The organism is Agrobacterium sp. CNPSo 2736 (assembly GCF_004005385.1).
Classification (GTDB): domain Bacteria; phylum Pseudomonadota; class Alphaproteobacteria; order Rhizobiales; family Rhizobiaceae; genus Agrobacterium; species Agrobacterium leguminum.
The window spans coordinates 517,931-631,643 of the sequence record NZ_RZTX01000001.1; the positions used below are offsets into that span (position 1 = coordinate 517,931).

Sequence of the window (113,713 nt, forward strand, 5' to 3'; positions counted from 1 at the left end):
TGGAAATACTGGACGTGCATGGAGTTGCCCTTCCCCTCTCTTCCGATGAGGTGTCGCCGGTCATCTGGCAGGCGCTGACCGACGGCAGCTATGAGGCGAAAGAGGCCCGCAGCGTCCTGAAAGCCATCAAGCCCGGCGATCGCGTGCTGGAGCTGGGCTCCGGTATCGGCATCATCACCTCGATCATTGCCGGCATCGAGGATGTTTCCGTCTGGGCTTTCGAGGCCAACCCTTCCACAGCGGCGCTGGCCGAGCGGGTGATCAAGGCCAATTGCCGGGGCAATGTCGTGTTTTCGCAGGGGCTTCTCACCGCCGACGAGCCGAGTTCCTATCCTTTTTATGTCCGCAGGGATCTCTGGATGTCGTCCATGGACGAAAACCAGGGCCCCTATGAAAAACGCATCGAAATTTCCTCCGCCAATATCGATGAATTTATCGCCAGCCGGGGCATAACCGCGCTCGTGATGGATATCGAGGGTGCGGAACGCGATCTGCTCGGCAGGGCCGATCTGACCGGCGTGGAGCGGATATTCGTGGAGCTGCATGACCATCTTTACGGTCTCGCCGGCGTTCGCGATATCATGCGGGCGCTGACCGCCAAGGGTTATGCCTATGATCCGCGCGGTTCACGCGGGCCCTGTGTCCTGTTCTCGAAGGACGAGAGCCCGAGGGAATACGATCCCGAGGTGGACTGAGGCCAGCGGCGCGCCGAATTCACGGAACCGTCCGCCCGTCATCTCCGTTCTCACACTTGCATGAGGGCGCGGAGCGGGTCGACACGTGTGCCGGGATTGGTATGCGGGTCGAGAAGATAATTTCATAAACAGCAATTCATTCCCAATTATTGTTGCAATTGTTGCAACCGTTATCCTGCGTCATCATCCCTCCATCAAACCGGCGCACAACAGGCTGTGCCGGAGATGCCAACGTAACCGAAGGAGAAACGATCATGGGCTTTGTAAAGACGACAGACGGAACCGAAATCTTCTACAAGGACTGGGGCCCGAAGGATGCCCAGCCGATCATGTTCCACCATGGCTGGCCGCTCTCGTCCGATGACTGGGATGCGCAGATGCTGTTCTTCGTTTCCAAGGGTTTTCGCGTCGTCGCCCATGACCGCCGTGGCCATGGTCGTTCCGCCCAGGTTGCCGACGGTCACGACATGGATCACTACGCCGCCGACGCCTTTGCCGTCGTCGAAGCTCTCGACCTGAAGAATGCCGTCCATATCGGCCATTCCACCGGCGGCGGCGAAGTCGCCCGTTATGTCGCAAAACATGGCGAACCCGCCGGCCGTGTCGCCAAGGCGGTTCTCGTTTCCGCCGTGCCGCCGCTGATGCTCAAGACCGAGGCCAATCCGGAAGGTCTGCCGATGGAGGTTTTTGACGGCTTCCGCTCGTCGCTCGCCGCAAACCGTGCGCAGTTCTTCCGCGATGTGCCGGCCGGCCCCTTCTACGGCTTCAACCGCGATGGTGCGACCGTTCATGAAGGCGTTATCCAGAACTGGTGGCGTCAGGGCATGATGGGCGGCGCAAAGGCCCATTACGACGGCATCAAGGCCTTCTCGGAAACCGACCAGACCGAGGACCTGAAGAATATCAGCGTTCCGACGCTGGTGCTGCATGGTGAAGACGACCAGATCGTGCCGATTGCCGACTCCGCCCTGAAATCGGTGAAGCTGTTGAAAAACGGCACGCTGAAGACCTATCCCGGCTTCTCACACGGCATGTTGACCGTGAATGCCGATGTGCTGAACGCCGATCTTCTGGCCTTCATCAAGGGCTGATCCTTCTGCAAAACCACAATGCGGCCGATCATTCGGCCGCATTTTGCGTTTCGCATCAGGCCATGTGGCCTCGCCAGGCATTGCGGTAAGAAGCGAGACCGGGAATGTCGTGTGGCGTGAAATGGCGCTCGCGACCGGCAAGCGGCTTGATGCCGGTGAGCAGGGCCGCACCGGCGCTGGTGCCCGTGGACCCTTCTACCGCCGTTACTTCGGTCTCTGCAAAGCCGGCGAGCGCCTTCAGATAAAGGGTGTTGCTGGCGAAGGGGCCTTCCACAAGGATCGGACCTTTCCGCCCGATGAGCGAGAGGCTGCAGTCGGTCATCAGCGCCAGATAAAGCGACGTCGCTGCGTGCCGTTCCGCCGCCGTGGCATTTTCATCGCCAATCCAGCGCGCCGCCTTGTCCGGAAAGGGGCCGGAGCCGCTGACGACGCTCGGCAGCAGCATCATGCCGCTGGCAACCACGCCGCCGAGAGCCGCTTCTATCGCTTCGTCTTCCGCTGTCCCGAATTGCTGCGCCAGCATTTCATACTCCCTGCCGCCCATGAAGCGCGACGAGGGAACGGGACGGCCGAAAGCATCGACATTCAGGAGTGTGTCACGGGTGGGATCGAGTGCGCCCGTCGCGCCGCCGATGGCGAAATTCACCACCCAGGTGCCGGTGGAGACGACCGAAAAATCACCGTCCCGGCGCAGAAGATGCGGCAGGAGCGATGCGTTGGAATCGTGGATGCCACAATAGACCGGCATATGCGGTGAAAGACCGGTTTCCAGCGCCAGCGACGGGCGAATTGTTCCCAACACATCGAAAGCGGAGCGAACCGGCGCCATCAATTGTTCGATACCGAGACGCGCGACGAGCGAGGAGAAACTTTTCCGCCGTGGGTTCCAGAGATCGGTATGACAGCCGAGCGAGGTCGTTTCCGTGGCCTGAATGCCCGTCAGCCGTCCCGCCCAATATTGCGCATAGGTGACGATGCTGCGAACTCTGGAGAAGTCGTCCGGAAAGGCCGTTTTCTGGAAATGGATTTGCGCGCCAAGGTTCAGCCCGACGGGAAGCTGCGGTGAGCCGGTCTCGGCAAAATCGGGCCTGATGCCGCGATAGGCTGCCTCAATGGCTGTGGGATAGCCGTGTTCATAATCGAGCACCGGCATGGCGAGATCGCCATTTCCATTGAGAAGTGCTGCCGAAGCGCCATGGGTGGTGATGGAAATCGCATCGAAACCGGGCTTCTGGCCGAAACGCTGAAGCGCGGAGAGAATGAAGCGCCAGAGCATTTCCACATCGTAATGCGGATAAATTCCGTCGCGAAGGACGGGGTTCGCCTGTTTCTCAGCGGCAATCTCCTCGCCGCTGCCGGTGTCGATGACGACGACCTTGGCATTGGTCTTGCCGATATCGATGACCGCGACGCGGCCCGGTCTGATACTCTCGCTCATGGCAGATGGAACACCGTCACCAGATCTTTTGCGACCGGCGAATGATCGGGATTGCTCTCCATGATGTCGGCCATATGCGCCCACCACTTCTTCATCACGGGGTGGTCGGGCAGCGCCGCCATGCCGTGGTTCTTGGGGCGCGTCAGCAAGCCGAACAGGATGTTGGTTTCCGGGTCGAGATGGATGGAGTAATCGCTCACACCCGCCTCATGCAGCAGCGTCACCAGTTCCGGCCATATCTCGTCATGGCGTTTTTTATATTCCGCCTGCTTGCCGGGAAAGAGCTTCATCTTGAAGGCGTGTTTTTCAAGTTCAGGCATGGCTTAACTTCTCATGGCGCGAAGGCGGCGGACGACGATGGGGATGGCGATGGTGACGATCAAAAGCAGGCCGACGAAGATCGACATGACGATACCAGGCACGTTCAGCAGCCCAAGACCAAAGGTGACAAGGCCCATGACGAAGGCAGCGATGACGACGCCGGCAATGGTGCCCGAGCCACCGAGAATGGAGACACCGCCCAGCACCACCATGGTCACCACTTCAAGCTCCCACCCTTGAGCGATGGACGGGCGTGTAGAGCCCAACCGCGAGGTGAGGCAGACGGCGGCGATGCCGCTCATCAGGCCGGTGAGCAGGAAGAGGATGAACTTCACCCGCTCGACGGGAATGCCGGAGAAGCGGGCGGCGAAGGGATTGGTGCCGATGACATAGACCTGCCGGCCGAAATTGGTGGCGTGCAGCAGAATGGCGAAGAGGACGGCCATGACGATGAACAGCACGAATTCGAAGGATATGACGGAGATCACGTAACCCTGGCCGAAATAGGCGAAGTCGGCCGGATATTTGCCATAGGCCTGATCGCCCAGCACCATATAGGAGATGCCGCGAAACAGGCTCATGGTGCCGATGGTGACGACGATGGACGGCAGTTTCAGCCCGGCGACCAGAAAGCCGTTGAAAGCACCGCATAAAAGCCCGGTGCCGATGCCGATGGCGACGAGGCCGGGCGTGCCGACGCCCATCTGCACCGCCGCACCCATGGCGGTTGAGGCAAGCGCGATGATGGCGGCGACGGATAGATCGATTTCACCGGCAATGATCAGCAGCGCCATGGCAAAGGCGATGATCGCCTTTTCGGTGAAGTTGAAGGTTGCGTCGGAGAGGTTCCAGGCATTGAGGAAATAGGGTGAGGCGAGCGAATTGGCGATGAAGATCAGGATCGCAACGCCAAGCAGCAGCACTTCCCAGCTGGCCATGACACGGCGCAGCGGCGTACCGAGCTTGTCCGGGATGATGCGGGGTGTCTGTGTCGGTTGCGAGGTCATGCTGCGGCCTCCTTGGCCTGATCGCTTGCCGCCCGGTCGCGCAGGATGATGCGGCCTTTTCGAGCTTCGGCGCGGGCGTTGAAGACGACGGCAAGCACGATCACCACGCCTGATATCGCCATCTGCGCGAAGGGCGAGATGCCGATGACCGGGAGCGCGTTCTTGATGACACCGAGGAACAGCGCGCCAAGCACGGCGCCGGCCACTGAGCCGATGCCGCCGGCAATCGAGATGCCGCCAATCACATTGGCCGCCACGCTGTCCAGTTCGAAACCGGCGGCGATATCGACATAGGCAACGGCATAACGCGAGACCCAGAGATAGCTGGCGAGACCGGCCAGAGCGCCTGACAGCACGAAGGCGAAGAAGCGCGTGCGGCCGACATCGATGCCCGCATAAACGGCTGCACTCGGATTACCGCCCGATGCATAGGCCGAACGGCCGAAGGAGGTGCGGCTGAGCACCAGCCAGGCCCCGGCGATGATGAGGATCGCCACCCATGAAAGAACCGGCATGCCGAGGATCACGGTGCGCGGTACATTGAGGAAGGTCGGCGAAAGCTGATGCGCATTCACCCAGCCGCCGCCCGACAGCACGAAGGCCATGCCGCGATAGATGGTGAGCGTGCCGAGCGTGACGACGATGGGCGGAATGCCGAGCCACCAGACCAGTACGCCGTTGAGCGAGCCGAGAAACGCACCGATGCCGACCGCCATGACGATGAGAAGCGGCAGGGGAATGCCGGGAAAGGCGGCATTGGTCATGGCCACGGCCATGCCGGTAAAGGCGAGATTGGCGGCAACCGAAAGATCGATGGATTTGGTGAGAATGACCGCCATCTGGCCAAGCGCCAGAATGATGAGGATGGAGGTATCGTTGAAGATATTGACCAGATTGGCCGGCCGGCTGAAACCGGGCGCGCGCAGCGCAAAACCGGCGATCATGATGACGATGATGCCCGCCAGCAGCCATTCGCGATTTTTGAGGAAACGTTGCATGGTTTTGCCCCTCTCAGGCATTGCCGGTGGCGGCGCGCACCAGCTTTTCCGGAGAAAAATCGGCGCGTTCGAACAGGCCAGCCATCAGGCCTTCGCGCATGACGATGGCACGGTCGGACATGCCGAGGATTTCGGGAAGTTCGGATGAAATCATGATGATGGAAAGCCCTTCCGCCGCAAGCTCGCTGATGAAGCCATGCACGGCGGCCTTGGAGCCGATATCGATGCCCTTGGTGGGCTCGTCGAGAATGATGACCTTCGGCTGGGTGGCGAGCCACTTGCCGATTACCACCTTCTGCTGGTTGCCACCCGAAAGCGTGCCAACAGGCACGGAGAGTGCGGCCGCACGTAGATCGAGACGGGACGCGTATTTGCGTGCCAGCGCGAATTCGTTGGCGGCGGCGAGAAACCCCTTGCGCGAGGTGCGCGTGAGCGAAGGCAGCGACATGTTCTGATAGATCGGCATGTCCAGCGCCAGCCCATGGCGGCCGCGCTCTTCCGGCACATAAACGATGCCGGCGCGGATCGCATCCTCCGGCGAACGAATGGTGAGCGGCTGGCCGTTCAGTGTCACCTCACCAGAGGCCGGCCGGGTGATGCCGAACAGCGACTGGCAGAGTTCGGAGCGCCCCGCACCGATCAGCCCGTAAAGGCCGAGAATCTCGCCCTTGCGCAGCTCGAGCGAAATATCGCGGAATTCCGTCTGGTGCGAGTAATCGCGAACCGACAACACAGTTGGCCCCAGCGTGACGGCCTGCTTGGGGAAGGCGTTCGTCACGTCGCGACCGACCATCAGGCGCACGATCTCATCCTGTGGCGTGGTGGCGAGTGCGCCGGCTCCGACCATTTTCCCGTCGCGGAACACGGCGTAATTCTCCGCGATTTCATAGACTTCATCGAACTTGTGGCTGATGAAGAGGATCGCCTTGCCCTGCCGTTTGAGGTTCTCGACGATGCGGAAGAGATCATCGATCTCCTTGCGGGAAAGCGCAGCCGTCGGTTCGTCCATGATGACGATGCGCGCCTCGACCGACAACGCACGGGCGATAGCCACCAGATGGCGCTGGGCAATCGACAGGTCTTTCAACCGGATGGTAGGATCGATGGTGCTTTCCAGCTGTTCCAGCAGAACCCTGGCGCGCTCATTGATGGTCTTCCAGTCGATCAGGCCGAAACGGCCTTTTGGCGCATGGCCGAGGAAGATGTTTTCGCCGACCGAAAGTTCGTCGAAGAGCACGGTTTCCTGATGAATGGCGGTGACACCGGCATCGATGGCATCTTGCGCACCGGGAAAGGTCACAGCCTTGCCATCCAGCAGGATTTCGCCTTCGTTCGGGCGGTAGATGCCGGTGAGGATTTTGACGAGCGTGGATTTGCCCGCGCCGTTCTCACCGATCAGCGCGGTGACCTTGCCGGGATAAAGCGCAATATCGACGCCATCCAGCGCCTTCACGCCGGGGAATATCTGGCTGATGCCGCGCATTTCGAGAATGGGCGTAGCGCTGGAAGTCGCTGGGATGTCTATGGTTTGGGTTTCAGCACGCATCATTCCGTCTTACCGGTCAGTTTTGATTGAAGCGGCGAGGGGCACCCCCCTCTGCCCTGCCGGGCATCTCCCCCTCAAGGGGGGAGATCGGCAAGCGGATAGCACCCTGCCTTATGGATCGAGCGGGTGCGGCATATCGATCTCTCCCCTTGAGGGGGAGATGCCCGGCAGGGCAGAGGGGGGTAGCCTCCGCACCGCCGGATATTATCAAGATCAGAAAATCTTCGAGAACTGATCGATATTCTTCGCGTCATAGATGAACGGATCAGCCATCGCCGCTTCGCTGTTTTCGCCAACCTTGATCTTGCCCATGCGGCCCGCTTCGATTTCCGAGCCCGGCTTGCCATCGGCTTCGCCCTTCACAAGGCGATAGGCGATCTGTGTGGCGGAATAACCGAGATCGATCGGGTTCCAGATGGCGAATTCCTTGGTGGCACCTGATTTGATGGCGCCGGCCATTTCCGACGGCAGGCCAAGGCCGGTCACATAGACCTGACCGATCTTGCCCGCATCCTTCACGGCCTGAGAGGCAGCGAGAACGCCAACTGTCGTCGGCGCTACGATGACCTTCACATTCGGCTGCGAGGAGAGCAGGCCCTGCGCTTCGCGGTAGCTCTTGTCGGCAAGGTCATCGCCGTAAACGGTCGTGACGAGGTTGAGGCCGGGGAAGTCCTTCAGCTGCTTCTTCATCTCGTCGATCCAGATATTCTGGTTCGTGGAGGTGGTGGTCGCCGAAAGAATGGCGAAGTCGCCCTTGCCGCCTTCCAGATGCGATGCGGCGAGCTGCAGGCACATCTTGCCGATCAGCGCATTGGAAGAGGGGTTGAGCTGGAGAATGCGGCCCTCGGGCGCCACGCCGGAATCCCAGGAAATGACCTTGATGCCGCGCTGTGCCGCCTTTTTCAGCGCCGGAACAACGGCGTCGGGGTCGTTGGCGGAAATGGCGATGGCATCGACGCCCTGCGCGATCAGCGAATTGATGACTTCGATCTGGCCTTCCGCCGTGGTGCTGGTCGGGCCGGTATAGATGATCTCGACGCCGCCGAGATCCTTTGCGGCTTCCTGCGCGCCCTTGTTGGCGGCTTCGAAAAAGCCGTTGCCGAGTGACTTGACCACCAGCGCTATCTTGACGTCTGCCGCTTGGGCAACGCTGCCAAGCCCCGTGACGGAGAGCGCCGCGCTGAGTGCCAGAACGCTGGTCAATGTTCTGCGTGTAAGTTTCATGTCCCTTTTCCTCCCGTTTTGAACCTTGTTTTTCCCTTCAGCGCTCCTCAAGCGACTGAAGAAGAATTCTCCTCATCCGGCGGACCGGCGGTTTTTCCCGCTGCCACTGCGCCGGCGATCAGCAATTCGACGCCGGCATCTTCCACCATCCTTGCCGCTTCGTCCGAAATCCCGTCATCGGTGATGATGGTCGTGACATTTTCGAGCGGGCATAAAATCAGGCTGGATCGTTTTCTGAATTTCGAGGAATCGACCATTACGATCAGTTCTTCGGCCTGCCGCATCAGCTTCTGTTCGCTCTGGATGACCAGCGCGTCGGACTCCATGATGCCGAGCGCGCCCACGCCCTGCGCGCCGAGAAAAATCCGTCGCGCATAAAAATTGCGGATCGCGTCGTTCTCGAAAGGCGACAGGATAAGGCTCTGATCGCGATAGATCGCGCCGCCCGGCACGCTGACACTGCATTTGGAATGCTTGACCAGATGCTCGGCAATCGCGAAGGAATTGGTCATCACCTGCAGGCGGCGTGCCGCCATGTAATGCACCATCTGGAATGTCGTGGTGCCGCCATTCAGGATGATCGCGTCGCCATCATTGCAGAGATCGACCGCCTTGCGCGCAATTGCGCGTTTCTTGTCGATATTGACCGATTCGGATACGCGGAAGGGACGTGCGGCGAGATTGCCGAGCTGCGGCGGATGCACCGCTTCCGCTCCGCCGCGCACGCGCCGCAACTTGCCCTGAACATGCAGAGACGCGATATCCCGGCGGATCGTCGCTTCCGACGCATCCGTGAGTTCAGCAATATCCTGCACCGTCACGACAGCTTTTTCCTGCGTGGCGCTCAAGATGATGCGATGGCGTTCGCGTTCGTGCATGGGGTCCTCCTGACCGTGATTATTCGCAATCTCTTTACGTTGTCAATCAAGAACGATCAAATTAATCAATATCGCGCTGCAACATGAAAATTTATGATCGTTTTTGATTGACATTGTGCTTTTGGATGCGCGATATCTGCCATCAAAGGAGGCGGGCCGATATCGGCTCCGCGAATGCAGAAAGATATTGGGAGGAAGACATGACGGGAACATCCCGCCTTCTCGAAAGCCGTTGGGACGACGCTTACGCCAGGACGCTCGATGAGCCCGGCAAGCTGCTTTATCGCTCCAATCTGCTGGGTGCGGACAAGCGCATCACCAATTACGGCGGCGGCAATACCTCCGCGAAGGTGTTGGAAACCGATCCGCTAACCGGCGAGAAGGTCCGCGTCATGTGGGTCAAAGGCTCCGGCGGTGATGTCGGCACCATCAAACTCGATGGTTTTGCGACGCTTTATCTCGATAAGCTGGAAGCGCTGAAGGGCATTTATAAGGGTGTTACAGATGAGGACCGCATGGTCGGCTTCCTGCCGCATTGCACCTTCAACCTTAACCCGCGCGCGGCTTCCATCGATACGCCGCTGCACGGTTTCGTGCCTTATGATCATGTCGATCACATGCATCCGGATGCGATTATTGCGATTGCCGCCTCGAAGAATTCGAAGGAGTTGACGCAGCAGATTTTCGGTGACGATATCGGCTGGCTGCCCTGGCGTCGTCCGGGTTTCCAGCTCGGTCTTGATCTCGAAGCTTTCGTCAAGGCCAACCCGAAGGCCAAGGGCGTCGTGCTGGAAAGTCACGGCCTGTTCACCTGGGATAATGACGCCAAGGCATGTTACGAACTGACGCTCGCCATCATCAACAAGGCCATCGAATGGTTTGCGGGAAAGACCGAAGGCAAGACGATTTTTGGCGGCGCGGTGGCGAAGAGCCTGCCCCTTGCCGAACGCCGCGCCATCGCCGCCCGGTTGATGCCGGAAATCCGTGGCCGCATCGGCCGTGAGGAACGCAAGCTCGGCCATTTCGACGATCAGGACGCGGTTCTCGAATTCGTCAACTCGAAAGACCTGAAGCCGCTTGGGAACCTCGGCACATCCTGCCCGGATCACTTCCTGCGCACGAAAATCCGCCCGCTCATCCTTGATCTCGATACGGCGAAGCCGGATGTGGACGCGCTGACGGCGGGTCTCGACAAGGCGCTTGAAGCTTACCGCGCCGATTATACCCGCTACTACGAAGCCTGCCGCCACGACAATTCGCCGAAGATGCGCGATCCGAACCCGGTGATTTTCCTGATCCCCGGCGTTGGCATGTTGTCCTTCGCCAACGACAAGGCGACGGCGCGCATTGCCGGCGAATTTTACGTCAACGCCATCAACGTCATGCGTGGTGCTTCCACCGTGTCCGAATATCAGGGCCTTCCCGAACAGGAGGCCTTCGATATCGAATATTGGTTGCTGGAAGAAGCAAAGCTTCAGCGCATGCCGAAGCCGAAGAGCCTTGCCGGCCGCGTGGCATTTGTCACCGGCGGTGCTGGCGGTATCGGTCGGGCAACGGCGGAAAGGCTGGCGGGCGAGGGCGCCTGCGTTGTGCTGGCCGATATCGACGAGGCGGCGCTGGAGGCTGCCAAGGGCGATTTCGTCAAGCGCTACAGCGCTGACGCGGTGCGCAGCGTGAAGCTGGATGTGACGAAAGAGGATGCCGTCATTGCGGCCTTCGCGGAAGCGAGCGTGGAATTCGGCGGCGTGGATATTCTCGTTTCCAATGCCGGTATCGCTTCCTCCGCACCCGTGGAAGATACGACGCTTGCCATGTGGAACAAGAATATCGACATTCTCGCCACGGGTTATTTCCTCGTTTCGCGGGAAGCATTCCGGCTGCTGCGGCGTCAGAATCTCGGCGGTAATGTGGTGTTCGTTGCATCCAAGAATGGCCTTGCTTCCTCGCCCAATGCGTCCGCCTATTGCACGGCGAAAGCTGCGGAAATTCATCTCGCCCGTTGCCTTGCGCTCGAAGGCGCGGAAGCGGGCATTCGCGTCAACACCGTCAATCCCGATGCCGTGTTGCGTGGTTCGAAAATCTGGAATGGTGAGTGGCGTGAGCAGCGCGCGGCTTCATCCAAGATCGAGGTGACAGATCTGGAGGAACATTATCGCAAACGCTCAATGCTGAAGCTCAACGTCTTCCCGGAAGACATCGCCGAGGCGATCTATTTCCTGGCCTCCGACGCTTCCGCCAAGTCCACCGGCAACATCATCAATGTTGATGCCGGTAACGCGCAGAGTTTTACGCGATAAGGCGTTTGGCCCGTTCTTATTTCCGTCATTCCGGCCTTGAGCCGGAATCCAGCCAGCCCAAGTCCTTGGGCTGAAGGAACTTATCCCGCCGCGCAGACGCGCGTCGACTGGATACCGGCTCAAGGCCGGTATGACGGAGATGAGGTCGATAAGCTAAGCATGCACTGGACCGATTCCCGGGAGGAAAAGATGACCGAGACGAAAATCGCCGCCGATGTGATCGCGGCTGAAAACGAAAAGCGCGCCGGCGCACAGAAAGACGACTATCAGGCGCTGGGCAACCAGCTCGCCCGCCGCAATATCGATATTGAGGCAGTCACGGCCAGGGTGGCGGAGTTTTTCGTCGCCGTGCCGTCCTGGGGCGTCGGCACGGGCGGCACGCGCTTTGCCCGTTTTCCCGGCACGGGGGAGCCGCGCGGCATTTTCGACAAGCTCGATGATTGCGCCGTCATCAACCAGCTGACGCGCGCTACACCAAACGTCTCCCTGCATATTCCGTGGGACAAGGAAGACCCGAAGCGATTGAAAGCCCATGCCGATGCGCTGGGTCTCGGCTTCGACGCCATGAACTCCAATACGTTTTCGGATGCGCCCGGTCAGAGCCATTCCTACAAATACGGCTCCCTCAGCCACACCGATGCCGCCACGCGCCGGCAGGCCGTGGAACACAACATCGAATGTATCGAGATCGGCAACGCCATCGGCTCCAAGGCGCTGACGGTGTGGGTGGGCGACGGCTCGAACTTCCCCGGCCAGAGCAATTTCACCAGAAGCTTCGAGCGCTATCTTGCCGGCATGGCCGATATCTACAAGGCGCTGCCGGATGACTGGCGCATTTTCTCCGAACACAAGATGTATGAGCCAGCCTTCTATTCCACCGTCGTGCAGGACTGGGGTACCAATTACCTCATCGCCAATACGCTCGGCGAAAAGGCCTTCTGCCTCGTCGACCTCGGCCACCATGCGCCGAACACCAATATCGAAATGATCGTCGCCCGGCTTATCCAATTCGGCAAGCTCGGCGGTTTCCACTTCAACGACAGCAAATATGGCGATGACGATCTGGATGCCGGTTCAATCGAGCCATACCGCCTGTTCCTCGTTTTCAACGAGCTGGTGGATGCCGAACATCGCGGCGTGAAGGGTTTCCATCCTGCCCATATGATCGACCAGTCGCACAATGTGACGGATCCGATAGAAAGCCTGATCTCCAGCGCCAATGAAATCCGCCGCGCCTATGCGCAGGCGCTGCTGGTGGATCGCGCGGCTCTCGACGGTTACCAGCAGGACAATGATGCCCTGATGGCTTCCGATATGCTGAAGCGGGCCTATCGCACCGATGTCGAACCGATTCTTGCGCAGGCCCGGCAATTGGCGGGCGGCGCTATCGATCCGGTGGCGACTTATCGTGCGAGCGGCTATCGCAAGCAGGTGGCGGCGAAGCGCCCGGCTTCGGTTGGCGGCAGCGGCGGCATTGTATAGGGGCGTTGTTTTTTGGGGGACGTCCCCCACACCCGTCACCCCGGACTTGATCCGGGGTCCAGTGCGATCAAGTCATTGATCGCGCAAGAGTCTTTCACGGCGCAGACGCGCCGTGGCTGGATGCCGGAGCGAGTCCGGCATGACGGAAATAGTGTCACTTCCCCGAAGGCGATTGCCGGCGCACTTGAAATGTATGTTCCGGCCCGGGAAACGCCCCCGAGCGAACTTCATCGGCATAGGCTGCCGCTGCTTCGGAGACCGTTGGGCCAAGATCGGCGAACCGCTTGACGAATTTTGGTTTGAAATCGGTGAAGAGGCCGAGCATGTCGTCGGAAACGAGCACCTGCCCGTCGCAGGCCGGCGATGCGCCGATGCCAACCGTGGGCGCGGCGAGTTTTTCGGTCAGTTCGCGCGCAAGCGGCTCGACGGTGCCTTCCACGACGATGGCGAAGGCGCCCGCCTGATCCACCGCAATCGCGTCGCGCCAGATTTTTTGCGTTTCCGCATCCGAATGTCCGAGCGAGCGGAAGCCGCCGGCGGTGTGAACCAGCTGCGGCATGAGCCCGACATGGCCGAACACCGGAATGCCGCGCGCCACCAGAAAAGCGATGGTCTCCGCCATTTCCTCGCCGCCTTCCAGCTTCACGCCGTCACAGCCGGTTTCCTGCATCAATCGCACGGCGTTGCGGAATGCCTGTTCCTTGGATTCCTGATAGGTGCCGAAGGGAAGATCGACGATGACGCAGGCATGTTCGACACCGCGCATTACCGCGCGGCCATGGGCGATCATCATATCCAGCGTGACGCCGACGGTGGTGTCCATGCCGTAAAGCACCATGCCGAGGGAATCGCCGACCAGGAGCAGATCGCAATGCGGATCGAGCAGGCGGGCAATCGGCGTGGTATAGGCGGTCAGGCAGACGATGCGCGCCTCGCCTTTCATCTGCCGGATGGAGGCCGTCGTCAGCCGCTTGTGTTTTCCATGGGCGCTCATTCGGCCGCCTCCCGTTGATTGATCCTGTCGCGCCCGATGACGCGGTTGTCGAGGAGCCTCGTGCTGCCGAGCCTGACGAACAGCGCCACCAGCACAGGTCCCGCCTGCAATGAAGCAACGGGGGCGAGCGTATCTGGATCGCGCACCGCGACGACTTCCGGTGAGGCCAGCGGCTCGGCGGCGATGAATTTTTCTATCGCGGCTTCGAATGCGGCGGGGTCGTCGAAGCCCTCGCCATAAAGCCGTTCCGCCTCATCAAGTGCCTGCGGCACGATCACGGCGGCGGCACGTTCCGCGTGGCTCAAATAAACGTTACGCGAGGAACAGGCGAGCCCATCCGCCTCACGCACCGTGGCGACGGGAACGACCCTGACCGGCTGGGCGAGGTCCTCGACCATGCGGCGGATCAGCGTCACCTGCTGATAATCCTTCTCTCCGAAATAGGCGGCATCCGGCTGGACGAGGTTAAAAAGCTTGGTCACGACGGTCGCAACACCGGCGAAATGCCCCGGCCGCACCGCACCTTCCAGCTGGCTTCCCAGTTCGGGCACATCCACCACGGTCTGCATCGGGCGCGGATACATCTCCGAGACTTCTGGTGCGAAAAGAATGTCGACATCAGCCTCTTCCAGCAATGCGCTGTCGCGGGCGAGATCGCGGGGGTAACGGGCCAGATCCTCATTCGCACCGAATTGCAGCGGGTTGACGAAGATCGAAACCACCGTCACGTCGTTTTCCGCCCTGGATTGGGCAACAAGCGTCAGATGGCCGATATGGAGAAAGCCCATGGTCGGCACGAAGCCGATGGTTTTGCCCGCACGGCGAAAGGCGGCGGTGGCATCCCGCAATTCGGCGACGGTTTTTACAAGCTGCATGGGTCTCCTCCGGCTTCCCCAATCGCTGCCCGGCGAAAGGTGCTGGATAGAACTCGATTTGCCGAACGGGGTCAACGGACGCATCGGGATTATATCGATTAACCCTATGACGACTTTCGAGAAAACCGGCGCCCGGACAGATGGCGGCGATCACTCCACCCAGAGCGGTTTTCTTTTTTCGGCAAAGGCCAATCGCCCCTCCCGCGCCTCGTTGCTGCCGCTGATCGTGGCGATGACGCTTTCGGCAAAGGCGAGCCGGTCGCTGGAGGGCATATCGCGCATCTTCAGCAACGCCGCTTTTCCGGCCGCGATGGCGCCCGGCGCATTCTGCCGCAACCGGGCGAGAACATCCTCCACCATGACATCGAGTTCGTCCGACGGGACAGCCCGATTGACGAGGCCAAGGCGCTCCGCATCAGCGGCGTTTATCACAGCGCCGAGATAGGCCATTTCCTGAAGCTGGCTCAGGGGTATCTTCGCCAGAAGCTTTGCCGCCACCATGGCCGGGAAAAGCCCGACACGGACTTCTGGCAGACCGAATTCGGCATGGTCGGCGGCATAGGCGAGATCGCAGGCGGCGACGAGGCCAAGCCCGCCGGCCAGAACCCGACCGTTGATGCGGGCGATGACGGGCCTGTCGCAGCCCTCGATGGCCCGCATCACATCGGCGATGGGGTTGGTTCCATCCCGCGAGAGGAACATGCCGCCGGCGCTTTCTTTCAGATCGGCCCCGGAGCAGAAGCTGCGGTCTCCCGCGGCCGTTATCACCACGGCGCGCAGGCCGCCATCACCGGATGCCGTGAGGATGGCCGTCGTCAGGGCGTCCGTCATCGCAGAATTCAAGGCATTGTGTACTTCCGGCCGGTTGAGCGTCAGCCAGAGAACGTCTTCGCGTCTTTCGCTCAGCAACTCGTGCGCCATGCGCGTCACCTTTCCTGTCTTGCCGCAAGCAGCGCCTTGCCGGCGCGGGCCGCATTCGGTCTGCCGAGATGCCGGCTGATCCAGTCGCCGGTTCTCGCCACCGCCATCAGGTCGACATCGGTTTTAATGCCAAGCCCGTGCAGCAGATAAACGACATCTTCGGTGGCGACGTTGCCGCTGGCGCCCGGCGCAAAGGGGCAGCCGCCCAACCCGGCCACCGAACTGTCGAAGACGGAGATACCTTCATCCAGCGAGGCCAGAACATTGGCGACGCCCTGCCCATAGGTATCGTGGAAATGCATGGCGAGTTTTTCACGCGGGATGCGGGCAGACACTCGCTTGATGAGATTGCGAATCTGGTCCGCCGTGCCGACGCCGATCGTATCGCCGAGCGAGATTTCGTAACAGCCGAGTGCGATGAGCGCTTCGGCCATCGCCGCCAGCTCATCGGGCGCAACCGCGCCGTCATAGGGGCAGCCGGCTATGCAGGAGACATAACCGCGCATGAGGATGTTCCGGCCAGCCGCCGCTGATGCGACATCGCGCAGGCGCTCGAGGCTTTCGGCGCGCGAGCAGCCGATATTGTGCTGGCTGAAACCTTCGGATGCGGAGACGAAAACGGCGATTTCTGTCACACCGGCTTCAATGGCGGCCTCGAAACCTTTCATATTGGGAACGAGTGCCGGATAGGCGGTGCCGGGTCGCCTTTCGAGGCCCTGGAACACCTCTTTCGAACCCGCCATTTGCGGCACTTTTTTGGGTGAGACGAAAGCGCCCGCTTCCACCGCCGCCAATCCGGCTGCGGCCAGCCGTTCGATCAGCTCGATCTTGATGGCGGCTGGAACCTCGGCGCTTTCGTTCTGCAAGCCGTCACGCGCGCCCACTTCGACGATTTTTACCTTTCGGGGCCAGCTCATCTCAGCCGCCCTCCGGCTCGAAATCCACCAGCACCGCACCGGCCGCGACCATATCGCCCTCAATGCAATTGATGGCCGTGACGGTGCCTTTCGCCGGCGCGCGGATCGTGTGCTCCATTTTCATCGCCTCCATCACCACAAGCGCCTCGCCGGCTTCAACGGCGGCACCGTTGCTGCTCAGCAAGGCGCGGATGACGCCGGGCATGGGTGCTTCCAGACCGCCGGTATGGGGAGCGGAATCCGCGATATCGACGGGATCCGGCTGGCCGATGCGATAATGCTCGCCATCCAGAAAAAGCGCGTAATGGCCATCCTCTGTAAAGAAATGGCCCTGCCTTTTCCTGCCTGCCACGGTCGCTAGGAATTTGCCATCGTCCGAGAGGCCGCCATTGGCGCTGATCGCGCGTCCGTCGATCTCCAGCGAAAAGCCGTCCGCCTCATGCGTGACGCCGACGCCAAGCGGCTGGTTGTCAAACACGAAATAAAGCGTTTCCCGCGCCGGCGCGTTGAGGCGGAAGGCGGCCGTCGTGTTCCACGGGCTATGGGGATCGGCCTGTGAACCCGGCTTTCCGTTTTTTTGCCGCGCAAGCAGCAGGCCAAGCGCGGCCATGGCTATCTCGTTCCCGTTCGTTGCTGCCGGGGCAAACAGCGCCGCTTCGTTACGGGCGATGAAGCCGGTATCGAGATCGGCGTTCGCGAAGGCCGCCAGTCCCGCAAGCCGCGTCAGAAAGGCGGCATTGCTGGTGACGCCGCAGATCGCCAGATTTTCGAGCGCCAACCGCAGACGCCGTACCGCCGATTGGCGATCTCGGTCCCAGACGATCAACTTGGCGATCATCGGATCGTAATGCACGGTGATGGCGTCGCCGGCGCGTATGCCGCTGTCGATCCTGACGTGAAGGCCCTGATCGGGAAAAACAAGATGGCTGACGGTGCCGATCGACGGCAAAAAATCATGCGCCGGGTCTTCGGCATAAATCCGCGCCTCGATGGCGTGGCCGTTTATGCTGAGACCGGTCCAGTCTTCCGGCAGGGGCTCTCCGTTGGCGACGCGGATCTGCCATTCGACCAGGTCGAGACCGGTAATATATTCCGTCACCGGATGTTCGACCTGAAGCCTCGTATTCATTTCCATGAAATAGAAGTCGCCGGAAGGGTCGAGCAGGAATTCCACGGTTCCCGCGCCGCGATAATCGATGGCGCGGGCGGCGGCGACCGCCGCTTCATACATGCGCTGGCGAAGCGCATCGGGCAGACCGGGGGCAGGGGCTTCCTCTATGACCTTCTGGTGCCGGCGCTGGATCGAGCAGTCGCGCTCGAAAAGCGAAACACACTTGCCGTGGCCGTCGGCAAAGACCTGCACTTCCACATGGCGCGGCCGTTCAAGGTATTTTTCGATCAGCATGCGGTCATTGCCGAAGGCGGCCAGCGCTTCGCGTTTTGCACCCGCAAGCTCCGCTGCGAAGTCGCGCTTTTGCCGGACGATACGCATGCCCTTGCCGCCGCCGCCGGCTGAGGCCTTGAGCAGCACCGGATAACCGATCGTGTCCGCCTCGCTTGCCAGTCGTTTCTCCGATTGTTCGTCACCGTGATAACCGGGAACGACCGGAACGCCGGCCTCTGCCATCAGCGCCTTTGCCTCGCTTTTTCCACCCATGGCGCGGATTGCCGCTGCTGGCGGGCCAATGAAAACGAGGCCGGCTGCGGCGCAGGCTTCGGCGAAACCGGCATTCTCCGAAAGGAAACCGTAACCCGGATGAATGGCTTGCGCGCCGCAGGCTTTTGCGGCGGCGATGATTTTTTCACCGTCGAGATAGGAGGCTCGCGCGGGTGCTGCGCCGATGGTTATGGCCTCGTCGGCCAGCGTCACATGCATGGCGTCACGGTCTGCATCCGAATAAACGGCAACGGTGCGGATACCCATCTTGGCGGCGGTGCGGATGATGCGGCAGGCGATTTCGCCCCTGTTGGCGATCAGTATTTTCGAGAACATGGTCGCCTCACATCCTGAATATGCCGAAACGGGTGGGTTCTATCGGTGCGTTAAGCGCGGCGGACAGGCCAAGGCCGAGCACGAGGCGGGTATCCTTCGGGTCGATGATGCCATCGTCCCACAGCCTTGCGCTGGCATAATAGGGATGTCCCTCCCGCTCGTATTTTTCCCGGATCGGCTGCTTGAACGCCTCTTCGCCTTCCTGCGACCAGTGGCGGCCATCGGCCTCGATGCCGTCGCGGCGGATTTGCGCCAGAACGGACGCCGCCTGTTCACCGCCCATCACGGAAATGCGGGCATTCGGCCACATCCACAGGAAGCGTGGCGAATAGGCCCGGCCGCACATGCCGTAATTGCCGGCCCCGAAGGAGCCGCCGATGATGACGGTGAATTTCGGCACTTTTGCCGATGCTACGGCGGTGACGAGCTTCGCACCATCCTTGGCGATACCACCGGCTTCATAGGCCTTGCCGACCATGAAGCCGGTGATGTTTTGCAGGAAAACCAGCGGGATGCCGCGCTGGCAGCAGAGCTCGATGAAATGCGCGCCCTTCAGCGCCGATTCCGAAAAAAGGATACCGTTATTGGCGATAATTCCAACGGGATAGCCATGGATATGGGCGAAACCGCAGACGAGCGTCGTGCCGTAGAGCGCCTTGAACTCGTCAAATTCCGAACCATCCACCAGTCGGGCAATGATCTCGCGCACCTCGAAGGGTTTTCGCGTGTCGGCAGGAACAATGCCGTAAAGCTCCTCAGCCGGATAAAGCGGGTCTGCGGGTTCGCGGATATCCAGCTCCACCTGCTTTCGGCGGTTCAGCGTGGAAACGATCCGCCGGGTCAGCGCCAGCGCATGGCGGTCGTCATGGGCATAATGATCGGTGACGCCGGATTGGCGGGAATGCACATCCGCGCCGCCGAGGTCCTCCGCACTTACCACCTCGCCGGTCGCCGCCTTCACCAGCGGCGGGCCGCCGAGAAAGATCGTGCCCTGATTTTTGACGATCACGGACTGGTCGCTCATGGCAGGCACATAGGCCCCGCCCGCCGTGCAGCTGCCCATCACCACGGCGATCTGGGCGATACCTTCCGCCGACATATTGGCCTGATTGTAGAAGATGCGGCCGAAATGATCGCGGTCGGGAAACACCTCGTCCTGATTGGGCAGGTTCGCGCCGCCGGAATCCACGAGGTAAATGCAGGGCAGGCGGTTCTCAGTGGCGATTTCCTGCGCGCGCAGATGTTTCTTCACTGTCAGCGGATAATAGGTGCCGCCTTTTACCGTCGCGTCATTGGCGACGATCACACATTCACGGCCCGAGACCCGGCCGATGCCGGTAACGATGCCGGCGGCGGGAACGGGTTCGTCATAGACCTCGTAAGCTGCAAATTGCGACAATTCCAGAAACGGGCTGCCGGGATCGAGAAGGGCCTCGATGCGGTCACGCGCCAGCAATTTGCCGCGGGAAAGATGCCGTTCGCGGGCCTTTTCGCCGCCGCCTCTGGAGATTTTTTCGACATGTTGGCGCAGGTCATCGACCAGCCCCGACATGAAATCGACATTGGCAGCAAAGGTGGGGTCGCGGTTCAGACTGGAAGTAAGCTTCATCGCGTCCTCACCCGTTGCCCTTGACCAGTTCGCGGCCGATCAGCATCCGCCGGATTTCACTGGTGCCGGCGCCGATCTCGTAAAGCTTGGCGTCGCGCAGCAAACGTCCGGCCGGGCTTTCATTGACATAGCCGGAGCCGCCGAGAAGCTGGATCGCATCCAGCGCCACCTGTGTCGCCCGCTCGGCGGCAAATAGGATTGCGCCAGCGGCGTCCTGCCTCGTGATGCGGCCATTGTCGCAGGCCCGCGCCACGGCATAGACATAGGCGCGGGATGCATTCATGGACGAGTAGATATCGGCGAGCTTGCCCTGCACCAGCTGGAATTCGCCGATAGCCTTGCCGAATTGTTTGCGCTCGCGGGCATAGGGCAGCACCAGATCGATGGCCGCCTGCATGATACCGACGGGGCCGGCGGCCAGCACGGCTCGCTCATAGTCCAGCCCGCTCATCAGCACCGTCACGCCGTCATTGAGGCGGCCGAGAATGTTCTCTTCCGGCACCTCGCAATCCTCGAACACCAGTTCTGACGTGGGTGAGCCGCGCATGCCGAGCTTGTCGAGTTTCTGGGCCGGGCGAAATCCCTTGAAGCCCTTTTCGATCAGGAAGGCGGTGATGCCGCGCGGGCCGGCGGACATATCCGTCTTGGCGTAGACCACCAGCGTATCGGCCTCGTGGCCATTGGTGATCCACATTTTTGCGCCGTTCAGCACATAGCGATCACCCCTGCGTTCCGCCTTCAGCCGCATGGACACGACATCCGAACCGGCTTCCGTCTCGCTCATGGCGAGTGAACCGACATGTTCACCGGAGACGAGTTTCGGCAGATATCTATGCTTCTGCTCTTGCGTTCCCCAGCGGTGAATCTGGTTGATACAGAGGTTGGAATGAGCGCCGTAGGAAAGGCCGATGGAAGCCGAAGCCCGGCTTATTTCCTCCATCGCCACGCAATGGGCGAGATAACCCATGTCGGCACCGCCGAACTCTTCCGAAACGGTGATGCCGTGCAGGCCGAGCTCACCCATCTCCGGCCAGAGCTTGCGTGGAAAACGGTCGTCCCTGTCGATCTCTGCCGCCAGCGGAGCGATTTTATCATCTGCGAATGCACTTGCGCTGTCGCGCAATGCTGCGATTTCCGGGCCGAGATCGGCATCGAAAATGGCGGCGAGGTTCAAACTCATCGCGTCTCCTCCTCCGGACGGCAGGCCGTCCCTCTTTTCAGCAGTCGGCACCTCCTCCGCGCCGGCAGCTCTTATTTACGGCGTGTCACCCCCGGTGAAGGCGGCGGAACGGCGCACGAATGTCTTGATGGCGAAATTGGACTGGATGCGCGACACGCCGGGAACCGTGGTCAGGAAATCCAGTAGCTCCTGATAATGCGGCAAATCCCGCACCATGGCGTGGATCAGGTAATCGGAACTGCCGCTGGTCTGATAACCGCCCACGACTTCGGGGATAGAAGCGACATGGTGTTCGAAGGTCGTCAGCGCTTCCTTGATCTGCCGTTCCAGCGTGACGGAGATGAAGACGCCCATATTGCCGAGCAGCCGGTTTTCATCGAACACGGCGGTATAGCCACGAATGATGCCTTCCTCTTCCAGCTTGCGTACACGGCGCAGCGTTGGCGTGAAGGAAAGGCCGATGCGGGCCGCCAGATCGCGCCAGCTCACCCGCCCGTCATCGCCGAGCACATGCAGAATCTTGCGGTCGAAACTGTCGAGCTCAATCATGGATCATTTGCTCTATGATATGACTAATTGTTGGATCAAAGATATCGTCAATCAAAAAACTGTCAATCAAAATAGCTTTGAAATGAATTCGAGATAGTGATAGCGTTCACCTCAGTCGCGGTCTGGAGGAGATTGCGATGACGGTCGCTCTCTTAAGTGGGAGAATGGCCAAGGGAGGTGAATTTGGCTGTGCATGACCCTGTCGTGATCGTCGGGGCCGCCCGTACTGCTATGGGTGGGTTCCAGGGCGAATTCAAATCGGTGGCCGCGCCCGATCTCGGTGCGGCGGCGATCCGCGCGGCTGCTGAGCGGGCTGCGGTTCCGCCTTCTGATATTGACGATGTGCTGATGGGTTGCGTGCTTGCGGCGGGGCAAGGGCAGGCTCCGGCCAGACAGGCGGCCATTGCCGCCGGAATCCCCAACTCGGTTGGTGCGACGACGATCAACAAGATGTGCGGCTCTGGCATGAAAGCGATCATGCTGGCGCATGACCAGATTTCGGCGGGAAGCTCTTCAATCGTGCTTGCGGGCGGCATGGAAAGCATGAGCAACGCGCCCTATCTCTTGGACCGCGCCCGCAACGGCTATCGTCTCGGCCATGGCAAGCTCACCGACCACATGTTTCTGGATGGCCTCGAAGACGCTTATGACAAGGGTCGGCTGATGGGCACTTTCGCTGAAGATTGCGCTGAAGCCTACCAATTCACCCGTGCCATGCAGGACGACTATGCGCTGACCTCGCTGGAGCGCGCCCGGCGTGCCATTGCTGAGGGGGCTTTCGAAGCGGAAATAGCGCCCGTCGTGGATATCTCGGTGGACGAGCAGCCGGGCAAGGCGAAGCCGGAAAAGATCCCGCAACTGAAGCCCGCCTTTCGCGATGGCGGAACGGTGACGGCGGCCAATTCCAGCTCGATTTCCGATGGCGCGGCCGCTCTCGTTCTCATGCGTCGCTCCGAAGCGGAAAGGCGGGGCCTTTCACCGCTGGCGACCATTATCGGCCAAACCTCTTATGCGGATGCACCCGCCGGATATCCAACGGCTCCCATCGGCGCGATGAAAAAGCTGTTCGATAAAACCGGCTGTGCGGCGAAGGATATCGATCTGTTCGAAATCAACGAGGCCTTTGCCGTGGTGGCGATGGCGGCAATGCGCGATCTCGATCTGCCACATGAGAAGGTGAATGTGCATGGCGGCGCCTGTGCGCTCGGCCATCCCATCGGCGCTTCAGGCGCGAGGATCGTCGTCACCCTGCTGGCCGCTTTGCAGCGCCACGGGCTGAAACGGGGCGTGGCCGCCGTCTGCATCGGCGGCGGCGAAGCAACCGCGCTCGGCATAGAGCGACATTAAGGGGAGGCGGCGATGATCCTGAACGAAGCCCAGCAGCAGATCAGGGACATGGCCCGCGATTTCGCCCGCGAGCGGCTCGCCCCTGGGGCTGCTTCGCGTGACCGGGAAAGCCGGTTCCCGAAAGACGAACTGAAAGAGATGGGAGATCTCGGCTTCCTTGGGATGCTTGTCTCCGAGGACTATGGCGGGTCGGAAACCGGTGCCGTTGCCTATGCTTTGGCGGTGGAGGAAGTCGCTGCCGGTGACGGGGCCTGTTCCACCATCATGAGCGTGCACAATTCGGTCGGCTGCGTGCCGATCCTGAAATTCGGGACCGAAGACCAGAAGCAGCGTTTCCTGCCGAAACTGGCTTCCGGCGAATGGATCGGTGGTTTTGCGCTGACCGAACCGCAGGCCGGTTCCGATGCCTCCAACCTCAAGACCCGCGCCCGGCGCGATGGCGACCGCTACATTCTCGACGGCGCAAAGCAGTTCATCACATCAGGCAAGAATGGCGATGTCGTCATCGTCTTTGCCGTTACCGATGCGGCGGCGGGCAAGAAGGGCATCAGCGCGTTCATCGTGCCGACCGATACGCCGGGTTACGAGGTCATAAGGGTCGAAGAAAAGCTCGGCCTGCATTCATCCGACACCTGCCAGATTGCCTTTACCGAGATGGCGGTACCGGCCGAACTGCGGCTGGGCGAAGAGGGGCAGGGGTATCGCATCGCGCTTGCCAATCTGGAAGGTGGGCGCATCGGCATCGCCGCGCAGGCGGTCGGCATGGCGCAGGCCGCCTTCGAGGCGGCGCGGGATTATGCGCGCGAGCGCAAGGCCTTCGGGCAGGCAATCGTGGAGCATCAGGCGGTGGCGTTTCGCCTCGCGGACATGGCGACGCGGATTGAGGCGGCGCGGCAGCTGGTGCTGCATGCGGCGGCGCTGAAGGAAGCGGGTGAGCCCTGTCTTTCGGAGGCCTCGATGGCCAAGCTCTTCGCCTCCGAAATGGCCGAACGCGTCTGCTCGGACGCCATCCAGATTCACGGCGGTTACGGCTACATGGCGGATTATCCGGTGGAGCGGATCTATCGCGATGTGCGCATCTGCCAGATTTACGAGGGGACCAGCGATGTCCAGCGGATGGTAATCGCGCGGAACCTTTGAGAGTTGTTTCGCGGTCTGGAGGAGATCGCGACGGGAGGAGTAGAATGGATATAACCGAAACGCCACGTCTCAGCCTGCATGTTCCCGAACCTGCGGTGCGGCCCGGCGGGGAGCCGGATTTCTCCAATGTGAAAATACCCAAAGCCGGTTCCGTGCCGCGCCCGGAAGTTGACGCCGCGCCGGAAAGCATGCGCGATCTCGCCTATTCGATCATCCGTGTCCTCAATCACCAGGGCGAGGCCGTTGGGCCGTGGGCCGGGCTGCTTTCGGATGAAGACTTGCTGGTGGGCCTCAAAAACATGATGCGGCTTCGGGCTTTCGATGCGCGCATGCTGATGGCGCAGCGGCAGGGCAAGACCTCCTTCTACATGCAGCATCTGGGTGAAGAGGCGGTGAGCTGCGCCTTCCGCAAGGCGCTTTCCAAGGGCGACATGAATTTCCCGACCTATCGGCAGGCAGGGCTGCTGATCGCCGACGATTACCCGCTCGTCACCATGATGAACCAGATCTATTCCAACGAACTGGATCCGCTGCATGGGCGGCAGTTGCCGGTGCTTTATTCCTCGAAGGAGCATGGTTTCTTCACCGTCTCCGGCAATCTCGCCACGCAATATGTGCAGGCGGTCGGCTGGGCGATGGCGTCGGCCATCAAAGGCGATACGAAGATCGCCGCAGCATGGATCGGCGACGGTTCGACGGCGGAGTCGGATTTTCACTCGGCGATGGTCTTTGCCTCCACCTACAAGGCCCCGGTGGTTCTCAATATCGTCAATAACCAATGGGCGATTTCCACCTTTCAGGGCATCGCGCGCGGCGGCTCCGGCACCTTTGCGGCGCGCGGGCTGGGCTTCGGCATTCCCGCACTTCGGGTCGACGGCAATGATTATCTCGCCGTTTATGCCGTGGCGCGCTGGGCGGTGGAACGGGCGCGCCGCAATCTCGGCCCGACGCTGATCGAATATGTGACCTATCGTGTCGGCGCCCATTCCACGTCGGACGATCCGAGCGCTTACCGCCCTAAGACGGAATCCGAGGCATGGCCGCTGGGCGACCCGGTTCTGAGGCTCAAAAAACACCTCATCCTGCGCGGCGTCTGGTCGGAGGAAAGGCACCGGCAGACGGAGGCGGAAATCGCCGATGAGGTGCTTGAGGCGCAGCGCGAGGCAGAAAGCCACGGCACGCTGCATGAGGGCGGCAAACCGCCGAAAAAGGATATTTTCGAAGGCGTTTACGCCGAGATGCCGCCGCATCTCGTCCGCCAGCGCCAGAAGGCAGGATGGTAAGACATGGCAAGAATGACGATGATTGAAGCCGTCCGCAGCGCCATGGATGTGTCCATGGAGCGCAGCGACGATGTCGTGGTGTTCGGGGAGGATGTGGGCTATTTCGGCGGCGTGTTCCGCGCCACGCAGGGGCTGCAGGGAAAATACGGCAAGACCCGCTGTTTCGATGCTCCGATCAGCGAATCCGGCATTGTCGGCACCGCCATCGGCATGGCCGCTTATGGCCTGCGGCCCTGTGTCGAAATCCAGTTCGCCGATTACATGTATCCCGCCTATGACCAGATCACCCAGGAGGCGGCGCGTATCCGCTATCGCTCCAATGGCGATTTCACCTGCCCCATCGTTCTCAGAATGCCGACCGGCGGGGGCATTTTTGGCGGGCAGACGCACAGCCAGAGCCCGGAAGCGCTTTTTACCCATGTCTGCGGGTTGAAGGTGGTGGTTCCTTCAAATCCTTATGACGCCAAGGGGCTGCTGATCGCATCCATCGAAGACCCCGACCCGGTGATGTTTCTGGAGCCGAAGCGGCTTTATAACGGTCCCTTCGACGGGCATCACGACCGGCCGGTAACGCCCTGGTCCAAACACGAGATGGGGGAGGTGCCGGAAGGGCACTACACCATTCCCATCGGCAAGGCCGAGATACGCCGTCCCGGAAACGCTGTCACCGTCATCGCTTATGGCACCATGGTGCATGTGGCGCTGGCGGCGGCGGAAGAGACGGGTGTGGATGCCGAGATCATCGACCTTCGCAGCCTGCTGCCGCTCGATCTCGATACCATCGTGAAGTCCGTCTCCAAGACCGGCCGCTGCGTCATGGTGCATGAGGCGACGTTGACCTCCGGCTTCGGGGCCGAAGTCGTGTCGCTGGTGCAGGAACATTGTTTTTATCACCTTGAGGCCCCCGTCGTCCGCGTCGCGGGCTGGGATACGCCTTACCCGCATGCGCAGGAGTGGGACTATTTTCCGGGACCTGCCCGTGTCGGGCGCGCCCTTGTCGAAGTCATGGAGGCCTGATTATGGCGGAATTTGTTCTCACGATGCCTGATGTCGGTGAAGGTGTGGCGGAAGCCGAACTGGTGGAATGGAACGTCAAACCGGGCGATCTCGTCCACGAGGACATGGTGCTGGCCGCGGTGATGACCGACAAGGCGACGGTGGAAATCCCGTCCCCGGTGGCGGGCGTCGTCACCTGGCTCGCCGTGACGGTCGGAAATACCGTGCCGGTGAAGGCGCCGCTCCTGCGCATCGAAACCGATGTCGCCGCCGCCGCTCCCAGTGGCAGTGCGCCGGAAGCAGAGGCGCCCACCCAGATGACGGAAGCGCCTGCCGACATGACGGACACGCCACCACCTGTTGAAGCCCAGCCGACGGCGCGAGAGGCCGAGGAGGCGCCGCCGGCGCCCGCCGCCGAACCGCATCATAAACCGCTGGCGTCTCCCGCCGTTCGCCAGCGCGCCGACGATCTCGATATCGATCTCACCAAGGTCAAGGGAACGGGCCCCGACGGGCATATCACCCATGCCGATCTCGACGGGTTTTTAACCGTGCGCGGTCGGCCGGAAAGCCCCGAGCCGATAGCGCCCCACGATAGCGCTGTCGAGGAGGTGAAGGTGACCGGGCTCAGGCGCAAGATTGCCGAGAAGATGGTGCTTTCCGCCTCCCGCATTCCCCACATCACCTATGTCGAAGAAGTCGACGTGACCGATCTGGAGGATTTGCGCGCGACCATGAACGGCAACCGCCGTTCCGGGCAACCGAAGCTGACGATCCTGCCGTTCCTGATGCGCGCGCTGGTGAAGGCCGTTGCCGATCATCCCGGCATGAATGCCACCTTTGACGACGAAAAAGGGGTCGTCAGCCACTATGAAGCGGTTCATATCGGCATCGCAACGCAGACGCCGTCGGGCCTCACCGTTCCGGTCGTGCGCCACACGGAAACGCTCGGTCTTTGGGAATGCGCGGGCGAAGTCGCACGCGTCGCCGAAGCCGCCCGCACCGGCACGGCCCATCGGGAAGAGCTGATGGGCTCCACGATCACCATCAGTTCGCTGGGAGCCTTGGGCGGTGTGGTCTCGACACCCATCATCAATCACCCCGAAGTGGCGATCATCGGCGTCAACAAGATCATGACGCGTCCGGTCTGGGACGGGACGCGATTTGTGCCGCGCAAGATGATGAACCTCTCATCGAGCTTCGATCACCGGGTTGTCGATGGCTGGGATGCGGCAGTCTTCATTCAGGCCATCAAGGCATTGCTGGAGAAGCCCGCGCTTATTTTCATCGAGTGAAGGCGATCCGTGCTCCCTCATCCCTGTGCTCGTCACAGTGATCCAGCCTGCCCAAGTCTTTGGGCTGAAAGGACTCTCTCCACCGCGCAGACGCGCGTCGGCTGGATTCCTGTGACGAGCACAGGAATGAGGGTGTATGCGTGTCATGACCGCATTTCTTAGCTCGCGTTTTCGACCTTCACGGAACTGTTTCGCTGTCTGTATAGGCTTGCGTTCGTCATCTTCGGGTATAGAAGAGAAGAACGAGAAGCATGTTTTCTCATCATGATCATAGTGGCGGAAGAGGGCGCTCCGGTGCCCGGCGGTCCGCCCTCCGCCGGCAACCGAATGAAGAAGAAGGTCCTCCCATGCGCACTCCCAAACCCGTTGTCCTGACTATTCTCGATGGCTGGGGGCTGAACGAGGACACATCCAGCAATGCGCCGGTGCTGGCGAATACGCCCACCATGGACCGGCTTTTCGCCACCTGCCCGAATGCGAGGCTCACCACTTTCGGCCCGAATGTCGGCCTGCCCACCGGGCAGATGGGCAATTCGGAAGTCGGTCACACCAATATCGGCGCCGGCCGCATCGTCGCCATGGATCTCGGCCAGATCGATCTGGCGATTGAGGATGGCAGCTTTTTCCGCAATGCGGCGATGCTTGATTTCGCCGCCACGGTGAAGGCCGCGGGTGGTGTGGCGCATCTGATGTGCGTCGTTTCCGATGGCGGCGTCCATGGCCATATCCTCCACGGTCAGGCGGCGGTGAAGCTGATGATCAGCCACGGCCTGAAGGTGGTGGTACATGCCATCACCGACGGCCGCGATGTCGCGCCGCAATCGGCTGAAGATTTTGTGGCGGCGCTGGTGGCAAGCCTGCCGCAGGGGGCAAGCATCGGCACGGTAATCGGCCGCTATTATGCGATGGATCGCGACAATCGCTGGGAGCGCGTCGAGAAAGCCTATGACGCCATGGTTCTGGCGAAAGGCGAACACGCGCGCGATGCGGTGAGCGCCGTTGCCCAGAGCTACAAAAACAACGTCACCGACGAATTCATCCTGCCGACGGTGATCGACGGCTATGAGGGCTTCAAGGCCGGCGATGGCCTGTTCTGCCTGAATTTCCGCGCCGACCGTGCCCGTGAAATCCTGCTCGCCATAGGGGCGGACGATTTCGACGGTTTTTCGCGCGAAAAGCCCGTCCTTTCGGCGCTGCTCGGCATGGTGGAATATTCCACACGGCACAATGATTTCATGACCACGGCCTATCCCAAGCGCGATATCGTCAATACGCTGGGCGAATGGGTGGCGAAGCAGGGGCTTACGCAGTTCCGCCTTGCCGAGACGGAAAAATATCCGCATGTCACCTTCTTCCTGAATGGCGGCAAGGAAGAGCCGGAAGTCGGCGAAGACCGCTTCATGCCGAAATCGCCGAAGGTTGCGACTTACGATCTGCAGCCGGAGATGAGTGCGCCGGAAGTGACGGAAAAATTCGTTGAGGCGATCGGCAAGGGTTACGATCTGATCGTCACCAATTACGCTAACCCTGATATGGTCGGTCATACCGGCGATCTGCAGGCCGCAATCAAGGCCTGTGAAGCCGTGGATCGCGGGCTTGGTGCGGTCGTTGCCGCCCTCGAAAAAGTGGGTGGCGCAATGATTGTCATTGCCGACCACGGCAATTGCGAAACCATGGTCGACCCGGTGACCGGTGGCCCGCATACGGCGCACACCACCAATCCGGTGCCGGTGATCCTTTTCGGCGGTCCGGAAGGTGCGAAGCTGCATGACGGCATTCTTGCCGATGTCGCGCCCACCCTGCTGCAACTGATGAATGTGCCGCTGCCGCCGGAAATGACGGGCAAAAGCCTCATCGACCTCTAATCACACGCCGTCGCGCGGGAGCGTTCCAGCCCCGCGCGACTGCCCGTTCCCCGCGCGCCGAACGAGCGTTTGCGTTATGGCTGCTTTGAATAGAGGCGGTCGTGGACCAGCATGCCGGCAATCATGGCGCCGACGAAAAGAACGACCGGCATCAGCCCGAGGGCGAGGGCCGATAGTGCCGGGCCGGGGCAGAAACCGGCAAGCCCCCAACCGACGCCGAAAATGGCCGAGCCTGTTATGAGCGGCCGGTCGATGCGGGTTTTTGCGGGAAGGCTGAAACCCTCTGCGAGGACCGGTTTGGCGAGACGTCGGCTGAGCAGCACACCCGGCACGGCGACCATCACCGCGCCGCCGAGAACGAACATAAGGCTCGGGTCCCAATGGCCGCCCGCGACGTCGAGAAAACCGGAAACACGAGCCGGATCGACCATGCCGGAGAGCGAAAGGCCGAAGCCGAACAGCGCTCCCGCGGCCAATGCCAGGACAACACGCGCCACGGCTGGATTTTTCATGACAGGGCTCCGGTTAGCGTCGCGGCGCAAATGCCGGTGATCAGGAAGGTGGCAGTCGCGGCGATGGAGCGCCGGGAAAATCGCGCCAGCCCCATGATCCCATGGCCGGATGTGCAGCCGGAGCCCATGCGCGTACCGAAACCCACCAGCAGGCCTGCCACGAGGATGAGCGGCCATGGTGAAACTATGGTGACGGCAGGCAAGCGGCCGAATGCGGCGGCATGGATATAAGGCCCGGCGAGCAAGCCGGCGACGAAGGCGAGATCGGCAAGACGCCGCTCCCTGCCGAGCATTTTGCCCATGATCCCGCTGATGCCGGCAATGCGGCCGTTGAAAACAAACAGCAGAATGCTGGCAAGACCGAGCAGCATGCCACCGAAAAGAGAGGGCCAATAGGGGCTCACGGGGTCTCCTCCGGCGCGCAGAATATGGTGTAAAGGGCCTCGATCAGTTGCGCCGCTTTCGCTTCACTCAGTTGGTAGAAGATTTGCTTGGCATCGCGCCGGGTTTCGACCACACCGGCTTCCCGCAGGACGCCCAGCTGCTGGGAAAGCGTCGGCTGGCGAATATCCAGCTTGACCTCAAGCTCGCCGACGGAAAATTCCCCCTGCGCCAGCGTGCAGGCGAGCATCAGCCGCGCGGGATGAGCAAGCGTTTTCAGAAGCAGCGCGACCTCGACAGCCCGCTCTTCCATGGCGGGGAGAGGGATTTCTGCAATATGCGCGGGCTTTTCCAGCGCGTTTTCCTTTACCATATGCTGCCCTCCAGCACGTCGAGCGGGAATTTCAGGTAACGCTTGCCATTCGCTTCCGGCTCCGGCAGACGGCCGCCACAAATATTGACCTGCAAGGCGTGGAGAATGAGCTTCGGCATCGGCAATGTGCGATCCCGCGCTTCTCTGAGACGGATGAAACCCTCCTCCGTCATGCCGGCAAGATGTGGATTGCTGCGTTTCTGTTCGCCGACCGTGCTTTCCCATTTAGGCGCGCGGCCGCCGGGCTGATAATCGTGGCCGGTGAAAAGCCGTGTTTCGTCGGGAAGGGCGAGAATGTCCTGGATCGACGTCCAGAGTTCTCTGGCGCTGCCGCCGGGGAAATCGGCGCGCGCGGTGCCGGAATCGGGCATGAAAAGCGTATCGTGCACAAAGGCGGCATTACCGACCACATAGGTGACAGAGGCGAGCGTGTGCCCGGGCGAAAACAGCACGCGCGCTTCAAGGGAGCCGATATTGAACCGGTCCCCCGCCTCGAACAACCGGTCCCATTGCGAGCCGTCGGTTTCGAAATCCGGCCAGTTATATTTCTCCTGCCAGAGCTTTTGTACGCCGGTGACTTTCGCGCCGATCGCCGTCTGCGCGCCGGTCTTCTGCTTCAAGTAATGGGCGGCGGAAAAATGGTCGGCATGCGGATGGGTATCGAGAATCCATTCCACCGACAGGCCCTGGCTCTCCACATAGTCCAGAATGGCGTCGGCATTCATCGTTCCGGTTGCGCCGGATTTCTCATCGAAATCATAGACCGGGTCGATAATGGCGCAACGCTTGGTCGCCGGATCGGAAACGACATATTGCACGCTCCATGTGCGCGGATCGAAAAATGCCTTGACGTGCGGAACCGCCGCAGCGCGCCGTTCCAGCCAGCGGGTGGCGCCGGAAAGGTCAAAGCCATGCGCCTTGCCGAAAGCCTCGATATCGTCCCTTTCGATGCGCCCATCCAGCGCTTCTCCGAGAACATGAAGGGTGAGCGCGCGGGTGCCGCCCTTGCAATGGGCAAAAACGGGGCCTTCCGCTTCCGCCATTTTCTGTTGGAAGGCGCGGATATCGGCTTCGGTAATGGTAGGGCCGCTAACGGGGATGAAACCATAATCCATGCCCGCCGCGCTGGCGGCGCTTTTTTCCTGCGCATTGCCCGGCTGGCCGGGCTCTTCACCATCAGGCCGGGCGTTGATGATGCTTTTATAACCCTGGGCGGAGAGCGATGGGAAATCGGCGATCATCGGCTGGCCCGCAACTGTCAGACGCTCGTTGATCTTCACGGCATTCATCGGCATCTCCTGTTGTAATAATTTAATATATATTATTATATAATGTATATTGTGTGTTTGCAAGGGCGCGAACCGCCCTCGTTTCCGAATGTCTCCTGCCGTATTTTCAGGAAGGGTTCGGAAGGAAATCCTAGAGACGGGATTTCTTCGTTTTGTGACGGGTGGGTGGAGATTGCCTGTATTTGACATGCAAAAACATGCCTTGCGCCCGAAATATTGGGGCACAAGGCATGTTCGCGAAAACCGGTTCGAATTCAGGCCCGCTTCAGACGGCGAGTCTGCGGCGCGTCGCCTTCCAGCCAAGACAGATGGCTGCAACAAGCAGAACCGTCTGGGCGACCACGAAGGGCGGTTCATTGCCGTTCGGCGCCAGGTTGTTCAGTGTTTCGACCTTCAGAAAAGCTTGAACGATCAACACGAACATATTGAGATAAAGGCTGATCGTGGCGGTGATCGTATAAATGATGCGCGCTCTGCCATTCAGACCGAATCCATAAAGCGCAACCAGTGCGATTGCCAGAACAAGGGTAGAGATGATGCCGACGCCGAGTGCCGGTGTGAAATTTCCGATTGGAAACAGGAAGCCGGTAAGTGTGGTGGCGAGCGTGGTGACGAGGAAAATCGCCATCATGCGGGGCATCCACCGCCCCGCCGCATAAGCGGGCAGGGCGATTAGTCCGGTGGCAATGCCGATGAAGCTTAAGCCCACATGCAATGCCGTGAATTGGGGAATGGTCAGTCCGAGGATCATGATACGTCTCCCTCTATTCGGTTTTGGCTGCACGATACCGGCTGGCGGCAAGTGCATGCGACAGATTGGGCCTTAACGCCGCGCGCGCCGCAAGGAAATTTTCGAGATCGGCCGTATCCGGCAGGGAAGGAATGGTCAGCCCTTCGCCGAGGTCGAGACCTGCAAGAGCCGCATCCACCATCTCGTAAACGTCCATGACCATGGCGGCCGGAATGGCATCGAGCCGTTCCTCTTCCCAGATCGCCGTGCGGGTGATGCCCGGCAGGACGGCCTGAACCCGCACACCGGAGGGCGAAAGCTGCGCCTGCAGCGCCTCGGTGAAGGCAAGCACAAAGGCCTTGGTCGCCGGGTAGACGGCGGTGAATGCCGCCGGCATCAGCGCCGTGACCGAAGTGATGTTGATGATCGTGCCCTTGCCATCGGCGGCAAGACGCGGTGCGATGGCGGCCGCAAGCCGGGTGACGGCAAGAATGTTGAGGTTGATCATCGTCGTCACATAGGCCGGGTCCAGCGCCGTGATCGCGCCTTCACCGGCAATGCCGGCATTGTTGACGAGGCCGGTAATCCGTCGGTCGTCACGCAGCCGCACCTCCACCTTTTCGAGGTCTTCCGCCCTGGAAAGATCGGCGGAGAGAACCTCGACTGCGATGCGATGATCCTTTTCCAGCTGTGCGGCGAGCGCCTTCAGCTTTTCGGCACGCCGTGCCACGAGAATGAGATCATGGCCGCGTTTTGCCAGACGTTCGGCATAGACCGCGCCGATGCCGTCGGATGCGCCGGTGATGAGAAATGTATTCTGTGTCATGTCCGTGTCTCCTGTGTGCGGCGATTTCAGGCGTTGATGAAGGCGAGAAGGTCGGCGTTGAACCGGTCCTGATGGGTCTGCGTCAGGCCATGGTCGGCGCCCTCGTAGATTTTGAGGACCGCATGTTTGACGATTTTGACCGTGGAAAGCGCGGAAGCGCCGACCGGCACGATCTGGTCGTCATCGCCGTGCAGAACAAGCGTCGGTTTGTCGAAGGCCTTCAGGTCCTGATGGAAATCGCTTTCCGAAAAGGCGCGAATGCTGTCGAGCTGGCCTTTCAGGCCGCCCATCATGCCCTGCCGCCAGAATTCGTCGCGGATGCCTTCGGATATCACCGCACCTTCGCGGTTGTAGCCGTAGAAGGGAATGGTCAGGTCTTTGAAGAACTGGCTGCGATTGTCATAGGTGCCCTTGCGAATGCCGTCGAAAACATCGATCGGCAGGCCGATGGCATTGCTTTCCGTCTTCAGCATCAGCGGCGGAACCGCGCCGATAAGGGCGATTTTCGCGACGCGGGCCGTGCCGTGGCGGCCGATATAGCGCGTCACCTCGCCGCCGCCGGTGGAATGGCCGACCAGAATGATGTCGTGAAGGTCGAGCTGTTCGATCAGCTCGGCCAGATCGTCGGCATATTGATCCATGGTATTGTTGTGCCATACGTGATCGGAGCGGCCGTGGCTGCGGCGGTCATGGGCGATGGTGCGGAAACCGTTGTTAGCGAAGAACACCATTTGTGCATCCCATGTATCGGCGCTGAGCGGCCAGCCATGGGAGAAGATGATGGGCTGGCCGTCTTTGCGGCCCCAGTCCTTGTAGAAAATATGCGTTCCGTCTCTGGTGGTGATCGTTGTCATGGCTCTCTCTCCTGTTGCAGGGAGCTTGCTTGCGTCCCGTGGGAATAGAGATACTCTGGAGGCCGCCGGGGCTGGATTGGCGCTTCTGACAGAAAACGAGCCGAAACTGACAAAACGGGGTGTGGGGCGCATGGCAGGTGTAACGGGAAGCGCGCTGGAAGTGGGGCTGGTCCTCTATCGGGACTGTCAGATCGCCATGGTGCATGGCATCACCGATCTTTTCACTATTGCGTCGGTATTTTCACAGGATCGCGGCGGGCCTAAATTGCGGGTTAGCCATTGGAGCATGGGCGAAGGCGGTGAATTTTCCCGCTCCTATGACACCGAATCCGGCCGACCCGGGCATCCCGATATCTTCGTTGTACCCGGTCGGTTGACGGGCCCTGCTGAAATCGAGGAAGCCGCGCCTTACGCCCGCTGGCTGCTGGATCGGCATGCGCAGGGGGCGACGCTGGCCGCCAGTTGCGGCGGTTCTTTCATGATTGCAGCCACGGGTCTCCTGTCCGGCCGCCCGGCCACTACCCACTGGTTGTTTGCCGAGCGGTTCCGCGAACGTTTTCCAGACATCCGGCTGGAGATAGACAAGATCGTCATCGAGGATGGCGATATCATCACGGCTGGCGGGCTGATGGCGTGGACCGATCTTGGCCTGCGCATCGTTGACCGACTGCTCGGGCCTTCGGTGATGATCGAGACCGGAAAGTTCCTGCTGATCGACCCTTCTGGGCGTGAACAGCGCCATTACAGCAGCTTCGCCCCGCGGCTGACGCATGGCGATGAGCCGATCCTGAAGGTGCAGCACTGGCTGCAGGCGCGCGCCGGGTGGGCGACGAGCGTTACCGACATGGCCGGCCATGCCGGGCTGGAGGAGCGAACCTTCCTGCGCCGCTTCAAGGCGGCGACCGGCATGAAGCCCATCGAATATGTTCAGCATCTGCGGGTCGGCAAGGCGCGGGAATTGCTGGAATTCACCCGCCGTTCGGTCGATCAGATCGCATGGTCGGTGGGCTATGAGGATTCAGCCGCCTTTCGCCGGGTGTTTCATCGCATTCTCGGCCTCTCACCGGGTGAATATAGAAGCCGCTTTTCCAGCGGTTCGGCCATGGCTGCGGCGTGAGGGCGGCCAGCCGTCCCGGTGGTGCGGAGGCCCGGCCCTTGCAATGTGGCGGGTGTTTGCTAACATGCCAGACAAGTTTAAAACAGGTGGGCCGGAATGGACGTTGAGAGCAGCACGAAGCAGGGGGTATCGCTCGCGGCGAAAATCAGTTCGGCATTACGGCGGGATCTGTCGGAGGGTGTGTTCCGCCCCGGCGACCGTCTTCCGAGCGAAAGCGAACTGACGCGTGAATATTCCGTCAGCCGAACCGTGGTGCGCGAGGCCATCGCCATTCTGCGCGCCGATGGCCTTGTTGAAGCCCGCAAGGGCGCGGGCGTTTTTGCCGTCGAGGTAAAACCGGCCAAGGAGCTGCCCTTCAACGATCTGGCCGTCGGACGAATTTCCTCGGTGATCGAATTGCTGGAATTGCGCACTGTCTTTGAGGTCGAATCCGCCGGGCTTGCGGCATCGCGCCGTTCCGCCGTGCAGGTGGAGGCGATTGTGGATGCGCACCGGCGTGTCGGTGATTGTCTCGCCGCCGGCCTGCCGACGCGGGACGCCGATTTCGAGTTCCATCTGGCCATTGCACAGGCGACGCAGAACAGGCGGTTTCCAGAGTTTCTTCAGCTTATTCGCTCTGGCATCATTCCCCGCGGCGAATTGCAGGGTGCTGCACCCGGGTCGCGTCCGAAGGACTACAACTTGCATCTCCAGGAGGAGCATGCGAGGATCGTCGACGCCATCATCGAAGGCGATGCTGATGCCGCCCGCCAATATATGGCGGCGCATCTGCGCGGCAGTCTTGAGCGCTACAAGGTGCTTCTGCGCTCGCGAACTACCGCGGAGTGATCCGGAAATGGCCTATGGGCCAATGGGTTACGCGCTCGCTCGCCGATAAAGGGCCAGCGAGGCGGCGAGCGTGAGAAGCGCCCCGCCGCAAATCCGGTCGAGCCACAGGGCTCCGGATTTCCGCAGCAGCTGGACGGCCTGCGAGCCGAGCAGGGCATATCCGAACATCACGATGAAATCGATGCCGGCGAAGATCAGTGCAAGAGCGGCATATTGCTGGAGCTGTGGCGCGGCGGGATCGATGAATTGCGGCAGGAAAGCCGAAAAGAACAGATATCCTTTTGGGTTGGTCACCGCCACGAGAAAGCTCTTGAGGAAAATCGAGCGGGTGGAGGCGGCTCCGCTGGCGTCTGCCGATTGAAGGGCGCCATCGAGCGTGCCTCTGGAACGCAAGAGCATGAGGCCGAGGAAAGCAAGATAACAGACGCCCACCCATTTGACGACGCCGAACCAGAATTCGGAGGCCGCGAGCAGGGCGCCCAGTCCCAGCGCAGCCGCGCCGATCAGGACGAAATCCGAGAGAACAGCGCCAGCCATGCCGATCATCGCGCGGCGTATTCCGAATCTCGAGCCATTGGCAAGCGCCAGCAAAACGGTGGGGCCGGGTGTCGCAATGCCGATAAAGGCGACGACGGCAAATGCCAGAAGCGTCATGTCAGCCATATTTTCCTCCCCCTGAAGGCACGGACGTCATCGGCATCATAGCCGGGGAACAGGTATCCGCGCATTCCGCAAGGCGGAGAATACAGGCTTTTGCGGTTGCGGCAACGCAGGCACCTTTCCCAAAGACAAAATGAAAGCGGGGTGAGCCCGGTCCGAAATTTCCATCCCGGACGCATATTTCGGAACCTCGGCCAATGCGGATTTCGCTGGCATGCGCTTGACAGCTTCCAACACCTGTGACAACTTGCAGATAGTTGTCAGACAGGATTGCGCCTTGGTCACTTGCGCGGTCGATCTCTGGCAAGGGAGGAATCATGTCAAAAAGACGCCTTTCGCTGTATGGCCTGTCCGGCCAGATCGGAAGTATTGCGGTTACGCTGCTTGGATTGCTGCTGCTGACCTTTTTTATCGGCCGCCTGATGCCCGCCGATCCCGTGCGGGCGATCGTCGGCGAGGATGCAACGCGCGAAACCTATGAACAGGTCTATCACGCGCTCGGTTTCGACCGTCCGCTGTGGCAACAGTTCTTCTATTATCTGGGAGACGTGTTCACCGGCGATTTCGGAACCTCGATCCGCACCGGTCGCCCAGTCATCGAAGACATCATAAGGGTCATGCCGGCGACGATGGAGCTTGCGACCTTCGCGATCCTGATCGGTGCCGGCCTCGGCATTCCCATGGGCGTTTATGCCGCCGTCAATAAAGACCGCTGGCAGGATCATCTGGTGCGGGTGCTCAGCCTGTTCGGCCATTCCATGCCGATCTTCTGGACCGGCATGATCGCGCTGATCGTTTTTTACGCGCATCTCGGCCTCGTCGGCGGCGGCGGTCGTATGGACCAGTTCTATATCGGTCTGGTGGAAGAGCGGACGGGCTTCCTGCTGATCGACAGCCTGCTTGCGGGCGATATGGAGGTCTTCTGGTCGGCCATCAACCACCTCATCCTTCCCGCCGCTTTGCTCGGTTATTCCTCCTCGGCCTATATCACCCGCATGACGCGCAGCTTCATGCTGGACCAGCTGGGTCAGGAATATGTGACGACCGCCCGCGTCAAAGGCCTGTCGCAGCGGCAGACGGTGTGGCTGCATGCCTTCGGCAATATCCGTGTGCAGCTCGTCACCATTATCGCGCTTGCTTACGGCTCGCTGCTGGAAGGGGCGGTTCTCATTGAAACCGTCTTCGCCTGGCCGGGTTTCGGGCAATATCTCACCAGCAATCTTATCATCGGCGACATGAATGCCGTGATGACCTGCGTTTTGATCGTCGGCGTCATCTTCATCGGGCTCAATCTCCTGTCCGACATTCTCTACCGCTTTTTCGATCCGAGGACCCGCTGATGACGGCCCGTACAGAAACCTCCTTCCGCCTTCCGGTGCCCTTGAATGCGCTGAAGAACATCGTGGTTTTCCTCCTGAAAAGCCCGACATCGGCCTTCGGCTTAGCTGTGTTGCTGCTTCTGGTCATCGCCGCGATTTTCGCGCCCTGGCTTGCGACGCATGACCCCTACGCACAGGATCTCGCCAATACGCTGAAGGCGCCGGGTAATGGCCACGTCTTCGGCACGGACGAGTTGGGGCGCGATATCTACAGCCGCCTTCTCTGGGGCGCACGCATCACACTCACCATCATCTCGCTGGTCTCGATTATCGTCGGTCCCGTCGGCCTTCTGGTCGGCACGGCTTCCGGTTATCTCGGCGGCAAGTTCGATACGGTGATGATGCGCATCACGGATATCTTCCTGTCCTTCCCGAGCCTCATCCTGTCGCTCGCCTTCGTCGCAGCGCTCGGGCCAAGCCTTAACAATGCGATCATCGCGATTGCGCTCACCTCCTGGCCGCCGATTGCGCGCCTTGCCCGTGCCGAAGCCATGACTTTCCGCAAGGCGGATTACATTGCCGCCGCGCGGCTTCAGGGCGCATCGCCGCTGCGCATCATCGTCAAGTCGATCATGCCCATGTGCCTGCCTTCGGTCCTCATCCGCCTGACGCTGAACATGGCGACCGTCATCCTCACCGCCGCCGGCCTCGGCTTCCTCGGCCTCGGCGCGCAACCGCCGCTGCCGGAATGGGGGGCGATGATCGCCACCGGTCGGCGTTACATGCTGGATAGCTGGTGGCTCGTCACCTTCCCCGGCATTGCGATCCTCTCCGTCAGCCTCGCCTTCAATCTCCTCGGCGACGGCCTGCGGGATGCGCTCGATCCGAAGCAGATGAACCGGAGATAGGGCCATGGAAAAACCAATCCTCGACGTCGAAAATCTTCGCATTCGTTATGGCGGCTCACCCATCGAGGCGGTGCGCGGCATCTCCTTCACGCTCGGGCGGGAACGGCTCGGCATCGTCGGCGAAAGCGGCTCGGGCAAATCCACCGTCGGTCGCGCCCTGCTGCGCCTTCTGCCATCGGCGACGATCACCGCCGACAGGCTGGATTTCGATGGTCTCGATCTTCTCTCGCTCGATGAGAAGGAGATGTTGAAGGTTCGCGGCCGGCGCATGTCGATGATCCTTCAGGATCCGAAATTTTCCCTCAATCCCATCCGCAGGGTCGGCGACCAGGTGACGGAGACTTATCTGCGCCACTTCAAGGCTTCGAAAGCCGAGGCACGGGAAAAGGCGCTGGCCATGCTCGATGCGGTGAAAATCCGCGATGCCGCCCGGGTTTACGAGCAATATCCGCATGAAATCTCGGGTGGCATGGGTCAGCGTGTCATGATCGCCATGATGCTCCTCGCCGACCCCGACCTCGTCATTGCCGATGAGCCGACCTCGGCGCTGGATGTAACGGTGCGGCTGCAGGTGCTGAATATTCTCGACGGTCTGGTGCGCGATCGCGGTATCGGCCTCATCATGATCAGCCACGATCTCAATCTCGTGCGCAATTTCTGCGACCGGGTGCTTATCATGTATTCCGGCCGGGTGGTGGAAACGCTCGCCGCACGCGATCTCGATCAGGCGCAGCACCCCTATACGCGCGGTCTTCTGGCGGCGCAGCCGCGCATCGGCGGCACGCGTGCGCCGCTTGCGGTTCTGGACCGCCGCCCCGAATGGCTGGAGGAGAACGTATAATGGCCGTTTCCGTTGAAACCCGCGATCTCTCCATCACCTTCGGCAGCGGCCATACGGCGCTGAAAGTGCTGCCTTCGGTGTCATTTCGAGTCGAGCCGGGGGAATGTTTCGGCCTTGTCGGCGAAAGCGGTTCCGGCAAATCCACCGTGCTTCGCTGCGTGTCCATGCTCAACGATTTCTGGACCGGTGACATCCTCATCGACGGCAGGTCGGTACGTGAGATGCCGCTGATCGAGCGGTGCCGCATGCTGCAGATGGTATTTCAGGACCCTTATGGTTCGCTGCATCCCCGCCAGTCGGTGCGCACCGTTCTTTCGGAATCGCTTGCGATCCATAAGCTCGGCGACCGTGAAGAGCGCATGCGCAGGGTCATCACGGATGTCGGCCTGCCCGTCTCCTTTCTGGATCGTTTCCCGCACCAGCTTTCCGGCGGTCAGCGGCAGCGCGTGGCGATTGCCCGGGCGCTGATCCTCGAACCGTCGCTGCTGCTGCTAGACGAGCCGACGTCTGCGCTCGATGTCTCGGTGCAGGCGGAAATCCTCAATCTCCTCCAGCGCCTGCGGGAAGAGCGTGGCTTCACCTATATCATGGTCACCCACGATCTCGCCGTGGTCGATCACATGTGCGACCGCTTCGCGGTGATGCTGCGTGGTGAAATCACCGAAATCCTGCCGCGCGAGGCTATCGCCGGCAATGGCGCGACGCATCCCTATGCGCGCGAACTGATCGGCGCCTCGCTGGAATATGAAGGCGCGTGACGGCTCCAAGACCGTGACCGTCCTCCTCCGGGGCGTCACGAATAATAACATCCTCCTTCCTCGCCCGGCCTCCCTGCCGGGCATTTTTTTGGGATGGCTACGGGAGGATGGTGGGCCGTCAACTACGCCTAGGCTGCTGACATAGTGCGAGACCCGCTTCCGTCATGCCGGACTAGATCCGGCATCCAGCCACGGCGCGTCTGCGCCGTGAATGGACTCTCTCGCGATCAAGGACTTGATCGCACTAGACCCCGGATCTAGTCCGGGGTGACGGAGTGCGGAGGCGTCGCTTGTGCCTAACACATTGGGTGCGTGGGGCTTTGTTACAGCAAAAAGGCGCGGGGTTAGCCGCGCCTTTTCTTATTCGAGCATACGCAGCGGGCTTACCGCTCCTTGCTCACCTCTTCAAACCGCGAAAGCCAGGGGCTGACGATCATGCCCTTGACGTCGCTACGGAAGGCGGCGGTGTCGATGACTTCGGAGAAGGGCTGAATAGACATGACGATCTCGTCCATATAGCCCTGCAGGTCCTCATAAAGCTTCGTCTGTTTCGCCACGTCGCGCTCGACCAAGGCTGCCTCGATCATCTTGTTCAGCTTCTCATCGAAGAAGCTGGTGCGCCAGCTCTGGTAATTGGTGAGCTTGGCATCGTCGGCATTGTTGGGGTTATAGGCGATGGAGCGCAGATTGTTGTCCGGATGCGGCTGCTGGCCGCCGCCACCGCGGCCGAGCAGCAGTTCAAAGTTGCGCTCGCGCATGGCGCCGTAAATCTGGTCGCCGGAGCCGCTGATCAGCTCGGCCTGAATGCCGGCCTGGGCGAGCGTGTTCTGGATAGCCGTTGCCGCTTTCATGAAGGGGTCTTCCGAAAGCACCCGCAGCGTGGTCTTGAAACCGTTCGGATAACCGGCCTCGGCCAGAAGCGCCTTGGCTTTTTCGATGTCGAGCTTGTAGCCCTGATCCGGCAGCGCACCCATCACGCCGGTGCTGAGGGAGCGCTGATGTAGCTTGCCGTAGTAGGGCATGACCGCCTTGTCGAGACCGTCGTAATCGATCAGGTAACGCAGGGCCTCGCGCACCTTCTTGTTCGCGAATTTCTCATCCTTCATCGAAACGCTGAGGTAATAAAAACCGGAACCGGGTGTGGATTCGATGGTGACGGCCTTGTCGGCTTCGAGCGATTTCAGATCGGGGGCCTGCAGGGAATAGGCAACGTCGATATCGCCTTTTTCCAGCATCAGGCGCTGCGACTGCGATTCCGGCAGATGACGCATCAGAATGCGCTTCATCTTGGCCTTCTCACCCCAATAATCGTCGTTGCGGGTGAGGATGATATATTCGTTGGATTTCCACTGCGTCAGCTTGAAGGGGCCGGAGCCGGCGGAATTCAGCGTCAGCCACGCGCCGCCCAGATCGCCGTCCTTTTCATTCTCAAGCGCCGTCTTGCTGTCGACGATCGAGCCGGGGCCGTTCTGTGCAAGGATCATCAGGAGCAGGTTGGGATCATCGGGCTTCGGGATATTCAGCACGAAGGTCTGGTCGTTTTCGGCGACGAAGAGCTTGTCGGCCTCTTCCAGTTTGAAACCACGGGTTTTCAGGAAGGACGATTGCGCCAGATTACGGGCGAGCAGCCGCTTCAGGCTCCACGCCACGTCCTTGGCCGTCACGGCGTTGCCGGAGGCGAATTTGGCATCGGCGCGCAGATGGAAGCGGATTGATTTCCGATCTTCGGCAATTTCCCAGCGTTCGGCAAGGCGGGGCTGAACGCTGCGATCTTTCGGGGAAAGCACGACCAGCGTGTCATAGACGTTGTTCAGAACCTGAACGGTCTCGCGGCCGGTGATGGCAGCAGGATCGAGGGTCAGGATATTGCTCATGGTTGTGGCGACGATGAGCTGGTCTTTCGGCGTTTCAGCGAAAACACTGAGCGGCATCGCGCCGATCAGCAATGCGCCAAGCGCTGCGGTTGCAAGAAAATGTTTCATCTTTCCTCCCAATACGGCCGGTTCATACGGCCTTTCCACGTTTTGATCCACACGCCCGGTTCCTCCTCGGGCGTCGCAGGATCAGCCAAGAATCTCTCTGACCGGAGCTGCGAGCGCCCGGCCGATTGCCGCCGTTGCCGGCGCGTCCAGATGTACGCCATCGACCGGTGAGGCGCTGGCGACCGACCCGGCATCGAAGAAGGCATGTCCGAGTTCGGCAGCGAGTTTGCGGTAAAGCGGCGCAAGCCTGAGCGATTGCCCTATATCCCGCCCGCCGGCAGGTTCTCCGCCCGGGCCTGTGACGCAGGGCGGCGGGGAAACGATCAGCAGTTTCGGCACGGCCTCGCGCGGTTTGTAAATGAAGGTCTCGACGATCTGCGCCAGCCGTCGCATGCCGGAAACCGCCGCTTCCGCCCTTCCGCCATGCACTGGCTTGATATCGTTGGTGCCGAGCATGACAATGACGAGATCAAGCGGCATGTGGCAGGACAGTGCGATTTCCAGCGCCCGCGCGCCATTGCGGCAGGCCGGACCGGCGTGGTCGTCGTAGCAGGTGGTGCGCCCGCCCAGCCCTTCCGGGTGAACCGTCGCCTTCCCGGAAAGCGCGGCCTCCAGAACCTCCGGCCAGCGGTGTTCGGCAGGGTGCCGCAGACCCGTTGCCGGGTCCGCGCCCCAGGTGAGGCTGTCTCCGAAGGCGAGCACCGTCTTCATCGCCCGTTACCTCACCCGGTTGTTGTCGATGAAGGTAAAATCGATGTCTTCGCCAAGACCCGGACGATCAGGGACATGCACGAAGCCGTCGTTGTCCATCGGGTCGGACAGCGATTTCAGATAATCGTGGCCGTCATCATATTCGAGGAAGGGGTGCAACAGGCCGCGCTCATACCAGCGGCAATTCTTGGTGGCGGCAACAACGTGCAGGTTCATGGCCGTGTTGCCATGCACCTCGCATTCCATGCCGAAGGCTTCAGCCAGATGCATGGTCTTCAGCGCCGGGGTGATGCCGCCGACATCGTTGACGCCGGTGCGCAGAATATCGCAGGCGCCGGATTTGATCCATTCAGCCCGGTGCCAATGCTTGCCGGCCGCACTTTCGGGGCCGACGACCGGAATATCGAGATTGTCGGAGAGCCATTTGTAGGAGGACAGCGATTGCTCATCCATCGGCTCCTCGATCCAGTCGAAGCCGAGTTTTTCGAGGCCACGTCCAAGCGCCAGCGCATCGGTGCGGGAATACCAGTGGAAGGCATCGATCATCAGGCGAATATCGGGGCCAACCGCCTCGCGCACGGCGGCGCAGGCCTTGAGGTCCATCTTCACATCCGGCGCCCAGCTGACCGGGGGCATCCAGGTGTGCAGCTTGATGCCCTTGTAGCCGCGCTTCACCAGCGTTTCGGCAAAGCGACCGTAATCTTCCGGCGTCGCCAGCCCGCCTTCCAGCTCATCGCCGCACATGATGGAGCCATAGGCGAGCACCTTGTCGCGATAGCCGCCGATCAACTTGTATACAGGTTGATTGAGCGAGCGGCCGGCAAGATCCCACAGCGCGCAATCCACGACCGCCAATGTGCGGTCCGTCAGCTGTGCGGCCGATCCGCGCTGCCAGTGGGCAAGGTCCTGCCATAGCCGTTCGCGGTCGCGATGGTCCTCACCGATCAGAACTTTCTTGACGAATTTTTCGATGACATGCGGGCGAACGATCTCCGGCGCGGTGAAGGAATGGCCTTCCTGACCGTCTTCGGTGCGGATGGTCAGCATGGCCTGTTCCACCTGATGCGCCGGACCCGGATGCGCGTGACCGGCACTGTCCGAGTGCCGACGGGTCGTCGTGCGGAAAACACGGACCTCGACGTCGGTGATGATCATAATTCCTCCCTCATGCAGGTATGGCAGCGTTTGCGATTGCTGCAATGTCATACATGTATGCGTTATTTGTCAACATGTATGATAATCTGTATTACATGTTGAGGCCGAAAATCAAGGCCATTTGCGCACGGTGTTGCACAGGTCATCGGTGAGACCGGGCTCCGGAGGGAGATTTTGCGTCTTGGCGGAAGAAAATCTGAAGGGGGGCATGAGCGCGGCCTATGCCGAACGGGACTTAATCCATAATTTTAGTAGACTACTGAATCGCGCAATGATCTTTCAACAATGGTCGGGACTATAAACGAACATGCCGTGCCAGCCGTGTCCCTCATCGTGCATTCTGCGTGGGTACGCGTCGCATTGAACGGCTGTCCAGAACGGGGATGGCGGCATTTGCGCTGCTGAGCTTCAAACACTCGTTTCCGGATGTACAGCCATGCCCCTTTCCCATATCTCCCAATTCGCCTTTCTGGTTCCCGGCAATTATCAGGACGATGATCCGGCACGAGGGCTGGAAGAAACCCTGCAGCTTTTCGAAGCCGGGGAGGCGCTGGGTTATCACAGCGCCTGGGTTCGCCAGCGCCATCTGGAACGGGGCGTGTCCTCGGCGGCCACTTTCCTTGCGGCAGCATCGCAGCGCACGAAACGGATCGGCCTCGGCACCGCCGTCATTCAGCTTGGTTATGAAAATCCCTTCAGGCTGGCGGAAGATCTGGCCACGGTGGATGTCCTGTCGCGCGGGCGATTGAATGTCGGGGTTTCGGTGGGCGCGCCGCCCTTCGCCCATCTTATTTCGGAGTATGTCGATACGGTTCCCGATGCGGATTACAGCCATGCCCGAGCCGAAAAGCTGGCGAGGGCCTTGAGATCGGAACCGCTGTCCAGCGAGACGGAAGCGGGCAATGCGGCGGGTGCACAGGTGCCACGCCTTCGGCCAATCGCCAGGGGGGTGACTGACCGGCTATGGTACGGCGGCGGGTCGCAGAATTCTGCGCGTTGGGCGGGGAAGGCGGGCTTCAATCTTCTGACGGGCAATATCGTCAGCGGCGAAAATACCGATGATTTCCTGACCGCGCAGGCGGCGCTGGTCAGCCGCTTCCGGCAGGAATGGGCGCATGAGCGCCAGCCGCGTGTCGCTCTTGGCCGCGTGATCCTGCCGACCGATAGCGCGAGCCCTGCGACGCGCCGCCGTTATCAGGAATTCGCCGCCGAGCGTGACAAGCGCACGACTTCGCCGCATGGCCCGCGCCGCACGCTTTTCCTGCCCGATATCGTCGGCACGACGGACGAAATTCTCGAGAAACTGTCGCGCGATCCCGTTCTTCCGCTCGTGTCGGAATTCCGTCTCGAACTGCCTTATGAATTCCAGCCGGAAGATTACCGCCAGATCGTCACGGATTTCGCCTCCGCCCTGCCGCAGCTTTCCGGCGGGCGGCCGGTTTTGAAAGTGGCGACGGGCCAATAATATGTCCCGTTCCCGCCCTTCCCGCTTCAAGCGGGAAACGCCGCTGCTATTCAATCTGGATAAGGCAGGCCATAACGGTCGCGGATCGTCGCACCTTCGTATTCGCGCGGGTAAACGCCCCGATCCTGCAGCACCGGCACGACCTTTTCGACGAATTCGGCAATATCGTCCGGCGCGCGCGGTGGCTGCAGGGTGTAACCATCCACCGTGCCATCCTGCCAGAGGTCGATGATGCCATCCGCCACCTCTTCCGGCGTGCCGAGCAGCAGCCGGTGATGCCCTTCGGAGCGGCGCACGGCCTCACGGGCGGTGAGCTTTTCGTGGGTCAGCAGTTCGGAAAGGCCAAGCCCCATGCCAACGGCCCATTGCCGGTTCTGGTCGGGAATGAAGCGCTCGCCATCGAGTTTTATATCCGGGTTGAAGTCGCGCGGATCAATGCCGTTTTCTTTGGCGAAACGCACCAGAAGCCCGTCTTCCGAGCCTGTCCCGCTGAAGAGTTCATGCTTGCGCAACGCTTCTTCCCGGGTCTCGCCGAGAATGACGACGAGGCCGGGAACGATGCGGATGCCAGAGGGGTCGCGGCCGAAAGAGACGGCGCGGTCGCGGACCTTTTTGCCGAAGGCCTGGCCTGCCGGGCGTGACAGGATGTTGCAATAGATGATCTCGCCATGGCGTGCCGCCAGATCGATGCCGCCTTCGGAGGCGCCGGCCTGCGCTATGACCGGATGCCCCTGCGGCCCGCGAGGAACGTTGAGCGGGCCTTTCACATGGAAATATTGCCCCTCATGATCGATGGTTTCGGCCGTTGCCGCATCCCAGAAACGCTCTTCCGGCACCTCGCCTTCGCGGCGCGGGTCCCAGCTCGACCAGAGTTTTTTCGCCACATCGAGAAATTCGGTGGCCTTGGCATATCTCTCGCTGCGCGGCGGCAGCGGATCGTTGCCGAAATTGGCGGCGACATTGGGATTGAAGGAAGAAACGATATTGACGATCAGCCGGCCGCCGGTAACGAGGTCGATGGATTGCGTCCGTCTGGCGAAATTATAGGGCGAATTATAGGTGGAGGACACCGTCGCCACAAAGCCGATATCCGGCACCTGTGCCGCAAGCGATGTCGAGAGAATGAGCGGATCGATGGTGTGAAACGGGCGGCTTGCGGGGTCGGTCAGCAGCGCCGGGTGGTCGGAAAGGAAAACGGCGTCGAACCGGCCCTTATGGGCCAGTTCCGTCAGCCGGCGATAATAGCCGATATCGTTAATGTCGTGCCGGTCTCCGCTCCGGTATTTCCAGGCATTGGCGAGGTATCCGGTGGTGTTGATGCCGACATTGAGATTGAGCCGGCGTTTGGTCTTGCTCATACTGCCACGTTTCTTTCAGGTCTGTTGGATTGCCGGCCTGTATGACCGGCGCAATTGCGGAAAGCGTAACAGCCGGGGGTCCGGTCGCGAGTTAAAAATCCTTGCTGCTTGGAGAAGAAAAACTTTCATCTGTGGCAGCCCCCAAGCGGTGGCCGAATGTGAGAAATGGGTGATGCCGGCTGGGGAATCCGACCCGAAATCTTGCCATTCTCGAAAGGATATTCCGCCGTCTTGGCGAAGAACTCACAAGATGGAAACGAATTTCCCCAATCGCGCCTGAAATAGTACACTTTATCTATAGAAAATAATCTATGACGTGTAGCGTGCCGTTCGGATCGCAATTTCGAGGACGAACGCCATGGCTGATGCCGCTCTTCGCCAGATAACCCAACCCGTAACCGTGTGGTACACACGCTGCCCGGCGCCCACGCCGCTTTCCATCGCGGCGCAACTGGGCTGGATCGAGGAACGTTTCGGCGCCCATGGCATCTCTGTTTCCTCCATTCGCGATGCGGCCGATCCGGCCATTCGCCAGAGCCATTTCGATCATCGCCTGGACTGGTCCTTCCGTCAGGGCGGCAATATTCCGCCGATCTGGGCGAAATCAGGCGGCCGGAAAACACGGCTGGTGGGGCTGACGAGGACCGACGAGTTTCAGGCCGTCATCGCCTTGCCGGCAAGCGGAATAAGCAAGGGCAGCGATCTGAAGGGACGGCGCATCGGCCTGCCGAAACGGCCGAATGAAACCATCGATTTCCAGCGTGCGACATCCCTGAAGGGCATCGTTTCGGCGCTGACGGTCTCGGGCCTCGCCGTCGCGGATGTCGAGCTTGTCGATCTCACGGCGAAAGAGCCGGTGTTGCTTAATCCTTCTGACGACAGGTTCCATGGCCTGCGCCGGCGGTTTCCTTATGGCGAGGAGATTGCAGCCCTGCATCGGGGCCAGATCGATGCGTTTTTCGTCAAGGGAGCGGAAGGTGTCACGGTCGCCAATCTCATCGGTGCGCAGGTCGTGGTGTCGACAGGCTTCCACCCCGATCCGAAAATCCGCATCAACAACGGCACGCCGCGCCCCTTGACGGTGGACGCCACCTTTGCCGATGAGCGACCCGATCTGGTGGCGGAACTCGTCGCCACCGTACAGCGGGTTGCCCAATGGGCAAATGACAATCCGGCGGAAGCCGTGCGTTTCATCGCCCGCGAGATCGGCGTCAGCGAGGAAGCGGTTCTGGCTGCGAATGGCCCGGATGTGCATCGCAATCTGAGGCTCGATCTCGATCCGGCCGAGCTGGATGCGCTCAGCCACTTCAAGGATTTCCTGCTGGAGTGGAAATTCATCCCCGAAGATTTCGATGTGCAGGACTGGGCCGATCCACGCGCCCTTTCTCGACAGCAAGATGCTGCGCAACGCAGTGCGGGAAAGTGAGGGCGTCATGGCGGCCACCATTCTTGTGACGGGCGCAACCGGCAAGCTCGGGCAACGGGTCGTCAGCCGTCTTTTGCAGAAAGAGGCGGAGGTTCGGGTGCTGACCCGCAGGCGGGAGGATGCGCTCAAGCTCTGGGGCGACAGGGTCGAGATTGCGGAGGGTAATTTTTCCGATCCGGCCAGCCTTAAAGAAGCCGCGCGGGGAATAGGCAGGGTTTTCCTGCTTTCCCCCATCGGAGAGACGCTGGCGGCGGACCAGAGGGCGGTTATCGATGCCGCTCTCTCCGCCGGTGTATCACGGATCGTGAAAACATCCGGCTCCGACTGGACCATTAGAAATGCCGCGCGCTCCATTTCGGGGGCGGCGCATGCTGAGGTGGAACGGCATCTGGCCGAAAGCGGCATCGCGCATACCGTGCTGCGACCCAATGCCTGGATGCAGGTTGCGCTGGAACCCGTCGTCGCCGCACTGCGCAAGGGGGAGGATGTACCGGCCCGCTTTGGCAATGCGGCCGTTTCCTTCATCGATGCCGACGATATTGCCGATGTCGCCGTTCATGCCCTGATATCAAGCGCGCCGGTTTCCGGCACTTTCGTGCTGACTGGCGGCGAGGCCCTGACGGCGCTGGAAATCGCCCGCATCGCTGCGCGCATCCTGCATCGTCCCGTTGGAGTGTCGCATAATGCCGCCCCGGCCTTTCCGCCGCATGTCGGTGCGTTCGAGCAGAAGGCGATCGGGGAATTCGGGCAGCTCATTCGCGAAAATCTCGCGGCATCCGTCAACGACACTATCCAGCAGACTACCGGCCGATTGCCCCGCAGTGTGGAAGATTATCTGCGCGCCCGGCTGGCGGCTGCTGCCCCGCAGGGCGACAATTCCGAAGGAGAAAAGACATGGCGCTGACCGTTCCGCTGCCTGAAGGTCCCGAGCTGAAAGGTCTGGAACTGAAAAGCCCGACCGATTTCGAAGACAGCCCGCTCAGCCGGGCGGTGAAGCAGCCGCTGATGCTGGGCCTGTTCCTCAATCTGCAGGACATAAACTTCTCCAGCCTGCCGACGAGTAACAGCTGGACCTTCGATTATAATGTCGAACTGGTGAAGCGCGCGGAAGAGCTTGGTTTCGAAATCGCCTTCAGCCGCACCCAATGGCTGCCCAAGGGCGGATATGACGGCGAATCCTCGCTGGACAGTTTCATCGCGCTCGGCGCCATGGCGGCGGTCACCAAGAACATTCTGCTGATCTCCACCATCCATGTGCTTTATGGGCCGCTGCATCCGCTGCATCTCGCCAAATATGGTGCGACGCTGGATCATATCGCCAAGGGACGCTGGGGCATCAACATCGTCACCGGCCACCGCGCCATCGAGCATGAAATGTTCGGCTGGCAGCGTATCGACCACGACAAGCGCTACGACATGGCCGGCGAATTGTTCGATGTGCTGCATCGCCTGTGGGGCGAGACCGAGAATTTTTCCTATGAAGGCAAGCTCAATCCCTGGGCGATCAACAATGGCTGGATCACGCCGAAGCCTGCTTTCGGACGCCCGCCGCTGGTGACGGCGACAGGTTCGCCCGCAGGGATCGATTTCGCCGCCCGTCATTCCGATCTGGTTTTCGTCACCTCGCCCGGCGGCGCGCATATAGACAGCGCGCTGGAAACGCTTCCCGATCATGTCGCAAACATTAAAAACCGCGCAAAGGCCTATGGCCGGCAGGTGAAGACGATCATCAACCCGATCATCGTCAGCCGCGATACGGAGAAGGAGGCGATTGCCTATGCGGATGCCATCGAGGGCGGAAAACCGCAGCCCGGCACCCGCGCCTTCGCCACCAATAATTACGACAGCGACGCCCATGCCTGGCGCGGCCGTGGCGATGCGCGCCATAAGCAGGGCCGCAATCTCGGTGGCAATATCGAGATCATCGGTTCGCCGGAGCAGGTGGTCGAGCAGCTTGTCGGTCTGAAAAAGGCCGGGATCGATGGGGTTCAGCTGAATTTCTACGATTTCCGCGAGGACCTCGACTATTTCGCCGAGCGCATTCTGCCTTTGATGAAGGAGGCTGGCCTGAGGCTCTGACACCTCTTCCGCCTCTGCTTTCCAGTTTTGAAGCTTGCACTTCGCAATCGCCGAGATTGCGAGAACGATATTTTTTGCCCTGAGGAGATACCGTGAATATCGCTGTCGATCCCGTCAAAACACCCGCTCCTAAAATCCTGGACCGGATCGGGACCTATGTTCCCGAACTCGTCTCCATCCGCCACGATCTGCACCAGCATCCGGAAATCGGTTTCGAGGAGGTCCGCACCTCCGGCATCGTCGCCGAAAAGCTCGCCTCCTGGGGCATTGAGGTGCATCGCGGTTATGGCAAGACCGGCGTGGTCGGCGTGCTGCGCGGCCGCCATGCGGGCAACCGCTCCATTGGGCTTAGGGCCGATATGGACGCCCTGCCGATGCCGGAGGAAACCGGGCTGCCCTATGCGTCGGTCTATCCCGGCAAGTTCCACGGCTGCGGGCATGATGTGCACACCACCATCCTGCTCGGCACCGCCCGTTATCTGGCGGAAACCCGCGATTTCGCCGGTACGGTGGTGTTCATTTTCCAGCCGGCCGAGGAGGGGCTAGGCGGCGCGCGCGCCATGATCGCCGACGGGTTGTTCAAGGACTTCCCCGTCGACGAGATTTACGGGCTGCACAATTCAACCCATGCCGCGCCCAATCATCTGAAGGTTTCGCCCGGCACCATTCTGGCCGGGGCGGATTTCTTCGATATCCGGTTAAGGGGCAGGGGCGCACACGCCGCTCACCCCGATGTTTCGCGTGATCCGGTGCCGGCGACGGGTGAACTGATCCAGGCATTGCAAACCATCGTCAGCCGCAACGTGCCGCCGACCGATCCCGCCGTGCTGTCGATCACCCGCATCGAGGCGGGATCGGCCTATAACGTCATTCCCGAAACGGCCGCGATTGCCGGCACGGTGCGGGCTTTTTCCGACAGCGTGCGCGAAACCATAAGGGAGCGCATCCGTACGATTTCCGATCACATTGCCGCAGCGCACGGCCTCACCGCCGAGGTGGATATTCGCGACATATTCTCGGTTCTCACCAATGACGATGCATCGGTGGCGATCGTCGCCGGCGTGGCGCGTGAGGTTCTGGGAGACGAGCGCGTTTCCACCGAGCCCGGCCGCTTCATGGGCAGCGAGGATTTTGCCGATCTTCTGAAACACGCGCCCGGCGCGTTTTTCACCCTCGGCCATTCCGGCACGGTGCCCGCCCATAATCCCGGTTTCATCGTCGACGACGCCATCCTGCCCGTCGGCGCCACTCTGTTTGCCCGGCTGGTGGAAACCCGGCTGAAGCCTGCGTGAAGATTTAAAAACAAGCCTGCAAGAGGAAACATCCATGGATATTACAAGACGTAAGACATTGCTTTTGAGTGCAGCGCTAACCGGGGCCATGCTGTTGCCCTCCCTGCCGGCTCTGGCGGCCGAAACGCCGAAAAAGGGCGGGATCGTCACCCTTGCAGGCCTTGGCGAGCCGACGACGCTGGTGCCGCTTTCCGATTCCAATACGCGCACCCGCGCCATTTCCACGAAAATCCTCGAAGGGCTGGTACGGTTCGACAGCGAATTCAAACCGCACCCCGTTCTGGCCGAAAGCTGGGAAACATCGGCGGATGGGCTGCGCCACACTTTCAAGCTGCGCAAGGGCGTCAAATGGCATGACGGCAAGGATTTCACGTCGCAGGACGTCAAATTTTCCCTGCTGGCCTTCAAGAAGGTCGGTCCACGCGGGCGCATCACTTTCGCCAATATTGCCGATATCGAAACGCCCGATCCGCTGACGGCCGTGGTGGTGCTTTCCAAGCCCGCGCCCTATCTCCTGCGGGCGCTGACGGGTGGCGAAACACCCATCCTGCCGGCCCATGCCTATGATTCGGAAAATTACAATGAAAGCCCGAACGGTAACGCGCCAGTCGGCACCGGCCCCTTCGTCTTCGAGGAATGGAAACGCGGCAGCTATGTGAAGCTGAAGAAGAACCCGAACTACTGGCAGGCCGATCTTCCCTATCTCGACGGTTTCGTGGCCCGTTTCGTCGCCGATTCGGCTTCCACCACCATTTCCGTGGAAACAGGCGAGGCGGATTATACCGCCGATGTGTCCTACAGCGATCTGGAGCGTCTGCGGCAAAATCCGAAGCTTGAGGTGGAGGTTTATACCGACTCCTATCTCAACAATGCCGCCGTGTTCGAATTCAATCTGGAGAACCCGATCCTCGCCAAAAAGGAAGTCCGCCACGCGCTGGCCCATGCCATCGACCGCGATTTCATCAATGACGCCATCTTCTTCGGTACGGCCAAACCGGCCGGGTCGAACATCCCGGCTGTCTTCACCGCCTATAATGACGAAAAGCCTTTCACCTATCCTTTTGATCTCGCCAAAGCGAACGAATTGCTGGACAAGGCTGGTTACCCGAGAGGTGCTGATGGCACCCGTTTTTCACTGCGGCTGGCCTTCCTGCCTTCCGACGTCTTCCGCAAAACCGCCGAATATCTCCGCTCATCCTTCGGCAAACTCGGCGTGAAGGTGGATATTGTCGAAGGCGATCTCGCCACCTTCATCAAGCGGGTCTATACCGAGCGCGGTTTTGACCTGACGGTGAATGGCATCAGCCGGCTGTTCGATCCGACAGCGGGCGTGCAGCGCCTCTATTGGTCCGACGGGATCAAGAAACCCGCGCCCTACGTCAACGCCGCCCACTACAACAATCCAAAGGTGGACGATCTTTTCCGTGCGGCCGCGATTGAAGTGGACGAAACGAAACGGGCGGCGCAGTTCCACGATATCCAGAAAATCACCGGCGACGATTTGCCGAATTTCTCGATTGTCGCTTTGCCGACCGTCATTCTGCGCAATACCAGCCTGAAATCGCTCGTGACGACCATCGATATTGCTTATGGCGATCTGGCGACGGCCTGGAAAGGCGAGTGAGTGTTTGTCAAAAGGGGGCATCCAAGCTCCGTCACCCCGGACTGGATCCGGGGTCCAGCGCGATCAAGTCCTTGATCGCAAGAGACTCTTCTCACGGCGCAGACGCGCCGTGGCTGGATGCCGGATCTAGCCCGGCATGACGGATGAGGGGTCTGCGATCATCAACATTAACCCGGCAATTCTGCCGGGTTTTTTATTGCCGAAATCCGCCTTCCACCCTGTTTGCACCTTCGCGCGACACGCCCGTTTCAGGGAAAAACTTTGCGCATGAAACAGGTCCAGCGAAATAGCGATACCACCCGTAAAAATTTCGAAAAAATAAGTTTCATCAATAATTTAGCGCAAAGCATTTCTTCGCCGCGAAACAAGAATTGCTTTCTGGACCGACGCTCTGGCCGCCTGCACTGTGAGCTGGAAATCTCACCCTCACATGATGGATGCCATGGCCAAGGATACGCTTTTTTTGATCGCCCCCGGTTTTGAGGACCCAAAGCACCCCGGTGTCCGCTTCGTCTGCCCGCATTGTAACCAGATCGAAGGCCTGCTTGCCGCCTTTCCTGATCTTGCTGCCGGGATCGATATCCGCCGCGTCGGTTTCCAGCGCCCGCGTGACGCGGTCATCGCCGCCGTGGGAGAGGAAAACCAGTCGCTGCCGTTGTTCGTCTTTGCCGGCGACGCGCCCAGCGACGCTACGGCCAAGGGCGAGACGCACTTCATTCAGGACACCAAACGCATTTTGCAAATCCTCACCGAGCGCCACGGGTTCCCGCAGCTGCACTGAGTTGCCGCGCCCGCATATCGGATTCTTTTTCGGAGACAGACATGACTATTTCCAGACGCCAGTTTCACAAAATTGCACTCGCTGCCGGGGCGTTCGTCGCGCTTCCGGGCGGTTCCTTTGCCGCTGCCGAAGAACCGGTTTCGGGCGGTACGCTCAAAATCGTCTATTTTCCCGAGCCGACGCAGCTTGTGGCGATCAACACCAGCGCCGGCGGCCCGCAATTCATCGGCTCGAAGATTTACGACGGGCTTTTGACTTACGATTACGAGCTTTCGCCCAAGCCGAGCCTCGCCAGGGAATGGAGCGTTTCGGCCGATGGGCTGGAATATGTCTTCCATCTGCAGCCGAAGGCGAAGTTTCACGACGGCAAACCGGTGACATCGGCAGATGTGGAATTTTCCATTCTGCGGCTGAAGGAAGCCCATCCGCGCGGCCGGGCGACGTTCGCGAATGTCGAGAGCGTCGATACCTCCGATCCGCTGGTCGCGAAGGTGAAGCTTTCCAAGCCGGCGCCGGGCCTGATCACCGCGCTTGCCTCGTCAGAATCGCCAATCGTGCCGAAGCATATTTTCGAGACCTTCAAGCCGACTGATAATCCGAAGCCCGCCCAGATCATCGGCAGCGGTCCTTTCGTGCTGAAGGAATGGGTGCCGGGCAGTCATATCCTGCTGGAGAAAAACGCCGATTATTGGGATGCGCCGCGCCCTCATCTCGACCGCGTCATCATCCGCCTCATCAACGATGCGGGTGCCCGTGCTGCCGCACTGGAAACCGGCGAAGGGGATATTGGCCCCAATCCGGTCGCGCTTGCCGATCTGGAACGGCTGAAATCCATTCCGACGCTGAAGGTGGATGACCGCATCTATGCCTATGCCGGCCAGCAGAACCAGCTGGTGATCAACCTTGAGAACGAATATCTCAAGGAATTGAAGGTCAGGCAGGCCATCGCCCATGCCATCGACGTTCCGGCGCTCATCGATACCGTGCTTTACGGTTACGCCGTGCCGTCGCCGACGCCGATCAGCCCTGGCCTTGCGAAGTTCCACAATGCGGATATCGGTTTTGCCAAGTTCGACGTCGCGCAGGCGGAGAAATTGCTGGATGAGGCAGGCTTTCCGCGCAAGGACGGCGGCAAGCGCTTCAAGCTCAGGGTTACCACCAACCCGTTCAATCCGCAGACCTATTCGGATTTCATCGCGCAGGCCCTGTCGAAGATCGGCATCGAGGCGGATATCCAGAAATTCGATTTCGGCACCTATGTGAAGGTCGTCTATACCGACCGCGCCTGGGACCTTTCGGTGGAATCCCTCTCCAACACTTTCGATCCGACAGCCGGTGTGCAGCGTGTCTACTGGAGCAAGAACTTCAAGATCGGCCTGCCCTTCTCCAATGCCAGCCATTACGCCAATCCGGAAGTGGACCGGCTGCTGGAAGCGGCGGCAGTGGAGCCGGATATCGAAAAGCGTGCGGCTTTCTTCAAGGAATTTCAGGCCGTCGTCGCCAGGGATCTTCCCGTCATCAATCTTGTCTCTCCCATCCAGCCGGTCGTCGGCAGCGTGCGCATCAAGGACTATGCGACAGGCGCAGAGGGGCTGAGCGGCAATCTCGCCAAAGCCTGGGTGACGAAGGAGGCGTGAGCCTCCTTCGGTTTCAAGCCGCATCAGAGCGAATAAGAGGTTATTTCCATGAGCAAAAAATCCGAAAAGCTGGTTCTCAACGCCTTCATCTATCCGGGCGGACATCATGAGGCGGCATGGCGGCATCCGGATTCTGAGCCGCATCGCGTCACCGATATAAAGCTCTATCAGGATATCGCCCGCAAGGCCGAAGCGGCGAAACTGGATGCCATCTTCTTTGCCGATGCGCCGGTGCTGGATGCCAATATCCGCTACGCCGCCCGCCACCGGCTGGAGCCGATCACCATGCTGGCGGCGCTTGCCGCCGTCACCGAAAAGATCGGTTTCATCGCCACGGCCTCTACCACCTATTACGAGCCATATAATCTCGCGCGGCTGTTTGCGTCCGTGGATCATATCAGCGGTGGCCGGGTTGGCTGGAACATCGTCACGACTTCGGCCGATGCTGCGGCCGGCAACTTCAATCTCCAGAAGCATCCGCCGCATGCCGACCGTTACCGTCAGGCCATCGAGTTCGTCGATGTGGTGACGAAGCTCTGGGACAGCTGGGAAGACGATGCCATCGTCGCCGACAAGGAAAGCGGTCTGTTTGCCGAGACAGACCGCATCCATCCCGCCAATCACGATGGCGAGTTTTATCGGGTGCGGGGCGCGCTCAACGTGCCGCGTTCACCCCAGGGCCGGCCGGTCTATGTGCAGGCCGGCTCCTCGGAGGAGGGCCGTGGTTTTGCGGCTCACTATGCTGAGGCAATCTTTACCGCGCATCAGACTCTGGAGAGTGCGCGGTCTTTTTATTCTGACATCAAGAGACGTGTTGCTGCCGCAGGTCGCAATCCCGCCCATGTTAAAATCCTGCCTGGCATCAGCCCCTTTATCGCCTCAACCGAGGAGGAGGCGCGCAAACTTGAGGCCTCTTTCAACGATCTCATCCAGCCGGCCTTTTCGCTCGGGCAATTGCAGCGCATGACAGGCATAGACCTGTCATCGGCCGATCTTGACAAGCCGCTGCCAATAGAGGCCGTCGAGGCGACACGCGCGCAGGCGGATAGCAGCCGCCATCAGCTGGTCCTCGATGTCATAGACCGGGAAAACCCGACGATCCGGCAGTTGCTGCACCGGCTTGCCGGCGGGCGCGGCCACAAGGTGATTTCCGGAACGCCGGAACAGGTGGCAGACTGGATAGAGACCTGGTTCCGCGAAGGCGCAGCCGATGGTTTCAACATCATGCCGCCATGGCTGAATGGCGGGTTCGATATCTTCGTGGATGAGGTGGTGCCGATCCTGAAACGGCGCGGCCTGTTCCGTGAGGATTACGAAGGCGATACGCTGCGCGACCATTATGGCCTGCCACGGCCGGATAACATCTACGCGGCCAGAGAGTTGCAAAGGGAACGCGCCTGAGGTGGGACGGGCGTGTTCAGGCGGCGGCTTCGAGGGAGCGTATATCCTCGCGCAACAAAGCGAGTAGAGATGCGACCTCCGGCAGCCGCCGCCTGTCAGGACTGGTCAGCAGGTGGTAACGGCTTGCAGTCGGCTGTGGTGAGCCGAAGGGGGCGATAAGACGGCCGTTTTTCAGCTCTTCCGAAATCAGCGAGTGGCGCGCTAGGCCAATGCCATGGCCGGATAAGATTGCTTCTATCAGCGCCGTCTGGCGTGAAAAACGCGGGCCTGTCGCCGAAAGCCGGAGTGGAATGCGGCAGGCGCGCAGCCAGTTCGCCCATTCGAAGGCGGCGTCCAGGCCATTGCCACGCAACATCGCAAAGCCGAGATTTCGCAATTGGGCGGGCGCGCCTGCAAGCTCATGGCGGGCTGCGAACTGCGGAGTGCAGACAGCGCTAACGGTATCGGCGAAAAGCGGCTCGTGAATGAAGCCCGGAATTTGCGCGTGGGTGGCGACGATGGCGCAATCGGCATCAAAATGGGTGAGATCGAAGGTTTCACCCTCGATGGATTCGATCGAAAGCTCGACGTCTCCGAGGGCCGGAACGATGCTGCCCAGCCGCGGCGCCAGCCAGCGTGCGGCAAAGCAACCTTCCGCCAGAACCTTCAACTGCGGTCGGGCATTCGAAACCATCAGGTCGGAAAGACTGCCGATCATGGTCTCGAAAGCATCGGCAAGGCCGGGATAAAGCGCGCTGCCGGCATCCGTCAGCAGCAATTCACCGCGCTGGCGGCTGAAAAGCGGCTGGCCGAGATGGGTTTCGAGAATTCGGACCTGCTGGCCGATGGCGGCGGTGGAGACATGCAGCTCCTCCGCCGCCCGCGAAAAGCTCGCATGGCGGGCGGCCACCACAAAGGCGCGCAAGGCGGTCAGCGGCGGTAGCCGCGAAAGTGTGGGCAGGCGAAAAGCTGCCCGGCTCGCGGCGGGAGCGACAAACTCCGTTCTCATTGCTGTTCCTCCTTTGCCGCCTGCATCTTCCGCATGGTCAGAACACCCGGCCTTCCCTGAGATGCGTCGTGGTGCCATTGAGGTAATAGTCACCAATCACCCGCGCCTTGTGGGCAAGCGGATTGTGATTGTAGACAGTGCGGATGTTGCGCCAGTGGCGGTCGAAATTGCGGTCGCTCGATGTCGCCGAACCGCCGCCGAGTTCATAGAGGTTGGTGGCGACGGTTAGCGAAAGCTGCGAGGCGATGATCTGGGTGCGGGCGGTGGCGAGCGAGCCTTCCAGCAGGGCTGCCTCAATGGCCTCTTCATCACCATTTGCAAAGGCGGCAGCCGTTCGGTCGAGCGTTCGGGCCGCTTCGCGAATGAGCGTCTTGACGGCGAAAGCGCCGGCACTGATTTCACCCAGCATCTTCTGCACGAAGGGATCCTGATTGGCGGTTTCCGCAGCGCTGTGAAGCGTGGTACGCGCCTGGCGCAGAACATATTCCACACCGTCATTAAGCGCGCCCTGAACTGCGCCGGCGGCAGACGCAGCAAGGTGCAGCTGCCGCATGGCCGAGCTGTGGCGGCCGATCTGGGTGCCGAGCTTGCGGGTTGTCAGCTCATGCGGCAGCACCTCGACATTCTCAAGCAGCACGCCGCCGCTTGCCGTCATGCGCTGGCCCATGCTGTCCCAGTCGTCGAGAATGGTGATGCCAGTACGATCAAGCGGAATGAGCACGCCGATCGGCTGCTCGTCATCGCCAATGGCGCTGAAGGTGCCAAAATCGGCAAAGGCCGTGCCGGTCGCATACCATTTGCGGCCGTTCAGCCGGTAGCGGTCGCCCTCGGCACTCAGCCGGGTGGTGATTTCGCCGGCGCGTTTGGTGCCCTGTTCGGTGCTGGCGCCCGCAAAGAGCTTGCCGGCGAGGACCTGTTCAAGATGCCGCCGGTCCTCCAGCTCGATGGGCGCAAGGGCGAGATTTTCGGTGAAATTGAAATGGCTGCGAAGCGCGTGCGGAATATTGCTGTCGGCTTCGCCGAGGATCATCAGCACTTCGATATAGTCGGCAATCGAGCCGCCCGGTCCGCCCTTGGCTTCGGGGACACGCAGCGTGCCGATCTTTGCCTCCTTGATAAGGGCGAAGATATCGAAGGGCAGTTCCCGCTGGCGCTCGCGGCGGGCGGCATCCCGGGCCGCGATAGCCGCAATGTCCTTTGCCCGGGCCAGGATTTCGTCGCGGCTCGGCACGCCGGAATTATTGGTGGTGGTTGTCTGTGGTTTCGGATTGGACATTGCGGTTTTCCCGTGAGCGGATGTGATAGCCTGCGGCACAATCGCGCCGCAGGCATGTTCGTCTGGACGATCAGGCGACCGCGCGCGGCTTGAGCGCCGGGCGGTGTGCGGCCTCGAGATTGCGCGGCACGCGGCCTTCGACGGGATGGCTCGGATCGTTGAAACCGGGTGTCGAGGGATGGCCTGTTGTCACAAGGCTGTCGACCAGTGCTTCATCTTCGGCATCGATTTTCACATCGAGGGCGCGGATATAGCCATTCCAGTGCTCTTCGGTGCGCGGGCCGGTGATGGCGGCGGTGACGAACTTGTTGTTCAGCACCCAGGCGAGCGCGAAATCCGCCGCCGAAACGCCCTTCGAAGCGGCATGGGCCGCGACCTTCTGGGCGATTTCAACCGATTCCGGACGCCATTCCGTTTCCAGAACGCGTTTGTCGCCCCGGCCAACACGGGTATCGGCACCCGGCTGTTCGCCCGGCTGATATTTGCCGGTCAGTACGCCGCGTGCGAGCGGTGAATAGGACACGACGCCAAGGCCGTAATTATGCGCGGCCGGCAGCTGTTCGGCTTCCGCCGTGCGGTTGACGATGTTGTAGAGCGGCTGGCTGGCAACCGGCCGGTCGATGCCGAGCTGGTCGGCCAGATGCGAAATTTCGGCAATGCGCCAGCCGCGGAAGTTCGAAACGCCGAAATAGCGCAGCTTGCCGGCGCGGATGAGATCGGCGATGGCGCGCACCGGCTCTTCCAGCGGCGCATCGAAGACGGCGCGGTGGAAATAGAGGATGTCGATATAATCAGTGTTAAGGCGGCGCAGCGAATTCTCGACGGTCTCGATCACCCATTTGCGCGAATGGCCGCCAAGGTTCGGGCCCTTGGTATGGGAATTGACGAATTTCGTCGCCAGAACCCAGTGATCGCGCGTGGACTTGATGCCGCGGCCAACGACCTCTTCCGACTTGCCGTCGTGATAGACATCGGCGGTGTCGATGAAGTTGATGCCCTGTTCGCGTGCCTTGTCGATGATGCGGAAGGCCACGTCATCCGGTGTCGGGCCTCCGAACATCATCGTGCCGAGGCTCAGCGGTGAAACTTTCAGCGCGCTGCGTCCGAGATAGCGATAGTCGACCATTATGGTTGCTCCTTTAAGTTATTGGGCATGGTGGCAGGCCACGGCGTGGTTCTTGCCGAAAAGGGTGTAATCCGGCGCTTTTTCGCGACAGAGATCGGTGGCGAGCGGGCAGCGGGTGTGAAACCGGCAGCCAGATGGCGGATCGTGCGGACTCGGCAGATCGCCGGAAATCGGTGCCGCCTGCTTGCGGCGGGCGGGATCGGGAACGGCAGCGAGAAGGGCGCGAGTATAAGGATGCTTCGGAGAAGCCCAGAGTTCCGATGTCGGGGCGCTTTCGACGATCTTTCCGAGATACATGACCAGCACGCGGTCGGAGAAATAACGCACCACGGACAGATCATGTGAGACGAAGAGATAGGACAGCGAAAGCCGCTTCTTCATCTCTACCAGAAGATTGAGGATCTGCGCCTGTATCGAAAGATCGAGCGCCGAGACCGGCTCGTCGCAGACCACCAGTTCCGGTTCCAGAACCAGTGCGCGGGCAATGCCGATGCGCTGGCGCTGACCGCCGGAAAATTCATGCGGATAACGGTCGAGCGCGTCAGCCGGCAGGCCGACCTGCGCGACGATGGCTTCAACAATCTCCCGCTGGCGCGCCCGGTCGCCGATGCCGTGCACTTTCAGCGGCCCGGTAAGGATGGTGCGCACCGTCTGTCGCGGATTGAGGGAGGCGAAGGGATCCTGAAAGATCATCTGGATGCGGCGGCGTATGCCGCGCAGCTGCGAAGGCGTCATTGCCGTCACATCGGCGCCCTTGAAGGTGATCCTGCCGGAAGACGGCTCGACCAGACGCATCAGCGACTTGCCGAGCGAGGATTTGCCGCAGCCAGATTCGCCCACCAGTGCCACGGTTTCGCCCGCCTCGATATCAAGCGAGACGTCATCGACGGCGCGCACGGTGCCGCGTCCGCCCGTATAGTGGGTGGAAAGACTATGCACTGACAAGAGCGTCATCGGACACCTCCTGGGATGTGGGAGCAACGAAAGGGCAGGCGGCGTAGCGGCCTTCCGAAATCGGCCTTAGCGGCGGCACGAACTGCCCGCAGAAACCACGGGCGCTCGGACAGCGCGGTCGGAAGGCGCAACCGCGTTCCCCCGTGGCGGAAACGATGGAGCCCGGAATCTCGATGAGCGGCCCGTCGCGATAATGCTGGCCGTCTTCCGCGCGCGGCGAGGCGGCAAGCAGGCCGCGCGTATAGGGATGGTAGGGGTTGGAGAAAACCGGTTCCGGCAGCCCTTCTTCCACTTTACGGCCGGCATACATGACCATCACCCGGTCCGCCCATTGTGCCACGATGCCGAGATCGTGCGTGATTAGGATGACCGCCATGTTGAGATCGCGGCGCAGATTGTCGAGCAGCTGCAGGATCTGCGCCTGTATCGTCACGTCAAGTGCCGTCGTCGCCTCGTCGGCGATCAGGAGTTTCGGATTGCAGGCAACGCCGATGGCGATCATCACACGCTGGCGCATGCCGCCGGAAAGCTGGTGCGGATAATCATCCACCCGGCGGCCCGCATCGGGGATGTTGACGAGGTCCAGCAGCTCGATGGCGCGTTTGCGCGCCTGATGCCGGTCGATCTTCTCATGGATGCGCAGCACCTCGATTATCTGTTCGCCGACCGTCAGCACCGGGTTGAGCGAAGTCATCGGCTCCTGAAAGATCATGCCGATATCCCGGCCGCGAATGCCGCGCCATTGCCGCTCGGAAAGCGGCAGCAGATCGCGGCCCTCGAGCAGAACCCGGCCGCCGGTCTTGGCGTGGGAGGGCAGAAGGCCGATCAGGCCAAGTGCCGTCAGGGATTTGCCGGAGCCGCTTTCGCCGACGATCGCCAGCATTTCGCCGGGGCTGACATCGAAACTGACGCCTTTGACCGGCTGGGTTGAGCCGAAGCTGACGGAGAGATCATGGACTTCGATCAGTTTGCTCATCGGCGTTCCTCCGAAAAACGGGGGTTGAGCGCATCGTTGAGGCCATCGCTGATGAGGTTCAGCGAAATGACGGTGAAGACGATGGCAAGGCCGGGAAGGGCGGTCAGATACCACGCCGTGCGGATGACATCACGGCCGGAACCGATCATCGAACCCCAGGAGACACGGTTGGGATCGCCAAGCCCCATGAAGGACAGCGCTGCTTCCATGAGGATCGCTCCCGCAACCATGACGGATGAGGTGACGATGATTGGTGGCAGCGCATTGGGCAGGATTTCCTGAAAGACGATGCGGGCATGACCATAACCCAGGCTGCGCGCGGCGAGCACATAGTCCTTTTCGCGGATGGCGCGGAATTCCGCACGGGTAAGACGCGCAACCAGCGGCCAGGTGATGATGCCGATGGCTGACGTGACCGTGGTGACAGACGGCTGGGCGATGGCGACCAGTACCACCAAGAGCACGAAATTCGGCAAGGTCTGGAAGATTTCGATCAGCTTGACGAGGATATCATCAATGACGCCACCAAAATAACCGGCGAAGGCGCCAACCGCGATGCCGATGGTGAGGCCGATCAGCGTTGCCACGACACCGACGGTGAGCGAGATGCGCGCGCCATGCACGATGCCGGCCAGAACATCCCGGCCCATGGAATCGGTTCCGAGCGGATAGGCCGCGTTCTGGCCCGGCCACAGGAACGGGCGGGCCACCATTTCCAGGGGATCGCCGGGATAGATCAACGGGGCGATCAGTGCGGTGACGATGACGGTGGCGAGAAACAGCAACCCGACGATGGCATTGGGATTGGTGAGGAAGATTTTTAGTTCGCGCCGCAGTCCACGTCGCGGCACGGAGACGGAGCGGGCCGAAAGCGCATCCGGCGCATGAATATAGGGCCAGGCCTTTTCTTCCGGCTTTTTCGGTTTGGGATTGGTCTCTTCAGCGTCAAGTTCGGCCGTGTTGAGAACCGCTGTCGTGTGGGATGAGTTCATCGGCTTTCTCCGATGCGGGGGTCAAGCCATGCCTGCAACAGGTCCACGGCCGCATTGACGATGATGACGACGAGGGAGGAGAGAAGCAGAATGCCGAGCAGCACGCTGAAATCCCGCGCCATCACGGCTTCGAAGGCCAGGCGGCCAAGGCCCGGCCAGCTGAAGACGGTTTCAACCACAACGGCGCCGCCGAGGAGGCCGCCAATATGCATGCCGGCCATGGTGGTGATGGGGATGAGCGCGTTGCGCAGGATGTGGCGCGTGGTGAGCCTGATCGGCGAAACGCCTTTGGCACGCGCCGTGCGCACATAGTCCTGCGATTTCACTTCCAGCATGGCCGCGCGGGTGAGGCGGGCATAAATGGCTAGAAAATAGAGCGCCAGCGACAGGGCAGGGAGCACGATGTAACGCAGTCTGTCGAAAAAGGCGGCGAAACCGGTAAGGCTGCTGCCAATGGTGCTGCCACCGCCGGACGGAAGCCAGCCGAGCTTGACGGAAAAGGTCAGGATCAGCATCAGGCCGATCCAGAAACCCGGTACGGAATAAAAGATCAGTGAGCCAATCGAAATGATCCGGTCCGGCAGCTTGCCGGAGAAAAGCGCCATGATGGAGCCGAGGAACACGCCGACGAAGATCGCGATACCAAGGGCTGCGCCCATCAGCGCCAGCGTGCCGGGCAGGCGCTGGCCGATAAGGTCTGCCACAGGCATGCCGTATCGCGGCGAAAAACCAAGGCTGAACTGGGCCAGATTGCCGAGATAGTTCATCAGCTGATGCAGAACCGGCAGATCAAGCCCGAAGCGGGAGCGGATTTCCGCCATGGTCTCGACGGTTGCCGAACCCGCTTCCGCCGCCAGGACATCGGCGGCATCGCCGGGTGCCAGCTGCAGCAGGAAGAAGTTCAGGATGACGATACCGAGAACCGTCGGAATGGCCTGAATGGCCACCCGTCTTGCCTGCGATAAAATCCGTTTCGAATTCGACATCGGCTCCAGTCCGTAAGCGTGGGAAACATAAAATCAGCCTCGAAAGGCGTGAGCATTAGTTGACTAATTTTATGGAATTTGTCAAAGAGTAATAGAATTATTTTCTGAAATTTACGGAAATATGCGCCATAAAGAAAAGATAATTCCTAATTATGAGAATGGTTGGTTCTTCATGCCAAACTCACTCTCCTCTGCGGAACAAACTTCTTCCTAAGCGCGACCGTTCAGTTTGCCGGTTTTTCGCCGGTTCAATCAAGGAGAGGGTATCGCATGACTATTTTCAACCAGACGACGCGGCGAGGATTTCTGCTGGCCTCGGTGGCGCTTGGCGTGGTGTCTTTGCCGGGGCTGAAGCTCCGCGCGGCGGAGCCGGCAAGTGGCGGCACGGCCACCCTGCTCATCTCATCGGAACCGCCGGTGCTGACGACGATCGCGCATACGGCCTATAATTCCGTCTATATATCGCCAAAGGTGACCGAAGGTCTGCTGACCTATGATTTCGATCTCAATCCCAAGCCGCTGTTGGCCAAATCATGGGATGTGAGTGCAGATGGCCTGCGTTATACCTTCAAGCTGAGGCCCGGCGTAAAGTGGCATGACGGCAAGCCCTTCACTTCCGCCGATGTGGCTTTCTCCATCAATACCATCAAGGAAGTGCATCCGCGCGGCCGTAATACATTCCTGAACCTCACAAGCGTCGAGACGCCTGATGAGTTGACGGCGGTTCTGGTTCTTTCCAAACCAGCGCCATACCTGATAACGGCGCTCGCCGCCGCCGAAACGCCCATCGTGCCGAAACATCTCTATGAAGGCACGAAAGTGACGGAAAACCCGGTCAATCTCGCCCCCATCGGTACCGGCCCGTTCAAGTTCAAGGAGTGGGTGCGCGGCAGCCATATCGTTTTTGAGCGCAATGCCGATTATTGGGATGCGCCGCGCCCCTATCTCGACAAGCTGATCGTCCGCTTCATTCCTGACGCTTCCGCCCGAGCGATTGCCATTGAAACCGGCGAGATCGATCTCGCCCCCAGCACGCCGGTCGCCTATAGCGATCTCGACCGCCTGAAAGAGCTTCCCAGCCTCGGTTTTGAGACAAATGGCTATCAATATTCGAATTCCGTCAGCCGCGTGGAGTTCAATCTCGAAAAGGATGTGTTCAAGGATGTGCGCGTCCGTCGCGCCTTCGCGCATGTGATCGACCGCAACGTCATCTTCAACACCGTTAATTACGGTTACGGCGCGACCATCACCGGGCCGATCAATCCGAAGCTGACGAAATGGTTCGTGGATGATCTGAAGACCTATCCGATCGATCTGAAGGCCGCCGAAGCGCTTCTCGATGAGGCCGGATATAAGCGCGGTGCGGATGGCATCCGTTTCAAGCTCAATCTGGATTACGTGCCCAGCACCGAAGCCTATCCGCGCGGCGCGGATTATATTCGCCAGGCGCTGGCGAAAGTCGGCGTCGACGTGACGGTGCGCACGCAGGATTTCGCCACCTATACCAAGCGCATCTACACGGATCGCGATTTCGATTTTGCCTATGAGGGCATGAGCAATCTCTTCGATCCGACCGTCGGCGTGCAGCGGCTTTATTGGTCGAAGAACTTCAAGAAGGGCGTGCCTTTCTCCAATGGTGCGGCCTACAGCAATCCGAAGGTGGATGCGCTTCTCGAAGCCGCCGCCATCGAGATCGATCCGGACAAGCGCGTCGCGCAATGGAAGGAAATCCAGCAGATTCTCGTAGAGGACGTGCCGGCCATCGATATCGTTGCGGCACCCGAAATTACCATCTTCAACAAGCGTATCGCCGATCACACCATCGGCGCCGAAGGTGTGGCGGGAAGCCTCGCCTTCGCGCATATCGCCGCATCCTGATCGTTTCACCAGACCCGGCCCCCTTTGCTGCGGGCCGGGACTTTTCCCTTTCATCGAGGACAAAGCCATGAGCACGTCACTTTCTGAAATCTGGTACACACGCTGCCCGGTGCCCACGCCCGTGGGACTGGCGGCGCAGCTCGGTTATCTCGGGCAGACCTTCGAGGAGGTCGGCATATCGCTGAAATCCATCATCGATTCGCCTGACCGTTCCGTTCGTCAGAGCCATTTCAACCACACGCTGGAATGGTCCTTCCGTCACGGCGGCAATGTGCCGCCCATCCGCGCCCGTTCGGAAGGGCGCAATACGCGCCTTATCGGCATTACCTGGACGGATGAGTTTCAGGCAATCATCACCCTGCCGGAAACCGGTATCCGCTCTGTTGCCGATCTTGTCGGTCGCCGTTTCGGCGTTCCGCGCAGGCCGGAAGGCATTGTCGATTTCATGCGCGCGACGGCGCTGAAAGGTATCGTTTCGGCGCTTTCGCTGGAAGGGCTGAAGGTCGAAGATGTCGCGCTAACGGACATCGTCATCAAGGATTCGGTGCTGGCCTCGCAGGAAGGGCCGTCGCTGTTCGGCCTGAAGCGCCGGCAATCCTTCGGTGAGGAAATCATCGCGCTGCTGCGGCGTGAGGTCGATGCGATTTTCGTCAAGGGAACGGCCGGTATTGCCGCTGCGAACCTGATCGGTGCGGTGCAGGTGGCGGAGTTCGGTTTTCACCCCGACCCGAAGATACGCATCAATTCCGGTTCTCCCCGCGTATTGACGGTCGACGGACGGCTTGCCGATGAGCGCCCCGATCTGGTGCAGCGGCTGGTTGACGCCATCGCCCGGGCCTCGCTCTGGGCGGAACAGCACCCGGAAGAGACGCGCCGTTTCATCGCGCGCGAGGCTGGCGCGACGGAGGAACAGGTTCTGGCCGCAAATGGAGCTGAGGTTCACCGCCATCTCGGTCTCGGCCTCGATGCCGACCTTGTCGGTGCCGTCGACCATTACAAGGACTTCCTGCATCAATGGGGCTTCCTTGAAAACGACTTCGATCTGGGCGACTGGATCGACGACCGTTTCGTCACGCCAAATGAAAGGGCGGTGGCATGAGCGTTGCACTTTCCGCCGTTGCGACCGCGCCGGCGCAGCGGCCAGATCCCGTCGCCGTTGCAACCGCGCTGGCCGGGGATTTCAGCCTGACCGCTGCGGACTACGACAAAAGCGGCGAATTCGCCGCCGGTAATTTCGAGGCGCTTTTCAAGTCCGGCCTGCTGGGTCTCGTCACGGCTGAAAAGGATGGCGGCTGGGGCGAAGGCATGGAAACGGCCCATGCCGTCATTACGGCCATCGCCAGGGGCGATCCGTCGACCGCCCTCATCCTCGCCATGCATTACAGCGTTCATGCCGCGATCCGGCGCGGCAGGTGGCCGGCAGCACTCGCGGCAAAGGTACTGGCTGCCAATAGCAGCGAGCCGGCGCTTCTGAACAATGCGCAGGCGGAGCCGGGTGTCGGTTCGCCGGCCCATGGCGGCCTGCCGGAAACGACGGCGCGGATCGAGGGCGATTTTTGGGTGGTCAATGGCCGCAAGAGCTTCGTCACCGGCCTGCCGGGCCTAAAATGGGCGATCGTGCTTGCCGTGACGACGGAAGAGACGCCGCGCCTCATCCAGCTTCTGGTTCCTCTCGATGCGGCTGGCATCGCCCAGGAAAAAGCATGGGAGGCGACCGGCATGTACGCCACAGCCAGCCATGATCTGGTGCTGGAAGATGTGAAGGTGCCGCTTGCCGATATCGTCGCCGAACAGCCGGCGGACGAGCCGCTGCGGCGGGATGAAGCGGATGGTTATAATTTCTTCGTTCTGCTGGCTTCCGTTTATCACGGTGTCGCGCTTTCGGCGCGGGACGATCTGTTGCGCCATCTGAATGGCCATGTTCCGGCAAGTCTTGGCGCACCGCTGTCCTCCATCCCCCGCATTCAGGAAGGTCTCGGCCAGATCGAGGTGCTGCTGGCGGCGAACCGACGCCTCCTGCTCTCCGTCGCCCGCGATGTCGATGCGGGGGAGCGGGTGGGAACCGATGCGCTGGCCGTTCGCCATGTGGTCATCGACAATGCGGTGGCGGTGACGGATCTGGCGCTGGAGCTTGGCGGCAATCGCGGCCTGCGCCGGGATTACGACCTTGAGCGCCATCACCGCGATGCCATCACGGCAAGGGCGCATGCGCCGCAGAGCCATATGATCCGAACGATTCTCGGTCGTCAGAGCATCAAGGCGGCGGGCGGTTGAAAGCAAAAGGGCGGCCCTGTCCGAGGCGGGCCGCCCATGTTCAAGCCACGCCCCTCAATCCCGCAGCAGCGGCAGCAAGCTCTCGCCCTGCCGTTCGATTTCCTTGAGATAGGGCGTGTCGGAAAGCACGAAATGGCTGATGCCCAGCGCGCGGTATTTGCGCAGTGACGCGGCGACATCTTCCGCCGAGCCGACAAGCCATGTGGTTCCCGCCCCGCCGCCGCCGAATTTGCCCGGCGCGGTATAGAGATTGTCGTCCAGCACGTCGCTCTGACGGTGCAAATCCAGCAGGCGGCGCTGGCCGACCGCGACGGCCTGAAGATGGTCGTTCCAGCGTACCCCATTGTTTGCGGCCATTTCGGCAACTTTCGCTTCCGCATCGCGCCATGCCTCGGCTGTGGTGTTTCGCACCAGCGTGGTGATCCGCAGGCCGAATTGCAGCGGCGGCAGATCGCGGTCGAGCTTTTCGCTGAAGTGCCTGAGCCGCTCGATCCTTTCGCGCACGCCGGCGAGCGGTTCTCCCCAGAAAAGCTGCACATCGGCCTCGGTTGCGGCAACCTGCTCGGCCGCTTCGGAAGCGCCGCCGAAATAGAGTTTGGGATGCGGCCGGCCTTCGCGTGCGGCGATGCGCGGCGAAACCGTGGAGTTCGTCACCCGGAAATGATCGCCATTAAAAGTGACGTTTTCCTCGGTCCAGAGCCGCCGCACCAGCCGCATGAATTCTTTCGTGCGGGCATAACGCTGCGCCTGATCGCCTTCTTCATCGCCATAGGCGGCAAGCTCATCCCTGCCGGAAACGATGTTGATCCGAACTCTACCGCCGGAAAGCTGGTCGAGTGTGGCGGCGGCGGATGCGAGGTTGGCGGGCTTCCAGTAGCCGGGACGGATAGCGATCAGCGGCTCGAATGTGGTTGTACGCGCCGCAAGCGCCGTCGCCACCGTAAATGTATCCGGACGTCCCCAGCCGGTGCCGATCAGCGCGCCCTTCCAGCCATGGGTTTCAAGCGCTTTGGCATGGCTCGTCAATGTATCGAGACTATTGTGGTTTTCGCTGACGGCGTCGCCCCGGTGACCGGGTTTGACGTCATTGGGGATGTACCAGAGAAATTCGCTCGTGCTGCTCACATTATCCGCCTGAATTTTCGTTTTATGGTGCGGTGGGTGGCCCTGCTGACGTTTGGCCTTCACCGCTTGTGGCTCCCGGGAGGCGCAAGCCTCCGCAGGTGCGAGAATGGCAAAGCGGCGGCGGCCCGGCGAAGCAGCGACGTTTCTTTTGTCGTGCGGCGGAGGAAAAGCTTTCCGTCTGGAAAGCCTATATTGCACATATTTTCTATATAAAAAATTTGAGGAAATGATTCCCTCTGATCGACATTATCTGCATCTCTGAGAACGCATTTTCTGCATGATTGAAATTGGATGGATCGATTTTTCGCGAGGCTTCGAAAGGTGAGCAAGGCAATAGTCGACGGAAATCGCGAAATTCACCATGCTTGCGACATACCGCCCACAACCCATGGAGCAGGCATGTGTACCACCTTGATTGTCCCTGGCCTGAATGGTTCGGATGAAGGACATTGGCAGCGGCACTGGTTGCTGGATGATCCCGACTCGCAGCTGGTCGATCAGGACAATTGGCAATGCCCGGTTCTCGAGGACTGGCTCGATCGTCTCGAGGCCGCGCTGGAAACAGTCGAAAGCGCTCATATCGTCGCCCACAGCCTCGGTTGCCTGCTGGTGGCGAATATGGCGTCTCGCCCCTCGGCCGCCAAGATAAAGGGCGCGCTTCTGGTCGCACCCGCCCATCTCGACCGCGTTGAGGCGATGCATCCCTGTATCGTCCGGTTCGGTGCGTTTCCGCAGCAACCGCTTGCTTTCCCCAGCCTCGTCGTGGGCAGCGTGAACGATCCCTATATGGATTGCGAAGAGCTCGCGCACAGTGCGAGCCTGTGGGGGAGCGATCTCATCAATCTCGGCGCCGTCGGGCACATCAATATTGCCAGCGGCTACGGACGATGGCCTGAGGGTTATGCTCTTTTCGAGCGGTTGAAGGCGGATGGCGCATCGGCAAAGGCGGTGGCCGGATCGAGATTGCGTAGATTGACTGCCCTGGGCGAAGCACATTTTTGAGGAAATGACTGATCGTTCAGTTCCGTGCCCGATTATCGGCGGCCGGAAACGGATTTTTTCCCACCGCCGCAACCTTAGTCCACATTTGCCGGTGATCCTCCAATTATAGAATAGTAATTTTATGGAAAATATTGACGATTTCGGACGGTCGCCCGAGGATAAGGGGAGTTGAGCAAAGGAGGCGCACATGCCGCAGGGACTTCATGCGTTTACTTTCGATCTGTTCGGTATGACCCGGCGCCAGCCGAGGGAAGAGGAACAGGTCAGCCTTCATCCTCTGGATCATTCCGGACGCATCAGGCAGGAGAAAAGCGATCTCGAACTCGAACGGGAAGAGATCTGCGAAATGAACTTTGCGATGCTCGGCCTTTATCCGGTCTTCTGACGACCATCAGCGAGGGTTCCTTCTCCCTTCGCAGCGCGGTTTGTCCAGGAGAGAAACTCTCCTCGCCGGATGGAAATTGGAACAAAATTTCTTAAACGCGCCGGGGAATTGTCTACCCTTTTATTATCAAGCGCATTGCCCGAGGGCAGATTGCAAAGGACCTGCCGATGAGCACATCCGATAAACCACTCGATTTTCTGTGGTTCATACCCACCTCAGGCGATGGCAGCTATCTCGGCTCGGATGATCTTTCGCGTCCTGCTGATCCCGGCTATTTTCGGGAAATAGCCCAGGCCGCCGATCGGCTCGGTTATTCAGGCGTGCTCATCCCCACCGGTGTCGCCTGCGAAGAATCCTTCATCCTTGCGGCCAATCTCGCCGCCTATACCGAGAAGCTGAAATTCCTCGTCGCCATCCGTCCGGGCGTCGCTTCGCCCGCTTATTATGCGCGGCTTGCTTCGACGCTCGATCGCGTTTCCCATGGCCGGCTGCTTCTCAACATCGTGGTCGGCGGCAGTGCGCAGGAATTGGCCGGTGACGGCATTTTCCTGCCGCATGACGAGCGTTACGATCACGCCGATGAGTTCTTCCAGGTTTTCAATTCGCTGATCGAAACCGGCAAGGGAAGCCTCGACGGCAAATATATCAAGGCAGTGGACGCAAGACTCGGCCTGCCGCCGGTGCAGGAACCGCGCCCACCGCTTTATTTCGGCGGCTCTTCCGATGCCGGCATCGAGTTTTCCGCCGGTATCACCGACAAATATCTCACCTGGGGCGAACCGCCGGAGCAGGTGGCGGAAAAGATCGCCAAGGTGCGCGCCGCCGCCGCCAAAAAGGGGCGTAAGGTTACCTTCGGCATCCGCCTGCATTTCATCGTGCGTGAAACCGATGAGGAAGCATGGGCCGATGCCGAGCGGCTGATCTCGAAGCTCTCCGACGAAACCATCGCATCCGCTCAGGAAGTCTTCTCCAGGGCTTCGGATTCCGTCGGGCAAGCGAGAATGCAGGCGTTGCACAATGGCCGGCGCGACCGGCTGGAAGTCTCTCCGAATTTGTGGGCGGGCATCGGTCTCGTCCGTTCGGGTGCGGGCACGGCGCTGGTCGGTTCGCCGAAGACGGTGGCGGCGCGGCTCAGGGAATATCAGGCGCTGGGCATCGATACCGTCATCGCCTCGGGTTATCCGCATCTGGAGGAAGCCTATCGGCTATCCGAACTGCTGTTTCCGGAAATCGGGCTCGGCGGACCCCGCAACCAGATACGATCTTCTTTCGGCGCGAAACAGGTTTTCGGTGGCGGCGGTCATGGCGGCAACGTCAAGCTGGTGTCCGGATCCTGATCCTTCGACGGGAGGCAACCTGTGCCTCCCACCTTTTCGGCAGATATCCTTCCAGCGGGACGAAGTCAGGCGGCAGCACATAAAACATTATTTCTATAGAATATTATCATTATGGAAAACGATGTCTATTTCACCCCCCGCTGCCGCTGCTAGCTATTGAACAATTCAGCTGTTTTCAGGAGCGACCCGATGACATTGCAATATGCGGCCAAGGATCAACAATTCATCAATCTCCGCGACCCGGTCGCCGGCAAGGCGGCGGATGCCGACAGCCTCAAGGCGGCGCTGAGAACGCTGGGCGGCGGCGTCAGCGTGATTACGGCGGGTGAGGGTGACGAGCGAACGGGCGCGACCGTGACCTCGGCCACCGCTTTGTCGGTCGATCCGCCGCGCATTCTGGTGGCGCTCAACCGCTCCTCGTCCACATGGCCGGTGGTGCAGCGTTTCGGTCATCTCGCCGTCAACATCGTCGGGGCGAACCACCAGTTCGTCGCCAATCAGTTTGCCGGCATCGGCGGCCTGAAGGGTCCGGACCGGTATCGCGGTGCGGAATGGACCCGGCTGTCGAGCGGTGCACCCATTCTCGAAGACGCTGTTGCCGCGATCGATTGCACCATTGAAGAGACGATCGAACGGCACAGCCACGTCATCGTCATCGGCAAGGTGGAGGCGATCCGCATCGGCTCCGGCCATTCGCTGCTCTATCAAAACGGGCGTTATCATTCTCTGGACTGAGCGCCGGTCGTACGGCGCTTTCACTTTGTCATTCTTTGAGGGAGTTGAGCATGGGATCCGTCACGCCTCTCGGCGAAAGACTTCGTTTCGTTCCTCCACGCCTCGGCGCGGATGTCGATGTGCTGACCGTTGCCCGGACGATCGCCGAAAACTGCGCCGTTGAAAGTCCCGGGCAAATTCATGCGCGGATCGCCCGTTCCGGTCTTCTTGCTCTTTCCGTTCCAACGGAACTGGGCGGGACGGACATCACCAATGATGTTCTCTCGCAGGCGCTCGCCATCATTTCCGCAGCCGATGCGGCGGCGGCGCATGATCTCGTCGAACATTTCACCGCGCTTGAATTCATCAGGAATGCGGGCAGCGAAGACCAGCGCAAGGCGCTCTTCGCCCGTCTCGATCTTGGCGAGACCTTCGCATTGGCGATATCTGCCGCGGATCTGGATCAGGCGGTTACGGTGACGGAAGACGACTACGCCCTGCGGCTTCCCGATGACGTTGCGGGGTCGGTGAGGGGCGACGCGGACTGGATCGTCGTGCCGGCCGTCAACACGGCGGGGCAGCCTTTGCTTGTCGTTCTGCGCAACCGCCCCAATACGTCATGGGAAGGTCTGTTACGCGCCGATCAGGTGGTGTTCCTGGCTCAGGGTGCCGGAAATCTGGCCGTTTCCGTTTCTACCCTTTTGAAAGCCGCCGTGGCTCTGGGGCAGAAGCAGCGAGAACTTTCGGCGCTGCTGATCGACAGGCTGGCCGGCGATGGCGCGGCGCGACCCGTGATAGGCGAAATATTTCTCGCCATCGAGCTCCTGAAGGCGCAGATATCCAGCCTTGCGGCCAATATCGATGCGGCGCAGGTGGGAGCGGAAAACGTCACCTTTCGCTCGGTTCGCAACAATGCCATCACGCTTGAAATCCTGATGGCGCGCCTCGGTCTTGTCGAAGGCGTCAGTGAAGCCGGGCTGATCGCGTCGCTGGACGACGATCTGCGCAGGCAATAGGCAAAGCTCGAATGAAGGGCCGCGCGGAATCCTATTCGCCGGCCGGAATGGAGCGGGCGTTCTGCCCGTCCTTGGCCACGAATTGCGCAAGCGTCATATTGTCCAGAATGGTTGCGATGGCGTCACGCACGTCCGTCATCGAAACCCTGACCTGACAGGTCTCCGGATCATCGCAGTCGTCGCAGGCTTCAAAGGCCGTGCGGCTTGCACAGCGGATGGGGGCCAGGGGGCCGTCCAGCGTGCGGATGACCTGCCCGATCATGATTTCCGATGGCATTTTCGACAGCGAATAACCGCCATTCGGGCCCTTCTTGGAGCGCAGAATGCCGCTATTGCGCAGCTCCAGAAGAATAGTGTCCAGGAATTTTTTCGGGATATTGTTGCGGGCCGCAATTTCGGTCACGAAGGCGGTCTCGCCCTGGGGCAATTGCGCCAGATCGACAAGAGCCTTTAATCCGTATTTGCCTTTTTTGGTCAACATCGCATGATCCGAAAAGAGAGTCGGCACGTTTTACGGCGCCGGGCCATATTATTCCTAACTTACTAAGTAGTTTTTAGCGAATTCCGGCGCAAGCCCGTTTCGTCCGGGTTTGGCGCGGAAAACGGCCTGTTGCAGCCTTTTTGGGCCATTCCTTCGGCTCTATCGATGGCTTTGCCAGGGCCGGTTCTCGAAAACATCACTGAAAACAATATTTTCTCTGATCGCGCTGCAACGTGGAACGATCATCCTTTATTAGAATATAAAATCGGTAGACAAAGTATGCATCAAAGACACGCGAGGTGATGATGTATACGCTCAGTTTGCTGGACAAGAGCCCGGTTCCAACGGGTGAGGACGCGGCGAGTGCATTCCGCGACACGATCAATCTTGCCAGGCGCGCCGAAGAGCTGGGTTACCGCCGCTTCTGGGTGGCCGAACATCACAATTCGCCGGAGCTTGCCGGTTCCGCGCCGGAAGCGCTGGTTGCATGGATCTTGGCGAAGACCTCCCACATTCGTGTCGGCTCGGGCGGTGTCATGTTGCAGCACTATAGCCCTTACAAGGTCGCCGAGGTTTTCAACGTGCTGTCGTCGCTCGCGCCCGGCCGGGTCGATCTCGGCATCGGCAAGACACCGGGCGGATTGCCGCTGGCGACGTCGGCCTTGCAGCAGGCCTATGATCCCGCCCGTAAACCGGATTTCGAAAAGGCTTTCGGCGAACTCACCACGTTTTTGTCCGGCGCCGCGCCGCAGGGTCACGCGCAGGCCGGACTGCAGGCGATACCTGCGCCGCCGGTCGCTGCGGAACGATTTCTGCTCGGTGCCAGCCCCGAAAGCGCAAGGCTTGCGGCTTCAAGAGGATGGAATTTCGTTTTTGCCGGCCATCTCAATGGCGATGCGGAGGTTCTTCGCCGCAGCCTCTCGGCGTTCCGGGAAGAAAGCGGCGGAAGCGCTCCTATCCTTGCCCTGTCGGCTTTTGCAGCCAGCGACCCCGCTCATGCCGCGAGACAGGTGGAAGGTCAGCGCATCTACCGGGTATTCCTCAGCGACGGCAGGGCGTTCAACCTCGGCCGGCGTGAACAGGCGGAGGAATTCGCCCGCCAGTCCGGCGATACCGATTACCGCATCGAAGAGCGCAAGCCCAACGTCCTGCATGGCGGGCCGGAGGATATTCACAAGGCGCTTCGTGCGCTTTCCGAGGAGCACGGCATCGAGGAATTCATCATCGAGCCGCCGCATGTCGGTGCCGATCAGCGGCTTGCCTCGATAGAACTGCTTGCCACGCATCGCCTTTCCCGGGCGGCGTAATTTTCTCTGAGGAGGGAATGACATGACGAGAAAGAAAATCCGTTTCGGCATCATGCTTCAGGGGCCCGGCGGGCACATGAATGCCTGGCGGCACCCCAAAAGCCCTGTGGATGCCAGCGTCAATTTCGACTTCTTCAGGAAGACCGCGCTGAAGGCGGAAGCGGCGGGCATCGCCTTCGCTTTCGTGGCGGACGGGCTCTATATCAATGACAAGTCGATCCCGCATTTCCTAAACCGGTTCGAGCCGCTGACGATCCTTTCGGCGCTCGCCTCCGTGACCTCGAAGATCGGTCTCGCCGGTACGGTTTCGACCTCCTATAGCGACCCCTTCACCATTGCCCGCCAGTTCGCCTCGCTCGATCTCCTGAGCGGCGGCCGCGCCGGATGGAATGCGGTCACGACACCGCTCGAAGGTACGGCGAAGAATTACAGCCGCAACCACCCCGAACATGCGCTGCGTTACGAGATTGCCGACGAATATCTCGAAGTGATCAAGGGCCTGTGGGATAGCTGGGACGATGACGCTTTCCTGCGCAACCGCGAGACGGGACAGTTCTTCGACCGCGCCAAACTCCATACGCTTGGCCATAAGGGCCGTTTCTTCCAGGTGGAGGGCCCGCTCAATATCCAGCGTTCGCCGCAGGGGCAGCCGGTCGTATTTCAGGCCGGCTCCTCCGATGCCGGCATCGGTCTTGCGGGCAAACATGCGGATGCCGTCTTCACCAATTCCGCTTCGCTGGAGGAAAACCAGACTTTCCTCAAGCGTGTGAAACAGAGCGCCGTCGCGCAGGGCAGGTCCGCTGCCGATGTGAAGATTTTCCCCGGCATCGGCCCGATTGTCGGCGAGACGCAGGAGGAAGCGGAGGCGAAATACGACGTCATCCGCAACCTCATCACCATCGAGGATGCGCTGGCCTATCTCGGCCGTTTCTTCGATCATCATGATTTCAGCGTCTATCCGCTGGATGAGCCTTTCCCCGAACTCGGCGAGATCGGCAAGAACAGTTTCCGCTCCACGACCGACCGCATCAAGCGGCGGGCAAAGGAAAGGAACCAGACGCTGCGCGAGGCGGCGCTGGAGGCAGCGACCCCGCGTGAAGGTTTCATCGGCACGCCGGACAAGGTGGCCGACGAAATCATCCGCTGGGTGGAGTACGATGCGGCCGATGGCTTCATTCTGGGCTTCCCGGTTATTGCCGAGGGACTGGACGATTTCATCCGCCTCGTCATCCCGGTGCTGCAACGGCGCGGTTATTTCGATCCGCATCTGGAAGGGGCGACGCTGCGCGACCATCTCGGCCTGCCTTTCAGGGAAAGCGTCTATTCCCGCCGCGAAAACGGGTCGGACAAGGCCATCGCCTGAGCTTGCTGCCGGGCGGTGATGATTGCCGCCCGGTGCAGATTTCAAGACGCGGCGCGTAGCGAGCCGCGCAGGAGACAGAACCATGAATATCCGCATTGACGGCGCGCGTCCGCAGGACGACGCCGAACGGGGAATCCTTGCCTTCATCGATGAGAGCATCGCCATCCGGCATGATCTCCACCGGCATCCCGAGCTTTCCCTCAAGGAAAAACGCACGGCGGCGCTCATTGCCCGCTATCTCTTGTCGTTCGGATATGAGGTGACGGAAGGTGTCGGCGGCCACGGCGTTGTCGCCACGTTGAAACGCGGTCATGGCGACAAGCGCGTCGGCATTCGCGCCGATATCGACGCCCTGCCGATTATCGAGGAAACCGGCCTTGCCTATGCCAGCCAGACGCAGGGCGTCATGCATGCCTGCGGTCACGATGGCCATACGACGATCCTGCTTGCCGCCGCCCGGCATCTTGCCGAAACATCGAATTTTTCCGGCACGCTGACGCTGATCTTCCAGCCGGCCGAGGAGATCGGCGCCGGGGCAAGGGCGATGATAAAGGACCGGCTTTTCGAGCGGTTTCCGGTCGATGCGGTCTTCGGGCTGCACAATTGGCCGGGTGTCGACACCGGGCAGTTCGGCTTCGTCGAAGGTCCCGCCATGGCCTCCGTCGACAAGGCGAAGGTGCGGATTGTCGGCAAGGGCGGGCATGGCGCCGCACCGCATGAGACGGTCGATCCGGTTCTCGCCTCGGCCAGTTTCGTCACCGCCCTGCAGAGCATCGTTTCGCGCAATGTCGATCCGCGCGAGATGGCGGTACTGACGGTCGGTTCCATCCATGGCGGAACCGCCTCCAACGTCATTCCCGAAAGCGTCGAGCTTCAGATCACCGCCCGGGCTTTTTCGCCTGCCGTGCGTGAGAGGCTGGAGGAGCGGCTTCCGGCGCTGGCGAAAGCGCAGGCCGAGAGCTTCGGCGCGAAGGCCGAGGTCGCCTATTCCCGTGGTTTCCCGCCGGTCATCAACCACACCCCCCAGACGGTCTTCGCCCGCGATGTCGCCAAACGGCATTTCGCTGCCGGGCAGATCGCCGAAACGTTCCAGCCGCGCACGGCGAGCGAGGATTTCGCCTTCATGCTGCAGGAGCGGCCCGGCTCTTATCTCTTCGTCGGCAATGGCGACAGCGCGCCGCTGCACAGCCCCCACTACGATTTCAACGACGCGATCATCGCGCCGGCAGCACGCTTCTGGGTGCGGCTGGCGGAAGCCTATCTCTCCTGACGCGAAAATTAGGACAAGGACATGAGCGACAGTTTTTTCTACACATCGGTCAAGGATCCGCTCGCAACCCCGCTTCTGGAGGAGTTGCTGTTCGAATATGACAGCCGTTATGGCACGTTCTTCAATGCGGAAGGGGCCAAGGCGGAGCTGAACAAATATCCGCCGGAAGCCTTCAGCCCGCCATCGGGCAATTTCCTGCTGCTCCTGCGTGACGGCAAAGCGATCGCCGGCGGCGCCTTCATGCGCTACGACGGCGAAACGGCGGAATTCAAGCGGGTCTGGACCCATTCCGCCCACCGCCGGCAAGGGCTTGCGAAAATCGTGCTGCGGGAACTGGAGCAGCAGGCGATCCGGCAGGGTTATGCCCGCGTTTATCTGACCACCGGCTTCCGTCAGCCGGAAGCGGTCGGTCTTTATCTCACCAATGGTTATCGCGCTTTATTCGATACCGCGGCCGATCCCGAGACGATCCGGTCGTTGCCCTTCGAAAAATGGCTGTCCGAACCCGCACCCGCCTCGGTTCCGGGTGGAGCGCCGATAGCGGCTGTCCGGCCGCAACCCTCTTCCGCCCATCCGTGAAAGGCTTTTTCCGATGACGATAGCCTCTGATTTTCCGCATGTCGCCGTGAGCGACAAGAAGAGTGAACCGATCACGGGCGGTTACTCCCATTTCCGCATCGTTCCGGCCCGTTACCCGCTGCGGACGGTGGGCACGGTTTTCTCCGTCCTCATCATTGCCGCCGTCGTGCATTCCGTTTTCGGCAACCCGCGCTGGGGCTGGGATGTGTTTGCCGAATGGTTCTTCGCCGAACCGGTGCTGGTCGGTCTCGGTCGGACGCTGCTCCTGACTGCGCTCGGTGCGTTGTTTGGTTTTGTGTTCGGAACCCTGCTGGCCCTTGCCCGTGTTTCCCGTTCGCCGCTGCTGGTCGCCGTCTCCTGGACGTATATCTGGATTTTTCGCTCCATTCCGCTGATCGTGCTTTTGCTGATCCTCAATAATCTCGGCTATCTCTATGAAACCGTGACAATCGGCGTGCCCTATACCGGCATCAATTTCTTTAGCTGGAATACGACACAGCTGATGACGCCCTTTGCAGCGGCCGTTTTGGGGCTGACGCTCAATCAGGCCGCCTTCGCCTCCGAAATCGTTCGCGGCGGAATCCTTTCAGTCGATCAGGGTCAGCTTGAAGCTGCCGCCGCGCTCGGACTTCCGCGCAGGCGGCAGGCGTCCCGCATCGTTCTGCCGCAGGCGATGCGCTCGATCCTGCCCACGGCTTTCAACGATATTATCGGCCTCGCAAAGGGCACGTCGCAGGTCTATATCCTCGCGCTGCCGGAGCTGTTCTATACGATCCAGATCATCTATCGCCGCAATCTGGAAGTGATCCCGCTGCTGATGGTCGCCACCGTATGGTATCTGGTGATCCTGACCGCGCTTTCGATCATTCAGCACCACATCGAGCGGCACTTCTCGCGCGGTGCGCTGCGCAATCCGCCGGCCTCGCTGTTTGCCACGCTCTATCGCACCTTTCTGCCGCGCAAGCCTTTGCCGGAAGCGGTGGAGACGCCAGCGCCCGCCATTGAAAGACCTGAACGACCGGCCGCTGCCAGGACGGGAAGTTTCCAGCTCGGCAATCGTGGCGGTTCGGTCAATATCCACGGCGTTTCCAAGTCCTTCGGAACATTGAAGGTGCTGGACGATGTCACGCTCTCCATTCCGGCAGGCAGCGTCACCACCATTCTCGGCCAGTCGGGCTCCGGCAAGTCCACCTTGCTGCGCTCCATCAATCATCTGGAGCGTGTCGACGACGGCTTCATCGCCATAGACGGGGAACTGGTCGGCTATCGTCAAAAGGACGACACGCTTTATGAACTGAAGGAACGGGAAATCCTAAAGCGCCGCGCTGAAGTGGGCATGGTGTTCCAGAGCTTCAACCTGTTCCCGCATCTGACCGCGCTTGAAAACATCATCGAAGCGCCTATCGCCGTTCGAGGCATTTCGAAAGAACAGGCGGAAGCCGAGGCGCGCGATCTTCTGGCCCGCGTCGGTCTGGCCGAAAAGGCCGGTGCTTACCCCCGCCAGCTTTCCGGCGGGCAGCAGCAGCGCGTGGCGATTGCCCGGGCCTTAGCGCTGCGGCCGAAGGTGCTGCTCTTCGACGAGCCGACATCCGCGCTCGACCCGGAGCTGGTCAATGAGGTGCTGGATGTCATCAAGGAGCTGGCCCGCTCCGGCGTCACCCTCATCATCGTCACCCACGAAATCGGCTTTGCCCGCGAGGTCTCCGACAGGGTCGTCTTCATGGAACAGGGCCGCATTCTCGAAACGGGCACGCCGGAGAAAGTGTTCAACAAGCCGGACCATCCGCGCACGGCCGAATTTCTCGCAAAAGTTCTCTAATCACAACAAAGGAAACACTCACATGGCATTTTCATCGAAATTATTGTCCCTGCTTGCCGGCGGTCTTTTCACCGCCACCGCTGCAATCATCCCGGCCGCGCATGCGCAGGAGGTCGACCTGTCTCCCGAGCAGAAGGGGCGGGTGCGCGTCGAAAAGGTGGAAGAGGCAATCAAGCTTCTGCCCGCCGGCCACAAATTCATCGCCGACGGAAAGCTGACGGTCGCGACCGTTCCCTTCCGCCTGCCGCTGGTGGATTATGCAAGCGACACGAAAACGCCGATCGGCGTGGAGCCGGATATCGCCCAGCTGGTCGCAGACAGCCTCGGCCTCGAGCTGCAGCTTGTTCCCATCGCCTGGGCGGACTGGCCGCTCGGTCTTGCATCCGGCAAATATGACGCCGTTACTTCCAACATCACGGTGACGGAAGCCCGCAAGGAAAAGTTCGATTTTTCCAGCTACCGCAACGATCTGCTCGGCTTCTACGTCGGCAATAACAGCAAGGTCACATCAATCGGCAAGCCGGAGGATGTCGCAGGGCTGAAGGTCATCGTCGGGGCCGCCACCAATCAGGAGCAGATCCTGCTGAAATGGATCAAGGACAACAAGGCGAAGGGGCTGGCCGATACCGAGGTGCAATATTATGACGATCAGGCCGTGCTTGACGTCGCCCTGCAATCCGGCCGCGCGGATGCCTATCTCGGCCCCAACGCGACCTCCGCCTTTCAGGCGGCAAGCCAGAAGAAGACGAAGCTTGTCGGCACCTTCTCCGGCGGCTGGCCGGAAGCGGCCGAGATCGCCGTCGCTTCGAAAAAGGACGCAGGCATAGCCGAGGCCATCACCGCCGCGCTGAACGCCCAGATCAAGAACGGCAATTACGGCAAGGTTCTCGCCCGCTGGAATCTCGGTTCCGAGGCCATCACCGAATCCCGCACCAATCCGCCTGGCCTGCCCAAGAGCTGAGGCCAGATTTTCCAAAGGCTGAGTTGCCAAAAGCTGAGTTGCCAAAAAGCTGAGTTGAAGGTGGGACATCACTCAGCCGGTAGCGCGGGCCTCCTCCCGTCCGCGCTACCTCCGTCCCGCAATTATTCTATCGGGAAACCACAATGACCTTCACCTCTCGTCTCGCCACGGCCACGCTCGGCGCATTTCTCTCCGTCACCGGTTTTGGGTCGGCTTTCGCAACCGATGTCTTCGACCTGTCGCCGGATCAGCCCGGCCGCATCCGGGTTGAAAAAGACCCCGGCGCGATTGCCGCTGTTCCCAAGGATTTCAAATTCGTTTCGCCGGGCAAACTCACCGTCGCGGTCGCACCCGGTGGACCGCCGCTCGCGACCTATGCGACGGATGCAAAAACGGTGGTCGGTGCAGATCCCGATTATGCGCTTGCGGTGGCTGACAGCCTCGGCCTGGAGCTGGAACTGGTGGCGGTCGCCTGGGCGGACTGGCCGCTGGGGCTCGCCTCCGGCAAATACGATGCGGTGATCTCGAATGTGGGCGTTACCGAGCAGCGTAAGGAGAAGTTCGATTTCTCCACCTATCGTCAGGGCCTGCACGGATTTTTCGTCAAGGCAGACAGCGGCATAACCGCCATCCGGGAGCCGAAGGACGCGGCCGGCCTGAGGATCATCGTCGGCGCCGGCACCAATCAGGAGCGCATTCTGCTGAAATGGAGCGACGAAAACGTCGCCGCCGGATTGAAGCCGATCGAGCTGCAATATTACGATGATGAAGCCACCCGGCTTGTGGCGCTTTCGGCGGGCCGGGCGGATGTGATCGTCCAGCCGCATGCGCAGCTGGTCTTCATCGCCGCGCGCGACAAGACCATCAAGCGTGTCGGGACCCTTTCCGCCGGCTGGCCGGAGCGTTCCGATGTCGCCATCACCACCCGCAAGGGATCGGGACTGGCCGATGCGCTGACGCTTGCCACCAACGACCTGATCAAGAGCGGCGCTTACGCGAAGATTCTGGATCGCTGGCAGCTATCGGAAGAAGCCCTGCCGGAATCGCGGACCAACCCTCCCGGCCTGCCGAAAAGCTGACCGGTCGAACATATGCGGCGGACTGCAATACCCGCAGGCTCAGGCCTTGCGGGTATTGTTTTGTCCGTCAATTCTGTGCGGGAAGGGCGCGGAAAAGCTTTCGCAATTCACCGACGAAGGGTTTGAAGAAACGCGAGAGCGGCCGGGCCGTGTTGGTGGAAACGGCGACATTCATCGTTACTTCAGGCATGAACGGGCGCACCGTCACCCCCTCGAAACTGTTCCAGCGCACCAGACCGTCGACAAGGGCGATGCCGATGCCGCCGCGTACCAGCGGCACGGCACCGACCGATGAGGTGACCTGCACCGAAACGTCACGCACAAGCCCGTCGCGTTCGAAGGCTTCATTAAGCTGCGGGCCGATCTCGTCCGCATGGTTGCCATAGGAAATCAGCGGCCTGCCGGCGAGGTCGCGAGGCGTCACCGTCATCATTTCGGCGAGAGCGTCATCATGCCGCATCACTGCCACGACCGGTACGGAGGCGAGAATTTCGCTACGCACCGTCGGCGCCTGAATGGTGGACAGCGTTACCGCAAAATCGATGTCGCCCAGCAGCAATTGTTCGGCAATCTCTTTTTTGGGCAGAGCGTTGAGGTGGATTTTGACGGTCGGATGCGCCTGCCGGAAGGCAAGCAGCGCCTCGGGCAGCACGGAATAGGTGACCGGCAGGCTGGCCCCGATGCGCAGAAGTCCGAGCTTGCGCTCGCCGATGGTGCGCGTCAGCTTTTTCAGAACTTCAAGTTCGCGAAAAACCCGGTCGGCATCCTCATAGATCAGATGCGCTTCCATCGTCGGCACCAGCCGCCCGCCAATGCGCTCGAACAGCTTGTAACCCAGTTGGCTTTCCAGATGGTGCAGCACCTTGCTGACGCCGGGCTGGGAAACGGCAAGCGAATTGGCGGCCGCCGTCACGGAGCCGTCGCGCATGATGGCGCGGAAAATTTCAAGCTGTCGGGCGTTCATGGAAACCTCCAGCCTCATCTCTTCCATAACCCAAGGTTCTGTTCAAGCGACCATTTGCGATTGGCGGCAAACCTTCTGCCGTGGAAATCTGTGAAGGTGCAGGAGAGGTGCCTGCGAAGGTTTCGGGAAAGGAAACGCGGATGCTGGCGAGATTCAGGCGCATCGCCGAAGAGCGACGCGCGGCTTGCGCAGTCCTGATCGACGGCATGCCGGTCGAGGCGCTGGAGGGAGACACAGTGCTAACGGCGCTGATGCTGTCGCGCGGCTTTGCCCGTTTGTCCGAGTTCGCGGATGGCAAGCGGGCGGGGTTCTGTCTGATGGGCGCCTGTCAGGATTGCTGGGTCTGGACGGGTGAAGGCGAGCGGCTGCGCGCCTGTTCTACCGCGGTACTCCCGGGCATGGATATCAGAACCGAGGTTCCGGAGGGGTTATGGCAGATTTGCGCATCGTGATCGTGGGTGCCGGCCCCGCCGGTACGCGTGCCGCGGAGACGTTGGTGCGGGCGGGGCTCCGCCCGGTCGTCATCGATGAGGGAGATCGCAGCGGCGGCCAGATCTATCGCCGCCAGCCACAAAATTTCCGGCGTTCCTATGCGGCCCTTTACGGCACGGAAGCGGACAAGGCGAAGGCTCTGCACGAGGCATTCGACGGGCTTTCGGACCATATCGATTACCGCCCGCAGACCCTGGCATGGGCAATCCGCGACAATCGCATTCATATTCAGCGCGCCGAGACATCCGAAGCTCTCAATTTCGATGCCCTTATCATCGCATCGGGTGCGACCGACCGCATCATGCCTTTGCCGGGCTGGACGAGACCGGGATGTTTTTCGCTTGGCGCTGCGCAGATATCCCTGAAGGCGCAAGCCTGTGCGATAGGCCGGCGGGTGGTTTTCATGGGCACCGGGCCGCTGCTTTATCTCGTGGCTTATCAATATATGAAGGCAGGCGCGGCGCCCGTGGCAGTGCTGGATACCACGCCGTTTTCCACGCAGATCAAGGGTCTGCCGGGGATGATGGCGCGGCCGTTGCAGCTCCTCAAGGGCATGCGGCTCGTTGGGGCGCTGTTGGCCGGCGGGGTAAGGATCGAGCGAGGTATCGTGCCGATAGAGATTATCGGTGACGCCGAGAACGGCGTGACCGGTATCCGCTACCGGGATGCGTCCGGTGAGGAAAAACGCCTCGCCTGCGATGCGGTCGGTATGGGCTATCATCTACGGGCGGAAAGCCAGCTTGCCGATCTTGCCGGATGTCGCTTCTCCTTTCATCCGCCGATCCGGCAATGGTTGCCGGATGTGGACGATATGGGGCGCAGTTCGGTACCGAATGTCTATCTGGCGGGCGATGGCGCGCGTATTCTCGGTGCAGATGGTGCGGAAGCCTCCGGCCGGCTTGCCGCCTTCGCGCTCCTTGAGGATCAAGGCTTGAAGCCATCCGGCGTGGAGATCGGCCGCTGCCGGAAACAATTGAAAGCGACGAGACGCTTTGCGCAGGGAATGGCCCGGGCCTTCCCCTGGCCGCACCAGTTGGCGCAGGCGCTTGCCGACGACACGATCATCTGCCGCTGCGAGGTGGTGACGGCGGGAGAGCTGCGCGCGAGCGTCACCGGCAAGGGCGCAACGGAAGTCAATCGCTCGAAAGCTTTCTCGCGGGCCGGCATGGGCCGGTGCCAGGGGCGGTTCTGCGGGCAGGCGGGACAGGAGATTGTCGCCGCCGCCTCTGGTCTGCCGGTGGAATCGGCGGGACGGTTGCGCGGGCAGGCGCCGGTAAAACCGTTGCCGCTGGCGATTGCGAGGGGAGACGATAATGCGTAACGCGCTTGCGGAGGCGGATGTCATTATTGTCGGCGGCGGCATTGTCGGAACCGCCACGGCGTTTTTCCTGCGGCAACGGGGCGTCAGCGTCATTCTGCTGGAGCGTTTCCTTGTCGGTCAGCAGGCGAGCGGCACCAATTTCGGCAATGTCCGCCGTCAGGGCCGTTACCTCGGGCAGCTTCCGCTCGCCAACAGATCGCGGGACATCTGGAGCCGTATCCCGCAACTGACCGGTGCGGATGTGGAATTCATGCCCGTCGGCCATATCCGGTTTCTCTGGGCGGAAGAACAGATCGCCACGGTCGAGAAATACCGCGACGATGCCGCACAATATGGTCTGGAGTTGCATATCCTCCCGCGCGAGGTCATCCGGCAGAAATTTCCCTTCATCGGACCGGAAGCGGTTGCCGGATCATGGTCGCCGCATGACGGTCACGCCAATCCGCGCCTCGTCGCGCCCGCCTTCGCCCGTGCGGCGCGGCGGGACGGTGCAACGATCGTGGAAAATTGCGAGGTTCTGGCCATCGAAAAGGCCGGCGAGGATTTCCGGGTGACGACGGCGGAAGGGGATTATCGCGCGCCCGTGGTGCTGGTCGCCAGCGGTGCATGGGGCGGCGGGTTTGCCGGCGCTTTGGGGGAGGCGGTGCCGCTGGAGGTTGCCGGCCCGCAAATGGGCGTGACGGAACCCTTGCCATGGTTCATTCATCCGGTCGTTGGCGTCTCCACCAAAATTCCCGGCGAAGTGATCTATATGCGGCAAATCCCGCGCGGAAACGTCATTTTCGGCGGGGTGAAACGATGCGCCGCCGCGCTGGACGAACGCCGGGCGAAATACGATCCCGCCGGGCTCGATGCCCAGCTGCGTCAGCTTCTGCGGCTGGCCCCCGCCTTGCGCCATGCCCGGCTGATCCGCACCTGGTCCGGCGTGGAAGGCTATATGGCCGACGATCTGCCTGTCATGGGAAACAGTGCCGCAACCTCCGGCCTTTATTACGCTTTCGGCTTCAGCGGCCACGGTTTCCAGATCGGCCCGGGTGTCGGCGACGTGATGGCGGAGCTGATAGCGACCGGAAAGACCACGACGCCGATTGCGGATTTTCACATCGGCCGTTTCCGTAGTGGTCAGCCTGTCGCATCCCATTAAGGGAGGGTCAGAAATCCGCGACCTTGCCCCAGGACGAATTCAGGAAACGGCTGGGGTGATAGGGGGCGGCATCGACGATCGGGTTCGAGCCCGTCACGATATCGGCGATCAGATGGCCGGCGCCCGGCCCTATGCCGAAACCATGGCCGCTGAAGCCGGCGGCGAGAATGAAGCCGGGCAATTCGCTGGTTTCGCCGATTGCGGGCACGCCATCGGGCGTGCTGTCGATGAAACCGGCCCAGGCGGCGGAAATCTGCGTTTTGCCGAGGGCGGGCAGAAGCTCAAGCGCCCTTCTATGGGTCTCGCGGATGGCGGCGGCATTGGGTTTCGGATCGAGAATACGAACCCGTTCCATCGGCGTCGGCGCATCGAGCCGCCAGCGTTTCAGCGTCTCGTGGCCGCCGCGAATGCCTTCCAGCCCGCCCGGCCGCAGGCTTCGCCAGCGCTTGAGGAACATCGGGATGAATTCACGGGCAAACCGCATCTGCTGCGCCGTCGGGTCGATGCGCCCCAGCCCGCTGATGGCGAGTGTGTAGCCGCCGTCTTTTCTCTTCGTTGCCGAAACGGCGGCGGTGTGCAGCGCATCCGGCAGCCCCTCCGCACCCGGTGTGACGGAGAGGATGGAAGAGCGGACGGAGGCCTGTGGGAAACGAATGCCGAGCTGTCGGCAAAAGGACGAGGCCCAGGCCCCACCGGACATGATGGCGGTTTTGGTGCGGATCGTGCCTTTTTCGGTGACGACGGCGCTGACCCGGCCGCCTTCCGTCTCAAGCCCGCGTGCGGCGCAATTCTGATGCACCGTGCCGCCCAGCTTGATGATGGCGCGCGCCACGGCGGGCGCCGCCATGGAAGGGTCGGCCGTGCCGTCGGTCGGCGAAAATACGCCGCCCTTCCAGCGCTTTCCCGTGGATCGGCCGCGTTCGCTCGCTTCATCGGCACTCAGCATATGGGTCGTCACCCCTGCGGTAATGGCAAAGTCGCGCCAGCGCGCCCAGCCGGCAAGTTCGGCCTCATTGTCGCTTAGGTAAAACAGCCCGCAGCGGCGAAAACCCGTGTCCTCGCCGCTCTCTGCGCCAAACTCTTCCCAGAGCGCCAGGCTCTTGGTGGAAATCGGCAATTCGCGGGCGTCGCGGTTCTGCTGGCGGCACCAGCCCCAGTTGCGGCTGGATTGCTCGGCCCCGATCAGGCCTTTCTCGACCAGCGCCACTTTCAGGCCGCGCCGGGCAAGATAATAGGCGGCGAAGACACCGACGATGCCGCCGCCGATAATGACGGCGTCTGCGGATGTGGGCAGTTCCGGCGATGTCGTGATCTGTTGCAGCGGGGCGGGCATGGTCGGACTCCTTATATTCGTCCTAATTTACCTCAGCCGGCGTGTAAACGCTGCCAGACTGGGCCTCTTGCCGGAATCTCCTGCTGTTGGGCGACGCCTCTGCAACTCTTTATGCTGCATCAAAAAAATATCCCCACGTCGACAGGGCTCGCCCATGTGGTAAGATTTCCTTTGCCGCGCCAGAATTTTATGCCGCGTTTTCAAAAAACAAAAAAGGGGTTCCGCACGTGATGAAACTTGACCGGATCGATATCAAGATCCTCTACGAATTGCAGAAAAACGGTCGCATCACCAATGTCGAGTTGGCGGAGCTTGTCAATCTGTCGCCAAGCCCCTGCCTGATGCGGGTGAAGAAGCTGCAGGCGGAAGGTTATATCGAGGGTTATTCGGCGCAGATCAACATCAACAAGCTCGGCCAGACGCTAACGGTGTTTACGGAAATCACGCTCAAGAACCATCGCCAGATCGATTTCGCCCGCTTCCTCGGCGTTGTCGAAAAGATCGACCAGGTGGTGGAATGCCACCTCGTTTCGGGCGGTTACGATTACCTGCTGAAATTCGTCACCTCTGGCATCGTCGAATACCAGTCGATCATGGAGCGGCTGACCGATATGGACGTGGGCATCGACAAATATTTCAGCTTCGTGGTGCTGAAATCGCCGATCATCAAATCGCATATGCCGCTAACCAGCCTGTTTCCGCTGTGAAATGGAGGGGTGCCTCAAGCGTCCGCAGAACCGCTGGGTTTGGGAAGGCGTTGCATTCACCCTCCGTCACCCCGGACTTGATCCGGGGTCCAGCGTGATCAAGTCTTTGATTGCATGATACTCTTTTCACGACGCAGACGCGTCGTGGCTGGATGCCGGATCAAGTCCGGCATGACGGAGGAGAGGTTCTCATACCTGTTTGGCATTCGTCCAGCTCACCTTTTCGAAAACGCCCGCACCAGTTCTGCATCCTGCTGGAGATTGTCGAGCCATGTCGGGTCGAGTTTCGGCACGGAGGAGAACAGCAGCTTGGAATAGGGGTGGGAGGGCGATTTGATCGCTTCGGTTTCCAGATGCTCCACTTTCTGCCCGCCATACATCACGACGATCTCGTCGCAGATGGTTTCCACCACCGAGAGATCGTGGCTGATGAAGATATAGGAGAGGTTCAGCTCCCGCTGCAGTTCTCCGAGAAGATCGATGATCGCGGCCGCGACTACAGTATCGAGCGCCGAGGTGATTTCATCGCAGATGATGAGCGACGGTTCGGCGGCAAGTGCGCGGGCGAAATTGACGCGTTGTTTCTGCCCGCCGGAAAGGCCGGAAGGGTGGCGGTGACGCACCGAGCGCGGCAGCTTCACCATATCGAGAAGCTGATCGATCCGGGCGTCGCGCGCCTTGCCTTTCATGCCGTGATAGAAGGTCAGCGGCCGGCCGAGAATATCCTCGATGGGTTTCGACGGGTTGAGTGCGGTATCGGCATATTGGAACACGATCTGCATGCGGCGTAGCTGGTCGCCGGTTCGACGCCGTGCATCCGCATCCAGCTCGCGGCCTTCGAAGATGACATGACCGCCGGCCGCCGGCAGAATGCCGGCAATGGCGCGCGCCAGTGTCGATTTTCCGCAACCGGACTCGCCGATGATGCCGAGATTGCGACCGGGATAGACCGAAAGGCTGACGCTATCCACCGCACGCACCAGCGGCATCTTGTCTTCGCCCTTCGTTCCGTAACCGGCAATCAGCTTTTCGATATCCAGCAGCGGCGTTGCCTGCTCCTGTTTGGCGGGTGTGATGACACGCGCCTTGTCATGAAAGGCTGTCAGCAGTTCCTTCGTGTAGGGATGCTGTGCATTTTCGAGGATATCCGTGGTCGTACCGGTTTCCTGAACCTCGCCGCCTTTCAGCACAACGATCCGGTCGGCGATCTGGGCGACGACGGCGAGATCGTGCGAAACATACACGCCGCCGATGCCATTCTTGCGCATTGCCGATTTGAAGGCGCGCAGCACCTCTATCTGGGTCGTGACGTCGAGCGCAGTGGTGGGCTCGTCGAAAATCACCAGCTTCGGGTTGCCGATCAGCGCCATTGCGGCGGAGAGGCGCTGAAGCTGGCCGCCGGACACCTGATGCGGGTAACGCTCGCCGATGGTCTCGGGGTTGGGCAGCGATAGCGCCTTGAAAAGTTCCACCGCGCGTGTCCGCGCTTCCTGCGGCGGCATCAGATGGTGGATGCGGGTGACTTCGATGACCTGATCGATGATCTTTTGCGCCGGGTTGAAGGCGGCGGCGGCGCTTTGCGGCACATAGGCCACTTTCGTACCGCGAACTTTGGCGCGTTCGGCCTCGGAAAGCTGCACCATGTCCTGGCCCGCCACCTTGACGCTGCCGCCGGAAATGCGGCAGCCCGGCCGGGCATATCCCATCAGAGTCAGCGCGATAGTGGTCTTGCCGGAACCGCTTTCGCCGATCAGCGCGACGATCTCGCCATCGGCGATGTCGATGTCTACGCCTTTGATGATGTCGATACGGCGGCCGGAATCGGTGGTGGCCTCGACTTTCAGTCCACGGATTTCAACGAGATTGCTCATTATTCGCTCCTGTCGCGGATTTTCTGCGGCAGATTGTCGATCAGCAGGTTGACGCTGATCGTCAGGCTGGCAATGGCCAGCGACGGGAAGATGACGGCGGGGGCCGCAAACGGCAGGCCGCCGATGTTTTCACGCACCAGCGCGCCCCAGTCCGCATTCGGCGGCTGCAGGCCGAGGCCGAGGAAGGAAAGGCCCGACAGAAGCAGCACGATGAACACGAAGCGCACGCCAAGATCGGCCAGGACTGGCCGGACGATGTTCGGCAGGATTTCAGAGCCGATGAGGTAGAACAGGCTTTCGCCGCGCACCCGGGCGACGGTGACGAAATCCATGGTGTTGACATTGACGGCGAGCGCCCGGGCGAAACGATAGGCGCCCGGAGTATAGATGACCGAGAGCGTGATGATCAGCACCGGAATGGAAGAGCCGACGGCGGCGACGACCACGAGGCCGAAAAGCTTGCTTGGAATGGAATTCACCGCATCGAGAAACCGGCTGAGCGCCGCATCGAACCAGCCGCCGATGACGGCGGCGCACATGCCAAGCACGACGCCGGAGGTGCAGGCAATGGTGACGGCGGCGAGCGAGATGCCGACCGTGAAACGCGCGCCCATGAGAATGCGGGAAAATACGTCGCGACCGAGATAATCGGAACCGAGCCAAAGATCAGAGGTCATCGGCCCGAAATAATCGAGATCGACGATTTCACCGACGGGATGCGGAATGAGATAGGGCGCGAAAATCGCGACCATGGCCCAGAGAAAAATGACGAGAAAGCCGAAAACGCCGACTGCGTTGATCTTGTAACCCAAACGCGAGGTCCCCGAAGTTGTTTTGATATTGTCGGCCATCAGCGCAGCCTCGGATTGGACATGATGGCGATGATATCCGCCGTCGTGATGAGGAGGAGATAACCGACGCAGAAGATCATCGCGCAGCTCTGGATCAGCGGCAGGTCGCGGGTTGCGACGCCATCGACCATCAGCTTGGCGATGCCGGGATAATTGAAGATCGTCTCGACGATGATGACGCCGCCGACGAGATAGGAAAGCGATAGCGCCACCGCATTGACGATGGGGCCGAGCGCATTGGGAAGCGCATGGCGAAGCACGATGCGCATGCGCGGCGCGCCCTTCAAAAGCGCCATTTCCACATAGGGCGTATCCAGCGTCTCGATGACGGCGGCGCGGCTCATGCGGATCATCTGTGCGGAAACGACGAAGGTCAGCGTGATGACCGGCATGGCATAGACCCGCAGCACATCGAAAAGCGTGTGAACTTCGCTGACCAGCGACAGCGCCGGAAGCCATTTCAGATAGACGGCGAAAAGCAGCACGGCGAGTGTGGCGATCATGAATTCCGGCACCGAGATGACGCCGATGGTCAGCACGGTGACGGCCCGGTCATAAAGCGTGCCGCGCAGCATGGCGGAGCTGATGCCGAGGGTGAGCGCCAGCGGTACGGCGATGATGGTGGTAATGCCGGCAAGCTTCATGGAGTTGACGAAGCGCGGGCCGATAAGATCGGCAATCGCCATGTTGTTGGCGTAGGACGTGCCGAGTTCGCCCTGCAGCAGGCCGAGAAGCCAGCGGACGAAACGCAGGAGGGCCGGATCGTCGAGATGCATGGCGGTGCGCAGGCCGGCCACGGCCTCCGGCGTCGCCGCCTGACCGAGAAGGATCGTCGCCGTGTCGCCGGGCAGCAGGCTGGTGGCGGAAAAGACGATAAACGACACGATAAGCAGCGTCGTCAGCATGACGACCAGCCGCCTGGCGATAAGGGATAATATCCGGCTGTTCATTCACATGCTCCTGCGACGTGCCTGATTGTGGAGGCTTTCCGCAATGACGGAAAGGCTGCCGGGCGCATTTTCGCGCCCGGCTCCATGGTCTATCAGGCTTCGAGCCAGACGTATTCCGCAAAGGCATAACCCATCATGCCGCCGAGCGGATTGGCTTCCAGACCCTTGAGCTTGGAGCTGATGGCGTCGACGTTCGAAATATAGGCGGGAATGATGGTCCCGGCTTCGTCGGCGATCATCGTTTCCAGTTCGAAGTAGATTTGCTTGCGCTTGTCCATATCGAGCATGCCGCGCGCTTCCAGCATCATCTTGTCGAACTTCGGCGACTTGTACTGGCTTTCGTTCCACGGTGCGTCGGAAGCGTAGAGCAGGGAGAACAGGATGTCCGGTGTCGGGCGCGGGTTGATGTTGCCGAAATGGACCGGCGCCTTCAGCCAGTAATTGCTCCAGTAACCGTCCGAGGGAACACGCTGCACATCCAGCTTGACGCCGATTTCGGCAGCCGAAGCCTGGATGATCATGGCCATGTCGACTGAAGAGCTTGCCGCATCCGATGCGATGACCGGAATGGACTGGCCGATGAGGCCGGCCTTCTGGAAGTGGAACTTCGCCTTGTCCGGATCAAAGGCCTTCGGCTTGAGGTCCGGATTGTGATAGGGGCTCATCGGCGGAACCGGCTGGTCGTTGCCGACTTCACCGAGACCGCGCAGGGCCGCCTTGACGATCTGCTCGCGATTGACGATCGACTTCATGCCGGCGATGAAATCGGCATTGTTGCCTGGTGCCTGGTCGAGACGCATGTTGAGGTTGGTGTAGTTTCCGGATGTCGTCTTGGAAAGAACGACACCGTCCTGCTTGTCGAGCAGGCGCAGCGCACGCGGGTTGATGGAGGCCGCGAGCTGGATATCGCCCGAGAGAAGGGCGTTGACGCGGGCATTGTCGTCCGAAATCGCCATGAATTCGAAGCTGTCGATGTGCGGGCCGCCAGACTTCCAGTAATTGGCGTTCTTGCTCATGATCGAACGCACGCCCGGCTCGAATTTTTCGAGCTTGAAAGCGCCGGTGCCGTTGCCCTTGGAGAAATCCGTGGTGCCGTCGGCGACGATCATGAAATGGTGCAGGGCCAGAATGGATGGCAGGTCGGCATTCGCGTTCGCCAGCGTGATTTCGACCGTGCTCTTGTCGAGAGCCTTGAAGCCGGTCATCTGCGCGGCAATCTTGGCGACCTTGGAACCGACGGCCGGATCGAGATGGCGCTTCAGCGAATAGACCACGTCGTCGGCCGTCAGGGCCTTGCCGTCATGGAAGGTGACGCCTGAACGCAGCTTCACAGTCCAGGTCTTGGCGTCCTTCGTTTCGATGGCTTCGGCCAGCTCCAGCTGCGGTGTGCCGGAAACGTCCAGGAAGCTCAAACGGTTGTAGAGCGCGCAGCAACGAACATAGTCCGTCGAAAGCGAGGCCTTCGCCGGATCGAGCGTATCGGCGGTGGAGGAGGACCAGCCGGCAGCTTTCAGCGTGCCGCCCGATACCGGCGTTGCGGCCACGGCGCCAGAGGCGCGGCCGAGGATGGCCGAGCCGGCGGAAAGGGCGACGCCGCCCGCCAGCAGCATGTGAAGCAGCTCGCGCCGCGTTGCGCCGCGTCGGATCGCCTGTTCAACGGCGGCGTCGTCGGAGCGGGTCCAGTTTGTAATCCTGTCACTCATGGTCTTCCCCTTTTGTATGATTTGTTGAAATGCGTCTGAAGAAATTTCCGGCATGCCGCATCCCAGTTCGCGGCACGCCATTGGCGGGGCGGCTCAGCCGCCCGTCTGTTTCACTGCTTCGGCAAGGCCGGCCATGGAGGTGAAGTGGTAGTCCGGCTCGGTAAAGTTTTCCGGCTCGATCGTGCCGCCATATCCTTTCTGGGCGTGGCGACGTTCGATCCAGCAATTGGTCATGCCCAGTTTTCGGGAAATGCCGATATCGTGGTACTGGCTTTGCGCGACGTGCAGAATGTCGTGCTTCGATGCGCCCTCGCTTTCCACAAAGGCGAAGACCTTTTCGAAAAAGGCGGGATCGGGTTTTTCGGTGCCGGTGTCATCCGCCGTGAAAGCGGCATGAAAGGGATTGCCGAGTTCCTTCGAGAAATATTCGAAGGCCCAGCGCTGGGCGTTGGTCATGGCGATGAGGCGATGCGTCTTGGCAAGCTCGGCCATGGCGGCGCGGCTGTCTTCAAAGCCTTTCCAGCTTTTTGCCGCATCGCGCAGACGCTCACCGAATGCGCGTTCCGCCGGCAGGCCGAGTTCGGGAGCGATGATCAGGTATACGCGGACGAGGTCATCGGGAAACAGGTCGGTCGCGTCGGAATAACGGGCCGCGCGGTAGAGCGCGAGTGCCTTTTCACCATCGACCTCCACGCCGTTTTCCGCACCGATTGCGGCCAGCGCCGATTTCAGGCCGCCTTCGAAATCGATGAGGGTCCCCACCACGTCGAAGCTCATATATTTGAAGTCGCTCAGTTTTTTGGGCAATGTCGGTCTCCGCTTTGCCGCCTTAAGCCTCTTGGGGAGCCTGCGGCAGATTATTCTGTTCCCGGACGGGATCCTTGCCCCGTTCCCATTTGCGATTACGCCCTTTTTTATGGCGTTTAGTGCCGTTTGCATTAATAGTTTGGCACTTTCGGCACGCCGGATTCGCCGAAATGGATCGGCTCTTCGGCAGAATATTGCGAATATACGGTGCATTGCGACATTTCGAGAGGGTGCCGCAACGCCACCCGGCTATCGCCTCAGGCCATGGCGGCCCGCACCGCGGGGTCTTCGAGCGTCTGGTCGAGGGTCTTCAGCGTCCGCTCGATGATGGCGTCGATCTCGCTGTCGGTGCAGCAGAGCGGCGGCGCGTAACCCAGAATACCGTTCGCAAAGGCGCGCACGATCAGGCCGTTTTCCCAGGCGCGGTCGAAAACCTTGCGTGCGGGGGCCGCAGCGGCCGGCAGCGGGGTCTTTTTGTCCTTGTCGGTCACGAGTTCGACGGCGGCGAGCATGCCGCGCCCGCGGACATCGCCGACCAGCGGATGGCTTCTCAAGCTCTCAAGCCCCGCCATCAGCCTTTGACCGGCGCGGCGACCGTTTTCCAGCAGCCCGCCCTCGTAAAGCTTCAGCACTTCGAGACCGACGGCGGCGCTGACGGGATGGGCGGAATAGGTGTAGCCGTGCCCGATTGCGGCCTCGCCTGCGAAGTCGGCTATTGTATCATAGACATGATCGGCCATGAAGACGGCGCCCATCGGCACGTAGCCGGAGGTGAGGCCCTTGGCGGTGGTGATGAAGTCCGGCACGATATCCTCGTCGGCACAGGCAAACAGCGGCCCCGTGCGGCCAAAGCCGGTAATGACCTCGTCGGCGACGAAAAGGATGCCATAGGACCGGCAGAGGTCGCGCATGGCCTTGATCCAGCCGGGAGGCGGCACGAGAACCCCGCCGGAACCCTGGATCGGCTCCGCATAGAAAGCGGCGACGCGGTCCGGACCGATCGTCTCGATCTTGTCCTTCAGGATTTGCAGGGAGGATGCGATGATGGCGGCCGGGTCGCTTCCCACCGGGTTACGGTAGGCGTAGTGCGACGGGATTTTGTGCTGCCAGTCGTAGGGCACGCCGAAACCGGCATGGAAAGCCGGCAGGGCGGTGAGGCCCGAACCGGCGGTGGTGGAGCCGTGATAACCCTGTTCGATGGAGATGAACTGGTCTCGCTGCGGCTGGCCCCTGGCATGCCAGTAATAGCGGATGAACCGAATGGTGCTGTCCACTGCATCGGAGCCGCCAAGGGTGAAATAGACGTGGTTGAGATCGCCCGGTGCGCGGTCGGCAAGCTCGGAGGCAAGCCGGATCGCCGGTTCGCTGCCAATGTCGAAATAAGCCGTAGCATAGGGCAATTCCCGCATCTGCTTTGCCGCCGCCTCGACGATGCTGTCATGGCCGTAACCGGCATTGACGCACCACAGGCCGGCAAAACCGTCGATGAGTTGATGGCCGGTAATATCGGTGACGGTGGCGCCGCTTGCCGATTGCAGCACTCGCACGCCCAGCTTCTCATGGCCGCGGAAGGAGGAGACAGGGTGCACCAGATGGGCGCGATCCAGTTCGATCAGTGAATTGCTTAACATGGGGTCTCTCCGGATTCAGCCCAGCGCCTGGCTGGTCAATGCGAATGTTTTCAGTTTTTTGTCGGCGGGGATTTCGGTTTTCGACCGGCGCATGGCGATGCCGCCGCCGACATGGCCAAGACCGCGTTCGGCAAGCCAGGGGGCAAGGCCCGTATCGGCCGTGGTGTCCACACGAAGGAATGCGCCGGGACGTTCAGAAAACACGAATGCGATCAAATCTTTCGCGATTTCAGCATTTTCCGCCACGACCGGGCCGATGACTTCGCCGCGCCCGAAGGCGCGAAGTGCGGCAAAGCCCTTGATGACCCCCTGTTCCTGCACGAGTGCGAAGCGCGCCCTGTCGGCAAGTGCTGCAAAGAGGGCCTTGCGATCCGCACCGAAAGCCTGCGCATCGAGCGCGGCGAGTTCGGCCGGATCGATGGTTTCCGCCCAGGTGACACCTTCCGGCCTGTCGGTCGTGGCCGGAATGCCCTGATGCTGGAGCACCTCGCCGCAGGCGGCGAAGCCCAGTTTTTCATAAAGGGGCAGGCCGTCGGCCGTGGCTACAAGACGGCACTCGCGATTTTCTGCTGCGTCCATCGCCGCGCCCATCAACTGGCGTCCAAGGCCGCGGCCGCGCATGCTCTCGTCCACGATCACCATATTGACGGTGGCGCAGGTGTCTCCGAGAAGCGTCGCCATGGCGGTTCCGACGACGCGTCCGTTTTCCAGGGCGACGAAACCCTTGCTCAGGGAAAGGACCAGCGCCCAGTCTTCTTTCCGGTGCGGCCAGCCGGCCTGGCGGGAAAGTTCAACGGCCGCATCGAGGTGGTCCGGTTGAAACGTTTGGATATCGATCAGGCTCGCCTGCATGCCGGAACTCCGTTTTTCTGCTTATTCATTGATAGACCGATGCCGAAAGAAGATTGTCCCGACAAATGGGAAGGTTCGATATGTTTCGCTGTTGCTTTTATCCGCCGCCGCATCTTATGCCGCATCTTGTCCGCACTCGGCCGTAAACCGGGGACCGGCGGCGGCTTCCGGTTTGCCTCGACGCAACTCTCTGCCAAACTGGCGGCTGCATACGCAACAATCTGCTTCCGCGAATGGCAATTGCGGTGCGTCGACCGGGCAAAGGCTTTCTATGATCAATTCATTCCGGCACGGCCGATCCCCAAGCAAGGATGACGACGACATGACCATCTTCCGCCCGAAATACATCTCCTTCGATTGCTACGGCACGCTGATCAATTTCCAGATGGCAGAGGCCGCTCGCGATCTTTATGGCGATCGTCTCGATGAAGCGCAGATGCAGCAGTTCATCAAGAATTTTGCGGCCTATCGTCTGGATGAGATCATGGGCGACTGGAAGCCCTACGCCCAGGTGGTTCACAATTCGCTTTCGCGCAGCTGCAAGCGCAATGGCGTGGCCTTCAACGATGAAGACGCCACCTTCGTTTACGAGCGCGTTCCGACCTGGGGCCCGCATGCCGATGTTCCGGCCGGGCTTGCCAAGGTTGCGAAGGAAATCCCCCTCGTCATCCTGTCCAACGCCATGAATTCGCAGATCATGTCGAATGTCGAAAAGCTCGGTGCGCCCTTCCACGCGGTTTACACCGCCGAGCAGGCGCAGGCCTACAAGCCGCGCTTCAAGGCTTTCGAATATATGTTTGACATGCTGGGCTGCGGTCCGGAAGACATGCTGCATGTTTCCTCCTCGTTCCGTTACGACCTGATGTCGGCCCATGATCTCGGCATCAAGAACAAGGTCTGGGTCAATCGCGGTCACGAGCCCGCCAATCCCTATTACGGTTATGTCGAAATCGCCGATATTTCCGGCCTGGCAGGCGTGGTTGGATTGTAAGGAAAGGTCGGGACCATGAAGTTCGTCTCCTATTGGCACGATACCGCGCCGCAATTTTCAGGTGCCGCGCAAGGTCCCGTCGAAGGTCATTACGATGTCGCCGTCATCGGTGGAGGTTTCACCGGTCTCGGGGCCGCGCGCCAGCTGGCCAAGGCCGGCGCGCGGGTGGTCGTTCTTGAAGGGGAGCGGGTCGGCTGGGGCGCCTCTGGCCGCAATGGCGGGCATCTCAACAATGGTCTTGCCCATTCCTATCTCTCCGCCAAGGCCGAGCTTGGCAAGGAACGCGCGATCGCCCTTTACAGGGCGCTCGATTCCTCCATCGATACGCTGGAGGGGCTGATTGCGGAGGAGGGCATCGATTGCAACTTCCGCCGCTCGGGTAAGCTGAAGCTCGCGTCCAAGCCGCAGCATTTCGAAGGTCTGGCGAAGAATTTCGAGGCGCTGCATGCCGAGGTCGATCCCGATACGGCGCTTCTTTCCGCGGCCGATCTCAAGTCGGAGATCGGCTCGCCCTTTTATGGCGCCATGCTCTCGAAGAAGAGCGCGATGATGCATATGGGCCGCTATGTGGCCGGCCTTGCCGAAGCCGCCAGCCGTCATGGCGCGGTGATCTTCGAAAATGCGGCGGTGACGAAGCACATCCAGAACGGCAGGACCCATGAACTGGAAACCCCGCGCGGCAAGGTGACGGCCGACAATGTTCTGGTGGCGACCGGCGCTTACACGCCGTCCGGCTTCGGTTATTTCCGTCGCCGCATCATCGCCGTCGGCAGTTTCATCATCGCTACACGGCCGCTGACGGATGCCGAGGTTCAGGCCTCGGTTCCGGGCAACCGTACCTATGTCAACTCGATGAATATCGGCAATTATTTCCGGCTCGCGCCGGATAACCGACTGATCTTCGGCGGCCGTGCACGCTTTTCCGCCACGTCGGACCAGCGTTCGGACGCCAAAAGCGGTGCGATACTGACGGAAAGCCTGCATCGCATCTTCCCGCAGCTTGCGCATGTGCCGATCGATTATTGCTGGGGCGGTCTGGTGGACATGACCAAGGACCGTTATCCGCGCGCCGGTTTCCATGACGGCGTCTGGTACGCCATGGGCTATTCCGGCCACGGTGCGCAGCTTTCCACCCATCTCGGCATGATCATGGCCGACGCCATTCTGGGGCGGCCGGATAACAACCCGCTGAAGGGGCTGGACTGGCCGGCGGTGCCGGGTCATTTCGGCAAGCCGTGGTTCCTGCCGCTGGTGGGCTTCTATTACAAGATGCTGGACAAGATTCAGTAGAGTGCTCGCTTCCTGTCGCTCAGGCTTTTTACGAACCATCCTCCCCACTCGACGTCATCCTCGGGCTTGTCCCGAGGATCTGACCACTTATCGTAAAATCAATCGGTAGCAGATGCTCGGGACAGGCCCGAGCATGACGGAGGAGAGGTTTGTGGGTGTTCCATCAGTTAACAGCAGCTGTCCGCCGTTTTGCTGTCTCCACACAAAAAGAAGGGCCGCGGAGCGGCCCTTTAGGCGGGGAGAAGGAAGCGGGCTCAGGAAAGCCCACCAATATGAAACGTCTTGATCTCCAGATATTCCTCGATGCCGACCTGTGCGCCCTCACGGCCGAGGCCGGATTGTTTGACGCCGCCGAAGGGGGCGACTTCGGTGGAGATCGCACCGGTGTTGAGGCCGACCATGCCGAATTCCAGCGCCTCGCCCACGCGCCAGGCGCGCTTCAGGCTTTCGGTATAGAAATAGGCGGCAAGGCCGAAGGGCGTGCCGTTGGCGATGGCGATGGCTTCTTCTTCCGTCTCGAAACGGAAGAGCGGTGCCACCGGTCCGAAGGTTTCTTCGCTTGCCAGCCGCATCCCGGTCGTGGCGCCGGTCAGCACCACGGGGGCGGTATATTGCGGACCTTCCGGCAGATCGTGCGGCCTGGTGATGATCTTTGCGCCCTTGGAAACGGCGTCATCGATATGAGCGCGGATCTTGGCTATGGCCGGCTCGTTGATCATCGGGCCGATGGAAACGCCTGCTTCCGTTCCGGGGCCGACCCGCATGGCGTCGACGCGATCCGCCAGCTTTTTGGCGAAGGCGTCATAAACGCTCGACTGCACGAGAATGCGGTTGGCGCAAACGCAGGTCTGGCCGCCATTGCGGAATTTCGAAACCAGTGCGCCCTCAATGGCGAGATCGAGATCGGCATCGTCGAACACGATGAAGGGCGCATTGCCGCCGAGTTCCAGCGACAGGCGCTTGACGCTGTCGGCAGCGCCGCGCATCAAAAGCGAACCGACGCGGGTGGAGCCGGTGAAGGAAATTTTCCGAACCGTCTCGTTGGCCATGATTTCATTGCCGATTTCCGTCGGCATGCCGGTAACGATGTTGATGACGCCGGAAGGAATGCCGGCCCGTTCGGCAAGAACGCCGAGCGCCAGGGCCGAATAGGGCGTGAATTCCGAAGGCTTGATGACCACGGTGCAGCCGGCCGCAAGTGCGGGCGCGACCTTGCGGGTGATCATGGCGTTCGGGAAGTTCCACGGGGTGATGATGCCGCAGACGCCGACCGGTTCTTTCAGCACCACGATACGCCGATCCGGCGTCGGGGAAGGAATGGTGCTGCCGCCGATACGCCGGGCCTCTTCCGCGAACCATTTGACGAAGGATGCGCCATAGCGGATTTCGCCCTTCGCTTCATCCAGCGGCTTGCCCTGTTCGGTGGTCAGGATCAGGCCGAGATCGTCGACATTGTCGATCATCAGTGCGAACCATTTTTCGAGAAGCGCTGCGCGCTCCGCGTGGGTCTTTTTCTTCCACGGTCCGAAGGCGGCATTGGCGGCTTCGATTGCCGCACGGGTTTCCGCGCCGCCCATATCCGGCACGGTGCCGATGACCGCCTGCGTCGCCGGGTCGATCACGTCGACCGCCTTGCCCGATGCCGCCGCCTTCCAGGCGCCGCCGATCAAGCCCGTCTGGCGAAAGAGTTCCTTGTCCTTCAAGCCCTGCATCATAATTCTCCGAAATCAGTCGAGCGCCGCAAGAACCGCGGCGGTGATGGCGTCTGTCTTGTCCTTGCCCGGCACAGTGCCGATACCCCGGCCGGTCGCTGTTTCCAGCGCCGCCATGATACGCGCGGCCGCGTCCTTTTCACCGAGATGCTCGAGCATCATTGCGCCGGACCAGATGGCGGCGATGGGGTTGGCGATGCCGAGATGGGCGATATCCGGGGCCGAACCGTGCACCGGCTCGAACATCGAAGGCGCGCTGCGGTCAGGATTGATATTGGCGGAGGCGGCAAAACCGAGGCCGCCCTGAATGGCCGCGCCTAGATCGGTCAGAATATCGCCGAAGAGATTGGAGGCGACGACGACATCGAGGCTTTCCGGGGCCATAACCATGCGGGCCGCCATGGCGTCGATGTGATAGCTGGAAACCTCGACGTCGGGATACTCAGTGGCGAGCTTGTGGGTCACCTCGTCCCAGAACACCATCGAATATTTCTGGGCATTGGACTTGGTGATGGAGGCGAGCTTGCCGCGGCGCTTCTGCGCCTGTTCGAAGCCGAAACGCAGGATGCGCTCCACACCCTTGCGGGTGAAGATCGAGGTCTCGACGGCCACCTCGTCGTCGGTGCCCTGATGCACGCGCCCGCCTGCGCCGGAATATTCGCCCTCCGTGTTTTCACGGATGCAGAGAATGTCGAAGCCATCCGCCTTCAAAGGCCCCTGCACACCGGGCAGAAGCCGGTGCGGGCGGATATTGGCATATTGAACGAAAGCCTTGCGGATCGGCAGCAGCAGGCCGTGCAGCGAGACAGAGTCCGGCACTTCCGCCGGCCAGCCGACTGCGCCGAGCAGAATGGCGTCGAAATCGCGCAGGGTCTCGATGCCGTCCTTGGGCATCATCGCGCCGGTTTCCTTGTAGAAGGCGCAGGACCAGGGGAATTCCTTTCCTTCAAGCGCAAAACCGGAGGTTTTGGCGGCGGCGTTGAGCACCTGCCATGCGGCGTCCGTCACGCTTTTGCCGATGCCGTCTCCGGGAATGAGTGCGATGCGATGCGTTTTCAAGACATTTCCCCTGTTACAGTCCGATAAGGACGCTTTTGCTCTTGCGGTTGGCGAGATAGGCCTCGCGTCCGAGATCCTTGCCGATGCCGGAGCGTTTGTAACCGCCGGTCGGCAATATGTGGTCGCGCGAGCGGCCATAACGGTTGACCCAGATCGTGCCCGCCTGAATGGCGCGGGACAGGCGCATGACGCGCGAGACGTCGCGGCTGAAAAGACCCGCCGCCAGACCGTAGGTCGGATGGTCGGAAAGCGCCAGAGCTTCTTCTTCCGTGCGGAAGGTCTGCAGCGTCAGCACTGGCCCGAAGATTTCCTCGGTGACGGCAGGAGAGGTCTGGTCGACATTGGCGATCAGCGTCGGCTGATAGAAATAGCCGGGGCCATCCATCACTGCGCCACCCGTCAGGCATTCGCCGCCATGGGCGACCGCCGCCTGCACGATGCCGTCGATGCGCTTGCGCTGCACCTCGGAGATGATCGGCGAATATTGCGTCGTCTCGTCCCAGGTCGGGCCGGGCTTCACTGCCTTCATGCGGGCGATGATGGCAGTGGAAAGGGCATCCGCCGCACTTTCTTCGACGATGATGCGCGAGCCCGCCACACAGGCCTGCCCGGCATTGGAGAGGATATTGCCGGCGATGGCCGCTGCCGCCTTCTCGATATCGGCATCGGCGAAGACGATTTGCGGGCTCTTGCCGCCGAGTTCCAGCGTCATGGGCTTGATGCCGGTGCGGGCGATATTGGCCATGATGGCGGCGCCCGCGGCGGTGGAGCCGGTGAAGCTGACCTTGGAGATATCAGGGTGTCCGGTGATGGCATTGCCGGTCACGGGCCCGTCGCCCAGCACGATGTTGATGAGACCTGCCGGCAATCCGGCCTTGATCGCCAGCTGCGCCATGAAGATGCTGGAGAAGGGCGTCATTTCAGATGGTTTCAACACTACGGCATTGCCTGCCGCGAGCGCCGGGCCGAGCTTCCAGCCGGCCATGGAGACGGGGAAATTCCACGGCGTGATGGCGCCGACGACGCCATAGGGTTCGGTCATGATCATGCCGAGGCTCGCATCGTCGGTCGGAACCAGATCGCCGCCTTCCTTGTCGGCAAACTCGGCGAAGAAGCGGATCTGTTCGGCGGTAACGGCGATATCGCCGGCGATCAGCTGGCCCACCGGTCGCGTCGAGGAGAGCGCCTCGATTTTCGCCAGCGTCTCGGCTTCCTGTTCGATCAGGTCGGCCCAGCGCTGCAAAACCTTTGTGCGCTCGCGCGGGCGCACGCCGCCCCAGTTGCTGCTCTTCAACGCGGCCTTGGCAGTCTGCACCGCCTCATCGACCAGGGCTGCATCCGCCTTGGGGCAACCTGCATATTCGATGCCGTCCGATGGGCGGTGCATGTCGATGCCGTTTGCCGCTGGAACCAGCCGGTCGCCGATGAAGTGGCCGATCGGCAGGGTTAAGCTGTCTGGATCGAAGCTGAGCGTCATGTGGAATCCTCTTTGGATATGCCCCAACGCTAATCCCTGATGGCAAGCAGCATCGACCGACTGCGGCGCGGGCGGTGAATGAAAATCCTGTTTTGCCACCGGCAGACAGCGCAATCTTCGGCGGCCGGTATATGCCGCAGGTCAAACGCCGTAGCGGGCGCTTATACGGTCGAAAATCCCGTCCATCCGCTCGCCAAGGGGGCGGGGATCATCGCCCTCGTTTTCGACCGCTTCAAACACCCGGTGTTTCAGGAAGAAGCGCCATCCCACCGGCGATTTTTGCAGGAATTGCGTCAGAAGATCATAACGTTCCCGGGTCCAGACCGCCTCGAAGGCGAGCCGCTCCGGTCCGTAGCTGATGATATCGTCCGTCTTCCGACGCGGCGCGGCGCGCAGGGCAGCCGTTGCCTCTTCATCGATTTCATCGCCGATGAGCGCCACCCCATAGTGTCTTGCAGCATTTTCTGCCGAGACCGCACCACGCCGCACATCGCGCAGCACGGCCTGCGGCGGGCGGGTGAAGGGGTCGCCATAACCGCCGGCTCCCGGCCCGACGACTCGAATGACATCGCCGGGGCCGCAATGGACGATATCGGTATTGCCGAGCGAGATTTCGCCCTCGGTATCGGGATTGCGGAGGAAGCGGGAAATCAGCCCCGGACCTGCGCCATTGACACCCCAGCTCGCCATAACCGAACGGTTGCGGTTGCGGGCCGTGACCACCGTTTCCGGCGACGATATTTCAAACTCCATGACAGCCGAAAGCCCGCCGCGAAAACGCCCCGCCCCGCCGGTGTCGCGTTGCAGCCCATAGCGGCGGAAGAGGATCGGTACTTCCGCTTCGCTGATTTCAATCGGCGTGTTGCGCAGAAAACCGGTGGCGCCGCCCGCGCCGTCGCTGCCGTCGCAGAAGGGCGTGCCGCCGCCGCCGCCGCCGACCGGGCCGATGGAGGCCATGACCGGGCGGCCGTTCCTGTCGCTGGTCTTGATGTTCATGATGGCGTTTCCGCCGGGTGAGGCGGCGGGAATAAGCTCCGGCAGCGCCTTTGCAAAAGCGCCGATGGTGACGATCTGGGTCATGGCGCAGGTCAGCGAACGCATGCCGACGGCGGCCGGGCGCTGGCAATTGACGATCGTGCCTTCCGGCAGCACGGCCCGCGCCGGGCGCAGCGTGCCAGCATTCAGGAGCAGGCTGTTGTCGAGCGTATAAAGCACATAGGTCAGGCCGACCATGACGAGTGAATGCCGCTCGCGGCCGCCGGTCGGCATGTTCAGCGACGAGCCGAGTTGCGGGTCGCTGCCGGTATAATCGAGGATGGCTTCGCCGCCGCGGATTTTCAGCGTCAGCGCCACGCGGCATGGCCGGCCGCCGACGGAATCCTCGTCGGCATAATCGGCAAAGAAATAGTCGCCATCGGGCACCCGGGTGAGGATTTGCCGGGTCTGCTCTTCCGCATAGTCGAAAATCTGGCGCACACCGTCCAGAAAATCGTCAAAGCCGAAACGGGCGACGATCTCCTGCATCTTGCGTTCGCCGATATTGACGGAGGCGATCTGGGCGTGGAGATCGCCGATATTCTGTTCTGGCATGCGGACATTGGCCTTCATCATGTCGATGATGAAGGGATCGAGCCTGCCTTTGCGAACGAGCTTTACCGGCGGGATGCGCAGGCCTTCCTGCTCGATTTCGGAAAGCGAGCGGGACAATGAGGCGGGAACCGCGCCGCCGACATCGGTATTGTGGATGTGCCCGACCACGAAACAGGCAATTTTGCCCTCATGGAAGACCGGTTTCCAGATGTGAATATCCGGAGAGTGGGTGGCGACGAAACCGCTATAGGGATCGTTGGTGATGCAGATATCGCCATCTTCATACTCATCGAACATGGAAAGCAGCGGCGCGTAATCGATGCCGCTATACCAGGGCGCACCGAATTGCCGGGGATTGGCGAAGGCCAGCCCCTCGCGCGTCACCACTTGGCAGGAAAAATCCTCGGTTTCCTTGACGAAGGCGGAATGGGCGGTGCGCATCAGCGTAAAGGCCATGGCATCGGCGGCAGCCGAGCAGAAATTGGCGAGTACCTTGAGATTGCGGCGATCGATGGTCATGGGTCAAAACTCCCGCTTGGTAATGACGAGATTGCCGAAACGATCCACATGGGCCGAAAAGCCGGGCGGCACGACGGTGGTGGTATCGTCCTGAAGGACGATGGCGGGGCCGTCGAAATCGTGACCGCTCGCCAGATCGTCACGGTGATAGATCGCCATGTCGTGTTCCATGCCGCCAAACCAGCCTTTCGTGTGAAAGCGCGGTGTTGCGGGGCTGGTGGCCACGCCTGTCTCGCGAAGCGGCGGCTTCGGTGTTTTCCCGGAGACGACGAGCCTGAGATTGACCATCTGCACGGCCGCCCGTTCATCGGAATGACCATAGAGGCGGGCATGTTCTTCGTGAAATGCCCTGTTGATCGCGCCGGCGTCGCCGCTGCTGCCCAGCCATTCTGGCTGGAGCGTGGTTTCGATTTCGTAGGATTGGCCGCGATAGCGCATGTCGGCGGAAAGCCGCATCTCGCAATCGCCGTTAAAACCCTGTTCCTTCAGCCAGTTGCGGCCGGTTTCCTGCATTTCGGCGAGAAGGGGGGCGAGATCGGAGGCCTCCCTGTCGTTCACATCGCAATAGGTGGTGCGGATGAAATCGTTCTTCAGATCGGCAATCAGGCCCCCGAGCGCGGAAACGACGCCCGGGGTGGGCGGCACCACCACACCCTTCATGTCCAGTTCGCGGGCGAGGAAACAGGCGAGCATCGCGCCGGCGCCGCCGAAAGCGAAGAGGTGAAATTCGCGCGGGTCGATGGCGAAGCGGGAGGTGAGGGCGTTCACCTCCGCATACATGCCGGAGACGGCGATATCAACGATATTGCCGGCGAGCGCTTCGACGGAAAGGCCGAGTTTTTCGGCGAGCGGCGAGAGCGCGGCGCGCGATGCAGCGTGATCGACGGTCACCGCGCCATAACCGAGCGGCATATGGCCGATGAGATTGGCGGCTGCCATGGCATCCGTGATCGTCGCGCGGTCGCCGCCGCGTCCGTAACAGGCTGGCCCCGGCGTCGAACCGGCACTTTCCGGCCCTACCTGCAACAGGCCGAGGCTATCCACCCATGCGACCGAGCCACCGCCCTGGCCAACAGAGCTGACGGAAACGGAAGGGACGTGAATCTGGAAATCGCCGATCAGCTCGCCGACCCCATATTGGGCCTCGCCATCAAGGATAACGGCCACATCGGCGCTGGTGCCGCCGATGTCGAGGCTCATCACCCGGTCAAAGCCGCTGGCCTTTGCCAGATAGCCCGCTCCGATGACGCCGGAGGCGGTGCCCGACAGGATCATCTGCACACATTCCCGCCGCGCCTGATCAATGCCCATGACGCCGCCATTGGTCTTGGTGATGAGCAACGGGCAGGCAATGCCTTGCCTGCGCAGCACCGTTTCGAAACGGTCGAGGTAATGTGCGACGCGCGGCTGGACATAACCGCTGATGACGGCGGTGACGGTGCGCTCATATTCCCGGATGATCGGCCATGTCTCGGCAGAGGAGACCACCGGCAATTGCGGCGCGATGCGTTCGATCATCGCCTTTACGGCCCGTTCGTTTTCGGGATTGCGGTAGGAATGCAGGAAGGCGAGCACGATACCGTCGCAACCGGCTGCAAGGGCGCCGGCGACGGCCTGCGCCACATTCTCCTCGTTCGGGGCGAGCTTTACCTCGCCGGTCGCCAGCATGCGCTCGGCTATGCCGAAAACCCGTTCGCGCGGGATGAGCGGTTCCGGCCGCACGGAATAGAGATTGTGGATCTGCGGAATTTTCAGGCGTGCGACGCCCAGCACGTCCTCGAAGTTTTCGGTGGTGAACAGCGCGACGTTCTGGCCGTTGCGCTGGATGACGGTGTTGACGCCGACGGTGGTGCCATGGGTGAAATAGGAAACGTCCTTCGCTTCGATGCCGTCGCGCTTTTTCAGCGTGTCCAGCGCGAGAAGGATTTCTTCTCCGGGCGCATCGGGGCGGGAAAACACCTTCAGGGTGGAAAGCGAGCCGGTCCCATCGTCGAACACGGCAAAATCCGTGAACGACCCGCCAACATCGACGCCAATGCGATATCCCATCTCTTTCGTCTCCTTTTCCAGTGCGGACGATGCTGTCATCGGGACCGGAAAAGGGCCAAGCATTTATGGGGTAAGGGTCATAGCCCCAGGTTATGAGGATGGCCGGGGTGGCGCTTGGGGAGCGTTATTCAACCCTCGCCGGGTTTCGGCACCGTCATGTAATATTCGGGATGCGGTGCTGCGCGATAACCGGCCTTTTCGTAAACGCCATGGGCGTCGCGGGTCGCCAGCATCCAGCTCGATACCGTCGAAAGCTCCGGGTGTTTGCGTATCTCGGTGGCGATCCAGGACGCAAGGCCGCGACCGCGATGATCCTCCACCGTGAAGACATCGCGCAGATAGCCGAAAATGGCATAATCCGTCACCAGACGGGCGAAGGCGGCCATGGAGCCGTCGGGGGCGTAGACGCCGACCGGCAGCGAATGCGAAAGCGCCCGCTTCAGCCGGTCGGCGGTCATTCCCTGCGCCCAGTAGGAATCGCGGGCGAGAAAACCATGGACCAGATCGAAATCCACCCGTGCCGGATCGGTGCTCAGCACATAGCCGTCGCGGGTGATTTCGAAAATGGTCGGTTCCCAGTTCATCCGTTCACCGTAACATAGATCTTGCGGACGGTTTCAATGGTTTTCCATACCCCGACGAAGCCCGGCTTCATGACGAAACTGTCGCCTGCCGTATAACGCAGCGGTGCGCCGCCTTCCGGCGTGATTTCGATGACGCCTTCGAGAATATGGCAGAATTCGAAGGTTTCCCCCTTGATCGAACGGCTTTCGCCCGGCGTCGCTTCCCAGATGCCGGTGTGGACGGTGCCGTTGCGGGCTTCGTCCAGCGGCCAGGTCTTGAAGGACGGATCGCCGGAGATGAGGCGTTCCGGTAGGGCCTTGGAGGCTTTCGGTTCGAAGGCGGGGTGCGTGTCGATGGTCTTGAGAAGCGGCATGGGTGTCCTTTCCTGGAACGGGATGATCAATATCCGCGATTGCGGTCGACGAGGCCGAGCGGCTCGAGGCCGGACTGGTATCGTTTGATGTTTTCGACAACGGTGCGTGCTGCCGAATGCGGCTGGGTGACGCTGGCGATGTGCGGCGTCAGGAGAATTTTCGGATGCGTCCAGAAGGGATGGTTTTCCAGCAGCGGTTCCGGATCGGTGACGTCAATCACCGCGCCCGAAAGCCTGCCGCTGTCCAGCGCATCGATGAGGGCGTCGTGGTCGAGCTGTTTGCCACGCCCGGCGTGAACCAGCCCCGCACCGTCGGGAAGCAGCGCCAGACGTTCGCCATTCAGAAGTCCCGTCGTTTCCTCGGTCAGCGGCAGCAGGCAAACGAGAATATCGCTGGTCGAAAGCGTCGTGGATAATCCGGCTTCGCCATGATGGCAGGTCACGCCATCGATCTCGCGCGGTGAACGGCTCCAGCCGGAAAGCGGAAAACCGAAGGGTTTCAGCCGTTCCAGCGCCGCAACGCCCAGCATGCCGAGGCCGAGAACGCCCACCCGGCACTCTTCCGCCTGACGCTGCGGCAGGGCCTTCCAGAGTTGCTGGCGCTGCTGCTTCAAATAGACCGGCAGGTTGCGGTGAAGCGCCAGCACGCCGAGGCTTACATATTCCTGCATCATGCGGATGATGCCTTCATCCACCATGCGCACGACTTTTACATGCGCAGGGACGGCATCGATGTGAAATTGATCGACGCCCGCACCGATGGAAAACAGGATTTCGAGATTGCGGTAACGGCCGATATCCTCCGGCACGGTCCAGGTGATGAGGTATCGAACCGCATCCGGATCGACGCTTTCGGCATCCATCGAAAAGGGCAGTTCCGGCAGGTCGCGGGCCAGAGCCTGCCGGAAAATCTCGCCGCGCTTCGCGTCGGAATTGAAGAAGAAAGTCATCTGAAATCCGTGGTTCCGAAGGTTTAAACCGTGCAGCGGCTCGCCAGTGTTTCCAGCATTGACTGGCAGGCCGACAGTTCGCCGGCCGTTATGAATTCGTCCGGCTTGTGGGCGCGGCCGATATCGCCCGGGCCGCAGATGATGGCGTCAATGCCGGCCGCCTGAAAAAGCCCGGCCTCCGTGCCATAGCTGACGGCGGCGATGCAGGGCGCGTCGGTCAATTCTTCCAGAAGCTTTACGAGCGGTGCATCGGCGGCAAGGGACAGCGCCGGATAATCGCTCATCGGCGTCCATTCTATGTCGATGCCCCTGGCGGCGAGCGCTTCTACGCCGTCGCGCACCGGCTGAAGCAGGGCGACCGGCGACACGCCAGCAATCGCCCGCGCTTCCAGTTCGATGGCGCAGAGATCGGGGATGATATTGATCGCCTGTCCGCCTTTCACCGTGCCGATCTGGAGGGAGGAATAGGGCGGCTCGAACGTCGCTTCGAAAGGCCCCTCGGTGAGAGCCTGTGCTGTCTCGACCGCCTTTGCCATGATGCCGGTCATCAGATGAATGGCGTTCACGCCCTGATCCGGCCGCGAGGAATGGCCGGAGCGGCCGCGAATTGTGATGCGTGCGGCGGCCTTGCCCTTGTGGGCGCGCACGGCGCGCAGATTGCTCGGTTCGCCGATGATCGCGCCCGCCGGTTTTGCGCATAGTTCCGGCAATCGGGCAATGAGATGCGGAACGCCGCGGCAGCCCGCCTCCTCGTCATAGGAAAAGGCGATGTGAACCGGCCGCTTCAGCGCCATGCGTGAAAATGCCGGTGCTGCGGCGAGAACCGTGGCCAGAAACCCTTTCATGTCGGTGGTTCCGCGTCCGTAGAGACGCTCGCCTTCGGCTCTTAACGTGAAGGGATCGGAGGACCATTCCGGCTCACCGGCAGGCACCACATCCATATGGCCGGACAGGATGTATCCGCTGGCATCGGTCGGGCCGAAGCTGGCGAAGAGATTGGCGCGGTCGCCCTCCGGGCCGGCAAGCAGCGATACTTTCGCGCCGTGGCTTTCCAGATAATCGGCGATCCATCCGGCAATGTCGCCATTGGCGGTTCCGACCACCGACGGGAAGCCGACAAGACGCTCCAGAATGTCGATTGCGTTCATGGCTGTCTCCGTCGCTTCAACGCCGAAAAGCTTAGAGCGGCCTGCGGCGTTTATCTGCTGAAATACGGGTGATTTCAGTAGATTGTTGTGTCCTTCCAGCGCTTTCGGAAAATTCCTGCTGACGAGGCTGGTTATCTTTGGATGTCGTGAGCTGGGCTGCCGGAATCAAGGTTCCGCGCCGGAGGGAATGAGAGCCGTTTGTCATGGAGCTGCTCAAAGTCGATAGTTTCGAGTTGCGGACAGTGGATATCGCCGATGTAGAGGCCGATCATCTGCATGCTTTGTCCATGGCTGTCGGATGGCGATATCACGCGAACGAATGGCGTTTCCTGCGGCAGTGCGGCGTCGGGCTTGCCGCGCTTGACGAAATCGATCGCGTTGTCGCAACGGCAATGCTGTTTCCTTATGATGAGGGTTTCGCGACGGTTGGCATGGTCATCGTTTCCCCCCGTTTGCAGGGGCGGGGCGTTGCACCATGGCTGGTGGGCCAACTCATTGCGGGTTACCCTGACGCCCTGCGGTTGAACGCCACGGAAGCCTCGCGACGGCTTTTCGCGCGGCTGGGTTTTGCCGGAGATACGGAAAAAGTACATCTCCTGCGCGGCAAGGCGCGCTGCCCTGCCGAGATGCCGACGCTTGGAAGAAAACAGAGAATAGAGCCGCTGTCCGAGGATCATTTGTCCGCCGTGGCGGATCTGGATCGGGCGGCTTTCGGTGTTTCGCGCCGGGGCGTCCTGCAACGCCTTCTCCGGGAAAATACGGGTTATGGCCTGTTCGAGGCCGATCGTCTTGCCGCCTTTGCATTGCGGCGTGCAGCGGGCCGGGGCCATATTGTCGGTCCGGTCGTCGCCGGTGACGAGGCGGATGCGATTGCGCTGGTCAGGCGACATTTTTCCGATCTCGACGATCAGCTTGTCCGTCTCGATGCCGTGCGGGATAGCGGTCTTCTGACCGAGTTCCTGGCGCAATCCGGGCTGGTGGTGATCGAAACACTCACCGCCATGTCGAAAGGCGCGCCGCAACCGGCAGGCTCCGGCTCCGCAAAGATTTTCGCCCTGGCAGGCCCGTCTTTGTGCTGAGGTGCGGCACTATCGCAATTGACGCCCCGCCTCTTGCCCCTTATGTGAGAAAGCGACGGTTCCTGCAGCCGAAAGGCGAAGGGATTAATAGGGAACATGGTGCGGGCGATCTTTTTCGCCCAATGCCGTGGCTGCCCCCGCAACTGTAAG

102 protein-coding genes, 1 pseudogene and 1 riboswitch (2 of these 104 cut by a window edge) are annotated in these 113,713 nt (G+C 60.9%); of the genes and pseudogenes, 48 read left to right on the forward strand and 55 right to left on the reverse strand.

The genetic code is table 11. The annotated features are described in order from the left end of the window. On the forward strand, positions 1–695 hold the 3' portion of the coding sequence (locus tag EM858_RS02390; protein WP_080819284.1) for an FkbM family methyltransferase. Its footprint begins 1 nt before the window's first position; only the last 695 of its 696 coding nucleotides appear in the window; the start codon is cut by the window's left edge — 2 of its three bases fall inside, at positions 1–2; it ends in the stop codon at positions 693–695. A 254-nt stretch (positions 696–949) separates the two neighbouring features. Next, positions 950–1,786 carry an alpha/beta hydrolase gene (locus EM858_RS02395; protein ID WP_003522568.1) on the forward strand — a complete coding sequence of 279 codons (837 nt, stop codon included), beginning with the start codon at positions 950–952 and terminating at the stop codon, positions 1,784–1,786. A gap of 55 nt (positions 1,787–1,841) precedes the next feature. On the opposite strand, the gene EM858_RS02400 is transcribed toward EM858_RS02395, so the two are convergent. The 8 genes and pseudogenes from EM858_RS02400 to EM858_RS02430 all read right to left on the reverse strand — a co-directional run bounded on the left by EM858_RS02400 (position 1,842) and on the right by EM858_RS02430 (position 9,198). After that, on the reverse strand, positions 1,842–3,224 hold the full coding sequence (locus EM858_RS02400; protein WP_127755675.1) for an FGGY-family carbohydrate kinase: 1,383 nt from the start codon (positions 3,222–3,224) through the stop codon (positions 1,842–1,844). Further along, positions 3,221–3,544 carry an L-rhamnose mutarotase gene (rhaM, locus tag EM858_RS02405; protein WP_127755676.1) on the reverse strand — a complete coding sequence of 108 codons (324 nt, stop codon included), beginning with the start codon at positions 3,542–3,544 and terminating at the stop codon, positions 3,221–3,223. The genes EM858_RS02400 and rhaM overlap by 4 nt, the downstream gene beginning before the upstream one ends. Before the next feature lie 3 nt (positions 3,545–3,547). After that, the gene (locus tag EM858_RS02410; protein ID WP_127755677.1) at positions 3,548–4,552 is read right to left on the reverse strand and encodes an ABC transporter permease; all 1,005 of its coding nucleotides are present in this window, start codon (positions 4,550–4,552) and stop codon (positions 3,548–3,550) included. Further along, positions 4,549–5,550 (reverse strand): ABC transporter permease, encoded by a 1,002-nt coding sequence (locus EM858_RS02415; RefSeq protein ID WP_127755678.1) that lies wholly within the window; start codon positions 5,548–5,550, stop codon positions 4,549–4,551. The genes EM858_RS02410 and EM858_RS02415 overlap by 4 nt, the downstream gene beginning before the upstream one ends. A 13-nt stretch (positions 5,551–5,563) precedes the next feature. Continuing rightward, positions 5,564–7,099 (reverse strand): sugar ABC transporter ATP-binding protein, encoded by a 1,536-nt coding sequence (locus tag EM858_RS02420; RefSeq protein ID WP_164865275.1) that lies wholly within the window; start codon positions 7,097–7,099, stop codon positions 5,564–5,566. Between the two features lie 34 nt (positions 7,100–7,133). After that, positions 7,134–7,282: pseudogene (locus EM858_RS27675) on the reverse strand (riboflavin biosynthesis protein RibD); the annotation flags it as partial. Between the two features lie 27 nt (positions 7,283–7,309). After that, entirely contained in the window at positions 7,310–8,320 is a 1,011-nt protein-coding gene (rhaS, locus tag EM858_RS02425) for a rhamnose ABC transporter substrate-binding protein (protein WP_127755679.1), read from the reverse strand. 47 nt (positions 8,321–8,367) lie between these two features. Continuing rightward, positions 8,368–9,198, reverse strand: a complete 831-nt coding sequence (locus EM858_RS02430) for a DeoR/GlpR family DNA-binding transcription regulator (RefSeq protein WP_065118076.1) — start codon at positions 9,196–9,198, stop codon at positions 8,368–8,370. Between the two features lie 200 nt (positions 9,199–9,398). On the opposite strand from EM858_RS02430, the gene EM858_RS02435 reads away from it, so the two are divergent. Both EM858_RS02435 and rhaI read left to right on the forward strand, forming a co-directional pair. After that, complete coding sequence (locus tag EM858_RS02435; RefSeq protein WP_127755680.1) at positions 9,399–11,495, forward strand: bifunctional rhamnulose-1-phosphate aldolase/short-chain dehydrogenase; 2,097 nt, start codon at positions 9,399–9,401, stop codon at positions 11,493–11,495. 189 nt (positions 11,496–11,684) lie between these two features. Further along, entirely contained in the window at positions 11,685–12,977 is a 1,293-nt protein-coding gene (rhaI, locus tag EM858_RS02440; RefSeq protein ID WP_127755681.1) for an L-rhamnose catabolism isomerase, read from the forward strand. A 154-nt stretch (positions 12,978–13,131) separates the two neighbouring features. On the opposite strand, the gene panB is transcribed toward rhaI, so the two are convergent. From panB to EM858_RS02480, 8 genes are all read right to left on the reverse strand, one after another. After that, a complete protein-coding gene (panB, locus tag EM858_RS02445) occupies positions 13,132–13,971 on the reverse strand; it encodes a 3-methyl-2-oxobutanoate hydroxymethyltransferase (RefSeq protein WP_065657128.1) in 840 nt (279 codons plus the stop codon). Beyond that, positions 13,968–14,846 (reverse strand): pantoate--beta-alanine ligase, encoded by an 879-nt coding sequence (gene panC / locus EM858_RS02450; RefSeq protein ID WP_127755682.1) that lies wholly within the window; start codon positions 14,844–14,846, stop codon positions 13,968–13,970. The genes panB and panC overlap by 4 nt, the downstream gene beginning before the upstream one ends. A gap of 150 nt (positions 14,847–14,996) precedes the next feature. Beyond that, a complete protein-coding gene (locus EM858_RS02455; protein WP_127755683.1) occupies positions 14,997–15,767 on the reverse strand; it encodes an enoyl-CoA hydratase-related protein in 771 nt (256 codons plus the stop codon). Positions 15,768–15,772: 5 nt separating this feature from the next. Then, entirely contained in the window at positions 15,773–16,684 is a 912-nt protein-coding gene (locus EM858_RS02460) for a hydroxymethylglutaryl-CoA lyase (protein ID WP_127755684.1), read from the reverse strand. Position 16,685: 1 nt separating this feature from the next. Next, on the reverse strand, positions 16,686–18,677 hold the full coding sequence (locus EM858_RS02465; RefSeq protein ID WP_127755685.1) for an acetyl/propionyl/methylcrotonyl-CoA carboxylase subunit alpha: 1,992 nt from the start codon (positions 18,675–18,677) through the stop codon (positions 16,686–16,688). Between the two features lie 7 nt (positions 18,678–18,684). Further along, on the reverse strand, positions 18,685–20,286 hold the full coding sequence (locus tag EM858_RS02470) for a carboxyl transferase domain-containing protein (RefSeq protein WP_127755686.1): 1,602 nt from the start codon (positions 20,284–20,286) through the stop codon (positions 18,685–18,687). Between the two features lie 7 nt (positions 20,287–20,293). Continuing rightward, entirely contained in the window at positions 20,294–21,466 is a 1,173-nt protein-coding gene (locus EM858_RS02475; RefSeq protein WP_127755687.1) for an isovaleryl-CoA dehydrogenase, read from the reverse strand. A 75-nt stretch (positions 21,467–21,541) separates the two neighbouring features. Continuing rightward, on the reverse strand, positions 21,542–22,015 hold the full coding sequence (locus tag EM858_RS02480; RefSeq protein WP_003524741.1) for an Lrp/AsnC family transcriptional regulator: 474 nt from the start codon (positions 22,013–22,015) through the stop codon (positions 21,542–21,544). A gap of 183 nt (positions 22,016–22,198) precedes the next feature. Between EM858_RS02480 and EM858_RS02485 the strand changes: the two genes are divergently transcribed. From EM858_RS02485 to gpmI, 6 genes are all read left to right on the forward strand, one after another. Further along, positions 22,199–23,362, forward strand: coding sequence for an acetyl-CoA C-acyltransferase (locus tag EM858_RS02485; RefSeq protein WP_164865276.1), 1,164 nt, complete (start codon positions 22,199–22,201; stop codon positions 23,360–23,362). Positions 23,363–23,374: 12 nt separating this feature from the next. Continuing rightward, a complete protein-coding gene (locus tag EM858_RS02490; protein WP_127755689.1) occupies positions 23,375–24,502 on the forward strand; it encodes an acyl-CoA dehydrogenase family protein in 1,128 nt (375 codons plus the stop codon). A 44-nt stretch (positions 24,503–24,546) separates the two neighbouring features. Continuing rightward, positions 24,547–25,785, forward strand: a complete 1,239-nt coding sequence (locus EM858_RS02495; protein ID WP_127755690.1) for a 3-methyl-2-oxobutanoate dehydrogenase (2-methylpropanoyl-transferring) subunit alpha — start codon at positions 24,547–24,549, stop codon at positions 25,783–25,785. Positions 25,786–25,788: 3 nt separating this feature from the next. After that, positions 25,789–26,802 (forward strand): alpha-ketoacid dehydrogenase subunit beta, encoded by a 1,014-nt coding sequence (locus EM858_RS02500; RefSeq protein WP_059753514.1) that lies wholly within the window; start codon positions 25,789–25,791, stop codon positions 26,800–26,802. Positions 26,803–26,804: 2 nt separating this feature from the next. Further along, positions 26,805–28,076, forward strand: coding sequence for a dihydrolipoamide acetyltransferase family protein (locus EM858_RS02505; RefSeq protein WP_127755691.1), 1,272 nt, complete (start codon positions 26,805–26,807; stop codon positions 28,074–28,076). Between the two features lie 347 nt (positions 28,077–28,423). Then, positions 28,424–29,941 (forward strand): 2,3-bisphosphoglycerate-independent phosphoglycerate mutase, encoded by a 1,518-nt coding sequence (gpmI, locus tag EM858_RS02520; RefSeq protein ID WP_127755692.1) that lies wholly within the window; start codon positions 28,424–28,426, stop codon positions 29,939–29,941. Between the two features lie 74 nt (positions 29,942–30,015). Here the strand turns inward: gpmI and EM858_RS02525 are convergent, their stop codons facing one another. The 7 genes from EM858_RS02525 to EM858_RS02555 all read right to left on the reverse strand — a co-directional run bounded on the left by EM858_RS02525 (position 30,016) and on the right by EM858_RS02555 (position 34,906). Then, positions 30,016–30,453, reverse strand: a complete 438-nt coding sequence (locus EM858_RS02525; protein ID WP_127755693.1) for a YeeE/YedE family protein — start codon at positions 30,451–30,453, stop codon at positions 30,016–30,018. Next, positions 30,450–30,857 (reverse strand): YeeE/YedE family protein, encoded by a 408-nt coding sequence (locus EM858_RS02530; protein ID WP_127755694.1) that lies wholly within the window; start codon positions 30,855–30,857, stop codon positions 30,450–30,452. The genes EM858_RS02525 and EM858_RS02530 overlap by 4 nt, the downstream gene beginning before the upstream one ends. Then, complete coding sequence (bigR, locus tag EM858_RS02535) at positions 30,854–31,207, reverse strand: sulfite-sensing transcriptional repressor BigR (RefSeq protein WP_127755695.1); 354 nt, start codon at positions 31,205–31,207, stop codon at positions 30,854–30,856. Before bigR ends, EM858_RS02530 begins: the two co-directional genes overlap by 4 nt. Next, the gene (gene blh, locus EM858_RS02540; protein ID WP_127755696.1) at positions 31,201–32,496 is read right to left on the reverse strand and encodes a bifunctional sulfur transferase/dioxygenase Blh; all 1,296 of its coding nucleotides are present in this window, start codon (positions 32,494–32,496) and stop codon (positions 31,201–31,203) included. The genes bigR and blh overlap by 7 nt, the downstream gene beginning before the upstream one ends. 265 nt (positions 32,497–32,761) lie before the next feature. Next, complete coding sequence (locus EM858_RS02545) at positions 32,762–33,247, reverse strand: hypothetical protein (RefSeq protein ID WP_127755697.1); 486 nt, start codon at positions 33,245–33,247, stop codon at positions 32,762–32,764. A gap of 13 nt (positions 33,248–33,260) precedes the next feature. Beyond that, positions 33,261–34,052 carry an SDR family oxidoreductase gene (locus tag EM858_RS02550; protein ID WP_127755698.1) on the reverse strand — a complete coding sequence of 264 codons (792 nt, stop codon included), beginning with the start codon at positions 34,050–34,052 and terminating at the stop codon, positions 33,261–33,263. A gap of 26 nt (positions 34,053–34,078) precedes the next feature. Next, positions 34,079–34,906 carry an alpha/beta hydrolase gene (locus EM858_RS02555; protein ID WP_127755699.1) on the reverse strand — a complete coding sequence of 276 codons (828 nt, stop codon included), beginning with the start codon at positions 34,904–34,906 and terminating at the stop codon, positions 34,079–34,081. 130 nt (positions 34,907–35,036) lie between these two features. Between EM858_RS02555 and EM858_RS02560 the strand changes: the two genes are divergently transcribed. Both EM858_RS02560 and EM858_RS02565 read left to right on the forward strand, forming a co-directional pair. Next, positions 35,037–36,023, forward strand: a complete 987-nt coding sequence (locus tag EM858_RS02560) for a GlxA family transcriptional regulator (protein WP_127755903.1) — start codon at positions 35,037–35,039, stop codon at positions 36,021–36,023. 96 nt (positions 36,024–36,119) lie between these two features. Beyond that, the gene (locus tag EM858_RS02565; protein WP_127755700.1) at positions 36,120–36,851 is read left to right on the forward strand and encodes a FadR/GntR family transcriptional regulator; all 732 of its coding nucleotides are present in this window, start codon (positions 36,120–36,122) and stop codon (positions 36,849–36,851) included. A gap of 27 nt (positions 36,852–36,878) precedes the next feature. Here the strand turns inward: EM858_RS02565 and EM858_RS02570 are convergent, their stop codons facing one another. Next, on the reverse strand, positions 36,879–37,514 hold the full coding sequence (locus EM858_RS02570; protein WP_127755701.1) for a LysE family translocator: 636 nt from the start codon (positions 37,512–37,514) through the stop codon (positions 36,879–36,881). 314 nt (positions 37,515–37,828) lie between these two features. Here EM858_RS02570 and EM858_RS02575 point away from each other — a divergent pair, with 314 nt between their 5' ends. The 4 genes from EM858_RS02575 to EM858_RS02590 are packed head-to-tail and all read left to right on the forward strand — an operon-like array spanning position 37,829 to position 41,337. Then, a complete protein-coding gene (locus EM858_RS02575) occupies positions 37,829–38,851 on the forward strand; it encodes an ABC transporter permease (RefSeq protein WP_020813122.1) in 1,023 nt (340 codons plus the stop codon). Next, positions 38,851–39,738, forward strand: coding sequence for an ABC transporter permease (locus EM858_RS02580; protein WP_003524723.1), 888 nt, complete (start codon positions 38,851–38,853; stop codon positions 39,736–39,738). Before EM858_RS02575 ends, EM858_RS02580 begins: the two co-directional genes overlap by 1 nt. Positions 39,739–39,742: 4 nt before the next feature. Continuing rightward, positions 39,743–40,579: an ABC transporter ATP-binding protein gene (locus EM858_RS02585; protein WP_127755702.1), complete on the forward strand. Its 837-nt coding sequence runs from the start codon at positions 39,743–39,745 to the stop codon at positions 40,577–40,579. Continuing rightward, complete coding sequence (locus tag EM858_RS02590; protein ID WP_127755703.1) at positions 40,579–41,337, forward strand: ABC transporter ATP-binding protein; 759 nt, start codon at positions 40,579–40,581, stop codon at positions 41,335–41,337. Before EM858_RS02585 ends, EM858_RS02590 begins: the two co-directional genes overlap by 1 nt. A gap of 383 nt (positions 41,338–41,720) precedes the next feature. Here the strand turns inward: EM858_RS02590 and EM858_RS02595 are convergent, their stop codons facing one another. From EM858_RS02595 to EM858_RS02605, 3 genes are all read right to left on the reverse strand, one after another. Continuing rightward, complete coding sequence (locus tag EM858_RS02595) at positions 41,721–43,319, reverse strand: ABC transporter substrate-binding protein (RefSeq protein WP_127755704.1); 1,599 nt, start codon at positions 43,317–43,319, stop codon at positions 41,721–41,723. A gap of 81 nt (positions 43,320–43,400) precedes the next feature. Then, positions 43,401–44,030, reverse strand: a complete 630-nt coding sequence (locus tag EM858_RS02600; protein WP_127755705.1) for an SGNH/GDSL hydrolase family protein — start codon at positions 44,028–44,030, stop codon at positions 43,401–43,403. 6 nt (positions 44,031–44,036) lie between these two features. Further along, positions 44,037–45,185, reverse strand: coding sequence for a mandelate racemase family protein (locus tag EM858_RS02605; RefSeq protein WP_127755706.1), 1,149 nt, complete (start codon positions 45,183–45,185; stop codon positions 44,037–44,039). Between the two features lie 436 nt (positions 45,186–45,621). Between EM858_RS02605 and EM858_RS02610 the strand changes: the two genes are divergently transcribed. Continuing rightward, on the forward strand, positions 45,622–46,650 hold the full coding sequence (locus EM858_RS02610; RefSeq protein WP_127755707.1) for an LLM class flavin-dependent oxidoreductase: 1,029 nt from the start codon (positions 45,622–45,624) through the stop codon (positions 46,648–46,650). Positions 46,651–46,700: 50 nt separating this feature from the next. Here the strand turns inward: EM858_RS02610 and EM858_RS02615 are convergent, their stop codons facing one another. Further along, positions 46,701–48,008 carry an NtaA/DmoA family FMN-dependent monooxygenase gene (locus EM858_RS02615; RefSeq protein ID WP_127755708.1) on the reverse strand — a complete coding sequence of 436 codons (1,308 nt, stop codon included), beginning with the start codon at positions 48,006–48,008 and terminating at the stop codon, positions 46,701–46,703. Between the two features lie 358 nt (positions 48,009–48,366). On the opposite strand from EM858_RS02615, the gene EM858_RS02620 reads away from it, so the two are divergent. The 8 genes from EM858_RS02620 to EM858_RS02655 all read left to right on the forward strand — a co-directional run bounded on the left by EM858_RS02620 (position 48,367) and on the right by EM858_RS02655 (position 58,248). Then, positions 48,367–49,434, forward strand: coding sequence for an ABC transporter substrate-binding protein (locus tag EM858_RS02620; protein WP_127755709.1), 1,068 nt, complete (start codon positions 48,367–48,369; stop codon positions 49,432–49,434). A gap of 7 nt (positions 49,435–49,441) precedes the next feature. Next, positions 49,442–50,338: an NmrA family NAD(P)-binding protein gene (locus EM858_RS02625; protein ID WP_127755904.1), complete on the forward strand. Its 897-nt coding sequence runs from the start codon at positions 49,442–49,444 to the stop codon at positions 50,336–50,338. After that, positions 50,329–51,513, forward strand: a complete 1,185-nt coding sequence (locus EM858_RS02630) for an LLM class flavin-dependent oxidoreductase (protein ID WP_127755710.1) — start codon at positions 50,329–50,331, stop codon at positions 51,511–51,513. Before EM858_RS02625 ends, EM858_RS02630 begins: the two co-directional genes overlap by 10 nt. 92 nt (positions 51,514–51,605) lie before the next feature. Further along, positions 51,606–52,805 (forward strand): M20 aminoacylase family protein, encoded by a 1,200-nt coding sequence (locus EM858_RS02635; protein ID WP_127755711.1) that lies wholly within the window; start codon positions 51,606–51,608, stop codon positions 52,803–52,805. A gap of 34 nt (positions 52,806–52,839) precedes the next feature. Continuing rightward, entirely contained in the window at positions 52,840–54,429 is a 1,590-nt protein-coding gene (locus tag EM858_RS02640) for an ABC transporter substrate-binding protein (protein WP_164865277.1), read from the forward strand. Between the two features lie 430 nt (positions 54,430–54,859). Next, complete coding sequence (locus tag EM858_RS02645; protein ID WP_080819243.1) at positions 54,860–55,210, forward strand: DUF3088 domain-containing protein; 351 nt, start codon at positions 54,860–54,862, stop codon at positions 55,208–55,210. Positions 55,211–55,251: 41 nt separating this feature from the next. Next, positions 55,252–56,847: an ABC transporter substrate-binding protein gene (locus tag EM858_RS02650; RefSeq protein WP_127755713.1), complete on the forward strand. Its 1,596-nt coding sequence runs from the start codon at positions 55,252–55,254 to the stop codon at positions 56,845–56,847. A 48-nt stretch (positions 56,848–56,895) separates the two neighbouring features. Beyond that, entirely contained in the window at positions 56,896–58,248 is a 1,353-nt protein-coding gene (locus tag EM858_RS02655) for an LLM class flavin-dependent oxidoreductase (protein ID WP_127755714.1), read from the forward strand. Positions 58,249–58,264: 16 nt separating this feature from the next. On the opposite strand, the gene EM858_RS02660 is transcribed toward EM858_RS02655, so the two are convergent. From EM858_RS02660 to EM858_RS02690, 7 genes are all read right to left on the reverse strand, one after another. After that, on the reverse strand, positions 58,265–59,236 hold the full coding sequence (locus EM858_RS02660; protein WP_127755715.1) for a LysR substrate-binding domain-containing protein: 972 nt from the start codon (positions 59,234–59,236) through the stop codon (positions 58,265–58,267). Between the two features lie 37 nt (positions 59,237–59,273). Next, entirely contained in the window at positions 59,274–60,512 is a 1,239-nt protein-coding gene (locus tag EM858_RS02665) for an acyl-CoA dehydrogenase family protein (RefSeq protein ID WP_127755716.1), read from the reverse strand. 70 nt (positions 60,513–60,582) lie between these two features. Then, positions 60,583–61,638, reverse strand: a complete 1,056-nt coding sequence (locus EM858_RS02670; RefSeq protein ID WP_127755717.1) for an aldo/keto reductase — start codon at positions 61,636–61,638, stop codon at positions 60,583–60,585. A gap of 18 nt (positions 61,639–61,656) precedes the next feature. Then, positions 61,657–62,592 carry an oligopeptide/dipeptide ABC transporter ATP-binding protein gene (locus EM858_RS02675; protein WP_127755718.1) on the reverse strand — a complete coding sequence of 312 codons (936 nt, stop codon included), beginning with the start codon at positions 62,590–62,592 and terminating at the stop codon, positions 61,657–61,659. Beyond that, a complete protein-coding gene (locus EM858_RS02680; RefSeq protein ID WP_065117476.1) occupies positions 62,570–63,568 on the reverse strand; it encodes an ABC transporter ATP-binding protein in 999 nt (332 codons plus the stop codon). The genes EM858_RS02675 and EM858_RS02680 overlap by 23 nt, the downstream gene beginning before the upstream one ends. Beyond that, the gene (locus tag EM858_RS02685) at positions 63,565–64,560 is read right to left on the reverse strand and encodes an ABC transporter permease (protein ID WP_110757843.1); all 996 of its coding nucleotides are present in this window, start codon (positions 64,558–64,560) and stop codon (positions 63,565–63,567) included. Before EM858_RS02685 ends, EM858_RS02680 begins: the two co-directional genes overlap by 4 nt. Beyond that, positions 64,557–65,546 carry an ABC transporter permease gene (locus EM858_RS02690; RefSeq protein ID WP_127755719.1) on the reverse strand — a complete coding sequence of 330 codons (990 nt, stop codon included), beginning with the start codon at positions 65,544–65,546 and terminating at the stop codon, positions 64,557–64,559. Before EM858_RS02690 ends, EM858_RS02685 begins: the two co-directional genes overlap by 4 nt. 270 nt (positions 65,547–65,816) lie before the next feature. Between EM858_RS02690 and EM858_RS02695 the strand changes: the two genes are divergently transcribed. The 3 genes from EM858_RS02695 to EM858_RS02705 all read left to right on the forward strand — a co-directional run bounded on the left by EM858_RS02695 (position 65,817) and on the right by EM858_RS02705 (position 69,698). Continuing rightward, complete coding sequence (locus tag EM858_RS02695) at positions 65,817–67,424, forward strand: ABC transporter substrate-binding protein (protein ID WP_065117479.1); 1,608 nt, start codon at positions 65,817–65,819, stop codon at positions 67,422–67,424. 67 nt (positions 67,425–67,491) lie between these two features. Next, positions 67,492–68,523, forward strand: coding sequence for an ABC transporter substrate-binding protein (locus tag EM858_RS02700; RefSeq protein ID WP_127755720.1), 1,032 nt, complete (start codon positions 67,492–67,494; stop codon positions 68,521–68,523). Beyond that, positions 68,520–69,698 (forward strand): acyl-CoA dehydrogenase family protein, encoded by a 1,179-nt coding sequence (locus EM858_RS02705; RefSeq protein WP_127755721.1) that lies wholly within the window; start codon positions 68,520–68,522, stop codon positions 69,696–69,698. The genes EM858_RS02700 and EM858_RS02705 overlap by 4 nt, the downstream gene beginning before the upstream one ends. A 54-nt stretch (positions 69,699–69,752) precedes the next feature. On the opposite strand, the gene EM858_RS02710 is transcribed toward EM858_RS02705, so the two are convergent. Beyond that, positions 69,753–70,823: an LLM class flavin-dependent oxidoreductase gene (locus EM858_RS02710; RefSeq protein ID WP_127755722.1), complete on the reverse strand. Its 1,071-nt coding sequence runs from the start codon at positions 70,821–70,823 to the stop codon at positions 69,753–69,755. Positions 70,824–71,222: 399 nt separating this feature from the next. Between EM858_RS02710 and EM858_RS02715 the strand changes: the two genes are divergently transcribed. The 5 genes from EM858_RS02715 (at position 71,223) to EM858_RS02735 (ending at position 75,277) form a co-directional block, all read left to right on the forward strand. After that, on the forward strand, positions 71,223–71,825 hold the full coding sequence (locus EM858_RS02715; RefSeq protein WP_127755723.1) for an alpha/beta hydrolase: 603 nt from the start codon (positions 71,223–71,225) through the stop codon (positions 71,823–71,825). A 187-nt stretch (positions 71,826–72,012) separates the two neighbouring features. Further along, a complete protein-coding gene (locus EM858_RS27040; protein ID WP_164865278.1) occupies positions 72,013–72,210 on the forward strand; it encodes a hypothetical protein in 198 nt (65 codons plus the stop codon). A gap of 167 nt (positions 72,211–72,377) precedes the next feature. Beyond that, positions 72,378–73,547: an FMNH2-dependent alkanesulfonate monooxygenase gene (ssuD, locus tag EM858_RS02725; RefSeq protein WP_127755724.1), complete on the forward strand. Its 1,170-nt coding sequence runs from the start codon at positions 72,378–72,380 to the stop codon at positions 73,545–73,547. A 189-nt stretch (positions 73,548–73,736) separates the two neighbouring features. Then, positions 73,737–74,282 carry a flavin reductase family protein gene (locus tag EM858_RS02730; RefSeq protein ID WP_003524682.1) on the forward strand — a complete coding sequence of 182 codons (546 nt, stop codon included), beginning with the start codon at positions 73,737–73,739 and terminating at the stop codon, positions 74,280–74,282. Positions 74,283–74,332: 50 nt separating this feature from the next. Then, positions 74,333–75,277: an acyl-CoA dehydrogenase family protein gene (locus EM858_RS02735; RefSeq protein ID WP_080819230.1), complete on the forward strand. Its 945-nt coding sequence runs from the start codon at positions 74,333–74,335 to the stop codon at positions 75,275–75,277. 31 nt (positions 75,278–75,308) lie between these two features. On the opposite strand, the gene EM858_RS02740 is transcribed toward EM858_RS02735, so the two are convergent. Then, a complete protein-coding gene (locus EM858_RS02740; protein WP_127755725.1) occupies positions 75,309–75,758 on the reverse strand; it encodes an Rrf2 family transcriptional regulator in 450 nt (149 codons plus the stop codon). Between the two features lie 302 nt (positions 75,759–76,060). On the opposite strand from EM858_RS02740, the gene EM858_RS02745 reads away from it, so the two are divergent. From EM858_RS02745 to EM858_RS02775, 7 genes are all read left to right on the forward strand, one after another. Next, complete coding sequence (locus tag EM858_RS02745; protein ID WP_164865279.1) at positions 76,061–77,065, forward strand: LLM class flavin-dependent oxidoreductase; 1,005 nt, start codon at positions 76,061–76,063, stop codon at positions 77,063–77,065. A gap of 22 nt (positions 77,066–77,087) precedes the next feature. Further along, positions 77,088–78,428 (forward strand): LLM class flavin-dependent oxidoreductase, encoded by a 1,341-nt coding sequence (locus EM858_RS02750; protein WP_127755727.1) that lies wholly within the window; start codon positions 77,088–77,090, stop codon positions 78,426–78,428. An 82-nt stretch (positions 78,429–78,510) separates the two neighbouring features. Continuing rightward, complete coding sequence (locus EM858_RS02755; RefSeq protein ID WP_127755728.1) at positions 78,511–79,698, forward strand: M20 aminoacylase family protein; 1,188 nt, start codon at positions 78,511–78,513, stop codon at positions 79,696–79,698. Between the two features lie 21 nt (positions 79,699–79,719). Next, complete coding sequence (locus tag EM858_RS02760; protein ID WP_127755729.1) at positions 79,720–80,277, forward strand: GNAT family N-acetyltransferase; 558 nt, start codon at positions 79,720–79,722, stop codon at positions 80,275–80,277. Between the two features lie 13 nt (positions 80,278–80,290). Beyond that, positions 80,291–82,096, forward strand: a complete 1,806-nt coding sequence (locus tag EM858_RS27600) for an amino acid ABC transporter permease/ATP-binding protein (RefSeq protein ID WP_127755730.1) — start codon at positions 80,291–80,293, stop codon at positions 82,094–82,096. A 22-nt stretch (positions 82,097–82,118) separates the two neighbouring features. Further along, on the forward strand, positions 82,119–83,057 hold the full coding sequence (locus tag EM858_RS02770; RefSeq protein WP_080819223.1) for an ABC transporter substrate-binding protein: 939 nt from the start codon (positions 82,119–82,121) through the stop codon (positions 83,055–83,057). 143 nt (positions 83,058–83,200) lie between these two features. Beyond that, a complete protein-coding gene (locus tag EM858_RS02775; protein ID WP_127755731.1) occupies positions 83,201–84,136 on the forward strand; it encodes an ABC transporter substrate-binding protein in 936 nt (311 codons plus the stop codon). A 67-nt stretch (positions 84,137–84,203) separates the two neighbouring features. Here EM858_RS02775 and EM858_RS02780 read toward each other — a convergent pair whose 3' ends face one another. Next, on the reverse strand, positions 84,204–85,127 hold the full coding sequence (locus EM858_RS02780; RefSeq protein ID WP_127755732.1) for a LysR substrate-binding domain-containing protein: 924 nt from the start codon (positions 85,125–85,127) through the stop codon (positions 84,204–84,206). 113 nt (positions 85,128–85,240) lie between these two features. Between EM858_RS02780 and EM858_RS02785 the strand changes: the two genes are divergently transcribed. From EM858_RS02785 to EM858_RS02795, 3 genes are read left to right on the forward strand one after another with little or no spacing between them, the layout of a single operon-like run. Then, positions 85,241–85,552 carry a (2Fe-2S)-binding protein gene (locus EM858_RS02785; protein WP_127755733.1) on the forward strand — a complete coding sequence of 104 codons (312 nt, stop codon included), beginning with the start codon at positions 85,241–85,243 and terminating at the stop codon, positions 85,550–85,552. After that, positions 85,531–86,913 (forward strand): FAD/NAD(P)-binding oxidoreductase, encoded by a 1,383-nt coding sequence (locus EM858_RS02790; RefSeq protein ID WP_127755734.1) that lies wholly within the window; start codon positions 85,531–85,533, stop codon positions 86,911–86,913. Before EM858_RS02785 ends, EM858_RS02790 begins: the two co-directional genes overlap by 22 nt. Beyond that, the gene (locus EM858_RS02795; RefSeq protein ID WP_127755735.1) at positions 86,906–88,057 is read left to right on the forward strand and encodes an FAD-binding oxidoreductase; all 1,152 of its coding nucleotides are present in this window, start codon (positions 86,906–86,908) and stop codon (positions 88,055–88,057) included. Before EM858_RS02790 ends, EM858_RS02795 begins: the two co-directional genes overlap by 8 nt. Before the next feature lie 7 nt (positions 88,058–88,064). Here EM858_RS02795 and EM858_RS02800 read toward each other — a convergent pair whose 3' ends face one another. Next, the gene (locus tag EM858_RS02800) at positions 88,065–89,390 is read right to left on the reverse strand and encodes an FAD-binding oxidoreductase (RefSeq protein ID WP_078053492.1); all 1,326 of its coding nucleotides are present in this window, start codon (positions 89,388–89,390) and stop codon (positions 88,065–88,067) included. A gap of 230 nt (positions 89,391–89,620) precedes the next feature. On the opposite strand from EM858_RS02800, the gene EM858_RS02805 reads away from it, so the two are divergent. After that, positions 89,621–90,097 (forward strand): Lrp/AsnC family transcriptional regulator, encoded by a 477-nt coding sequence (locus EM858_RS02805; protein WP_003506856.1) that lies wholly within the window; start codon positions 89,621–89,623, stop codon positions 90,095–90,097. Between the two features lie 215 nt (positions 90,098–90,312). Here the strand turns inward: EM858_RS02805 and EM858_RS02810 are convergent, their stop codons facing one another. The 7 genes from EM858_RS02810 to EM858_RS02840 all read right to left on the reverse strand — a co-directional run bounded on the left by EM858_RS02810 (position 90,313) and on the right by EM858_RS02840 (position 98,762). Then, positions 90,313–91,968: an ABC transporter ATP-binding protein gene (locus EM858_RS02810; protein WP_080854491.1), complete on the reverse strand. Its 1,656-nt coding sequence runs from the start codon at positions 91,966–91,968 to the stop codon at positions 90,313–90,315. Next, positions 91,968–92,819 carry an ABC transporter permease gene (locus tag EM858_RS02815; protein WP_127755736.1) on the reverse strand — a complete coding sequence of 284 codons (852 nt, stop codon included), beginning with the start codon at positions 92,817–92,819 and terminating at the stop codon, positions 91,968–91,970. Before EM858_RS02815 ends, EM858_RS02810 begins: the two co-directional genes overlap by 1 nt. Further along, a complete protein-coding gene (locus EM858_RS02820) occupies positions 92,819–93,769 on the reverse strand; it encodes an ABC transporter permease (protein ID WP_003524664.1) in 951 nt (316 codons plus the stop codon). The genes EM858_RS02815 and EM858_RS02820 overlap by 1 nt, the downstream gene beginning before the upstream one ends. A 92-nt stretch (positions 93,770–93,861) precedes the next feature. Next, on the reverse strand, positions 93,862–95,472 hold the full coding sequence (locus EM858_RS02825; protein ID WP_127755737.1) for an ABC transporter substrate-binding protein: 1,611 nt from the start codon (positions 95,470–95,472) through the stop codon (positions 93,862–93,864). 93 nt (positions 95,473–95,565) lie between these two features. After that, positions 95,566–96,279, reverse strand: coding sequence for an HAD-IA family hydrolase (locus EM858_RS02830; RefSeq protein ID WP_164865280.1), 714 nt, complete (start codon positions 96,277–96,279; stop codon positions 95,566–95,568). Positions 96,280–96,536: 257 nt separating this feature from the next. Continuing rightward, complete coding sequence (locus EM858_RS02835; RefSeq protein ID WP_127755739.1) at positions 96,537–97,910, reverse strand: aspartate aminotransferase family protein; 1,374 nt, start codon at positions 97,908–97,910, stop codon at positions 96,537–96,539. 15 nt (positions 97,911–97,925) lie between these two features. Continuing rightward, on the reverse strand, positions 97,926–98,762 hold the full coding sequence (locus EM858_RS02840) for a GNAT family N-acetyltransferase (protein ID WP_127755740.1): 837 nt from the start codon (positions 98,760–98,762) through the stop codon (positions 97,926–97,928). Between EM858_RS02840 and EM858_RS02845 the strand changes: the two genes are divergently transcribed. The 3 genes from EM858_RS02845 to EM858_RS02855 are packed head-to-tail and all read left to right on the forward strand — an operon-like array spanning position 98,727 to position 101,043. Then, positions 98,727–99,077, forward strand: a complete 351-nt coding sequence (locus EM858_RS02845) for a hypothetical protein (protein ID WP_127755741.1) — start codon at positions 98,727–98,729, stop codon at positions 99,075–99,077. The two genes, EM858_RS02840 and EM858_RS02845, sit on opposite strands and share 36 nt — an antisense overlap. Before the next feature lie 7 nt (positions 99,078–99,084). After that, positions 99,085–99,753, forward strand: coding sequence for a haloacid dehalogenase type II (locus EM858_RS02850; RefSeq protein WP_127755742.1), 669 nt, complete (start codon positions 99,085–99,087; stop codon positions 99,751–99,753). 15 nt (positions 99,754–99,768) lie between these two features. Next, entirely contained in the window at positions 99,769–101,043 is a 1,275-nt protein-coding gene (locus tag EM858_RS02855) for an FAD-binding oxidoreductase (RefSeq protein WP_127755743.1), read from the forward strand. A 254-nt stretch (positions 101,044–101,297) separates the two neighbouring features. On the opposite strand, the gene EM858_RS02865 is transcribed toward EM858_RS02855, so the two are convergent. The 9 genes from EM858_RS02865 to argE form a co-directional block, all read right to left on the reverse strand. Next, positions 101,298–102,755, reverse strand: coding sequence for an NAD-dependent succinate-semialdehyde dehydrogenase (locus tag EM858_RS02865; RefSeq protein ID WP_127755744.1), 1,458 nt, complete (start codon positions 102,753–102,755; stop codon positions 101,298–101,300). 15 nt (positions 102,756–102,770) lie between these two features. Further along, positions 102,771–103,814 (reverse strand): tartrate dehydrogenase, encoded by a 1,044-nt coding sequence (locus EM858_RS02870; RefSeq protein ID WP_127755745.1) that lies wholly within the window; start codon positions 103,812–103,814, stop codon positions 102,771–102,773. A 13-nt stretch (positions 103,815–103,827) separates the two neighbouring features. Continuing rightward, a complete protein-coding gene (locus tag EM858_RS02875; RefSeq protein ID WP_127755746.1) occupies positions 103,828–105,291 on the reverse strand; it encodes an aldehyde dehydrogenase family protein in 1,464 nt (487 codons plus the stop codon). 141 nt (positions 105,292–105,432) lie between these two features. Beyond that, the gene (locus tag EM858_RS02880) at positions 105,433–107,400 is read right to left on the reverse strand and encodes a hydantoinase B/oxoprolinase family protein (RefSeq protein ID WP_127755747.1); all 1,968 of its coding nucleotides are present in this window, start codon (positions 107,398–107,400) and stop codon (positions 105,433–105,435) included. Positions 107,401–107,403: 3 nt separating this feature from the next. Further along, positions 107,404–109,449 carry a hydantoinase/oxoprolinase family protein gene (locus EM858_RS02885; protein WP_127755748.1) on the reverse strand — a complete coding sequence of 682 codons (2,046 nt, stop codon included), beginning with the start codon at positions 109,447–109,449 and terminating at the stop codon, positions 107,404–107,406. 128 nt (positions 109,450–109,577) lie between these two features. Then, positions 109,578–110,033, reverse strand: a complete 456-nt coding sequence (locus EM858_RS02890; protein ID WP_127755749.1) for a GNAT family N-acetyltransferase — start codon at positions 110,031–110,033, stop codon at positions 109,578–109,580. Continuing rightward, positions 110,030–110,386: a cupin domain-containing protein gene (locus EM858_RS02895; RefSeq protein ID WP_003524651.1), complete on the reverse strand. Its 357-nt coding sequence runs from the start codon at positions 110,384–110,386 to the stop codon at positions 110,030–110,032. The genes EM858_RS02890 and EM858_RS02895 overlap by 4 nt, the downstream gene beginning before the upstream one ends. Before the next feature lie 26 nt (positions 110,387–110,412). After that, positions 110,413–111,336, reverse strand: a complete 924-nt coding sequence (locus tag EM858_RS02900) for a glyoxylate/hydroxypyruvate reductase A (RefSeq protein ID WP_127755750.1) — start codon at positions 111,334–111,336, stop codon at positions 110,413–110,415. A gap of 23 nt (positions 111,337–111,359) precedes the next feature. Next, positions 111,360–112,484: an acetylornithine deacetylase gene (gene argE / locus EM858_RS02905; protein ID WP_127755751.1), complete on the reverse strand. Its 1,125-nt coding sequence runs from the start codon at positions 112,482–112,484 to the stop codon at positions 111,360–111,362. Positions 112,485–112,687: 203 nt separating this feature from the next. Here argE and EM858_RS02910 point away from each other — a divergent pair, with 203 nt between their 5' ends. Beyond that, entirely contained in the window at positions 112,688–113,563 is an 876-nt protein-coding gene (locus EM858_RS02910; protein ID WP_127755752.1) for a GNAT family N-acetyltransferase, read from the forward strand. Positions 113,564–113,602: 39 nt separating this feature from the next. Continuing rightward, positions 113,603–113,713: riboswitch (cobalamin riboswitch) on the forward strand; it runs 125 nt beyond the window's last position.

What these genes read in the sequence shown, in the direction of transcription:
- EM858_RS02645 (WP_080819243.1), top strand. Translation starts at nt 54,860, where the DNA reads ATGATGGATGCCATGGCCAAGGATACGCTTTTTTTGATCGCCCCCGGT.
- EM858_RS02715 (WP_127755723.1), top strand. Translation starts at nt 71,223, where the DNA reads ATGTGTACCACCTTGATTGTCCCTGGCCTGAATGGTTCGGATGAAGGA.
- EM858_RS02800 (WP_078053492.1), bottom strand. Translation starts at nt 89,390, where the DNA reads ATGCCCGCCCCGCTGCAACAGATCACGACATCGCCGGAACTGCCCACA.
- EM858_RS02555 (WP_127755699.1), bottom strand. Translation starts at nt 34,906, where the DNA reads ATGACAACGATCACCACCAGAGACGGAACGCATATTTTCTACAAGGAC.
- EM858_RS02625 (WP_127755904.1), top strand. Translation starts at nt 49,442, where the DNA reads ATGGCGGCCACCATTCTTGTGACGGGCGCAACCGGCAAGCTCGGGCAA.
- EM858_RS02730 (WP_003524682.1), top strand. Translation starts at nt 73,737, where the DNA reads ATGACATTGCAATATGCGGCCAAGGATCAACAATTCATCAATCTCCGC.
- EM858_RS27040 (WP_164865278.1), top strand. Translation starts at nt 72,013, where the DNA reads ATGCCGCAGGGACTTCATGCGTTTACTTTCGATCTGTTCGGTATGACC.
- rhaM (WP_127755676.1), bottom strand. Translation starts at nt 3,544, where the DNA reads ATGCCTGAACTTGAAAAACACGCCTTCAAGATGAAGCTCTTTCCCGGC.
- EM858_RS02465 (WP_127755685.1), bottom strand. Translation starts at nt 18,677, where the DNA reads ATGTTCTCGAAAATACTGATCGCCAACAGGGGCGAAATCGCCTGCCGC.
- EM858_RS02565 (WP_127755700.1), top strand. Translation starts at nt 36,120, where the DNA reads ATGGACGTTGAGAGCAGCACGAAGCAGGGGGTATCGCTCGCGGCGAAA.
- blh (WP_127755696.1), bottom strand. Translation starts at nt 32,496, where the DNA reads ATGAATGCCGTGAAGATCAACGAGCGTCTGACAGTTGCGGGCCAGCCG.
- EM858_RS02780 (WP_127755732.1), bottom strand. Translation starts at nt 85,127, where the DNA reads ATGGAAGAGATGAGGCTGGAGGTTTCCATGAACGCCCGACAGCTTGAA.
- EM858_RS02785 (WP_127755733.1), top strand. Translation starts at nt 85,241, where the DNA reads ATGCTGGCGAGATTCAGGCGCATCGCCGAAGAGCGACGCGCGGCTTGC.
- EM858_RS02545 (WP_127755697.1), bottom strand. Translation starts at nt 33,247, where the DNA reads ATGATCCTCGGACTGACCATTCCCCAATTCACGGCATTGCATGTGGGC.
- EM858_RS02675 (WP_127755718.1), bottom strand. Translation starts at nt 62,592, where the DNA reads ATGACGCTCTTGTCAGTGCATAGTCTTTCCACCCACTATACGGGCGGA.
- EM858_RS02890 (WP_127755749.1), bottom strand. Translation starts at nt 110,033, where the DNA reads ATGAACTGGGAACCGACCATTTTCGAAATCACCCGCGACGGCTATGTG.
- EM858_RS02795 (WP_127755735.1), top strand. Translation starts at nt 86,906, where the DNA reads ATGCGTAACGCGCTTGCGGAGGCGGATGTCATTATTGTCGGCGGCGGC.
- panC (WP_127755682.1), bottom strand. Translation starts at nt 14,846, where the DNA reads ATGCAGCTTGTAAAAACCGTCGCCGAATTGCGGGATGCCACCGCCGCC.
- EM858_RS02560 (WP_127755903.1), top strand. Translation starts at nt 35,037, where the DNA reads ATGGCAGGTGTAACGGGAAGCGCGCTGGAAGTGGGGCTGGTCCTCTAT.
- EM858_RS02660 (WP_127755715.1), bottom strand. Translation starts at nt 59,236, where the DNA reads ATGAGAACGGAGTTTGTCGCTCCCGCCGCGAGCCGGGCAGCTTTTCGC.
- EM858_RS02790 (WP_127755734.1), top strand. Translation starts at nt 85,531, where the DNA reads ATGGCAGATTTGCGCATCGTGATCGTGGGTGCCGGCCCCGCCGGTACG.
- EM858_RS02680 (WP_065117476.1), bottom strand. Translation starts at nt 63,568, where the DNA reads ATGAGCAAACTGATCGAAGTCCATGATCTCTCCGTCAGCTTCGGCTCA.
- EM858_RS02580 (WP_003524723.1), top strand. Translation starts at nt 38,851, where the DNA reads ATGACGGCCCGTACAGAAACCTCCTTCCGCCTTCCGGTGCCCTTGAAT.
- EM858_RS02885 (WP_127755748.1), bottom strand. Translation starts at nt 109,449, where the DNA reads ATGGGATATCGCATTGGCGTCGATGTTGGCGGGTCGTTCACGGATTTT.
- EM858_RS02400 (WP_127755675.1), bottom strand. Translation starts at nt 3,224, where the DNA reads ATGAGCGAGAGTATCAGACCGGGCCGCGTCGCGGTCATCGATATCGGC.
- EM858_RS02900 (WP_127755750.1), bottom strand. Translation starts at nt 111,336, where the DNA reads ATGACTTTCTTCTTCAATTCCGACGCGAAGCGCGGCGAGATTTTCCGG.
- EM858_RS02745 (WP_164865279.1), top strand. Translation starts at nt 76,061, where the DNA reads ATGATGTATACGCTCAGTTTGCTGGACAAGAGCCCGGTTCCAACGGGT.
- argE (WP_127755751.1), bottom strand. Translation starts at nt 112,484, where the DNA reads ATGAACGCAATCGACATTCTGGAGCGTCTTGTCGGCTTCCCGTCGGTG.
- EM858_RS02395 (WP_003522568.1), top strand. Translation starts at nt 950, where the DNA reads ATGGGCTTTGTAAAGACGACAGACGGAACCGAAATCTTCTACAAGGAC.
- EM858_RS02505 (WP_127755691.1), top strand. Translation starts at nt 26,805, where the DNA reads ATGGCGGAATTTGTTCTCACGATGCCTGATGTCGGTGAAGGTGTGGCG.
- EM858_RS02600 (WP_127755705.1), bottom strand. Translation starts at nt 44,030, where the DNA reads ATGAAGACGGTGCTCGCCTTCGGAGACAGCCTCACCTGGGGCGCGGAC.
- EM858_RS02665 (WP_127755716.1), bottom strand. Translation starts at nt 60,512, where the DNA reads ATGTCCAATCCGAAACCACAGACAACCACCACCAATAATTCCGGCGTG.
- EM858_RS02480 (WP_003524741.1), bottom strand. Translation starts at nt 22,015, where the DNA reads ATGATTGAGCTCGACAGTTTCGACCGCAAGATTCTGCATGTGCTCGGC.
- gpmI (WP_127755692.1), top strand. Translation starts at nt 28,424, where the DNA reads ATGCGCACTCCCAAACCCGTTGTCCTGACTATTCTCGATGGCTGGGGG.
- EM858_RS02840 (WP_127755740.1), bottom strand. Translation starts at nt 98,762, where the DNA reads ATGCAGGCGAGCCTGATCGATATCCAAACGTTTCAACCGGACCACCTC.
- EM858_RS02855 (WP_127755743.1), top strand. Translation starts at nt 99,769, where the DNA reads ATGAAGTTCGTCTCCTATTGGCACGATACCGCGCCGCAATTTTCAGGT.
- EM858_RS02410 (WP_127755677.1), bottom strand. Translation starts at nt 4,552, where the DNA reads ATGACCTCGCAACCGACACAGACACCCCGCATCATCCCGGACAAGCTC.
- EM858_RS02865 (WP_127755744.1), bottom strand. Translation starts at nt 102,755, where the DNA reads ATGCAGGGCTTGAAGGACAAGGAACTCTTTCGCCAGACGGGCTTGATC.
- EM858_RS02525 (WP_127755693.1), bottom strand. Translation starts at nt 30,453, where the DNA reads ATGAAAAATCCAGCCGTGGCGCGTGTTGTCCTGGCATTGGCCGCGGGA.
- panB (WP_065657128.1), bottom strand. Translation starts at nt 13,971, where the DNA reads ATGAGCGCCCATGGAAAACACAAGCGGCTGACGACGGCCTCCATCCGG.
- EM858_RS02695 (WP_065117479.1), top strand. Translation starts at nt 65,817, where the DNA reads ATGACTATTTTCAACCAGACGACGCGGCGAGGATTTCTGCTGGCCTCG.
- EM858_RS02850 (WP_127755742.1), top strand. Translation starts at nt 99,085, where the DNA reads ATGACCATCTTCCGCCCGAAATACATCTCCTTCGATTGCTACGGCACG.
- EM858_RS02820 (WP_003524664.1), bottom strand. Translation starts at nt 93,769, where the DNA reads ATGAACAGCCGGATATTATCCCTTATCGCCAGGCGGCTGGTCGTCATG.
- EM858_RS02875 (WP_127755746.1), bottom strand. Translation starts at nt 105,291, where the DNA reads ATGACGCTCAGCTTCGATCCAGACAGCTTAACCCTGCCGATCGGCCAC.
- EM858_RS02670 (WP_127755717.1), bottom strand. Translation starts at nt 61,638, where the DNA reads ATGGTCGACTATCGCTATCTCGGACGCAGCGCGCTGAAAGTTTCACCG.
- EM858_RS02455 (WP_127755683.1), bottom strand. Translation starts at nt 15,767, where the DNA reads ATGGCGCACGAGTTGCTGAGCGAAAGACGCGAAGACGTTCTCTGGCTG.
- rhaI (WP_127755681.1), top strand. Translation starts at nt 11,685, where the DNA reads ATGACCGAGACGAAAATCGCCGCCGATGTGATCGCGGCTGAAAACGAA.
- EM858_RS02750 (WP_127755727.1), top strand. Translation starts at nt 77,088, where the DNA reads ATGACGAGAAAGAAAATCCGTTTCGGCATCATGCTTCAGGGGCCCGGC.
- EM858_RS02550 (WP_127755698.1), bottom strand. Translation starts at nt 34,052, where the DNA reads ATGACACAGAATACATTTCTCATCACCGGCGCATCCGACGGCATCGGC.
- EM858_RS02700 (WP_127755720.1), top strand. Translation starts at nt 67,492, where the DNA reads ATGAGCACGTCACTTTCTGAAATCTGGTACACACGCTGCCCGGTGCCC.
- EM858_RS02610 (WP_127755707.1), top strand. Translation starts at nt 45,622, where the DNA reads ATGCCCCTTTCCCATATCTCCCAATTCGCCTTTCTGGTTCCCGGCAAT.
- EM858_RS02615 (WP_127755708.1), bottom strand. Translation starts at nt 48,008, where the DNA reads ATGAGCAAGACCAAACGCCGGCTCAATCTCAATGTCGGCATCAACACC.
- EM858_RS02570 (WP_127755701.1), bottom strand. Translation starts at nt 37,514, where the DNA reads ATGGCTGACATGACGCTTCTGGCATTTGCCGTCGTCGCCTTTATCGGC.
- EM858_RS02740 (WP_127755725.1), bottom strand. Translation starts at nt 75,758, where the DNA reads ATGTTGACCAAAAAAGGCAAATACGGATTAAAGGCTCTTGTCGATCTG.
- EM858_RS02595 (WP_127755704.1), bottom strand. Translation starts at nt 43,319, where the DNA reads ATGAAACATTTTCTTGCAACCGCAGCGCTTGGCGCATTGCTGATCGGC.
- EM858_RS02880 (WP_127755747.1), bottom strand. Translation starts at nt 107,400, where the DNA reads ATGACCATCGATCGCCGCAATCTCAAGGTACTCGCCAATTTCTGCTCG.
- EM858_RS02575 (WP_020813122.1), top strand. Translation starts at nt 37,829, where the DNA reads ATGTCAAAAAGACGCCTTTCGCTGTATGGCCTGTCCGGCCAGATCGGA.
- EM858_RS02585 (WP_127755702.1), top strand. Translation starts at nt 39,743, where the DNA reads ATGGAAAAACCAATCCTCGACGTCGAAAATCTTCGCATTCGTTATGGC.
- EM858_RS02495 (WP_127755690.1), top strand. Translation starts at nt 24,547, where the DNA reads ATGGATATAACCGAAACGCCACGTCTCAGCCTGCATGTTCCCGAACCT.
- bigR (WP_127755695.1), bottom strand. Translation starts at nt 31,207, where the DNA reads ATGGTAAAGGAAAACGCGCTGGAAAAGCCCGCGCATATTGCAGAAATC.
- EM858_RS02705 (WP_127755721.1), top strand. Translation starts at nt 68,520, where the DNA reads ATGAGCGTTGCACTTTCCGCCGTTGCGACCGCGCCGGCGCAGCGGCCA.
- EM858_RS02825 (WP_127755737.1), bottom strand. Translation starts at nt 95,472, where the DNA reads ATGAGTGACAGGATTACAAACTGGACCCGCTCCGACGACGCCGCCGTT.
- EM858_RS02810 (WP_080854491.1), bottom strand. Translation starts at nt 91,968, where the DNA reads ATGAGCAATCTCGTTGAAATCCGTGGACTGAAAGTCGAGGCCACCACC.
- EM858_RS02805 (WP_003506856.1), top strand. Translation starts at nt 89,621, where the DNA reads ATGAAACTTGACCGGATCGATATCAAGATCCTCTACGAATTGCAGAAA.
- EM858_RS02760 (WP_127755729.1), top strand. Translation starts at nt 79,720, where the DNA reads ATGAGCGACAGTTTTTTCTACACATCGGTCAAGGATCCGCTCGCAACC.
- EM858_RS02895 (WP_003524651.1), bottom strand. Translation starts at nt 110,386, where the DNA reads ATGCCGCTTCTCAAGACCATCGACACGCACCCCGCCTTCGAACCGAAA.
- rhaS (WP_127755679.1), bottom strand. Translation starts at nt 8,320, where the DNA reads ATGAAACTTACACGCAGAACATTGACCAGCGTTCTGGCACTCAGCGCG.
- EM858_RS02685 (WP_110757843.1), bottom strand. Translation starts at nt 64,560, where the DNA reads ATGAACTCATCCCACACGACAGCGGTTCTCAACACGGCCGAACTTGAC.
- EM858_RS02775 (WP_127755731.1), top strand. Translation starts at nt 83,201, where the DNA reads ATGACCTTCACCTCTCGTCTCGCCACGGCCACGCTCGGCGCATTTCTC.
- ssuD (WP_127755724.1), top strand. Translation starts at nt 72,378, where the DNA reads ATGAGCACATCCGATAAACCACTCGATTTTCTGTGGTTCATACCCACC.
- EM858_RS02460 (WP_127755684.1), bottom strand. Translation starts at nt 16,684, where the DNA reads ATGAGCTGGCCCCGAAAGGTAAAAATCGTCGAAGTGGGCGCGCGTGAC.
- EM858_RS02490 (WP_127755689.1), top strand. Translation starts at nt 23,375, where the DNA reads ATGATCCTGAACGAAGCCCAGCAGCAGATCAGGGACATGGCCCGCGAT.
- EM858_RS02910 (WP_127755752.1), top strand. Translation starts at nt 112,688, where the DNA reads ATGGAGCTGCTCAAAGTCGATAGTTTCGAGTTGCGGACAGTGGATATC.
- EM858_RS27600 (WP_127755730.1), top strand. Translation starts at nt 80,291, where the DNA reads ATGACGATAGCCTCTGATTTTCCGCATGTCGCCGTGAGCGACAAGAAG.
- EM858_RS02770 (WP_080819223.1), top strand. Translation starts at nt 82,119, where the DNA reads ATGGCATTTTCATCGAAATTATTGTCCCTGCTTGCCGGCGGTCTTTTC.
- EM858_RS02815 (WP_127755736.1), bottom strand. Translation starts at nt 92,819, where the DNA reads ATGGCCGACAATATCAAAACAACTTCGGGGACCTCGCGTTTGGGTTAC.
- EM858_RS02420 (WP_164865275.1), bottom strand. Translation starts at nt 7,099, where the DNA reads ATGATGCGTGCTGAAACCCAAACCATAGACATCCCAGCGACTTCCAGC.
- EM858_RS02590 (WP_127755703.1), top strand. Translation starts at nt 40,579, where the DNA reads ATGGCCGTTTCCGTTGAAACCCGCGATCTCTCCATCACCTTCGGCAGC.
- EM858_RS02430 (WP_065118076.1), bottom strand. Translation starts at nt 9,198, where the DNA reads ATGCACGAACGCGAACGCCATCGCATCATCTTGAGCGCCACGCAGGAA.
- EM858_RS02650 (WP_127755713.1), top strand. Translation starts at nt 55,252, where the DNA reads ATGACTATTTCCAGACGCCAGTTTCACAAAATTGCACTCGCTGCCGGG.
- EM858_RS02630 (WP_127755710.1), top strand. Translation starts at nt 50,329, where the DNA reads ATGGCGCTGACCGTTCCGCTGCCTGAAGGTCCCGAGCTGAAAGGTCTG.
- EM858_RS02640 (WP_164865277.1), top strand. Translation starts at nt 52,840, where the DNA reads ATGGATATTACAAGACGTAAGACATTGCTTTTGAGTGCAGCGCTAACC.
- EM858_RS02500 (WP_059753514.1), top strand. Translation starts at nt 25,789, where the DNA reads ATGGCAAGAATGACGATGATTGAAGCCGTCCGCAGCGCCATGGATGTG.
- EM858_RS02605 (WP_127755706.1), bottom strand. Translation starts at nt 45,185, where the DNA reads ATGATCATCACCGACGTCGAGGTCCGTGTTTTCCGCACGACGACCCGT.
- EM858_RS02755 (WP_127755728.1), top strand. Translation starts at nt 78,511, where the DNA reads ATGAATATCCGCATTGACGGCGCGCGTCCGCAGGACGACGCCGAACGG.
- EM858_RS02620 (WP_127755709.1), top strand. Translation starts at nt 48,367, where the DNA reads ATGGCTGATGCCGCTCTTCGCCAGATAACCCAACCCGTAACCGTGTGG.
- EM858_RS02690 (WP_127755719.1), bottom strand. Translation starts at nt 65,546, where the DNA reads ATGTCGAATTCGAAACGGATTTTATCGCAGGCAAGACGGGTGGCCATT.
- EM858_RS02470 (WP_127755686.1), bottom strand. Translation starts at nt 20,286, where the DNA reads ATGAAGCTTACTTCCAGTCTGAACCGCGACCCCACCTTTGCTGCCAAT.
- EM858_RS02835 (WP_127755739.1), bottom strand. Translation starts at nt 97,910, where the DNA reads ATGTTAAGCAATTCACTGATCGAACTGGATCGCGCCCATCTGGTGCAC.
- EM858_RS02655 (WP_127755714.1), top strand. Translation starts at nt 56,896, where the DNA reads ATGAGCAAAAAATCCGAAAAGCTGGTTCTCAACGCCTTCATCTATCCG.
- EM858_RS02415 (WP_127755678.1), bottom strand. Translation starts at nt 5,550, where the DNA reads ATGCAACGTTTCCTCAAAAATCGCGAATGGCTGCTGGCGGGCATCATC.
- EM858_RS02475 (WP_127755687.1), bottom strand. Translation starts at nt 21,466, where the DNA reads ATGAGTTTGAACCTCGCCGCCATTTTCGATGCCGATCTCGGCCCGGAA.
- EM858_RS02435 (WP_127755680.1), top strand. Translation starts at nt 9,399, where the DNA reads ATGACGGGAACATCCCGCCTTCTCGAAAGCCGTTGGGACGACGCTTAC.
- EM858_RS02735 (WP_080819230.1), top strand. Translation starts at nt 74,333, where the DNA reads ATGGGATCCGTCACGCCTCTCGGCGAAAGACTTCGTTTCGTTCCTCCA.